The sequence below is a fragment of the Buchnera aphidicola (Shivaphis celti) genome (assembly GCF_039349365.1).
Classification (GTDB): Bacteria; Pseudomonadota; Gammaproteobacteria; order Enterobacterales; family Enterobacteriaceae; genus Buchnera_L; species Buchnera_L aphidicola_AL.
Map to the genome: position 1 here is coordinate 1 of NZ_CP134977.1, position 115,343 is coordinate 115,343.

Annotated in this window: 97 protein-coding genes, 8 tRNA genes, 1 other RNA gene and 2 pseudogenes (1 of these 108 running past the window's edge); 61 read left to right on the forward strand and 47 right to left on the reverse strand. The window is 25.1% G+C overall.

Annotated elements, in window-relative coordinates:
* The 9 genes from mnmG to atpC all read left to right on the forward strand — a co-directional run bounded on the left by mnmG (position 1) and on the right by atpC (position 8,469).
* Positions 1-1,899: a tRNA uridine-5-carboxymethylaminomethyl(34) synthesis enzyme MnmG gene (mnmG, locus tag RJT40_RS00005; RefSeq protein WP_343182534.1), complete on the forward strand. Its 1,899-nt coding sequence runs from the start codon at positions 1-3 to the stop codon at positions 1,897-1,899.
* 58 nt (positions 1,900-1,957) lie between these two features.
* The gene (gene atpB / locus RJT40_RS00010) at positions 1,958-2,782 is read left to right on the forward strand and encodes a F0F1 ATP synthase subunit A (RefSeq protein WP_343182535.1); all 825 of its coding nucleotides are present in this window, start codon (positions 1,958-1,960) and stop codon (positions 2,780-2,782) included.
* A gap of 26 nt (positions 2,783-2,808) precedes the next feature.
* Positions 2,809-3,051 carry a F0F1 ATP synthase subunit C gene (gene atpE, locus RJT40_RS00015; RefSeq protein ID WP_343182536.1) on the forward strand — a complete coding sequence of 81 codons (243 nt, stop codon included), beginning with the start codon at positions 2,809-2,811 and terminating at the stop codon, positions 3,049-3,051.
* Positions 3,052-3,083: 32 nt separating this feature from the next.
* On the forward strand, positions 3,084-3,548 hold the full coding sequence (gene atpF / locus RJT40_RS00020; RefSeq protein ID WP_428994188.1) for a F0F1 ATP synthase subunit B: 465 nt from the start codon (positions 3,084-3,086) through the stop codon (positions 3,546-3,548).
* A gap of 14 nt (positions 3,549-3,562) precedes the next feature.
* On the forward strand, positions 3,563-4,096 hold the full coding sequence (atpH, locus tag RJT40_RS00025; RefSeq protein WP_343182538.1) for an ATP synthase F1 subunit delta: 534 nt from the start codon (positions 3,563-3,565) through the stop codon (positions 4,094-4,096).
* Positions 4,097-4,114: 18 nt separating this feature from the next.
* Positions 4,115-5,689 (forward strand): F0F1 ATP synthase subunit alpha, encoded by a 1,575-nt coding sequence (atpA, locus tag RJT40_RS00030; RefSeq protein WP_343182539.1) that lies wholly within the window; start codon positions 4,115-4,117, stop codon positions 5,687-5,689.
* 28 nt (positions 5,690-5,717) lie between these two features.
* Positions 5,718-6,593: an ATP synthase F1 subunit gamma gene (gene atpG / locus RJT40_RS00035; RefSeq protein WP_343182540.1), complete on the forward strand. Its 876-nt coding sequence runs from the start codon at positions 5,718-5,720 to the stop codon at positions 6,591-6,593.
* Positions 6,594-6,657: 64 nt separating this feature from the next.
* Complete coding sequence (atpD, locus tag RJT40_RS00040) at positions 6,658-8,058, forward strand: F0F1 ATP synthase subunit beta (protein WP_343182541.1); 1,401 nt, start codon at positions 6,658-6,660, stop codon at positions 8,056-8,058.
* Between the two features lie 21 nt (positions 8,059-8,079).
* A complete protein-coding gene (gene atpC / locus RJT40_RS00045; protein ID WP_343182542.1) occupies positions 8,080-8,469 on the forward strand; it encodes an ATP synthase F1 subunit epsilon in 390 nt (129 codons plus the stop codon).
* Between the two features lie 11 nt (positions 8,470-8,480).
* On the opposite strand, the gene gyrB is transcribed toward atpC, so the two are convergent.
* Complete coding sequence (gene gyrB, locus RJT40_RS00050; protein ID WP_343182543.1) at positions 8,481-10,889, reverse strand: DNA topoisomerase (ATP-hydrolyzing) subunit B; 2,409 nt, start codon at positions 10,887-10,889, stop codon at positions 8,481-8,483.
* Between the two features lie 116 nt (positions 10,890-11,005).
* Entirely contained in the window at positions 11,006-12,109 is a 1,104-nt protein-coding gene (gene dnaN / locus RJT40_RS00055; protein WP_343182544.1) for a DNA polymerase III subunit beta, read from the reverse strand.
* A 251-nt stretch (positions 12,110-12,360) separates the two neighbouring features.
* On the opposite strand from dnaN, the gene rpmH reads away from it, so the two are divergent.
* The 4 genes from rpmH to mnmE all read left to right on the forward strand — a co-directional run bounded on the left by rpmH (position 12,361) and on the right by mnmE (position 15,987).
* Positions 12,361-12,513, forward strand: coding sequence for a 50S ribosomal protein L34 (rpmH, locus tag RJT40_RS00060; RefSeq protein ID WP_343182545.1), 153 nt, complete (start codon positions 12,361-12,363; stop codon positions 12,511-12,513).
* A 1-nt stretch (position 12,514) separates the two neighbouring features.
* The gene (gene rnpA / locus RJT40_RS00065; protein ID WP_343182546.1) at positions 12,515-12,859 is read left to right on the forward strand and encodes a ribonuclease P protein component; all 345 of its coding nucleotides are present in this window, start codon (positions 12,515-12,517) and stop codon (positions 12,857-12,859) included.
* Between the two features lie 89 nt (positions 12,860-12,948).
* Entirely contained in the window at positions 12,949-14,556 is a 1,608-nt protein-coding gene (gene yidC, locus RJT40_RS00070) for a membrane protein insertase YidC (protein WP_343182547.1), read from the forward strand.
* A 63-nt stretch (positions 14,557-14,619) separates the two neighbouring features.
* Positions 14,620-15,987 carry a tRNA uridine-5-carboxymethylaminomethyl(34) synthesis GTPase MnmE gene (mnmE, locus tag RJT40_RS00075; RefSeq protein WP_343182548.1) on the forward strand — a complete coding sequence of 456 codons (1,368 nt, stop codon included), beginning with the start codon at positions 14,620-14,622 and terminating at the stop codon, positions 15,985-15,987.
* Positions 15,988-16,010: 23 nt separating this feature from the next.
* Here the strand turns inward: mnmE and RJT40_RS00080 are convergent.
* Positions 16,011-16,083, reverse strand: a tRNA-Phe gene (locus RJT40_RS00080).
* 219 nt (positions 16,084-16,302) lie between these two features.
* Between RJT40_RS00080 and RJT40_RS00085 the strand changes: the two genes are divergently transcribed.
* From RJT40_RS00085 to RJT40_RS00095, 3 genes are all read left to right on the forward strand, one after another.
* Positions 16,303-16,596 (forward strand): co-chaperone GroES, encoded by a 294-nt coding sequence (locus RJT40_RS00085; RefSeq protein ID WP_343182549.1) that lies wholly within the window; start codon positions 16,303-16,305, stop codon positions 16,594-16,596.
* 51 nt (positions 16,597-16,647) lie between these two features.
* A complete protein-coding gene (gene groL, locus RJT40_RS00090; RefSeq protein ID WP_343182550.1) occupies positions 16,648-18,294 on the forward strand; it encodes a chaperonin GroEL in 1,647 nt (548 codons plus the stop codon).
* 130 nt (positions 18,295-18,424) lie between these two features.
* On the forward strand, positions 18,425-19,000 hold the full coding sequence (locus RJT40_RS00095; protein WP_343182551.1) for an elongation factor P: 576 nt from the start codon (positions 18,425-18,427) through the stop codon (positions 18,998-19,000).
* Here RJT40_RS00095 and RJT40_RS00100 read toward each other — a convergent pair.
* Together RJT40_RS00100 and rsmD are read right to left on the reverse strand one after the other, a co-directional pair.
* Entirely contained in the window at positions 18,991-19,728 is a 738-nt protein-coding gene (locus RJT40_RS00100; protein WP_343182552.1) for an ATP-binding protein, read from the reverse strand. The two genes, RJT40_RS00095 and RJT40_RS00100, sit on opposite strands and share 10 nt — an antisense overlap.
* 51 nt (positions 19,729-19,779) lie before the next feature.
* Entirely contained in the window at positions 19,780-20,319 is a 540-nt protein-coding gene (gene rsmD / locus RJT40_RS00105) for a 16S rRNA (guanine(966)-N(2))-methyltransferase RsmD (protein ID WP_343182718.1), read from the reverse strand.
* Between the two features lie 192 nt (positions 20,320-20,511).
* Here rsmD and ftsY point away from each other — a divergent pair, with 192 nt between their 5' ends.
* From ftsY to metE, 3 genes are all read left to right on the forward strand, one after another.
* Positions 20,512-21,435, forward strand: a complete 924-nt coding sequence (gene ftsY / locus RJT40_RS00110; protein ID WP_343182553.1) for a signal recognition particle-docking protein FtsY — start codon at positions 20,512-20,514, stop codon at positions 21,433-21,435.
* 92 nt (positions 21,436-21,527) lie between these two features.
* Positions 21,528-22,382 (forward strand): RNA polymerase sigma factor RpoH, encoded by an 855-nt coding sequence (gene rpoH, locus RJT40_RS00115; protein ID WP_343182554.1) that lies wholly within the window; start codon positions 21,528-21,530, stop codon positions 22,380-22,382.
* A 231-nt stretch (positions 22,383-22,613) separates the two neighbouring features.
* Positions 22,614-24,890, forward strand: coding sequence for a 5-methyltetrahydropteroyltriglutamate--homocysteine S-methyltransferase (metE, locus tag RJT40_RS00120; protein ID WP_343182555.1), 2,277 nt, complete (start codon positions 22,614-22,616; stop codon positions 24,888-24,890).
* 68 nt (positions 24,891-24,958) lie between these two features.
* Here the strand turns inward: metE and purH are convergent, their stop codons facing one another.
* Complete coding sequence (gene purH / locus RJT40_RS00125) at positions 24,959-26,542, reverse strand: bifunctional phosphoribosylaminoimidazolecarboxamide formyltransferase/IMP cyclohydrolase (protein WP_343182556.1); 1,584 nt, start codon at positions 26,540-26,542, stop codon at positions 24,959-24,961.
* Positions 26,543-26,752: 210 nt separating this feature from the next.
* Here purH and RJT40_RS00130 point away from each other — a divergent pair, with 210 nt between their 5' ends.
* Complete coding sequence (locus RJT40_RS00130; protein WP_343182557.1) at positions 26,753-27,250, forward strand: TIGR00645 family protein; 498 nt, start codon at positions 26,753-26,755, stop codon at positions 27,248-27,250.
* A 109-nt stretch (positions 27,251-27,359) separates the two neighbouring features.
* Here RJT40_RS00130 and rpoC read toward each other — a convergent pair.
* The 12 genes and pseudogenes from rpoC to RJT40_RS00185 form a co-directional block, all read right to left on the reverse strand.
* A pseudogene (gene rpoC, locus RJT40_RS00135) lies at positions 27,360-31,481 on the reverse strand (DNA-directed RNA polymerase subunit beta'); the annotation flags it as partial.
* Between the two features lie 67 nt (positions 31,482-31,548).
* Positions 31,549-35,577, reverse strand: coding sequence for a DNA-directed RNA polymerase subunit beta (gene rpoB, locus RJT40_RS00140; protein ID WP_343182719.1), 4,029 nt, complete (start codon positions 35,575-35,577; stop codon positions 31,549-31,551).
* A 234-nt stretch (positions 35,578-35,811) separates the two neighbouring features.
* Positions 35,812-36,180, reverse strand: coding sequence for a 50S ribosomal protein L7/L12 (gene rplL, locus RJT40_RS00145; RefSeq protein ID WP_343182558.1), 369 nt, complete (start codon positions 36,178-36,180; stop codon positions 35,812-35,814).
* 41 nt (positions 36,181-36,221) lie between these two features.
* Positions 36,222-36,734 carry a 50S ribosomal protein L10 gene (rplJ, locus tag RJT40_RS00150; RefSeq protein WP_343182559.1) on the reverse strand — a complete coding sequence of 171 codons (513 nt, stop codon included), beginning with the start codon at positions 36,732-36,734 and terminating at the stop codon, positions 36,222-36,224.
* 45 nt (positions 36,735-36,779) lie between these two features.
* Positions 36,780-37,490, reverse strand: a complete 711-nt coding sequence (rplA, locus tag RJT40_RS00155) for a 50S ribosomal protein L1 (RefSeq protein WP_343182560.1) — start codon at positions 37,488-37,490, stop codon at positions 36,780-36,782.
* Entirely contained in the window at positions 37,491-37,919 is a 429-nt protein-coding gene (rplK, locus tag RJT40_RS00160; protein WP_343182561.1) for a 50S ribosomal protein L11, read from the reverse strand.
* Positions 37,920-37,959: 40 nt separating this feature from the next.
* A complete protein-coding gene (gene nusG / locus RJT40_RS00165; protein WP_343182562.1) occupies positions 37,960-38,505 on the reverse strand; it encodes a transcription termination/antitermination protein NusG in 546 nt (181 codons plus the stop codon).
* A 1-nt stretch (position 38,506) separates the two neighbouring features.
* Positions 38,507-38,695, reverse strand: coding sequence for a preprotein translocase subunit SecE (gene secE / locus RJT40_RS02130; RefSeq protein WP_428994189.1), 189 nt, complete (start codon positions 38,693-38,695; stop codon positions 38,507-38,509).
* A 156-nt stretch (positions 38,696-38,851) separates the two neighbouring features.
* Positions 38,852-38,926: transfer RNA gene (locus tag RJT40_RS00170), tRNA-Thr, on the reverse strand.
* Positions 38,927-38,938: 12 nt separating this feature from the next.
* A tRNA-Gly gene (locus RJT40_RS00175) sits at positions 38,939-39,010 on the reverse strand.
* 12 nt (positions 39,011-39,022) lie between these two features.
* A tRNA-Tyr gene (locus RJT40_RS00180) sits at positions 39,023-39,105 on the reverse strand.
* Between the two features lie 10 nt (positions 39,106-39,115).
* Positions 39,116-39,188, reverse strand: a tRNA-Thr gene (locus RJT40_RS00185).
* A gap of 212 nt (positions 39,189-39,400) precedes the next feature.
* On the opposite strand from RJT40_RS00185, the gene RJT40_RS00190 reads away from it, so the two are divergent.
* The 4 genes from RJT40_RS00190 (at position 39,401) to argH (ending at position 43,846) form a co-directional block, all read left to right on the forward strand.
* Complete coding sequence (locus tag RJT40_RS00190; RefSeq protein WP_343182563.1) at positions 39,401-40,285, forward strand: methylenetetrahydrofolate reductase; 885 nt, start codon at positions 39,401-39,403, stop codon at positions 40,283-40,285.
* An 83-nt stretch (positions 40,286-40,368) separates the two neighbouring features.
* A complete protein-coding gene (locus RJT40_RS00195) occupies positions 40,369-41,148 on the forward strand; it encodes a hypothetical protein (RefSeq protein ID WP_343182564.1) in 780 nt (259 codons plus the stop codon).
* 12 nt (positions 41,149-41,160) lie between these two features.
* On the forward strand, positions 41,161-42,369 hold the full coding sequence (locus tag RJT40_RS00200; RefSeq protein ID WP_343182565.1) for an argininosuccinate synthase: 1,209 nt from the start codon (positions 41,161-41,163) through the stop codon (positions 42,367-42,369).
* A gap of 73 nt (positions 42,370-42,442) precedes the next feature.
* Positions 42,443-43,846, forward strand: coding sequence for an argininosuccinate lyase (argH, locus tag RJT40_RS00205; RefSeq protein WP_343182566.1), 1,404 nt, complete (start codon positions 42,443-42,445; stop codon positions 43,844-43,846).
* Between the two features lie 79 nt (positions 43,847-43,925).
* Here the strand turns inward: argH and rpoD are convergent, their stop codons facing one another.
* The 3 genes from rpoD to rpsU all read right to left on the reverse strand — a co-directional run bounded on the left by rpoD (position 43,926) and on the right by rpsU (position 47,825).
* Complete coding sequence (gene rpoD, locus RJT40_RS00210; RefSeq protein WP_343182567.1) at positions 43,926-45,698, reverse strand: RNA polymerase sigma factor RpoD; 1,773 nt, start codon at positions 45,696-45,698, stop codon at positions 43,926-43,928.
* An 82-nt stretch (positions 45,699-45,780) separates the two neighbouring features.
* A complete protein-coding gene (dnaG, locus tag RJT40_RS00215) occupies positions 45,781-47,517 on the reverse strand; it encodes a DNA primase (protein ID WP_343182568.1) in 1,737 nt (578 codons plus the stop codon).
* Positions 47,518-47,609: 92 nt separating this feature from the next.
* Positions 47,610-47,825: a 30S ribosomal protein S21 gene (rpsU, locus tag RJT40_RS00220; protein ID WP_343182569.1), complete on the reverse strand. Its 216-nt coding sequence runs from the start codon at positions 47,823-47,825 to the stop codon at positions 47,610-47,612.
* A 113-nt stretch (positions 47,826-47,938) separates the two neighbouring features.
* Between rpsU and tsaD the strand changes: the two genes are divergently transcribed.
* Positions 47,939-48,949 carry a tRNA (adenosine(37)-N6)-threonylcarbamoyltransferase complex transferase subunit TsaD gene (tsaD, locus tag RJT40_RS00225; protein WP_343182720.1) on the forward strand — a complete coding sequence of 337 codons (1,011 nt, stop codon included), beginning with the start codon at positions 47,939-47,941 and terminating at the stop codon, positions 48,947-48,949.
* A gap of 15 nt (positions 48,950-48,964) precedes the next feature.
* Here the strand turns inward: tsaD and ribB are convergent, their stop codons facing one another.
* The 4 genes from ribB to RJT40_RS00245 form a co-directional block, all read right to left on the reverse strand.
* Positions 48,965-49,609, reverse strand: coding sequence for a 3,4-dihydroxy-2-butanone-4-phosphate synthase (ribB, locus tag RJT40_RS00230; protein WP_343182570.1), 645 nt, complete (start codon positions 49,607-49,609; stop codon positions 48,965-48,967).
* A 162-nt stretch (positions 49,610-49,771) separates the two neighbouring features.
* Positions 49,772-50,275, reverse strand: coding sequence for a PTS glucose transporter subunit IIA (crr, locus tag RJT40_RS00235; RefSeq protein WP_343182571.1), 504 nt, complete (start codon positions 50,273-50,275; stop codon positions 49,772-49,774).
* Positions 50,276-50,311: 36 nt separating this feature from the next.
* Complete coding sequence (gene ptsI, locus RJT40_RS00240; RefSeq protein ID WP_343182572.1) at positions 50,312-52,030, reverse strand: phosphoenolpyruvate-protein phosphotransferase PtsI; 1,719 nt, start codon at positions 52,028-52,030, stop codon at positions 50,312-50,314.
* A 124-nt stretch (positions 52,031-52,154) separates the two neighbouring features.
* Positions 52,155-52,412 carry an HPr family phosphocarrier protein gene (locus RJT40_RS00245; RefSeq protein ID WP_343182573.1) on the reverse strand — a complete coding sequence of 86 codons (258 nt, stop codon included), beginning with the start codon at positions 52,410-52,412 and terminating at the stop codon, positions 52,155-52,157.
* Between the two features lie 234 nt (positions 52,413-52,646).
* Here RJT40_RS00245 and ligA point away from each other — a divergent pair, with 234 nt between their 5' ends.
* Positions 52,647-54,662: an NAD-dependent DNA ligase LigA gene (ligA, locus tag RJT40_RS00250; RefSeq protein ID WP_343182574.1), complete on the forward strand. Its 2,016-nt coding sequence runs from the start codon at positions 52,647-52,649 to the stop codon at positions 54,660-54,662.
* Positions 54,663-54,671: 9 nt separating this feature from the next.
* On the opposite strand, the gene RJT40_RS00255 is transcribed toward ligA, so the two are convergent.
* Positions 54,672-54,744, reverse strand: a tRNA-Lys gene (locus tag RJT40_RS00255).
* Positions 54,745-54,756: 12 nt separating this feature from the next.
* Positions 54,757-54,829 (reverse strand) — tRNA-Val (locus RJT40_RS00260).
* 155 nt (positions 54,830-54,984) lie between these two features.
* Here RJT40_RS00260 and gltX point away from each other — a divergent pair.
* Positions 54,985-56,391 (forward strand): glutamate--tRNA ligase, encoded by a 1,407-nt coding sequence (gltX, locus tag RJT40_RS00265; protein ID WP_343182575.1) that lies wholly within the window; start codon positions 54,985-54,987, stop codon positions 56,389-56,391.
* Positions 56,392-56,520: 129 nt separating this feature from the next.
* Here gltX and rpmG read toward each other — a convergent pair whose 3' ends face one another.
* The 3 genes from rpmG to ppa are packed head-to-tail and all read right to left on the reverse strand — an operon-like array spanning position 56,521 to position 57,478.
* Positions 56,521-56,688 carry a 50S ribosomal protein L33 gene (gene rpmG / locus RJT40_RS00270; protein ID WP_343182576.1) on the reverse strand — a complete coding sequence of 56 codons (168 nt, stop codon included), beginning with the start codon at positions 56,686-56,688 and terminating at the stop codon, positions 56,521-56,523.
* Complete coding sequence (gene rpmB / locus RJT40_RS00275) at positions 56,689-56,919, reverse strand: 50S ribosomal protein L28 (protein WP_343182577.1); 231 nt, start codon at positions 56,917-56,919, stop codon at positions 56,689-56,691.
* 22 nt (positions 56,920-56,941) lie between these two features.
* Positions 56,942-57,478, reverse strand: a complete 537-nt coding sequence (ppa, locus tag RJT40_RS00280; RefSeq protein ID WP_343182578.1) for an inorganic diphosphatase — start codon at positions 57,476-57,478, stop codon at positions 56,942-56,944.
* Between the two features lie 122 nt (positions 57,479-57,600).
* On the opposite strand from ppa, the gene pmbA reads away from it, so the two are divergent.
* A complete protein-coding gene (gene pmbA, locus RJT40_RS00285; protein ID WP_343182579.1) occupies positions 57,601-58,935 on the forward strand; it encodes a metalloprotease PmbA in 1,335 nt (444 codons plus the stop codon).
* A gap of 3 nt (positions 58,936-58,938) precedes the next feature.
* Here pmbA and rnpB read toward each other — a convergent pair.
* Positions 58,939-59,308, reverse strand: an RNA gene (rnpB, locus tag RJT40_RS00290) — RNase P RNA component class A.
* 42 nt (positions 59,309-59,350) lie between these two features.
* Positions 59,351-60,160 (reverse strand): annotated as a pseudogene (gene rsmI, locus RJT40_RS00295) (16S rRNA (cytidine(1402)-2'-O)-methyltransferase); the annotation flags it as partial.
* An 80-nt stretch (positions 60,161-60,240) separates the two neighbouring features.
* Here rsmI and RJT40_RS00300 point away from each other — a divergent pair.
* From RJT40_RS00300 to dapE, 4 genes are all read left to right on the forward strand, one after another.
* Entirely contained in the window at positions 60,241-61,443 is a 1,203-nt protein-coding gene (locus RJT40_RS00300; protein ID WP_343182580.1) for a beta-ketoacyl synthase N-terminal-like domain-containing protein, read from the forward strand.
* Positions 61,444-61,524: 81 nt separating this feature from the next.
* Positions 61,525-62,478, forward strand: a complete 954-nt coding sequence (gene tal / locus RJT40_RS00305; protein WP_343182581.1) for a transaldolase — start codon at positions 61,525-61,527, stop codon at positions 62,476-62,478.
* 26 nt (positions 62,479-62,504) lie between these two features.
* Positions 62,505-64,493 carry a transketolase gene (gene tkt / locus RJT40_RS00310; RefSeq protein ID WP_343182582.1) on the forward strand — a complete coding sequence of 663 codons (1,989 nt, stop codon included), beginning with the start codon at positions 62,505-62,507 and terminating at the stop codon, positions 64,491-64,493.
* A 14-nt stretch (positions 64,494-64,507) separates the two neighbouring features.
* Positions 64,508-65,653, forward strand: coding sequence for a succinyl-diaminopimelate desuccinylase (gene dapE, locus RJT40_RS00315; protein WP_343182583.1), 1,146 nt, complete (start codon positions 64,508-64,510; stop codon positions 65,651-65,653).
* A gap of 61 nt (positions 65,654-65,714) precedes the next feature.
* Here dapE and dapA read toward each other — a convergent pair whose 3' ends face one another.
* On the reverse strand, positions 65,715-66,593 hold the full coding sequence (gene dapA / locus RJT40_RS00320; RefSeq protein ID WP_343182584.1) for a 4-hydroxy-tetrahydrodipicolinate synthase: 879 nt from the start codon (positions 66,591-66,593) through the stop codon (positions 65,715-65,717).
* A 316-nt stretch (positions 66,594-66,909) separates the two neighbouring features.
* The gene (gene aroC, locus RJT40_RS00325; protein ID WP_343182585.1) at positions 66,910-68,004 is read right to left on the reverse strand and encodes a chorismate synthase; all 1,095 of its coding nucleotides are present in this window, start codon (positions 68,002-68,004) and stop codon (positions 66,910-66,912) included.
* 215 nt (positions 68,005-68,219) lie between these two features.
* On the opposite strand from aroC, the gene smrB reads away from it, so the two are divergent.
* The 11 genes from smrB (at position 68,220) to metG (ending at position 79,202) form a co-directional block, all read left to right on the forward strand.
* Positions 68,220-68,771, forward strand: a complete 552-nt coding sequence (gene smrB, locus RJT40_RS00330) for an endonuclease SmrB (protein WP_343182586.1) — start codon at positions 68,220-68,222, stop codon at positions 68,769-68,771.
* Positions 68,772-68,863: 92 nt separating this feature from the next.
* The gene (gene hisG / locus RJT40_RS00335; protein WP_343182587.1) at positions 68,864-69,763 is read left to right on the forward strand and encodes an ATP phosphoribosyltransferase; all 900 of its coding nucleotides are present in this window, start codon (positions 68,864-68,866) and stop codon (positions 69,761-69,763) included.
* Between the two features lie 5 nt (positions 69,764-69,768).
* A complete protein-coding gene (gene hisD, locus RJT40_RS00340) occupies positions 69,769-71,088 on the forward strand; it encodes a histidinol dehydrogenase (RefSeq protein ID WP_343182588.1) in 1,320 nt (439 codons plus the stop codon).
* Positions 71,072-72,151 (forward strand): histidinol-phosphate transaminase, encoded by a 1,080-nt coding sequence (gene hisC / locus RJT40_RS00345; RefSeq protein WP_343182589.1) that lies wholly within the window; start codon positions 71,072-71,074, stop codon positions 72,149-72,151. The genes hisD and hisC overlap by 17 nt, the downstream gene beginning before the upstream one ends.
* A gap of 18 nt (positions 72,152-72,169) precedes the next feature.
* Entirely contained in the window at positions 72,170-73,243 is a 1,074-nt protein-coding gene (hisB, locus tag RJT40_RS00350) for a bifunctional histidinol-phosphatase/imidazoleglycerol-phosphate dehydratase HisB (RefSeq protein WP_343182590.1), read from the forward strand.
* The gene (hisH, locus tag RJT40_RS00355) at positions 73,243-73,836 is read left to right on the forward strand and encodes an imidazole glycerol phosphate synthase subunit HisH (protein WP_343182591.1); all 594 of its coding nucleotides are present in this window, start codon (positions 73,243-73,245) and stop codon (positions 73,834-73,836) included. The genes hisB and hisH overlap by 1 nt, the downstream gene beginning before the upstream one ends.
* A 4-nt stretch (positions 73,837-73,840) precedes the next feature.
* Positions 73,841-74,590 (forward strand): 1-(5-phosphoribosyl)-5-[(5-phosphoribosylamino)methylideneamino] imidazole-4-carboxamide isomerase, encoded by a 750-nt coding sequence (locus tag RJT40_RS00360; RefSeq protein ID WP_343182592.1) that lies wholly within the window; start codon positions 73,841-73,843, stop codon positions 74,588-74,590.
* On the forward strand, positions 74,560-75,336 hold the full coding sequence (gene hisF / locus RJT40_RS00365; RefSeq protein WP_343182593.1) for an imidazole glycerol phosphate synthase subunit HisF: 777 nt from the start codon (positions 74,560-74,562) through the stop codon (positions 75,334-75,336). Before RJT40_RS00360 ends, hisF begins: the two co-directional genes overlap by 31 nt.
* Positions 75,330-75,959 (forward strand): bifunctional phosphoribosyl-AMP cyclohydrolase/phosphoribosyl-ATP diphosphatase HisIE, encoded by a 630-nt coding sequence (gene hisIE, locus RJT40_RS00370; RefSeq protein WP_343182594.1) that lies wholly within the window; start codon positions 75,330-75,332, stop codon positions 75,957-75,959. Before hisF ends, hisIE begins: the two co-directional genes overlap by 7 nt.
* 59 nt (positions 75,960-76,018) lie before the next feature.
* A complete protein-coding gene (gndA, locus tag RJT40_RS00375; protein ID WP_343182595.1) occupies positions 76,019-77,422 on the forward strand; it encodes an NADP-dependent phosphogluconate dehydrogenase in 1,404 nt (467 codons plus the stop codon).
* Between the two features lie 142 nt (positions 77,423-77,564).
* Positions 77,565-79,202 (forward strand): methionine--tRNA ligase, encoded by a 1,638-nt coding sequence (gene metG / locus RJT40_RS00380; protein ID WP_343182703.1) that lies wholly within the window; start codon positions 77,565-77,567, stop codon positions 79,200-79,202.
* Here the strand turns inward: metG and tilS are convergent.
* Both tilS and RJT40_RS00390 read right to left on the reverse strand, forming a co-directional pair.
* Positions 79,199-80,524 (reverse strand): tRNA lysidine(34) synthetase TilS, encoded by a 1,326-nt coding sequence (gene tilS / locus RJT40_RS00385; protein ID WP_343182596.1) that lies wholly within the window; start codon positions 80,522-80,524, stop codon positions 79,199-79,201. The two genes, metG and tilS, sit on opposite strands and share 4 nt — an antisense overlap.
* Before the next feature lie 40 nt (positions 80,525-80,564).
* A tRNA-Val gene (locus tag RJT40_RS00390) sits at positions 80,565-80,638 on the reverse strand.
* A gap of 116 nt (positions 80,639-80,754) precedes the next feature.
* On the opposite strand from RJT40_RS00390, the gene RJT40_RS00395 reads away from it, so the two are divergent.
* Positions 80,755-81,366 carry a riboflavin synthase subunit alpha gene (locus RJT40_RS00395; RefSeq protein WP_343182597.1) on the forward strand — a complete coding sequence of 204 codons (612 nt, stop codon included), beginning with the start codon at positions 80,755-80,757 and terminating at the stop codon, positions 81,364-81,366.
* Positions 81,367-81,410: 44 nt separating this feature from the next.
* Positions 81,411-82,673 carry a tyrosine--tRNA ligase gene (tyrS, locus tag RJT40_RS00400; RefSeq protein WP_343182598.1) on the forward strand — a complete coding sequence of 421 codons (1,263 nt, stop codon included), beginning with the start codon at positions 81,411-81,413 and terminating at the stop codon, positions 82,671-82,673.
* On the opposite strand, the gene RJT40_RS00405 is transcribed toward tyrS, so the two are convergent.
* Positions 82,662-83,039, reverse strand: a complete 378-nt coding sequence (locus RJT40_RS00405; RefSeq protein ID WP_343182599.1) for an iron-sulfur cluster assembly accessory protein — start codon at positions 83,037-83,039, stop codon at positions 82,662-82,664. The two genes, tyrS and RJT40_RS00405, sit on opposite strands and share 12 nt — an antisense overlap.
* 265 nt (positions 83,040-83,304) lie before the next feature.
* On the opposite strand from RJT40_RS00405, the gene RJT40_RS00410 reads away from it, so the two are divergent.
* The 7 genes from RJT40_RS00410 (at position 83,305) to pheT (ending at position 90,576) form a co-directional block, all read left to right on the forward strand.
* Complete coding sequence (locus RJT40_RS00410; RefSeq protein ID WP_343182600.1) at positions 83,305-84,351, forward strand: 3-deoxy-7-phosphoheptulonate synthase; 1,047 nt, start codon at positions 83,305-83,307, stop codon at positions 84,349-84,351.
* 310 nt (positions 84,352-84,661) lie between these two features.
* Complete coding sequence (thrS, locus tag RJT40_RS00415; protein ID WP_343182601.1) at positions 84,662-85,861, forward strand: threonine--tRNA ligase; 1,200 nt, start codon at positions 84,662-84,664, stop codon at positions 85,859-85,861.
* A gap of 18 nt (positions 85,862-85,879) precedes the next feature.
* Positions 85,880-86,425, forward strand: coding sequence for a translation initiation factor IF-3 (gene infC, locus RJT40_RS00420; protein ID WP_343182704.1), 546 nt, complete (start codon positions 85,880-85,882; stop codon positions 86,423-86,425).
* A 35-nt stretch (positions 86,426-86,460) separates the two neighbouring features.
* The gene (gene rpmI, locus RJT40_RS00425) at positions 86,461-86,658 is read left to right on the forward strand and encodes a 50S ribosomal protein L35 (RefSeq protein ID WP_343182602.1); all 198 of its coding nucleotides are present in this window, start codon (positions 86,461-86,463) and stop codon (positions 86,656-86,658) included.
* A gap of 63 nt (positions 86,659-86,721) precedes the next feature.
* Positions 86,722-87,078 carry a 50S ribosomal protein L20 gene (rplT, locus tag RJT40_RS00430; protein ID WP_343182603.1) on the forward strand — a complete coding sequence of 119 codons (357 nt, stop codon included), beginning with the start codon at positions 86,722-86,724 and terminating at the stop codon, positions 87,076-87,078.
* A gap of 94 nt (positions 87,079-87,172) precedes the next feature.
* Positions 87,173-88,192 (forward strand): phenylalanine--tRNA ligase subunit alpha, encoded by a 1,020-nt coding sequence (gene pheS / locus RJT40_RS00435; RefSeq protein ID WP_343182604.1) that lies wholly within the window; start codon positions 87,173-87,175, stop codon positions 88,190-88,192.
* Positions 88,192-90,576 carry a phenylalanine--tRNA ligase subunit beta gene (gene pheT / locus RJT40_RS00440; RefSeq protein WP_343182605.1) on the forward strand — a complete coding sequence of 795 codons (2,385 nt, stop codon included), beginning with the start codon at positions 88,192-88,194 and terminating at the stop codon, positions 90,574-90,576. Before pheS ends, pheT begins: the two co-directional genes overlap by 1 nt.
* 57 nt (positions 90,577-90,633) lie before the next feature.
* Here pheT and glyS read toward each other — a convergent pair whose 3' ends face one another.
* Both glyS and glyQ read right to left on the reverse strand, forming a co-directional pair.
* On the reverse strand, positions 90,634-92,700 hold the full coding sequence (gene glyS / locus RJT40_RS00445) for a glycine--tRNA ligase subunit beta (RefSeq protein WP_343182606.1): 2,067 nt from the start codon (positions 92,698-92,700) through the stop codon (positions 90,634-90,636).
* 1 nt (position 92,701) lies between these two features.
* Positions 92,702-93,616 carry a glycine--tRNA ligase subunit alpha gene (gene glyQ / locus RJT40_RS00450; protein WP_343182607.1) on the reverse strand — a complete coding sequence of 305 codons (915 nt, stop codon included), beginning with the start codon at positions 93,614-93,616 and terminating at the stop codon, positions 92,702-92,704.
* A 198-nt stretch (positions 93,617-93,814) separates the two neighbouring features.
* On the opposite strand from glyQ, the gene rplY reads away from it, so the two are divergent.
* On the forward strand, positions 93,815-94,102 hold the full coding sequence (rplY, locus tag RJT40_RS00455) for a 50S ribosomal protein L25 (protein WP_343182608.1): 288 nt from the start codon (positions 93,815-93,817) through the stop codon (positions 94,100-94,102).
* 79 nt (positions 94,103-94,181) lie between these two features.
* On the opposite strand, the gene RJT40_RS00460 is transcribed toward rplY, so the two are convergent.
* Positions 94,182-94,889: a DedA family protein gene (locus RJT40_RS00460; RefSeq protein WP_343182609.1), complete on the reverse strand. Its 708-nt coding sequence runs from the start codon at positions 94,887-94,889 to the stop codon at positions 94,182-94,184.
* A gap of 151 nt (positions 94,890-95,040) precedes the next feature.
* Here RJT40_RS00460 and rsmA point away from each other — a divergent pair, with 151 nt between their 5' ends.
* A complete protein-coding gene (gene rsmA, locus RJT40_RS00465) occupies positions 95,041-95,886 on the forward strand; it encodes a 16S rRNA (adenine(1518)-N(6)/adenine(1519)-N(6))-dimethyltransferase RsmA (RefSeq protein WP_343182610.1) in 846 nt (281 codons plus the stop codon).
* A 132-nt stretch (positions 95,887-96,018) separates the two neighbouring features.
* Here rsmA and carB read toward each other — a convergent pair whose 3' ends face one another.
* From carB to ileS, 5 genes are all read right to left on the reverse strand, one after another.
* On the reverse strand, positions 96,019-99,243 hold the full coding sequence (gene carB / locus RJT40_RS00470) for a carbamoyl-phosphate synthase large subunit (protein ID WP_343182611.1): 3,225 nt from the start codon (positions 99,241-99,243) through the stop codon (positions 96,019-96,021).
* 13 nt (positions 99,244-99,256) lie between these two features.
* Positions 99,257-100,387 carry a glutamine-hydrolyzing carbamoyl-phosphate synthase small subunit gene (gene carA / locus RJT40_RS00475; RefSeq protein ID WP_343182612.1) on the reverse strand — a complete coding sequence of 377 codons (1,131 nt, stop codon included), beginning with the start codon at positions 100,385-100,387 and terminating at the stop codon, positions 99,257-99,259.
* A gap of 43 nt (positions 100,388-100,430) precedes the next feature.
* Positions 100,431-101,213 carry a 4-hydroxy-tetrahydrodipicolinate reductase gene (gene dapB, locus RJT40_RS00480; protein ID WP_343182613.1) on the reverse strand — a complete coding sequence of 261 codons (783 nt, stop codon included), beginning with the start codon at positions 101,211-101,213 and terminating at the stop codon, positions 100,431-100,433.
* 119 nt (positions 101,214-101,332) lie between these two features.
* Positions 101,333-101,800 (reverse strand): signal peptidase II, encoded by a 468-nt coding sequence (gene lspA / locus RJT40_RS00485; RefSeq protein WP_343182614.1) that lies wholly within the window; start codon positions 101,798-101,800, stop codon positions 101,333-101,335.
* Positions 101,757-104,570 (reverse strand): isoleucine--tRNA ligase, encoded by a 2,814-nt coding sequence (ileS, locus tag RJT40_RS00490; protein WP_343182615.1) that lies wholly within the window; start codon positions 104,568-104,570, stop codon positions 101,757-101,759. Before ileS ends, lspA begins: the two co-directional genes overlap by 44 nt.
* Positions 104,571-104,751: 181 nt before the next feature.
* On the opposite strand from ileS, the gene rpsT reads away from it, so the two are divergent.
* Positions 104,752-105,012, forward strand: a complete 261-nt coding sequence (gene rpsT, locus RJT40_RS00495) for a 30S ribosomal protein S20 (protein WP_343182616.1) — start codon at positions 104,752-104,754, stop codon at positions 105,010-105,012.
* 66 nt (positions 105,013-105,078) lie between these two features.
* On the opposite strand, the gene dnaJ is transcribed toward rpsT, so the two are convergent.
* Together dnaJ and dnaK are read right to left on the reverse strand one after the other, a co-directional pair.
* Positions 105,079-106,221 (reverse strand): molecular chaperone DnaJ, encoded by a 1,143-nt coding sequence (gene dnaJ, locus RJT40_RS00500; RefSeq protein WP_343182617.1) that lies wholly within the window; start codon positions 106,219-106,221, stop codon positions 105,079-105,081.
* Between the two features lie 77 nt (positions 106,222-106,298).
* Complete coding sequence (gene dnaK / locus RJT40_RS00505; RefSeq protein WP_343182618.1) at positions 106,299-108,215, reverse strand: molecular chaperone DnaK; 1,917 nt, start codon at positions 108,213-108,215, stop codon at positions 106,299-106,301.
* 331 nt (positions 108,216-108,546) lie between these two features.
* Here dnaK and ndhC point away from each other — a divergent pair, with 331 nt between their 5' ends.
* The 6 genes from ndhC to nuoG all read left to right on the forward strand — a co-directional run.
* On the forward strand, positions 108,547-108,882 hold the full coding sequence (ndhC, locus tag RJT40_RS00510; protein ID WP_428994193.1) for an NADH-quinone oxidoreductase subunit A: 336 nt from the start codon (positions 108,547-108,549) through the stop codon (positions 108,880-108,882).
* 39 nt (positions 108,883-108,921) lie between these two features.
* A complete protein-coding gene (locus RJT40_RS00515; RefSeq protein WP_343182620.1) occupies positions 108,922-109,590 on the forward strand; it encodes an NADH-quinone oxidoreductase subunit B in 669 nt (222 codons plus the stop codon).
* Positions 109,591-109,702: 112 nt separating this feature from the next.
* Positions 109,703-111,439 (forward strand): NADH-quinone oxidoreductase subunit C/D, encoded by a 1,737-nt coding sequence (gene nuoC / locus RJT40_RS00520; RefSeq protein WP_343182621.1) that lies wholly within the window; start codon positions 109,703-109,705, stop codon positions 111,437-111,439.
* 33 nt (positions 111,440-111,472) lie between these two features.
* On the forward strand, positions 111,473-111,949 hold the full coding sequence (gene nuoE / locus RJT40_RS00525; RefSeq protein WP_343182622.1) for an NADH-quinone oxidoreductase subunit NuoE: 477 nt from the start codon (positions 111,473-111,475) through the stop codon (positions 111,947-111,949).
* Positions 111,946-113,271, forward strand: coding sequence for an NADH-quinone oxidoreductase subunit NuoF (gene nuoF / locus RJT40_RS00530; RefSeq protein WP_343182623.1), 1,326 nt, complete (start codon positions 111,946-111,948; stop codon positions 113,269-113,271). The genes nuoE and nuoF overlap by 4 nt, the downstream gene beginning before the upstream one ends.
* A gap of 80 nt (positions 113,272-113,351) precedes the next feature.
* A protein-coding gene (gene nuoG, locus RJT40_RS00535) for an NADH-quinone oxidoreductase subunit NuoG (RefSeq protein ID WP_343182624.1) crosses the window boundary here: on the forward strand, positions 113,352-115,343 show its 5' portion. Its footprint extends 726 nt past the window's final position; the window shows 1,992 of its 2,718 coding nt (coding positions 1-1,992); the start codon lies at positions 113,352-113,354; the stop codon falls past the right edge of the window.

Below are 115,343 nucleotides of genomic sequence, written 5' to 3' on the forward strand. Positions count from 1 at the left end.
GTGAAACACAATCTTCAAGAAAATTTTGATATTATAGTTGTAGGAGGAGGACATGCAGGAATAGAAGCAGTTTTGTCCATTGCACGTATGGGTATTAAAGTTTTGTTATTAACACAAAAAATTAGTACAATTGGCGTACTTTCATGCAATCCAGCAATTGGAGGAATAGGAAAAAGTCATTTAGTAAAAGAAATAGATGCATTGGGAGGAATTATGGCCATTGCAGCAGATTTTTCTGGTATACAATTTCGTATTTTAAATTCAACAAAAGGTGTTGCAGTACAATCTACAAGAGCACAAGTTGATCGTATGTTATATAGAAATTTTATTCAGAAAACAATTTTTAAAGAAAAAAATATATATATAGTAGAAGCAGAGGTAAACAATTTAATTATTACAGATAATACTGTAATAGGAGTACAAACAAACGACAAAAGATCTTTTTATTCTCATTCAGTAATACTGACTACCGGAACTTTTTTAGGAGGAAAAATTTATGTTGGATTGAAATGTTATTCAGGTGGAAGGATCAATGATAATGCTTCAATAAATTTATCTAATCAGTTAAAAAAATTACCATTAAAAATTAAAAGACTAAAAACAGGAACACCTCCAAGACTTGACATGCGAACAATTAATTTTGAAACACTGAAGAAACAAATTAGTGATACTCCTCTTCCTGTGTTTTCTTTTATTGGGCATCAAAACCAACATCCAAAACAGATACCATGTTATATCACTTATACCAATCGAAAAACACACAAAATTATTCAAAATAATTTACATTATAGTCCAATTTTTACAGGATTAATATCAGGTATTGGGCCATTATATTGTCCTTCAATAGAAGATAAAGTTATTCGTTTTAAAGAAAAAGAACGCCATCAAATATTCATTGAACCTGAAGGTATTAACTGTATTCAAGCATATCCAAATGGAATTTCTACAAGTTTGCCTGTTAATATTCAAGAAAAAATTATCCATTCTATTTATGGATTTGAAAATGCTAAAATTATTCAACCAGGATATGCAGTAGAATATGATTTTATAGATCCTAGAGGATTATATTTAACGTTAGAAAGTAAATATATTAAAGGATTGTATTGTGCAGGACAAATCAATGGAACTACTGGATATGAAGAAGCAGCTGCACAAGGAATAATAGCTGGTATAAATGCCGGTCTACATACATTAGGAAAACCTGCATGGTATCCAAAAAGAAGTCAAGCATATTTAGGTGTTTTAATAGATGATTTATGCATGAAAGGAACAAAAGAACCATATAGAATGTTTACTGCACGAGCAGAACATCGATTAGTTTTAAGGGAAAATAATGCTGATTTAAGACTAACGAATATTGCTAATCAATTTAATTTAATTTGTAGAAATAGATGGTCTGTTTTTAAAAAAAAATGTAATGCTATTATTAAAGAAACAGAAAAAATAAAAAATATTAAAATTAAACCTAATTCTTTACTGGCAAAAAATATTTATGATACATTTGGAATTACAATTAAAAATGAAACTAACGGATATAAATTAATCAAAAGACCAGAAATTAATTTAAATAATATTTATAAATCAGATATCTTTTTTTCACAAACAACGCATTTATCTGCTTTCAATGAAACAATTATTCAAATTAAATATTCAGGATATATTAATAAACAGAACCAAGAAATTGAAAAACAAATAAAATATGAAAATAAAACTTTACCAACTAATTTCAATTATAAAAAAATTTCTGGTTTATCAAATGAAGCAATTAATAAGTTAAATTATTACCAGCCTATTTCTATAGGACATGCTACTAGAATTTCCGGTATTACTCCAGCAACAATATCCATTTTATTGATTTACTTTAAGAAATTTGATATTGTAAATAAAATTCATAAATAAGATATTTTTGAATATTTTTATAAAAATATTTTGTTATGTATCCAGGATAATTATTATTATGTTTTTTTTAAAAATATCTGATCCAATTCAATATATTCACCATCATTTACATTTTTTACAAATTAACATTAAAAATTTCAAAATCATTCATGATTATGATACTGTGCCTGCTTACTTGACATTAAATATTGATTCAATACTTTTTTCATTAATTTTAGGAAGTACATTTTTAACTTTTTTTTTTATTACATATAAGAAATTATCATTTAATTATCCGACAAATTTTCAAGTTGGTGTAGAAATGATTATAAATTTTGTCAACAAAAATGTTCAAGATATATGTCCAACAAATAATTTATTAATTGCTCCTTTAGCTTTAACAGTTTTTATGTGGATTTTATTAATGAATACAATGGATTTAATTCCAATAGATTTTATTCCATATTTATTCAATAAATTTTTTGGTTTAAATTATTGTAGAATTGTTCCATCTGCTGATGTGAATATTACATTATCAATGGCTTTATCAATATTTATTTTAATTATTTATTTTAGTTGTAAAAATAAAGGAATAATAGGATTTATAAAAGAATTAGTTACACATCCTTTCCATCATTTTTGTTTTTATTGTTTTAATTTCATATTAGAATCAATATCATTATTTGCTAAACCTATTTCTTTAGCTTTACGATTATTTGGTAACATGTATGCAGGAGAGATGATTTTCATATTAATTTCTGGATTTTTACCGTGGTGGTTACAATGGACATTAAGTGTTCCTTGGTCTATTTTTCATATTTTAGTGATTTTTTTACAAGCATTTATTTTTATGATATTAACAATAGTATATTTATCTATAGCGATGAAAAAAAATAATGATTAAAATTATTATAATAATAAGGAATTTTTATGAATCATGTAAATTTAGATATATTATATTTATCCGCTGGAATTATGATTGGTCTTGCTGCAATTGGAGCAGCTATTGGTATTGGATTACTTGGCGGTAAATTTTTAGAAGGTGCTGCAAGACAGCCAGATTTAATTCCAATACTCAGAACACAATTTTTTGTTGTTATGGGTTTAGTTGATGCAATACCTATGATTGCAGTAGGTTTAGGATTGTATATGATATTTGCATTCTCTGGTTAAAAATAAAAAATATTTCATAATGAGGAAAATTCATGGACCTAAATGCAACTATTTTTGGGCAAATGATTTCGTTTTTTTTGTTTCTGTGGTTTTGTATGCACTACATTTGGCCAAAAATAATATCTTCAATAGAAAATCGAAAAAAAAAAATTTTAAATACAATGCATAAAATAGAAGTAACTAAAGATGAAATTCGTGTTTTGCATCAAAAAGCTAAAAAAATTATTTTGAATTCACAAAAAAAATCTATTGAAATTCTTTCTGATGCTAAAAAAAATAAGATGTATATTTTAGAAAATGCAAAATTATTAGCTTATAAAGAAAGAGAACAAATACTTTTCATTGCACATCAAGAAATTAAAAGAAAAAAGATACAAATTAAAAATGAACTGTTAAAAGAAATAAATAATATATCTATTTTAATGGCACAAAAAATAATCAATGATTTTATTCAAAATAAAAGATATGATGTGGAAAAATTAATTCAAGATATATAATTTTGGAGAAAAATGTGCAACAAGAAATAACTATTTCTTTTTCTTATGCTAAAGCAATTTTTGATGTTGCTGTTAAAAAAAAAAAATTAGAAGAATGGAAATTAATGTTATATAGACTAAAAAAAATTTTTAAATTAAAATTTTTAAATATTTTTTTTAATGAAATTTATCCTGTAAATACAGTATTACATGTTATACAGATTGCTTATCAAAAAGAAATGAGTATTCATGAAATAAATTTTATTAAATTATTAATTTTAAATAAAAGATTATATATAATTTCTAGAATTTATATTTTATTTCTGCATTTTTATAATCAATATCATAATATTGTCCATGTAGAACTTATTTCTGCAAATAATTTAAATGAAACAAAAAAAAAGAAAATTTGTTCTTTTTTAAGTAATAAAATGGGAAAAAATATAGATTTATTATGTAAAACAGATTCTTCTATTTTATATGGCTTTATTTTGCGATATGAAGGTTTTGTTATAGAATATAATGGTTTAAAGAATTTACAAGAATTTTCAGAACATTTATTATCTTAATATGAGAATATACTAGAAATGCAATTAAATTCTAATGAAATTAGCGAGTTAATTAAACAACGTATTGAAAAATTTGATATTTTAAAAAAAATGCATAATGAAGGAGTAATTCTTTCTGTCAGTGATGGAATTATAAGAATTTATGGAATTACTGAAGTCATGTTTGGAGAAATTATCGCTCTACCAAATCATATTTATGCACTTGCTTTAAATTTAGAAAAAGATATTGTCAGTGCAGTAGTTTTGGGGTGTTATTTACATATTACTGAAGGAATGCGAGTATATTCTACAGGAAAGATGTTCGAAGTACCTGTTGGAAAAAATTTATTAGGGAGAGTTTTAAATGTTTTAGGTCAACCAATTGATGGAGGAGAAAATATTATTTCTAAATATTTTTTTCCTATTGAACAAGAAGCACCAGGAGTAATTGAACGAATTTCTGTTAGTGAACCTATATATACTGGTTATAAAGCTATAGACTCTATGGTTCCTATTGGGAAGGGACAAAGGGAATTAATTATTGGAGATCGACAAACTGGAAAAACTACTTTAGTTGTAGATACGATAATTAATCAAAAAAATAGTAATGTTTTTTGTATTTATGTTGCTATAGGACAAAAACAATCAACTTTATTAAATGTAGTAAGAAAATTAGAAAAATATGATGCTATAAAAAATACAATTATTATCAATGCTTCAGCATCAGAACCTGCAGTAATGCAATATTTGGCACCATATGTTGGATGTGCCATGGGGGAATATTTTCGAGATAATGGACAAGATGCATTAGTTATATATGACGATTTATCTAAACATGCTATTGCATATCGACAGATTTCTTTATTATTAAAAAGACCTCCTGGAAGAGAAGCGTTTCCTGGTGATATATTTTATTTGCATTCTCGTTTATTAGAACGATCTGCTCGTATTAATATTGACAGTGTTAAAAAAAGGAGCGGTGGAAAAATTTTAAATAGAACAGGTTCATTAACTGCACTACCAATTATTGAAACTCAAGCTGGTGATGTTGCTGCATTTATACCTACTAATGTTATTTCTATTACTGATGGACAAATTTTTTTAGAATCTAGTTTATTTAATGCAGGTATTAGACCGGCAATTAATCCTGGTATATCAGTATCAAGAGTAGGAAGTGCAGCGCAGATCGAAATAATTAAGAAATTATCTTCTAAAATACGTACTGCATTGGCTCAATATCGTGAATTAGCTGCATTTTCTCAATTTTCTTCTGATTTAGATACAGAAACGAAAAAACAACTTAATTACGGTGAAAAAATTACTGAATTATTAAAACAAAAACAACATTGTCCTATGTCTGTTGCAGAACAAGCAATTATTTTTTTTGCAGCAGAATGTGATTTTATTCATGATATTCATGTCAAAGAAATTGCATCTTTTGAAACTAAAATATTAAATTATTTTTTTAAGAATTGTCAAAATTTAATAAAGAAAATTAATTCCAGTTTTTTATACACAGATGAAATTAAAGATATATTAGGAAAAAATATGGATATTTTTAAAAAAAAATATTTTTCCTATAGTGACAATAAATTATTTACTGAAAATAAATAAATAATTTGTATTAGGATACAGAATTGATATGGCAAATACAAAATTGATTAGAAATAAAATTGTTAGTATAAAAAATACTAATAAAATAACTAAAACTATGGAAATGGTAGCAATTGCAAAACTAAAAAATTCGAAAAAAAAATTGTTGCATAGTTTATCGTATTTAAATAATATAAAAAATATTGTTTCAAACTTTTGTACAAGTAATATTAAGTATCGTAATCATTTATTTATTCCGAGAAGTATAGTAAAAACTGTTGCTATTATAATAATTACTACTGATCGTGGTTTATGTGGTAACTTAAATAATAATATATTTAAGAAAGTTAATTTATTTCTTGAAAAATATATTAAGAAGAATGTTTTTTGTAAATTATATATTTTTGGAATGAAAGGACATATGTATTTTAAAAATAAGTATAAAACTTGTTTAAAAAAAAATATTTTTCTTAATGATCAAATCAATCCTATAACATTACAACCATTAATAAAAAAAATTATTACGTATTATGTGAATGAAAAATTTGACAAATTATTTATTATTAGTAATAAATATGTCAGTCAAGTGAAACAATCTCCATCTTTTTTACAATTATTGCCGATCATTACGAAAGATTCGAATAATTTAAATTTTTTAGATAGTAAAAAATGGGATTATATATATGAACCAGACGAAACAATAACAACTAATTATGTATTAAAAAAATATATTTTATTTCAGTGTTTACAATGTATTTTAGAAAATATAGTTTGTGAACATTCTGCTCGTATGTTAACTATGAAAACTGCTACTGATAACAGTAAAAAAATTATGCATGATTTAAAGGTTTTATATAATAAAGTACGTCAATATAGTATTACGCAAGAATTAATAGAAATTATTTCAGGCTCTTCTACTGTTTAGTTAATGTATTTTTTAAAATTTGAACTATTTTTTTTTTTTTTTTTTTTTTTTTTTTGGAGGTGACATGCGTACTGGGAAAATTATTCAAATTATTGGAGCTATTATAGATGTACAATTTAAGAAAGAATATGTTCCTAAAATATATCATGCGTTGCAAGTGAATCAAAAAAAATCTACATTAATTTTAGAAGTACAACAACAATTAGGATCAGGAGTAGTACGTACTATTGCAATGGGTTCATCTTACGGATTAAAACGGGGATTGACTGTTATTAATTTAAATCACTATATTCAAGTTCCGGTTGGTCATGCTACATTAGGAAGAATAATGAATGTTTTAGGTGAACCAATTGATAATTGTGGACCATTAAAAAAAAAAGATAATTCAAAACTAGAATATTGGGATATTCATCGTTTAGCACCAACATATCAAGAACAAAGTTCTTCTAGAGAAATTTTAGAAACGGGAATTAAAGTAATTGACTTAATGTGTCCTTTTTCTAAAGGAGGAAAGGTTGGTTTATTTGGTGGAGCAGGTGTTGGGAAAACAGTAAATATGATGGAATTAATTCGTAATATTGCTGTAAAACATTCTGGTTATTCTGTTTTCACAGGTGTTGGAGAAAGAACCAGGGAAGGAAATGACTTTTATTATGAAATGAAAACTTCAAATGTTTTAGATAAAGTATCTTTAGTTTATGGTCAGATGAATGAACCTCCTGGTAGTAGATTACGTGTTGCCTTTACTGGATTAACCATTGCGGAAAAATTTCGTGATGAAGGAAAAGATGTTTTATTGTTTATTGATAATATATATAGATATATTTTGGCTGGAACGGAAGTTTCCGCTTTACTTGGAAGAATGCCTTCTGCTGTAGGTTATCAGCCCACTTTATCAGAGGAAATGGGAATATTACAAGAACGTATTACATCAACACAAACGGGTTCTATTACATCAGTACAAGCTGTTTATGTTCCTGCTGATGACTTTACAGATCCTGCTCCAGCAATTACTTTTTCTCATTTAGATGCTACGGTTACTTTAAGTCGTCAAATTGCTTCTTTAGGAATTTATCCGGCAGTTGATCCATTAAATTCAACGAGTAGACAACTGGATATTGAAATTATTGGAGAAGAACATTATAATACTGCTAGAAATGTGCAATTTATTTTACAAAAATATGAAGAATTAAAAGATATTATTGCAATTCTTGGTATGGATGAACTATCTGATAATGATAAATTATTGGTATTTCGAGCAAGAAAGATACAACGTTTTTTATCACAGCCATTTTTTGTTGCTGAAGTATTTACTGGATTTCCTGGTAAGTATGTATCTTTACAAGATAGTATTAGAGGTTTTTCAGGTATTATAAATGGTGAATTCGATCATATACCTGAACAATTTTTTTATATGGTTGGATCAATCGATGAAGTGATAAAAAAATATAAACATGTTACGTAGAGATATATATGGTTAATATTTATGAAAACTATTTTAAATGTTGTTAGTTATACAAGAAAGATATATTCTGGAAATTTTTATAAAATTAATGTTTTTGGAATAGATGGTGCATTAAATATTTACCCTGGTCATTCTTCTTTATTAACGTTAATTCAACCAGGTTTATTATTTATTCATACAATTTGTAAAAAGGAATATTTTTATATATCCTCTGGAATTCTTGAAATACAACCTAATTTAATTCATATTCTTTCTGAAGAAGTAATACCCAGTAATTGTTTAAATTACAATGATTTAATAAAAGAAAAAAATATTCTTTTAAAAGAAAAATCTCATTTTAATAATCATGATATAAAAAAAAAAATAATGATAGTTTCTGCGAAATTAAACATTATTCGTTTTACTACGTAAATTTATTTTTTTTAAACATCTATATTTTTTACTCTCAGTGCATTTTTTTCAATGAATTTTTTTCTTGGTTCCACTGCATCACCCATTAATGTATTAAATAATTTATTTGCAGAAATAGCATCTTTGATAGTCACTTGTAACATATTTCTAGTTTCTGGATTCATAGTAGTATTCCATAATTGATTAGGATTCATTTCTCCTAATCCTTTATATCTTTGTATATTTGTTTCTTTGTGAGATTCATTGATTAACCAAACGACTATAGATTTGATATTATTAATTTTTTTTTTTTGATTATTTTTTTGAATATAATCTCCTATTTGAATTAAATTATTCCATTTAATTTTCAAATTTTGCATTTTTTTATATTCCATACTTGATATGAATGTATTAGTAATATAGAATGCATCATTTTTTTCATGTAATGAATCAAATTTAAATAATATTGGTTCAAATGATTTTTGTTCTATATTTTCTTTAATTTCATAGGAATATTGAATATATTTTTCTTTTCTATTTAATATTAAGATAATATTTTTTACCCATTGAGAAACATTTTTTTTTTCATATAAATTATGTAACATTGGTTGTTGGATTAATTCGTTAATAATTTCATCAGAAAAATTATATTTATTTTTTTTTAATTTATTAACTATTTTTTGATGTTCTAAAATTATTTTTTTAATTTTTTCTGTATAAATATAATTTTTTTGATTTTCTCTATAATAAATAATGTTTTTTAGTGCAATTTTCATTTGTTGTTTATACATTTCTTCATGATTTTTAATATATATTTCTTTTTTTCCTTTTTTAATTTTATATAATGGAGGTTGTGCAATATAAATATGTCCTCTTTTAATTATTTCAGGCATATGTCTATAAAAAAAAGTTAACAATAATGTCCTAATATGAGCTCCATCTATATCAGCATCAGTCATAATAATAATATTATGATATCTTAATTTTTCTGGATTATATTCCTTTTTCCCGATTCCACATCCTAATGCAGTAATTATCGTTCCAATTTCTTTTGAAGCGATCATTTTTTCAAATGTAGCTTTTTCTACATTTAATATTTTCCCTTTTAATGGTAAAATTGCTTGGTTTTTTCGATTACGTCCTTGTTTTGCAGATCCTCCGGCAGAATCACCTTCTACTAAATATATTTCTGAAAATTTTGGATTTTTTTCTTGGCAGTCGGCTAATTTACCTGGTAATCCACTGAGATCTATTAATCCTTTTTTTTTACTAATTTCTCGAACTTTTTTTGCTGCTTCTCTAATTTTTGCAGCATGAATGATTTTATTAATTATATTTTTTGCATCTTTAGGATTTTCTAATAAAAATTCTGATAAATATTCTATAATTGTTGATTCAATAATAGATTTTATTTCTGAAGATACTAGTTTTTCTTTTGTTTGAGAAGAAAATCTTGGATTAGGCATTTTTATTGATATTATTGCAGATAATCCTTCTCTAGCATCATCTCCAGTTGTTTGAATTTTATTTTTTTTATTATAACCTTCTTTATGAATATAATTATTTAATGTCCGAGTGATAGCGGTTCGAAAACCGGATAGGTGTGTTCCTCCATCTTTTTGTGGTATATTATTCGTAAAACAATAAATTTTTTCTTTATATGAATCATTCCATTGCATTGCAAGTTCGATAGAAACATTTTTTTTAATAGTATTAAAATATATAATTTGTGTATGAATTGGTTTTTTTTTATTAATATGTTTTATAAATGCTTTAATTCCTCCAGTATAATAATACTTTTCTTGGATATTTTTAGATATATCTTTAATGATAATTTCAATATTAGAATTTAAAAATGATAGCTCTTTTAATCGTTTGGACAAAATCTCGTAATTAAAATTTAAAATATGAGTAAAAATTTTATTACTTGGCCAAAATTGAATTTTTGTCCCTGTATTATTTGTTTTCCCAATTACTAATAAATTAGTATATGGTTTTCCATGACGGTATATTTGTTGGTATATTTTTCCATTTCGATATATTGTTAATTTTAGTTTTTTAGATAATGCATTTACAACAGATATTCCTACTCCATGCAGTCCTCCTGATATTTTATATGTATTATTATCAAATTTTCCTCCAGAATGTAACATAGTTAAAATTACTTCTGCAGCGGATATTTTTTCTTCAGGATGTATATCGGTTGGTATTCCTCTGCCGTCATCTTTAACAGAGATTGATTGATCTGCATGTATAGTAACTTTAATTTTTTTACAATATCCAGCCAATGCTTCATCAATTGCATTATCTACCACTTCAAAAACCATATGATGTAATCCACTTCCATCATCTGTATTTCCGATATACATTCCTGGTCTTTTTCGAACTGCATCTAATCCTTTTAAAATTTTAATATTAGACGAGTCATATGTTTTAGGCATATTGATTCCTTAAATATTTAATTGTATTTATAAAATAAATATAGCATGATAATATTTAATATAAAAATTTATTTAATTACTTTTTTTGAATATTATTTATTAAACATATAATTTTATTATAAAATTAATGGCATGATAATATAAAATGCTTTAAAAATATTTTTATATTGAATATATATATTAGAATTATTTTCTTGTATTAAAAACGTAATATTTTCTTTTTTTATGGTTTTTATAACATCTAAAATATAATTGATATTCATTGTTAATTCTATTTTATTGTGAATATCGTTTACTTCAAATGTTTCTTTAGCTTGTTCCTCGTTTTCATTATATGTAGAAACAGTGCAATATGTATTTTTAAAAGTAATTTTTACTCCTTGAAATGTTTGATTAGTAATAATCGACGCCCGAATTAATGATTGTTGTAATTTTTCTCGATTAACCTTTATTTTTTTTGTGAAACTTTTTACTAAAAATTGTTGATAATCCGGAAATTTATTTTCAATCATTTTGCTTGTTAAAATATAATTTTGAAAAATAAATAGAATACTTTTGGGATGAATGATGATTTTTAACATTTGATTTGTATTATTTAAAATTTTAATTAATTCTAAAATAGTTTTTCGAGGTATAATTATAGAAATAGTTTTTTTTGGTTGATATTTTATATTAACATAGGAGATAGCCATACGATATCCGTCACTTGCAATAGCTAATATTTTTTGATTTTTGATTTTTATATTTATTCCGTTTAAGTAATTTCTTATATCATTTTTTGCCATAGAAAAATATGTATTATAAATAATATTTTTGAATTCATTTTGTGTAATATAAAAAAAAACTTTTTTTTTTTCTTGTGCAAATTTCGGAAAATTATTAGTATGTAATGTACGTAAAGAAAAAAATATTTTTTGAAATGTTAATTGTATATATTCTTTTTGAATGATAATTTTTATGTTTGCTTTTTTTGGAAAACTACGTATAATATTTAATATTTTTTTACTAGATACTAGTATTTCTCCAATTTGATCAATTGTATTACAATTTAATTCAATTCGAAATTCTATTTCTAAATTTGTACTCATTAAATATGATTGATTAGAATTAATATGTATATAAATATGATGCATAACTGGATTTTCATGATTAATGGAAATAATACTATTTAATTTTTGCAAAGGTTGTAAAAAATTTTCTTTTGTAATGTTAAATTTCATATTTTTATAATATTAAAATAAAATTCATGTATTTTAATAGATAAAATCTATTATATCAGATATATAAATATTGATGATTATTATCAGTAATTTTTTTAATATTTATTTTTTTTAATTTATTAATATAGTTAAATAATATGATTTTAAATTTATTTATTTTATTTATTTATTTAAGAAATATATATATAGATAATATTTTATTTTCTAAAACTGTATAATTTTTTGTTAAATATATTTTGTAAGGATGTTATATGAAAAGAACTTTCCAGCCTTCTTGGATTAAACGCTATCGAACTCATGGTTTTAGAGCAAGAATGGCAATAAAATCTGGTCGAGATATCTTGTCTCGTAGAAGAAGTAAATTACGTTATCGTTTAACAGTATCTAAAAAAAACAAAATTTAAGATGAATAGATTTTTTTTAAAAAAAAATATGAGGATTGCCAAATTCTCATTTGATAATTCTTATATTAAAAAATTTCATCAATTTAATGATAAATTTATTAAAATTTTTAGTATATTAAACGAATTTTTTTATCCAAGAATAGGTATAATTATTTCAAAAACAGTATCGAAATATTCATACAAACGTAATTTTTTAAGGAGAATAATTAAAGAAAGTTTTCGTATTAAACAATATATTTTGTTTAAAATGGATTTTATTATTATTGTTAAATCAAATTTTGTAAAAATGCGTCGTAATATAATTTATAATTATTTGAATAAAATATGGTTAAGATATAGCAAATAATTTATTGTCATATTACAATAATTATATAGATAAATTATTATTCATGGTATATATAAAATATATTAATTTTATTTTTAAGTACAATATGAATGAAAATATTTCACTTTATCATTAAAAGCATATTTAATATAGGTGTCAAACGTTTTTTTTTTATTTTTTTTATAGTAATTTTTTCAATTTTTTTTCTTAATCTTGTTTCTTCTAGATTATATATCTCTCATGTTTCAAAAATTAAATTTCAAAATTATACAAAGAATGTTTGTAACAAATTTGTACCTTTTGTAAAATCGAAATTTATTTATATCAAAACTGATGTTTTAGATGTAAAAATTAATCTTGTTGATGGAACAATATATAAAAGTAAATTGTTAAATTATCAAGATAAAAGAAATAATTTTAAGAGAATAAATTTGGTAAATAAATTGCATAAATTGCAGGTTAAAAATTTTTTATTAAGTCATTGTAATCAATTAAAAGATTTTAAAAATTTACGTTATTTTTCAAATTGTACACATTTTAGATTATTAAATGGAAAAAAAAATTTATTGGTTCCAATATTTAAAAAGAATAAAAATGGAATATATTTTATTAAAACTTTGATATTTAAAAAAGGTTCTTATAATATTGAAGTACAATACCAAATATGTAATTATACTAAAAAAATAGTATCTTATTCAATATGGTGTGAATTACAGAATTCATTGCATTTATATTCTATGAATAAAAACGTTAATTTTACAAGTCTTGCATTTTCTACAAAAAATAAAAAATGTGCTGTATATGATTTTAGTAATATTAAAAAAAATAAAACAATGAATTTTTATACATCAAATGGCTGGATTGCCATGTTACAAAAATATTTTTCTATAGCATGGGTATTAGATCAAGTACATCAAAATCACATGTACATTTCACGTGATCGCAATACAGTGACTGCTGGTTATATTTCTGAAAAATTTTTTGTTCCTGCGAATACAGTCACAGTAAAACATATGATGTTATGGATTGGACCAAAAATTCAAAATCAGTTGAAACAAGTTGCTCCTTACTTTGACTATACCATAGATTATGGTTGGTTTAGTATGATAGGAAGACCATTATTTTTACTGTGTAATTTTTTTCACTGTGTAGTAAAAAATTGGGGATTTTTAATTATATTAGTAACTTGTTTAATTCGATTTATTACATATCCACTCATGAAATTACAGTATCTTTCTACAATAAAAATGCGTTTATTAAAACCACAAATTGATGAGATTAAAAAAGAATATTCTCATCATCGTCAGAAAATGAATGATTTAATATTAAAATTATATAAAGAAAATAATGTTAATCCAATGACGGGTATATTTTCTGTAATTATACAGATGCCTATTTTTTTAGCATTATATTATATTTTAGTCAATTCAATAGAATTTCGTCACTCTCCATTTATATTTTGGATTCATGATTTATCTGCTCAAGATCCTATGTATATTTTACCTATTTTAATGGGTATAACGATGTTTTTTGTACAAAGAACTTCTTCAACAAATGCTATGAATTCTACCCGAGAAAAAATTTTCAGTTATATTTCATTATTGTGTACTGTATTTTTTTTGTGGTTTCCATCAGGATTAGTGTTATATTATGTTTGTAGTAATATTATTACTGTAATTCAACAATTAATTATTAATTATCAATTAAAAAATAATTAATATTATTTTTATTTTTTTTTAAATATTCAATATTTATGAATAATAATTTGTGTATATACAATTATGAAAAATGATACTATTATTGGACAAGCTACTCCATATGGTAGATCTGGTGTTGGAATATTGAGAATATCTGGAAATCAGGTAAAAGATATTGCTTATAAAATTTTGGGTAAATTACCTCCAGAACGGTTGGCTTGTTACTTTTCTTTTTATGATTATAAAGGCTGTGTAATAGACCAAGGTCTTGTATTACGGTTTGTAGAACCCAGATCCTTTACAGGAGAGGATGTTTTAGAATTGCAAGGTCATGGAAATCCAATTATTTTAGATTTATTAATCAAAACAATTTTATTAATTAATAAAAATATTCGTATTGCGAATCCTGGGGAATTTTCAGAACGTGCTTTTTTAAATAATAAGATTGATTTAATACAAGCAGAATCAATTATTAAATTAATTAATGCTGAAAATGAATGTAGTATTAAATCTTCTCTTCAATCTTTAAAAGGTGTATTTTCTAGAGAAATCAAAAATTTAATAAATAAAGTAACTGATTTACGTATTATGATAGAAATGGTATTGAATTTTCCTGATGAACCATATGATATGGTTATTTTTGATGTATCGATGAAATTAAATGAAATTTCTCAAGATGTAAAAAGAGTTTATCAAATTTCTACAGTGAGTAAAAAGTTATATGCAGGATCAAAGGTTGTATTATCTGGACCTACTAATGTAGGTAAATCTAGTATATTCAATTCATTAATAAATAAAAATTCAGCAATTGTAACTAATATTCATGGTACGACTCGAGATTTATTACATCAATCAATTTCTTTATATGGTATTACATTGCAAATAACAGATACTGCTGGATTTAGAAGTACCAAAAATATAATTGAAAAAATTGGTATTAAAAAAACATGGGATTATATTGATACTGCAGACCATATATTTTTTGTTATTGAAGATAATAAATCGATATATGAAAAAAAATTTTTGATTTCTAATTTTTTGAAAAAGGTAGGTAAGAAAAAATCAGTAACAATTCTTTTAAATAAATCAGATATATTAAAAAATAAACCAGTTATTAAAAAATATTCGAATGGTCGAACATATATTATATTATCTGCAAAAACTGGTTCTGGTATTTGTATATTAAAGAATTATTTAAAATCAATTATAAAAAAAACTGATTATTTTGGATCAGCACCTATTTTTCTAGCACGAAGAAGACATTTAAATATTTTAAATCATATTATTCACGATATAGCAGTGATTAAAAAAAAATGGCTAACAAGTAATAATATTGAATGTTTAGCAGAAGATTTAAAAAATATTCAAAATATGTTAAATGAGATAACTGGAGTTGTAACATCTCAAACAATTTTAAATTCAATATTTAAAAGATTTTGTATTGGAAAATAGTAATTAATTGGTATTTTTAATTTTGCCCGAAGGCGGAATTGAACCACCGACACGGGGATTTTCAGTCCCCTGCTCTACCAACTGAGCTATTCGGGCAAATACAATATATATTAGATCATATATTAGTTCAATATGTCAATATTTTAATGAAATTATTTTTATATTTTTATTCTTGAAAAAAAACATATGTATCCCTATAATTATTATCATAGGGCTACTTGTTATTTATCTATAATTTTTTTTAAATTTTTTATATTTTTAATTTCTTTTTTTTTTAAAAAAAGTAATTTATGTAATATTGAGGAGTAGAATTATATGAAAATTCGTCCTTTGCATGATCGAGTGATTATTAAAAAACAAGAAGTAGAATTAAAATCAGCCGGGGGTATTGTTCTTACTGGTTCTGCAGCAGGTAAATCTACTCGAGGTACAGTGATTGCAGTAGGTAATGGTCGTGTTTTAGATAATGGAAAAATAAAATCTTTAGATGTTAAAATTGGAGATGTGGTAATTTTTAATGAAGGGTACGGGTCTAAAGTTGAAAAGATAGATAATGAAGAAATATTGATATTGACTGAAAGCGATATTTTAGCAATTGTTGAAGAATAGTATATTTCATTAATTTATGTTAAATATATTTATCTTTTAAGGGATATAATTATGGCGGCAAAAGATGTAAAATTTGGTAACGAAGCTCGGGTGAAAATGCTTCGTGGTGTTAATGTGTTAGCAGATGCTGTGAAAGTAACTTTAGGACCAAAAGGAAGAAATGTCATTTTAGATAAGTCTTTTGGAGCTCCGAGTATTACAAAGGATGGAGTTTCTGTTGCTCGTGAGATTGAGTTAGAAGATAAGTTTGAAAATATGGGTGCTCAAATGGTCAAAGAAGTAGCATCTAAAGCAAATGATGCGGCAGGAGATGGCACAACAACTGCGACGTTATTAGCACAATCAATAGTGAATGAAGGATTAAAAGCAGTAGCAGCTGGCATGAATCCTATGGATTTAAAAAGAGGAATTGATAAAGCTGTTGTTAATGCAGTACAAGAATTACGCAATATGTCTGTTCCCTGTTCAGATTCTAAAGCTATTACACAAGTTGGTACAATTTCTGCTAATGCCGATGAAACTGTTGGAAAATTAATTGCTGAAGCAATGGAAAAAGTAGGTAATGATGGTGTTATTACTGTTGAAGAAGGAACTGGTTTACAGGATGAGTTAGAAGTAGTAAAAGGTATGCAATTTGACCGAGGTTATTTATCTCCTTATTTTATTAATAAATCTGAAACAGGAATTGTAGAATTAGATAATCCTTATATTTTAATGGCGGATAAAAAAATTTCTAATATTAGAGAATTATTACCTTTATTAGAAGCTGTGGCTAAATCTGGTAAACCGTTGTTAATTATATCTGAAGATTTAGAAGGAGAGGCATTAGCTACTTTAGTAGTAAATTCTATGAGAGGAATTGTAAAAGTTGCTGCTGTTAAAGCTCCTGGTTTTGGTGATCGTAGAAAATCTATGTTACAAGATATTGCTATTTTAACTTCTGGAACAGTAATTTCCGAAGAATTAGCAATGGAATTAGAAAAATCTACATTGGAAGATTTAGGACAAGCAAAACGTGTTGTTATTACTAAAGATACTACAACAATAATTGGTGGATTAGGAAATAAAAGCGCAATTAAAAATAGAATTTATCAAATTAGACAACAATCACAAGAAGCAACTTCAGAATATGATAAAGAAAAATTAAATGAAAGATTAGCAAAATTATCTGGTGGTGTTGCGGTATTAAAAGTTGGAGCAGCTACAGAAGTAGAGATGAAAGAAAAAAAAGCTCGAGTTGAAGATGCTTTACATGCTACTCGCGCTGCAGTAGAAGAAGGTGTTGTTGCTGGTGGTGGTGTTGCATTAGTTCGTGTTGCTGGAAAAATTTCTAATTTATCTGGTCAAAATGAAGATCAAAATGTTGGAATTAAAGTTGCATTACGAGCAATGGAAGCGCCTTTACGTCAAATAGTTTCTAATTCTGGGGAAGAACCATCTGTTGTTACTAATAATGTAAAAGATGGAAAAGGAAATTATGGATATAATGCTGCAACAGATCAGTATGGAGATATGATTAATTTTGGTATTTTAGATCCAACAAAAGTAACACGATCCGCATTACAATATGCAGCTTCTGTTGCTGGTTTAATGATTACTACAGAGTGTATGGTGACGGATTTACCTAAAGAAGAAAAATCTGATCTTGGCGCTCCTGCTCCAGGCGGTATGGGTGGCGGAATGGGCGGAATGATGTAAATTGTAATATGTTTGTTAAATTTATTGATAATTACCCCTAAATTATTTTTTCTTTTTGAAAGGGGTAGTTATTCATTACTTTTATAAGTAATGATATGAATAATATTAATGAGATACTTGTATTAATTGTATGATTGTATATTACAGTAGTGACTTTAAGTCTGGATTAAAAGTTTTAATTGATAATCATCCATGCGAAATTCAAAGAGTAGATTTTGTAAAGCCAGGAAAAGGACAATCGTTCTCTCGAGTCAAGTTAAAAAAATTATTAACTGGTCAATTAATTGAACGAACATTACGATCTACAGATAGCTTGTTAAGTGCAGATATTTTTGAAATAAAATATACGTATATTTATCATGATAATATGTTTTGGCATTTTATTCATCAATCTAATTTTGAGCAAATAGCGATAGGTAAAAATATTATTCAAGATAAATATAAATGGTTATTAAAAAATAATAGTTATACTATTATTTTATGGAATCAAAATCCGATTGGTGTGGTAATTAGTCATTTTATTGATTTAAAAGTAGTATCCTTTGTTTCTGATAGTAAAAAAAATATGTCTATGAGTAAAAATAATTTTAAATTATGTATGTTGAATACTGGATTAATTTTACAAGTTCCATTATTTATTCAGATTGGAGACATTATTAGAATTGATACACGAAAAGTGGAATATCATTCACGTATTCATCGGTGATTTTTTATTTTGTAACGATAACTTTCCCAGTAAAAATTTATCCATAAGCTATTACCTAATTTCATTCGATCCATAATTCTTATACCAAGTATTTTTTGAATTTGTATTATATTACAATTAGAGAGCATTCCTGTAGATTTTTTTGATGAAGATCTTTTATCAATAATTTGATCTAATATAATTTTTTCATAGAGAGATTCTTGTTGTATTCCAATTTCATCAATTATTAGTAAGTCAATTTTACTTAAATAATTTATAAATTTTTCTGTTGTAAATTGTTTATTTAAATTATGAAAAGTAGATTTAATTTTTGACATCAGGTCAGAAATTGTAATGATTAATACTGTTTTTTTTTTGGATATTAAATATTTGCTTATTGCAGTAGCTAAATGATTTTTCCCAGTCCCCGGTTTTCCTAAAAAAATAAAATTTCCAATATTTTTATGAAAATTTATTGCATAATTTTGTGTTAATGTAATTGCTTTTTTATGTCCTTCATGTTCGATATGATAGTTTTGAAATGAACAATCTTTATATAATTCTTGAATTCCTGATTTAATTAAAATATTTTTATTTTTTTTTTTTTGACTTTTTTGAATTATAGATTTAGAAAATCGCTCTCCTTGCTTTTTATTCCATGACAGCAAGTCAATTTCTTTATAAAATTTCGGTTTAATATGATTGGGAATAATTTTTTTTAATTTTTTAAAAAAATCTATCTTTTTCATAAATATACTTAATATAAGTGAAATATTTATATTTAATAAATAAATTTGTTATTAACATGAAGAGTATAATACATAACAAATTTTTTTAGTATTTTTTTTTTTTTTTACAATCCAATTTTTTGGATATTGGATTTCATTATATCGAAAAGTTTCTATATATATATAACCATTTTTTTTAATAATTTTATTTTTTTTTATTAAAAATATTGTTTTTTGTAAAATATTTTTATAATATGGTGGATCAAGAAAAATAATATCATATTGTATTTTAGATATTTTTTTTAACCAATGTAAGGTATCTATATTTATAATAGTAATATTTTGAATATTTAATCTTTGAATATTATTTTTTATATTATGAAATATTTTTTTATTTTTTTCGATCAGTGTTACATGTTTAGCATGTCTAGAAATCGCTTCAATACCTAATGCTCCACTACCAGCAAAGCAATCTAAACAATTTTTCTCTTGAATTTTATTTTCTAACCAATGAAATAAGGTTTCTCGAATTTGATTTTTTGTAGGTCGTAAATTTTTATGATTAATAGTATTAATAATATTTCCTTTTAAAATACCACTAATAATTCTAATTTTTTTTTTTTCATATTATAAGATTTTTAATTTATTATAATACTGTATCATATATATTTTATATAATTTTTAATTACATAATAGTAGTATACTATTTAATTAGTATAAAAGCTTTAATATTATAATTATATTATACAATATTGAATATTATTAAATAACAAATATATTGAAAAATTAATATGATATGGTCTTATGAATTTTTTTAAAAAAATAAAAAAAAGTTTTATTAATAGAAAAAATGATTTTGGTTCTGTAATTCGAAATTTATTTTTTAAAAATCAGATTAATGATGATTTTTTTGTTAAATTGGAAGAAAAGTTATTGGTTTTTGATTTTGGGTTTCATACAACTCAAAAAATTGTAGAAAGTTTATTGGTAAAATATAAACAAAATAGATTCTTAAAAGAAATAGATGTATATTTGGAACTTAAAAAATACCTTTTGCATATATTATCTATAAATAAAAAGAATAGTTTTAATAATATTAAAAATAATTTGAACACCTTACAAACAATATTATTTGTTGGGGTGAATGGAGTAGGAAAAACTACTTCTGCGGTCAAACTAGCAAGGTTGTATATACAAATGGGAAAGAAAGTTTTATTATCAGCAAGTGATACTTTTCGGTTTGCTGCTATTGAACAATTACAATTTTGGGGGAAAAAAAATTCTATTCCAGTTTTTGCAAAAAAAATTGGTTTTGATTCATCTGCTGTAATTTTTGATTCTATTGATTTTGCTAAAAAGAATTGTTTTGATATTTTAATAATTGATACAGCAGGTAGATTACATAATAAAGTTAATTTAATGGAAGAGTTAAAAAAAAATATTCGTGTTATAAATAATAAAAATTCTGGTTCTATTAATGATATATATCTTGTTTTAGATATGTGTAGTGGTCAAAACACTATTTTACAAACAAAATTATTTTCGGAAAAACTTATAAATATTACTGGAATTATATTAACTAAATTAGATGGTACTGCAAAAGGAGGTGTGATATTTCCTATTTTGGAAAAATTTCTAATTCCTATTCAATATATCAGTCATGGTGAACATATAGATGATTTTTCAGTGTTTAATGAAAAAAAATTTATTGATAATATGTTTGCGTAAAGAAAATAATTTAAAATAAAATAATAATATTTATTTTTTTAATTTTTTTATGATTGATGATTTTAAGAGTATTTTTATAGGAATATATTTATATGTATAAGATACAAACTTTACAGGTTCTTTCTTTAAAGAATTTACGTTCTTATATTCATGCTGTGAATTCTTGGACAATACTATCTGCTCAAGAAGAGCATAAGTTAACAAAAAAAGTGTATTATGACGCTGATGAAAATGCTGCTCGAATTGTTATTTTATCTAATTTAAGGTTTGTTGTGCATATTGCTCGCACTTATTCTGGTTATGGCTTATCACAATCAGATTTGATACAAGAAGGTAATGTTGGATTGATGAAAGCAGTAAGGAGATTTAATCCAAATATTAATGTTCGAGTAATTTCATTTGCTGTACATTGGATTAAATCTGAGATCCATGAGTATATTATTAAGAATTGGAGAATTGTAAAAATTGCTACTACTAAAGTACAAAGAAAATTATTTTTTAATTTACGAAAAACTAAAAATCGTTTGGGTTGGTGTAATAAACATGAAATATCTCTTATTGCAAAAACGTTAGGAGTAAAAAATCATGATATACAGGATATGGAATCCAGGATGTCTATGCAAGATTGTACTTTATCGTTAAGTGTTACAGATAAAAATAATCAAAATATCGAATCAAGCAGAATGTCATATTTAAAAGATTGTAAATCTGATTTTGCAGTACAAATTGAAAAATCTAATTGGAATAAGTATATTTTTGGTAAATTAAATCACGCAATATTAAATTTAGATCACCGTAGTCGTAATATTATTTGTTTGCGATGGTTAAATCATAAAAATAAAATTACTTTACAAGAAATAGCAAAATTTTATGGAATTTCTGCAGAACGTGTACGTCAAATTGAAAATAATGCAATGCGGAAATTAAAAAAAATACTTGAAGAATAAAATTGTATTTTTTTTGATACATGATTTATTTTTTTTTATAAAAATATTTTTTTTAAATACAAGATTGTTTTTTTATTTTTTTTTTTTGATAGTTATATTATACATTTTAGTTATTTAAATTACTTAATATGAGACCATGTTCTATAATAGATATAATTGATATTTGTGTGATATAATGAAAAAATATGGAAAATTATAATAATTTTTATGCAATTTTCATAAGGTAATGATATGAGTGTAAGAAATCATATTTTAGGATTTCCTAGAATAGGAGCACGTCGTGAATTAAAATATGCATTAGAAGATTATTGGTCTGGTCATATTACTAAAGATCAATTAATAAAAATTGGCGCTAATTTAAGACTAAAGCATTGGAATCAACAAAAAGAGATTGGAATAAATTATGTTACTGTTGGTGATTTTGCATGGTATGATCATGTGTTGTCTATGAGTATGTTGTTAGGAAATGTTCCCACTCGCCATCGAATGAAAAATAATTCTATTGATTTAGATACATTATTTTATATTGCTCGTGGTAATGCACCTTATAGAACACCTGTTTTAGCATCTGAAATGACAAAATGGTTTAATACAAATTATCATTATATTGTTCCTGAGTTTTTTGAAGGGCAAAAATTTCATTTATCTTGGTTACAATTATTTGAAGAAATTGAAGAAGCATTAAAATATGGCTTTAAAGTAAAACCTGTTATTATTGGTCCAATGACATATTTATGGTTAGGAAAAACAACGGGTAAAGAATTTTCTCGATTAAATTTATTAAATGAATTATTGCCTGTATATAAAGAAATATTAAATAGATTATATAGTCAAGGTATTCGTTGGATACAAATTGATGAACCAATTTTATCGTTAGATTTGCCAAAAAAATGGTTAAAATCATTTAAAAAATCTTATTCATATTTATCTTCCAGTTGTAAAATATTGTTAACTACGTATTTTGGTAGTGTTTTACATAATATCACAACAATTAACGAATTGCCTGTTGATGGTTTACATATTGATGCAGTAGATGGTCAATATGATTTTGCAAATTTGAATTCTATTATACCAAAAAATTGGGTTCTTTCTTTAGGTGTGATTAATGGTCGAAATATTTGGAAGTCTGATTTAAAAAATATATTCCATATGGTAAAAAAAATTCAATGTATCAGAGAAAATGTATGGATTTCATCTTCTTGTTCTTTTTTACATTGTCCGGTTGATTTAGAATGCGAAGAAAACATGAATCTTGAAATAAAAAATTGGTTTTCTTTTGCATTACAAAAATGTTATGAAATAAATTTATTAACAAAATCTGTAAATATAAATGATATCTCTATATTGGATGAATGGAGTAGTTTATTATATACACATCGTTATTCGAGTTATATTAATAAGCAGTTTTTAAAAAATAAATTAGATCAAATTCAAGAAAGTGATACAGTTCGTAATAATCCATATATTATACGTTCAAAATTGCAAAAAGAGAGATTTTGTTTTCCATTATTACCTACTACAACTATTGGTTCATTTCCTCAAACTAATGATATTAGAGAATTGCGTATAAATTATAAGAATAAACAGATTACTTCTGAGGAATATAAATTACAAATTCAGAAACATATTAGTAATGTAATACTGCAACAAGAATTATTAGATTTAGATGTTTTGGTACACGGTGAAGCTGAAAGAAATGATATGGTGGAATATTTTGGTGAAAATTTAAATGGTTTTATATTTACAGATTTTGGTTGGGTTCAAAGTTATGGTTCACGATGTGTAAAACCACCAATTATTATTGGAGATGTATATCGATCAAAACCAATAACTATCGATTGGTTAAAATATGCACAATCTTTAACACATAAACCAGTAAAGGCTATGTTGACTGGTCCAGTAACAATTTTATTATGGTCTTTTTTGCGAGAAGATTTATCGAAAGAAAAAATATCGATGCAAATTGCATTAGCATTACGTGAAGAAGTATTAGATTTGGAACGAGAAAATATTAATATTATTCAAATTGATGAACCTGCATTAAGGGAAGGGTTACCGTTACGTAAATCTCAATGGGAAGAATATCTATCCTGGTCTGTTAAATCATTTAAATTATCTTCTGCTTGTGTTAAAGATACGACACAAATTCATACACATATGTGTTATTGTGAATTTCAAGATATTATGGATGCTATTGTAGAATTAGATGCTGACGTTATTACTATTGAAACCGCTCGTTCTAATATGGAATTATTAGATTTTTTCAAAAAATTTAAATATCCTAACGAAATTGGTCCTGGAGTGTATGATATTCATTCGCCAAATATTCCTAGTGTTTTAGAAATTAAAAATTTATTAAATCGTGCAATAAAATATATACCATTAGATCGTTTATGGGTAAATCCTGATTGCGGATTAAAAACTAGAAATTGGAAAGAAACAAAACTATCTTTAAAGAATATGGTTCTTGCAGCAAAAAGTATTCGAGAAAAAATTTCTAATGTTTAATTTTTTTTTTTTTTGACAAAAGGGAATTTAAGTAGCCCTTTTGTTTTTATGTGATATTAATATATTATTTAATGTCTAAAAATTCTATTTTTTGTGAAAATCATACATATATTATAATCATTTGCTGCTTGTATAATTTCTTTATCTCTAATAGAACCACCTGGCTGAATAATACAAGTTATTGCATGATTTTTTTTTTTACATTCATCAATACTATCTCTAAATGGAAAAAAGGCATCAGACGCCATAATAATATTTTTGTATTTTTTTTTTTTATTTTTTTGATTATTATCAAGTTGATTATTTGCTATTTTTACAGATTCTAGTCGATTTGTTTGACCAGATCCTATACCAATAGTTTGAAATTTATAACTATATACAATAGCATTTGATTTAACAAATTGCGCTACTTTCCAACAAAATAACGCATGTTTTTTCTCGATGTCTGTTGGTTGTTTTATACTAACAATTTCCCAATTTTGAAGAAATTTTTGTATATTTTGTTTTTCTTGTATTAATATTTTTTCTCTAATATTTTTAAATTCGTATTCTTTTTTTATATTATTTTTATAATTTCCACAAATTAATAGTTTTATTTTTTTGTTTTTTTTTATTATTTTTAATGCTTTAGATGTAATTTCAGGAGCAATAATTAATTCTACGAATTGTGTATCCATAATTTTTTGTGTGATAGATTTTGTAAGAATAGTATTTATTCCTATAATTCCTCCAAATGCTGAAATAGGGTCACTAGTATATGCATTACTATATGCTGATAGTATATGACTAGCAGTAGAAACACCACACGGGGTACCATGTTTAATGATTGCACATGCTGGATGAGTAAATTGATTGACACATTCATTTGCTATATGAGCATCATATATATTATTATATGATAGTTTTGTTCCATTTATTTGTTTAAATGAATCAATAGAACCGTTTTTAATATTTTTTTTTTGTGTATATAATGCTGCTTTTTGGTTAGGATTTTCTCCATATTTTAATTCTTGTTCTTTATATAATTTAAGATATATAGTACTGTAGAAAGGAGATTTTTCTTGATTCAATTTATTTAATTTTTTATGAAAATGTTTTAGTATATTGTGTTCATAATTTATAATGTATTCACATGCTTTTTTAGCTAATTCTAATTTTGTTTTTGTGCAAACATTATTAAATGTATTGATTTCTTGTAATATACGTTCATAATCGTGATAGTCAACTATGACAATAGTATTTTTATAATTTTTCATTGCTGCTTTTATCATAGCAGGTCCACCAATATCAATATTATCTTCAATCGTTTTGTTGTCTTGAACAATATTGATTGGAGTAAAATTTACTACTACTATATCAAATATAATAATTGATTTTGTTGTATGATTTTCTAAATCTTTTTTTTTTCCTAATATTCCAAAAAATATTTTTGGGTGCAATGTTTTTATTTTTCCGTTTAACATTTCTGTATATTTCGTTATTTTTGAAACATTTGTTGTGTTAATATTTTTTTTTTTTAAAAATTTTTCAGTATTATTTGTAGTGAAAATATTTACTTTTTTTTCAGTTAGTTTTTTTGCAAAATTTGTTATATTTTTTTTGTTATATACGCTAATTAATGCATTTTTAATTATTAAATTTTTATTTTCCATAGTAATTCTCAGAATTATAATATTAAGTATACCATGTACATGGTATGATATTATTTTTACAGGTAGTATTTTATTTTATTTTATTTTATTTTTTTTTATTTTTTTTTTTTATTTTTTTTTTGACATTCTATATCTTTATAAGATATTTATATTCTTTATGATAGGAGAAAGATTAATATATTATTTAATAATGAGATAAGGTAATAATGTATGGAAGAAGCGATTGAAAAAATAATATATGCATCAAGATGGTTAATGCTTCCTGTATATGTTGGATTATCATGTGGTTTTGTTTTATTAACATTAAAGTTTTTTCAACAAATTATTTCTGTTATTCCTGAAATTTTAATTATGTCAGAATCTGGTTTGGTGTTAATTGTTTTATCTTTGATTGATATTGCATTAGTGGGAGGTTTATTAGTTATGGTTATGTTTTCAGGTTATGAAAATTTTATTTCTAAAATGAATATTCATGGAAATAAAAATAAATTAGGATGGATGGGTACTATGGATGTTAATTCTATTAAAAACAAAGTTGCTTCTTCTATTGTAGCTATTTCTTCTGTTCATTTATTAAGATTATTTATGGAAGCAGAAAAGATATTAGATAATAAAATTATGTGGTGTGTTGTTATTCACTTGACATTTGTTATTTCTGCATTTGGTATGTCATATATTGATAAAATGACAAAAAAAAACTTATATTAATTTTTTTTGAAAAATTAATTATATAAGAATATTTTGTGGTAACTCAATTTCAAGTTATCACAATTTTTTTAAATTATTTAAAAAATTAAATATTCTTTATTTTTTTTTTTTTTTTTTTTTTTTTGAATTTATTTTTATGATACATGTATCCTGTTCCTGCTGGAATCAATCTTCCTACAATGACATTTTCTTTTAATCCTCTTAGATGATCTCTTTTCCCAGATACTGCTGCTTCAGTTAATACTCTTGTTGTTTCTTGAAATGATGCGGCAGATATAAATGATTCTGTTGATAATGATGCTTTTGTGATTCCTAATAAATTATGGGAAAAAGTTGCTGTTTCTTGTTTTAATTTTTTTAATTTTCTATTTTGTATTTTAATTCTGGAAAATTCTATTTGTTCTCCGTTTAAAAAATTTGAGTTACCTGGATTAATAATTGTCACTTTTCTAAGCATTTGTTTAATAATTACTTCAATATGTTTGTCGTTAATTTTTACTCCTTGTAATCGATATACCTCTTGTACTTCATTGACTATGTAGTTAGTTAAACTTGATATTCCTCTTAATCGAAGGATATCATGTGGTGATTCTATTCCATCGGAAATTATATCTCCTTTTTTTACTGATTCTCCTTCAGAAACGTTAATTTGCCTCCATTTAGGTATCATTTCTTCATGTATTTTTGTTTCATTTTCATGTTCAGTAATAATTAATCTTATTTTCCCTTTTGTTTCTTTCCCAAAAGAAATTGTTCCATTTATTTCTGCTAGAATGGCTAGTTCTTTTCCATATCTTGCTTCAAATAAATCTGCAACTCGTGGTAATCCTCCTGTGATATCTTTTGTACCTCCAGTTGCCTGCGGAATTCTTGCTATAACATCACCAGCATATACTTTTTTTTGATCATGTAATTGAATAATAGTATGTCCAGGTAAAAAATATTGAGCAGGAGTATCTGTTTCTGGTACTAAAATATCTTCTCCATTTTTATTTATTATTTTTATTGTTGGTCTTAGTTCTTTACCTAAATTAGTTCTTTCTGGTGTATCCAAAATAGCAATAGAAGATAGACCAGTGAGTTCATCATGTTGTTTGATTACACTTTGACCCTCTATCATATCTATAAATTTTATATACCCATTAACTTCAGTAATTATTGGTAATGTATGCGGATCCCATATTGCTAATATTTCTCCAATATGTACTGTTTCTCCATGATTTTTTTCTAGTGTTGCTCCATATGGTATTTTATAACTTTCTTTAATTTTTCCAAAATTATCAATGATATTTAATATGACATTTTTTGAAATAATAATTGTTTTTCCATAATAGTTAGTGACTGTTTTGGAATTTTGTAAATTAATTATACCATTATTTTTTACTTCAATGCTTGATTCTGAAACTGATCGTGATGCTGCTCCTCCAACATGGAACGTACGCATGGTTAATTGAGTACCTGGTTCTCCAATAGATTGTGCAGCAATTACACCAATCGCGGAACCTTTTTTTACCAATTCTCCTTGTGATAAATCATATCCGTAACATAATGCACAAACTCCAAAATCTGTTTTACAATGTACAACAGATCTGACAACAACTGAGTCTATGGAATATTTTTCTAAAATATTACACATGTGTTCATTTAATATCGTATTTTTAGGAATGAGTGTTTGGTTTGAATCAGGATATAGAATCTCTTGTGACGTAACACGTCCTATTACTCTATCTCGTAGTGGTTCTTTTATGTCGCTTCCTTGAATAATTGCACTTAATTTAATTCCATGATGAGTTTTACAATCATGTTCTGAAATTACTAAATCTTGTGCAACATCTACTAATCTGCGTGTTAGATAACCTGAATTTGCGGTTTTTAAAGCAGTATCTGCTAATCCTTTTCTTGCTCCATGTGTTGAAATAAAATATTGTAGTACATTTAATCCTTCTCTAAAGTTTGCTGTGATAGGAGTTTCAATAATAGATCCATCTGGTTTTGCCATTAATCCTCGAATTCCTGCTAATTGTCTTATTTGTGCTGCTGAACCTCTCGCTCCAGAATCAGCCATCATAAAAATATTATTAAAAGATTTTTGTTTTTTATTTTTTCCTGTGACATAAAGATTATGATCTATAGATAATTCATCCATCATAGCTTGTGAAATTTTTTCATTTGTATGTGACCATATATCGATAATTTTATTATATCTTTCACTTGCTGTTACTAAACCAGATTGAAATTGTTCTTGTATTTCTAGTACTTCTTTTTCAGCATATTTGATCATTTTTTCTTTTTTGCTTGGTATGATTAAGTCGTTAATGCCGACTGATACTCCTGATAATGTAGAATATTTAAATCCAGTATACATAATTTGGTCTGCAAATTTTACTGTTTTTTTTAATCCTAATCGTTGTGCACATACGTTTAATATTTTAGAAATTTTTTGTTTGTTTAATGTTGTATTTAATAAATTGAATGACATACCTTTTGGGAAAATTGTCCATAAAATTGCTCTTCCAACACTTGTTCGTACGGTGCGAATTTTTTTAATAAAGGTATTTTTTTCTTTAATATATTCTGTAATTTTTACGTGTATTAAAGAATGTAATTCTACTAATCCCATGTGATAAACTTTTTCCACCTCATTTGTATTTTTTAATAACATTCCTTCTCCTTTTCCATTATATTTTTTTCGTGTCATATAATATAAACCTAAGATTACATCTTGAGAAGGTATGATAATAGGTTCTCCATTTGCCGGAGAAAGAATATTTTTAGTGGACATCATAAGTTCATGCGCTTCTTTTTGTGATTCTTTTGTTAATGGGATATGTACTGCCATTTGATCACCATCAAAATCAGCGTTATATGCTGCACAAACTAGTGGATGTAATTGTATTGATTTTCCTTCAATTAATATAGGATCAAATGCCTGTATTCCTAATCGGTGTAAAGTAGGTGCACGATTTAGTAAAATAGGATGATTATGAATAATTTCTTCTAATATATCCCATATAATAGGTTCTTTGGATTCAACCATTCTTTTTGCAGCTTTTATTGTTGCTGCACATCCTGTTTGTTCAAGTTTTCCAAAAATAAATGGTTTAAATAATTCTAATGCCATTTTTTTTGGTAAACCGCATTGGTTTAATTTTAAATATGGCCCTACAGTAATAACAGAACGACCAGAGTAATCTACTCTTTTTCCTAATAAATTTTGTCTAAATCTTCCTTGTTTTCCTTTAATCATATCCGCTAAAGATTTTAACGGTCTTTTATTTGAACCCAATATTGCTTTACCTCTTCTTCCATTATCGAGTAGCGCATCTATTGCTTCTTGCAGCATTCTTTTTTCGTTTCTGATGATAATATCAGGAGCAAATAATTCCGATAGTTTTTTTAGTCTGTTATTTCGATTAATTACACGTCTATATAAGTCATTTAAATCTGATGTAGCAAATCTTCCTCCATCTAATGGTACTAATGGTCTTAAATCTGGAGGTAAAATTGGTAATACTGTAAGAATCATCCATTCTGGTTTATTTTCAGATATAATAAATGATTCAATAATTTTTATTCTTTTTGTTAGTTTTTTTTTTTTTGTTTCTGAATTGCTTTCTTGTAATTCATTATGTAATTTTTCATGTTCATCAGATAAATCTATATCTTTTAATAATAGTTGAATAGCTTCTGCTCCCATTTTTGCATCAAATTCGTCTCCAAATTCTTCTATTGCATGTAAATATTGTTCTTCTGTTAATATTTGTTTTTTTTCTAAATTTGTCATTCCTGTCTCTAATACAACATATGATTCAAAATATAGTACTCTTTCTATATCACGTAATGGCATATCTAATAATAAACTGATGTTGGATGGTAAAGATTTTAAAAACCAAATATGTGCTACAGGAGTTGCAAGTTCAATATGTCCCATGCGTTCTCTACGTACTCTTGTTTGAGTGACTTCTACTCCGCATTTTTCACAGATTACCCCCCTGTGTTTTAGACGTTTATATTTTCCACATAGACACTCGTAGTCTTTAATTGGTCCAAATATTTTTGAACAAAATAATCCATCTCTTTCTGGTTTAAAAGTACGGTAATTAATTGTTTCTGGTTTTTTAACTTCTCCAAATGACCAAGAACGAATTGTTTCTGGAGAAGCTAGTTGAATTTTAATAGAATTGAAATCTTCAATTGTGTTATTTTTTAAAAATTTTTGTACATCTTTCACAAATAAACCTCTCTAATTTTTTATTTCAATAAAAATTTATTTTTGTATGATTAATATTTCATAATAATTACTCATCATCAAGCGAAATATTAATTCCTAATGATCTAATTTCACGTAAAAGTACATTAAATGATTCTGGCATTCCTGGATTCATATGGTATTTTCCTTTTACGATATTTTTATACATTCGTGTTCTACCAATAACATCATCTGATTTTACAGTTAGCATTTCTTGCAATGTATATGAAGCTCCGTATGCTTCTAGAGCCCATACTTCCATTTCTCCAAATCGTTGACCACCAAATTGAGCTTTCCCTCCTAGTGGTTGTTGAGTAATTAAACTATAAGAACCAGTTGATCGAGCATGCATTTTATCATCAACTAAGTGGTTTAATTTTAACATGTACATGTATCCTACAGTCACTGGTCTTTCAAATTTTTTCCCTGTTTTGCCGTCAAATAAATCAATTTGACCAGAAGATGGTATTCCTCCAGCTTGTAGTAATTCTTTGATTTCTTGTTCATTTGCTCCGTCAAATACGGGTGTTGCAATTGGTAATCCATTTTTATAATTATTTGCTAGTGTTAATATTTCTTCATCTGAAAAATTATCAAAATTAATTTTTTGTCTAATATTGTGTCCAATATTAAATACTTTTTGTATAAATTTTCTTATATTTTGAATAGATTGTTGTTGTTTTAATAGACTATTAATTTTTTCTCCAATTCCTTTTGCTGCCATTCCTAAATGTGTTTCTAATATTTGCCCAATATTCATTCTTGATGGAACTCCTAAAGGATTTAATACGATATCTACTGGTATTCCATGTTTATCATATGGCATATCTTCTATTGGGTTAATTTTGGAAATTACTCCTTTATTACCATGCCTTCCTGCTATTTTATCCCCTGTTTGTATTTGTCTTTTTACTGCTAAATATATTTTTATCATTTTTAATACTCCTGGAGCTAAATCGTCTCCTTGAGTAATTTTTTTCTTTTTAAAATCAATTTTTTTTTCAAATTCTTTTTTTAATTTTTTATATTTTTTTGAAAGTTTTAATAGTTGTTTATTTAATATTTTTTCTTTAATATGAATTTTGTGCCATTTTTCTTGTTTTATAGAGTCTAAATAGTCTTTTTTTATCCCAGATTTTAAAAGTAGTGTTTTAATTCTTTTTAATAAGTAGTATTTAAATATTTTAAATTCTTTAGTTAAGTCTTTTTTTATTTTTTTAATTTGCATATTTTCGATTTCTATTGTTCTTTTATCTTTTTCTACTCCACTTCTTGTAAATATTTGTACATCAATTACTGTTCCTGATATTCCACTTGGTACTCTTAAGGAAGTATCTTTTACATCTGATGCTTTTTCTCCAAATATTGCTCGTAATAATTTTTCTTCTGGAGTTAATTGACTTTCGTTTTTTGGTGTTACCTTTCCTACTAGGATGTCTCCTTCAGTAATTTCTGCTCCAATATATATAATTCCAGAATCGTCTAATTTTGATAAAGATGATGCACTAATATTGGGAATATCAGCACTAATTTCTTCTGGACCAAGTTTCGTATCTCTAGCAATACAAGATAGTTCTTGAATATGGATGGTTGTAAATTGATCGCGGTGTATAACCTTTTCTGAAATTAAAATTGAGTCTTCAAAATTGTATCCGTTCCATGGCATAAAAGCAACTCTCATATTTTGTCCTAATGCTAGTTCTCCTAAATCTGTTGCAGGTCCATCAGCAAGTACATTATTTTTATTAACATTTTCTCCTATTTGAATGCATGGTATTTGGTTAATGCAGGTGTTTTGATTAGATCGAGTATATTTTATAAGATTGTATATGTCGATTCCTAATTCTTCAGGTTGTAATTGATTTTCTTGTACTTGTACTACAATACTTGAAGCATCGACGTATTTTATTTTTCCATCTCTTTTTGCTATAATAGTAACTCCTGAATCTACTGCTACTGATCTTTCGATTCCAGTTCCTACTAATGGTTTCTCTGCTTTCATAGTTGGTATAGCTTGTCTTTGCATATTAGCTCCCATTAATGCACGATTTGCATCATCGTGTTCTAAAAATGGAATTAGTGCTGCACCAACAGATACGATTTGTTGTGCTGAGACATCCATATAATTTACTTTTTCTGGAGGAAACAACGTTGATTCACCTTGATACCTACAAGTAATGAGTTTTTGTGTAAATTGTCCGTTTTCATCTAATATTGTATTTGCTTGAGCAATAATATGATTGCTTTCTTCTGCGGCAGATAAATAATTTATTTTTTTAGTTGCAATTCCATTCTTTACCATACGATATGGAGTTTCTAAAAATCCATATTCATTGATTTTTGCATATATTGATAGAGAATTAATTAATCCAATGTTTGGTCCTTCTGGGGTTTCAATTGGGCAAATACGACCGTAATGAGTTGGATGCACATCTCGTACTTCAAATCCTGCTCTTTCTCGAGTTAATCCTCCTAATCCTAAAGCAGATATTCTTCTTTTGTGAGTAATTTCTGATAATGGATTATTTTGATCCATGAATTGTGATAATTGGCTTGATGTAAAAAATTCTTTTACAACTGCAGATATTGGTTTTGAATTGATAACGTCTTGAGGCATCAGAGTATCTAAATCTCCTACCGATAATCTTTCTCTAGCTGTTCTTTCTACTCTAATTAACCCAATTCTAAATTGATTTTCTATCATTTCTCCAATTGATCGAATTCTTCGGTTTCCCAAATGATCAATATCATCAATTACACCGTTTCCATTTCGAATATTTATTAGTTTTTTAAGAATGGCAATAATATCTTCTTTATGTAGTAAAGTTGATTTTTGGTTATCTTTGAGGTGTAAAGATTTATTAAATTTCATTCTTCCAATAAAAGATAAATCATATCGTTCTTCTGAAAAGAATAAGTTTTGAAATAAGTATTCTGCTGCTTCTTTTGTTGGTGGTTCTCCTGGTCGCATAATACGATATATTTCTATTAATGCACTTGTTGTATCAGATGTAGAGTCTATTCTTAATGTATTAGAAATATATGGACTGTGATCTGTTGTTTCTGTAAATATTGTTTCAATGGAAGGTATTTTTTCTTCTTTAATTTTTTTAATATTTTCTTTTGTGAGTATTGTATTAGCTGTAATAATAATGTTTTTATTTTTTATACTTTTGTAATTTTGACAAACAATTTTTCCGATTAATGTATCAATTGATACTTCAGATTTTGTAATATTATTTTTTTTGAGTATTTCTATGTGTTTATCAGTAATAAATTCTCCTTTTTTAATATATATAATATTATTCTTAATAATATTAAATGTTATAACTGTTTTATAAATTTGTTCATTTAATATTTTTATATATATTTTTTCATGAGAAAATTCATAAATAGATTTTTTGCAAAATATATTTAATATATCTATGTTTGTGTATCCTAATGCACGTAATATAACTGTTGCTGGAATTTTACGACGTCGATCAATTCTTGCAAATAAATTATCTTTATGATCAAATTCAAAATCCAACCAAGATCCTCTGTATGGTATAATTCTAGCATTATATAATGTTTTTCCAGAAGAATGTGTTTTTCCTCGATCACTGTCAAAAAATATACCTGGACTTCGGTGTAATTGTGACACTACTACTCTTTCTGTTCCATTAATTATAAATGTACCATTGTTTGTCATAATAGGAACTTCACCCATATATACTTCTTGTTCTTTAATATTTTTGACAATTTTAGGTGTGATTCCTGGTTCATAAATAATTAATCTAATAGTTACTCTGATGGATGCTGAGTAAGTTGATCCTTTGATTTGGCAATCTTTGGAATTAGCGATTGGTTTTCCAACACGATATTTAACATATTGTAATTCGGAATGATTGTTATAACTTTTTATTGGGAAAATAGATTTAAAAACTGATTCTAGTCCTTTTTTTTCTGTTTTATCTTTTTTAATAAATGTATTATAAGAGTCAATCTGCACGGAAAGTAAGTATGGAATATGTAAAATTGTTACATATTTACCAAAATCTTTTCGAATTCTTTTTTTTTCAGTTTTAGAATGCACTATTAAATGCCTAAATTGAATGTAATTGATATAATTAAATATTAATATATTAGAAATAAAAAATAAAAAATTTTTTATTTATATTTAATTGTTTTAATATAAAATATTATTTTAATAAATTGTATTGATATTTTTTTTTTGAGTATATAAAAAATATTTTTATATGCTGGTGATTTTTTCACCAGCGAATATGTATGAAAATAATATACTCAATTTATTTGATTATAATATGAAATATTATTTCATTTCAATTGTAGCACCTGCTTTTTCTAAAGTATTTTTTAATAATTCAGCTTCTTTTTTGTTAATTTTTTCTTTTAAAGTAGTTGGTGCAGATTCAACAAGATCTTTTGATTCTTTTAGACCTAAACCCATTGTGCTACGTACTGCTTTAATGACTGAAATTTTATTTTTCCCAATACTTTTTAAAATGATATCGAATTCAGTTTTTTCTTCTTTTTTTTCTTCTTGTTGAGTATGATTTTGTTGTACGTTTGGTATTGCAGATACTCCAAATTTTTTTTCCATACTTGAAATAAGATCGATAATATCCATAACAGACATTTCAGAAATTTTTTGTATTATTTGTTCTTTTGTGATTTCCATTATTTCATATTCCTAACAACAATAAAGTTAGTTTTTATATTTTATTTTACTATAATAGTTTTTATTTTATTTTTTTTTTTTATTTCTAATAATATAGAGAATAATTTTCCTACTGTTGTAAATTTTATTATTGTAATAATTTTTTGAATAGCTTCTTTTAAATTTGGTAATTTTGATAAATTTTCGATTTCTGTATTTGTTAAAATTTTTTTATTATATGCCGCTGTTAAAATTTTAAAATTGCTATTTTTTTTTTGAAATTGAGTGAATAATTTTGCCACACTTCCTGGATGATGTAATGAAAATCCAATAATAATAGGTCCAGAGATCTTTTTATTTAAGCATTCAAATTGAGTGGTTTTTAAAGATTTTTTTAATAATGTATTTTTTACGACATGAATTTCTATTTCTTCTATTCTACTATGTTTTCTTAGTTTTGTAATTTCATTTGTGGTTATTTTTTTTTTTTTAGCAAGTACTGCAGATAATGATACACTGGCAATTTTATTTATTTTACTAACAATGTGTTTTTTTTGTTGTAAATTTAATGCCATGGTTGTTATACTCCTGCATGTAAAAAAATATTTTTTAAAAAATTTTTATATAAATTTTGTATTTTCATATATACTGTTGATTTCTGTTTTTATACCTACACCCATAGTTGTTGATAATGTAATTTTTTTTATCAAATCACCTTTTATATTTTTTGGTTTTAGTTTATTGAGATCTATGATAATGGCAATAAGATTTTTTTGTAATTGTTCGTTAGAAAAGTTTATTTTTCCGATAGTTGTATGTATAATACCATTTTTTTCGTTTTTATATCGAACATGACCTTGATAAAAGTTTTTCACTGTTTCTTTTATATTATTAGTAACTGTTCCTGTTTTTGGATTTGGCAACAATCCTCTAGGTCCTAAAATCGGTCCTAACTTTGTTATGAGATTCATCATGTCTGGAGATGCAATAATAGTATTGAAATTATTTTTTTTATCTTTCAATTGGTTGATTATTTCTTCTCCTCCCGCAATATAAGCTCCATATTTTATTGCTTTTTGAATATTATCACCTTGAGTCAGTACAGCAATTTTCATTTTTTTTCCAATTCCATGAGGAAGTATTGTAATTCCTTTTATATTTTGACTTGATTGTTTTGCATCAATATTTAAATTTATTGCTATATCTACACTTTCTATAAATTTTTTATTTTGGTTTTTTCTTAAAATATTTATAGCTTGATGAAAGTTATATTCTTTTTGGATATTAATTGTTTGATTTTTATTTTTTTTTTTTTTTATATATTTGGTCATTTAATCCTCGATTTCTAAACCCATAGATTTTGCGGTACCTTGAATGGATTTTTTTATTTTTTCTATATTAGATCCTGTCATATCTTCTGCTTTTATTTTGGCAATTTCTGTTATTTGCAATTGACTAATTTTTCCAACTATATTTTTTTTTGTTGTACTTGAACCTTTTTCTATTTTAGAGTATTTTTTTAATAGAAAAGATGCAGGAGGTGTTTTAGTAATAAATGTAAAGGATCGATCAGTATAAACTGTAATTATAACAGGAATTGGTATGCCTTTTTCGAAGGAGGAAGTTTTTTGATTAAATTCTTTACAAAAATTCATAATATTTACTCCTTTTTGTCCGAGAGCAGGTCCAATTGGTGGACTAGGATTAGCCATCCCTGCAGAAATTTGTAATTTAATGTAGGATTGTATTTTTTTAGTCATAATATCTCTTTAATAATAAATATTGTATTTAATATGTTTTTTAGTTTTTTTCAATTTGTTCGAAATTTAATTCTACAGGAGTATATCTTCCAAATATTGATACGGATACTTTAATTCTATTTTTCCCATAATCTACATCTTCTACAATACCATTAAAACCATTAAATGGACCATTTTTTACTCGAATAGATTCTCCAATTGTAAATAATACTTTTGGTCTAGGTTTATCTCCTAATTTGCTAATTCTATTTTTTATTTTTTTAATTTCTTTGGTTTTTATTGCAGTTGGTCGATTTGTTACTCCACCTATAAATCCAATTACTTTAGGTATTTTTTTGATCAAAGTCCAACTAGATTCATTGAGATACATATGTATTAAAATATATCCAGGAAAAAATTTAAATTCACTATTTTTTTTTTCTCCTTTGGTGATTTCAACTACTTTTTCTCCTGGTACCAAAATTTCTCCAAAGAGATGTTGAATTTTACTAGATAGAATTTGTTTTTTGATTTCTTTTACAATTCGGTTTTCAAATCCCGAAAATGTTTGTAACACATACCATTGTTTTTTTTTAACATCATACATTTTAAAACCTTAAATTGATAATGAATGATATAATAAAAAATATTACTTGATCTAGTACCCATAATACAAAAGAAAGTATGACGCTTGAGATAATGATAACAACGGTAATTTTTGCCGTATCTTTTTTTTCAGCCCATTGAATTGATTTAATTTCTAATACTAATGATTTTATAAAATTAATTATATTCATTTTGATATTGTTAAAATTTATTTACTATATTGAATTTCTATATTAACAGAATTTTTTATAATATCATATTTATATATTTTATTTTTATAGATAATAATTTGATTTTATATAAATCATTTTTTGGAAGGATAGTAGTTAATTATAGAAAATGAATTTTGCTGATACCCAGAATCGAACTGGGGACCTCACCCTTACCAAGGGTGTGCTCTAACCTAACTGAGCCATATCAGCTTGATAATTTTAAGCGGACAGCGGGAATCGAACCCGCATTATTAGCTTGGAAGGCTAAAGTAATAGCCGTTATACCATGTCCGCAACAGTATTTTTTGGTGGAGGAAGGATTCGAACCTTCGAAGTCAGTAGACGGCAGATTTACAGTCTGCTCCCTTTAGCCGCTCGGGAACTCCACCTAATTTTTTTTGCCGGCTACCGGAATCGAACTGGTGACCTACTGATTACAAGTCAGTTGCTCTACCTGCTGAGCTAAGCCGGCAATATTGTATTGGCCCTTCTAATATAATACTTTTAGATGTAAAAATATGCAACATGAAATTTCATATTTTTATATATATTTTTTACTGTATAGTATTTTACATATATTATAGAAAATATAGTACAAATTTATGTTTGTATATTTTAAAAATTTATATAATATCATGGTATGATATATTTATTTTTTATTTTTTATATTAAGTATATTATATTATGAATATTTTAAATAAGTATAATGATTTTTTACAACAAAAAAAATCTGATCTTTCATCAGATATTAGTTTTTCATTTGAATTGTTTCCACCGAAAGACTTTCATCAAAAAAATAATAATTTTTTATCTTGTATTAATAAATTGAGTTTATTTAATCCAACATTTATCTCAGTGACATGTACAGCTAAAAATAATGTTTGTAATGATTATACTTATAATGCTATTCGGAATATTCCGAAAAAATTAAATTTAAACGTTGCTCCACATATAACATGTATAAATAAAAGTGAGGAAGAATTAACAAGTCTTGCGCATCGTTATTGGAATGATGGTATTAAAAGTGTTATTGCATTGCGGGGAGATAATTTTCTTAATTCTAACAGAAAATGTTATGCATATGATTTAGTAGTTTTGCTCAAACAAGTTGCTAATTTTGATATTTCAGTTGCAGCATATCCTGAAGGTCATCCTGAAGCAATTAATAAAAAAATTGATTTAATGCATTTAAAAAGAAAAATTGATTGTGGAGCAAATAGAGCAATTACTCAGTTTTTTTTTGATGTTGATAAATATTTACGATTTAGGGATGAATGTGTTCATATTGGTATTGATGTAGATATTATACCAGGAATTTTACCCATTACCAATTTTCATCAACTAAAAAGGTTTGTTAGTATAACAAATGTTAATCTGCCAGATTGGTTGATTAATTTATTTTTACATATTCATGAACAGGATGTTGTTGTAAGTCAAATGATTGGATTAATTATTTGTGTTCAAATGATACAACGGTTATGCCTAGAAGGTGTAAAAAGCTTTCATTTTTATACTTTAAATCATTATGAATCTGTTTATTCTTTATGTTCTACTTTAAAAAAATTATGATGTGATTTTTTTTAAATTTTATATAATTTGTTATTTTTTATATTATTTTTTTTATTATAAACATTTTAATAGAGTAATTAACGATGAATGATATTTTAGTTTTAAAGTTAGGTGGCATGTTTTTGCATAGTGATACTGCTATTCATAATTTTTTTACTTGTTTAAAAGATTTATACAAAAGAAAAAATAAAAAAATTTTGATTGTACATGGAGGAGAATTTTTGGCAAAAAAAATTTTTTATAATACAACTGTTTTAAAAGAAAATGATTTTTTTGCTAATTATAGTTACGAAAATAATATTAATAATTATCATAAAGTTAGTATTTTCCATGGAATAATTAATAGTTTTCTTTTAAAGTATGCTAATCTTTATGATATTCCTGTTATTGGATTACGTTGTACTGATGAAAATATGATAGTTATTAAAAAAAAAGTTGGTACCAATGATTTTGATTTTCATTTAAATTCTAGGAAATTATTGGAATATTTTCTAGATCGTCAAGTTATTCCAATTATTAGTCCCTGTGGAATTACTCAAGATAATTTGTTAATTAATCTTGATTCCGATATAGTTTCTATGTTATTAACGAAATTATTGTATTCCAAATTAATCGTGTTAACTGATGTCAGTGGTGTGTTGAATGGAAAGGGAAGAGAAATTAAACAGTTAAATTTATATGATTCTGATAGGTTAATTAGGGAAGGAGTAATTAATCAAGGAATGATTGTTAAAGTACAATCTGCACTTGAAGCTGCTAAATATACGAAAAATGTAGTTAAAATTACTAGTTGGTTGAATTTATCAACATTGAAGCAAATTTTTTATAATGATACTATTGGAACTTCTATATTATATGAATAATGGGTAATCAATATGAACAATGTAAAAATTAATAAAACAGTTGTTTTAGCTTATTCCGGTGGTTTAGATACATCAGTAATTATACCGTGGATTAAAGAAAATTATTCATTTGATGTTATAGCATTTGTTGCAAATATTGGACAATCTGCATGTGATTTAGATGGTATTGCAGAAAAAGCTATGCATTCTGGAGCAAAAGATTGTTACATTGTAGATTTACAGGAAAAATTTATTAAAGATTATATTTTTCCTGTATTGAGCACCGGTGCATTATATGAAGGACAGTATTTATTGGGAACAGCTATGGCTCGTCCAGTAATTGCCAAGGAACAAGTTAAGTTAGCATTACAAACAAACTCTATTGCTGTATGCCATGGAGCAACTGGAAAGGGTAATGATCAAGTAAGATTTGAGATGGCTTATGCTGCTTTAGCTCCTGAATTACAGGTATTATCTCCATGGAGAGAATGGAAATTTTCATCCCGAGAAGAGTTATTAATATATTTAAAAGAACGTAATATTAGTACCACTGCTACTAAAGAAAAAATATATAGTCGAGATGAAAATATTTGGCATATTTCTACAGAAGGAGGTATTTTAGAAGATCCATGGAATATAACTGATCAAAATTGTTGGGCTTGGACTACCGATCCTGTACATGCTATCAATCAACCTGAAAATATTACTATAGAATTTAAAAACGGTTATCCAATTTCATTAAATGAAGAAAAAATGAATTTAGTGCAATTATTAAATAACTTAAATTCTTATGGTTCGAAGCATGGTATTGGTCGAGTTGATATTATAGAAAATCGATTAATTGGAATTAAATCTAGAGGATGTTATGAAACACCAGGTGGAACTATTTTAGTTACTGCAATGCGAGCAATTGAGCAATTAGTTTTAGATCGTAATAGTTTGCATTGGAGAGAATTACTTGGGTTAAAAATGGCAAATATAGTATATGATGGATTATGGTTTACTCCTATTCGAAAGTCTGTACAATGTGCTGCTAGTACATTTTTTAATATGTTAAGCGGGAAGGTAGTATTACAATTATACAAAGGCAATGTTACTGTTTTAAGAAAATTTTCTGAAAATTCATTATATTCTCAAGAATTTGCGACTTTTGGCGAAGATACTGTATATAATCATCATGATGCTCAAGGATTTATTAATTTATTTTCATTGTCTTCAAAAATTCAATCTCGAAAAAAATAAAATTAATATCTTTTATAATGAATTAATGTATTTTATTTTTTATTTTTTTTATTAACTTAAAGGTTTAGTAAGTATGAATTCTGATAATCCAAAGTTATGGGGGGGGAGATTTTTTAAAAAATCTCATCCGTTGTTTCAGAGATTTAATAATTCTTTGTCTATTGACTATCGTTTAGCAAAATATGATATTCTAGGTTCTATTGCATGGTCAAAATCTCTTTTAGAATGTCGTGTTTTGACAGTAAAAGAACAAAAAAGTATTGAAGATGCATTATATGTTTTACTGAAAAAAGTTTCTAGCAAACCTGATATAATGTTAAATAGTCAGTGTGAAGATATACATAGTTGGGTGGAATATAAATTAATTAATATGATTGGTACATTAGGGAAAAAATTGCATACCGGTCGTAGTAGAAATGATCAAGTTGCTACTAGTTTAAAACTATGGTGTAAAGATTCTATATATAATTTAATTTTATACTTGCAAAAGATACAGTATACGTTTATTTTACAAGCAGAAATTTCTTTTAAATATATTATGCCTGGTTATACTCATTTGCAAAGAGCACAACCAATTACATTTTCATTTTGGTGCTTGGCATATTTTGAAATGTTTAAAAGAGATGAGGAACGATTAACAAATTTATTATCTCGAATCAATATTAGTCCATTAGGATCTGGAGCATTGTCAGGTACTTTTTGTGCGATTGATCGTGACAAATTAGCTACTTATATGGGATTTGGTGATTCTACATATAATAGTTTAGATGCTGTTTCTGATCGTGATTATGTGATTGAATTGTTATCTATTGCCTCAATTAGTATGATGCATTTGTCAAGATTTGCAGAGGATTTAATTTTTTTTAATTCTAATGAAGCAAATTTTATAGAATTGTCTGATTATGTTACTTCTGGTTCTTCTTTAATGCCACAAAAAAAAAATCCAGATGCATTAGAATTAATTCGAGGGAAAACAGGAAGAGTGTATGGTTCTTTAATTAGTATGCTTGTTTTATTAAAAGGTTTACCGTTATCTTATAATAAAGATATGCAGGAAGATAAAGAAATTTTATTTGGATCAATTGAGATTTGGGAAAATTCTTTGAATATTGCAGAATTAGTTTTACAAACTATACGAATTAATTCACAACATTGTTTAAAAATTGCAAAACATGGTTATTCAAATGCAACAGAATTAACAGATTATTTAGTAAAGAAAGGTATGTCATTTAGGGAATCACATCACGTTGTTGGTAAAATAGTACTAGAAGCAATAGATAAAAAATCATTTTTAGAAGATTTATCTATTGAAGTTTTTCAAAAATACACTCCTTTATTTCAAGATGATGTATATGAAAAATTAAGTTTACTTTCTTGTATTAATAGTAAAACTTCTAAGGGAGGTGTATCATTTCATCAAGTATTGTCATCTATTAAGAATATTAAAAATAAATTACATGAAAATATTTTTTCATAAAATATTGCTTTTCATAGTGTTTAAAATTTAATTTAGCTTCCATATTTTAACAGGAAGCTATTTTATACAATCAATATATTTAATCATCTAAAAAATTTTTTAAAATTTCCGAACGACTTGGATGACGTAATTTTCTTAATGCTTTGGCTTCAATTTGTCTAATTCGTTCTCTTGTTACAGAGAATTGTTTTCCTACTTCTTCTAAAGTATGATCAGTATGCATATCAATTCCAAAACGCATTTTTAATACTTTTGCTTCTCTGGGAGTCAGAGCTGATAATATATTATATGTTGCAACTCTTAAGCTGTCTGTTGTAGCTAAGTTAATTGGTAATTCTAAATTTGTGTCTTCTATAAAATCACTTAATTGTGAATCATCATCATCTCCGATTGGTGTTTCCATAGATATTGGTTCTTTTGCAATTTTTAATACCTTTCTGATTTTTTCTTCTGGAATAAGCATTCTTGTAGATAGTTCTTCTGGTGTTGGTTCTCTTCCTATTTCTTGTAATATTTGTCTAGAAATTCGATTTAATTTATTAATTGTTTCAATCATATGTACTGGTATTCTAATTGTTCTTGCTTGATCTGCAATAGATCTTGTAATTGCTTGACGAATCCACCATGTTGCATAGGTTGAAAATTTATATCCTCTTTTATATTCGAATTTTTCTACTGCTTTCATTAATCCAATATTTCCTTCTTGAATTAAATCTAAGAATTGTAATCCTCTATTAGTATATTTTTTTGCTATTGAAATCACTAATCGCAAATTTGCCTCAATCATTTCTTTTTTAGCTTGTTTAGCTCTTGTGTCTCCAATGATCATTCTTTTGTGAATATTTTTAATTTCTTGTATAAATAGTCCTGTTTCTTGTTCAATTTGTTCTAGGTTTTGTATAATTAAAAATATGTTTATTTTTATTTTTATAATTTTTTTAGACCATGTTGTATGCATTTTACATGCATTGTAAAACCATTTTTTATTTGTTTCATTTCCAACAAATAACTGTAAAAATATTGACTTTGGCATTTTGCATTTTTCTACACATAATTGCATAATTTTTTTTTCTTCTAGACGAATTCTTTGGATCATATGTCGCATGTTACTAATTAGATATTCAAATTGCTTAGGAACAAGTTTAAATTGTTTAAATATTTTTGATAATTTATTAATTTCCTGTTTTGCTGCTTGATTGTTACGGTTTTTTTTGTTAATGATGTGATTAGTTTTAATATATTGTTTTTTTAAATTTAGAAATAATTGTTTAGCTACTATTGGATCAATTTCATATTCATCAATATTAGTATTTATTTTATTTTTACTTAATTGAATATCTTTAATACACGGGTTACTAAATCCTGTAATTACATCAGATAGTCTTATTTGTCCTGTTTTAACACGTTCATATTGATTCAGTAAATATACAATTGCTTCCGGATATTCTGATACTGAGGATTGTATTTGATTCATTCCTTCTTCTATTTTTTTTGCAATATGAATTTCTCCTTCTCTTGTTAATAATTCTACAGTTCCCATTTCTCTCATGTACATTCGGACAGGATCGGTTGTTCTTCCTATATCAACTTCGGATTCAGATAATATATGATTAATTTCGTTTGTTTCCGGTGTATGAATATTATCTGTATTTAAATTTAGAGTGTTATTTTTTGGAATTTTATCAATTACTTGAATTCCCATATCGTTTATCATTTGGATGATATCTTCAATTTGTTCAGAGTGAATAACTTCTTGTGATAAAAAATTGTGAATATCAATGTAAGTTAAATATCCTTGCGCTTTTCCATGAATAATAAGTAATTTAATTTGTATTTGAGGATTTTGCTCCATAAATAAATACCTATTGAATTGTTTATGATAGATACATGTAATAAAAAAATATAATTTATTTTTTTTATTTTTACAAGATATATTATTTATTTTTAGCGATGGTTTTATTAATTAGCCATAATATATTTTTTTCTGTTTTATTAATTTTTTTTAAACGATCTTTAATAATTAATTTATTGTATTTTTTTATTAATGTTGTATGATATATTTTTTTTATTATTTGAATAAAAGTAATTTTTATATTTTTTTTATTGATCATATTTTTCAGACATGATAATTGTTTAATAATATTAATATTTTTTTTTTTTCTATATATTTCAATAATTTGTCCTGTATGATTACAGTTGTATTTTTTGCATATATTAAATATTTCTATAAAGAACTTTATTCCTTTAATATTAATTTTTTTTAGCTCGTTCATATGATATGGAATACACAGATGTAATACAGGATATTGTATAATTAAACTCATTAGTATACGGATATTGTTTAACTTGTAATTATGAGTATAATTTTTTTTTTTTTTTGTATAAAAAATTTGATTTAATCTTATTTCATCTGTAATACCTATTATATTTCCTAATTTTTGTTTTAAAGAAATCTTAATATATGGATCATTAATTTTGTTTATTAAAGGTATCGTTATATGTAATATTTTAGCTTTATCACTTATTGAATACAAGTGCATTTTCTTAAAAATAATTTTAATAAAACAATCTAAAATATTTTTTGCATATTGAATTTTTTTTAAAAAATAATTTTTTCCCTTGCTATGAATAGTACTGTCAGGATCTTCTCCTGGGGAAAGAAATATAAATTTTACACTTTTTTGATGATTTACATAAGGCAATATATTTTTAAAGGTTTTCCAAATTGCTATTTTACCAGCTTTATCTCCATCATAACAATATATTAATTGATCAGTAAATTTAAATAACATACTAATTTGATATTTTGTAATTATAGTACCTAATAATGCTACTACATTATAAATTTTATATTGTGTTAATGAAATAACATCGAAGTATCCTTCAACAATTAAGATATATGGTGGTTTTTTAATTTTATCAATTTTATCAATTCCATATACGTTATGACTTTTATTAAAAATTGTTGTTGTAGGTGAATTAATATATTTTGGTTCATATTGATAGATTGATCGACCGCCAAATCCTATAACTTTTCCAAATTGATTTTTTATCGGAAATATGATTCTATATTGTAATGTATCATATGGAATATTATTTTTTATTTTTAATAATCCTTCTTTTTCTAAAATAGGAATATATTTTTTTTTGTTCGATAGAATATTGTTTAATATACAAAATTTATGATGACAATATCCAATTTGAAATTCATTAATCATTTTAGAATTGATATTTCTTTTTTTTAGATATATTTTTGCCAAATATGAGTGATTGAATTGAATATTTTTGTGATATATATATGATATTTTTTTTAGAACATGATACTGATTAATTTGATTAATATATTCTTTTTGATTAGTAGTTTTTTTTTTGTATTGAGTAATTTTTATTCCTGTGATTTTTGCCAGTGTTTGAATGCTTTCTACAAAAGATATTTTTTCGTATTGCATTAAAAAATCTATTACATTACCGTGTATTTTGCAACCAAAGCAGTAAAAATATTGTTTATGATGATACACTGTAAATGAAGGTTTACTTTCCTGATGAAATGGACAAACAGCGCTATAGTTTTTCCCTGTTTTTTTTATTTCTATTTTTGATTGTATAACTTCTAATATATCTGTTTTTTCTAATATTTCATTTATATATTTTTTTTTTATAAAAATATGCATAATGCTTGATTATTTAATGGAATTACATGACCGTGCTATAAAAAAATTAAGTACGGTCTATTATAAAATTGATATTCTTATATTGTAATATATTAATAAAGTCTTGTGCGACGCGCGTTTTCTCTTAAATTTTTTTTAATTAATCTTTTAATAGCAGAGGCTTTTGCTCTTTTTCTTTGTGTTGTAGGTTTTTCATAAAATTCTCTTCTTCTTATTTCAGATAATACCCCGGATTTTTCACAAGATCTTTTAAATCTTCTTAAAGCTATATCAAATGGTTCATTTTCTCTAATTTTTATAGCTGGCATAATGTTTCCTTTTATTTTTTTTTTGAATTTTATATATGATATAATTATTATATATTATATAAATTGTAATCGTAAATAAAAAAAATTATAACAAAATAGGTTGTATGAAATATATGAGAATTTTAGGAGTAGAAACTTCTTTTGATGATACTGGGGTTGCTATTTATGATAGCAATGATGGGTTATTAATTAATGAAGTTATTCAACAGTGTGATATACATGTTAAATATGGAGGTGTAGTTCCAGAGCTAGCTGCAAGAGAGCATATGAAACAATTATCTCCTTTAATTAAAAATGTTTTAAAGAAAAATGCTTCGTTTTTTAAAAAAATTGATTGTGTTGCATATACTGCTGGTCCTGGCTTACCTGGCTCATTATTGGTTGGTGCTACAATGAGTTGTGCGCTTGCATATTCTTATAATATTCCTTCAATTCCTGTACATCATTTGGAAGGTCATATATTATCTCCGATGTTAGAGGGTCAAATTTTGAATTTTCCCTTTATTGCTTTATTAGTTTCAGGAAAGCATACGCAATTAATTAGAGCATATAGTATTGGTCAATATGAGATTTTAGGCAGTACATTAGATGATGCTGTGGGAGAAGTGTTTGATAAGATTGCAAAATTATTAAATTTGGGTTTTCCGGGAGGGAGGTTACTTTCTGATTTTGCGAGCCATGGTAAATTAGGTTTTTTTAAATTTCCAAAACCAATGAAGTATGATAATAGTTTAAATTTTAGTTTTTCTGGATTAAAAACTTTTACATTGAATTTAATTAAAAAAAATATAGAAAATATACAATCGTTATATAATATTGCATGTGAGTTTGAAAATACTATTTTAGACATATTAGTTTATAAGTCAAAAAAAGCATTACAAAAAACAGGTTATAATAATTTAGTTGTTTCAGGTGGTGTAAGTGCAAATTATAAATTGATTCATGCTTTGCAAAGTATGTTAAAGAAAAATAATAAAAAATTATTTTTTGTAGATCCAAAATTTTGTACTGATAATGCAGCAATGATTGCTTATGTTGGCATGCTTTATTTACGCAATGGTATTTTTCAAAAAAAAAATGATATTTTTGTCCGGTCAAAATGGTTAATTAATGATATATATTAATAGTAATATACTAATTTATCCTTTTTTATTTTTTAAATATGATAACAAGTCATCTATTGTTAATACGGATATTTGATGTATTTGGGCAAATTGAACAATTTCTTTTGTTTTTTTCATACTACCATCTTTATTTGTTAATTCGCAAATGACACTCATTGGACTAAATCCTGCCAAAGTTACTAATTCGATTGATGCCTCTGTATGTCCATTTCTACAAAAAACTCCTCCTTCATGAGCACATAAAGGAAAAACGTGTCCTGGATATTTTAAATCTGATGATTTTGCTGATTGTGGAATAATGGTTTTAATTGTTTGTAATCGATCTTGTGCAGAAACACCAGTGGAAATTCCTTTGGCCGCTTCAATACTAATTGTAAATCCTGTATTGTAAGTACTAGTATTTTTTTTAACCATCATGGGTAAATCTAATTGTTTTCTTTTTTCATTTGTAATACATACACAAACAATACCACTACCATGATGAATGGTAAAAGCCATTTGTTTTACTGTCATTGTTTCACATGAGAAGACTAAGTCTCCTTCGTTTTCTCTATTACGATTATCTATTAATATTATTCCTTTATTTAATTTTAGATCATTAATTGCTGAATTTACTCTATGATTTATATTGCCAAATCTACTTAATAGATCATTTTTCATATTATCCTCTTATTTTAAAATATTTTATTATAATATTTATATTATCTTATTCATATTTATTATTTTTAATTTTTATTTTTTCTTGCCGATATAATGAAAATTTTATATTGTAGATTTATTAAACGGTACTAATGATTTTTTTTGTACCGTTTAAATATATTATCATTTTTGTGTAATTTTCATAATAGGAGTAACTCCAGAAATGACTTTTCCTGAATATTTTTTTATTCTTTGAATTTTTTCAGAGTTTGAAATTATTATAGGAGTAATCACAGATTTTGCATTTTTCTTTAAAAATTTTAAATTATATTCAAGAATTATTTCTCCTACATTGACTTTTTTTTCTTTTTTAATTATTTTTTTAAATCCATTTCCTTTTAAGAAAATCGTATCAATGCCGAAATGAACAAAAATTTCTATTCCTTCTATACTAAGAATAGAAAAAGCATGCATTGTGGGAAAGATTTTTCCAATTGTTCCCGTAATTGGGGCAACAATTCTTTTCCCTGTTGGTTGAATAGCGATTCCATCTCCAACAATTTTTTTTGAAAATACTTCATCTGGAACATTTGTAATGTCTATTATAGATCCAGATATAGGAGCAATAATATCGACAGTTTTTGATACTACAGTTTTTTTTCTGAAAAGTCGGGACAATAAATTCATATTTTATTTTCCAAATAATTATATATTAATTGCATGTTATATTGATAAATTGTTTTTTTTTATTATTTCCATAATTTTGTTAGATGTATTTTGTTTTAATATTTCTGCAGCTAATATTTTAGCTTGATGAAATTCAATACTTCTAATTACTTTTTTTATTTTTGGAATACATGAAGGATGCATACTAAATTCATTTAATCCCATACCAACTAATAGAATTGTTGCTATTTCATTTCCAGCAAGCTCACCACACATACCAGTCCATTTTCCTGCATTTTGTGATACTTGAATGACGTGATGAATTAATTTTAATATTGGAGGGCTCATTGGGTTATATAAGTGTGATATCAATTTATTTCCCCGATCAACAGCCAAAGTATATTGGGTTAAATCATTTGTTCCAATACTAAAAAAATCTACTTCTTGTATTAAATGTTTTGCAATAATTGCAGAAGCAGGTGTTTCTATCATAATGCCGATTTGAATTTTTTCATCGAATAATATCTTTTGTTTTTTTAAAATAAATTTTATTTTTTTAATTTCTTCTTTTAATGTTTGTATTTCTTCAACAGAAATGATCATTGGAAATAATATTTTTAAATTTCCAAATTTTGAAGCTCGCAGAATTGCTTTAATTTGTGTATGTAAAATATTTTTTTTTTTCATTCCGATACGAATAGCTCTCCATCCTAAAAATGGATTTTCCTCTTTTGGAAAATTCATATACGGAATTTCTTTATCTCCACCTATATCCATAGTTCGTATAATTATAGGATGGTTTTTCATTATAGTTGCTGCTTTTTGATATGCAAAAAATTGTTCATCTTCTGATGGTAATTCTGTACGTTCCATAAATAAAAATTCTGTTCTGTATAACCCGATAGATGTAGCTCCGTATTTTTTTGCATTTATAATGTCTTGAATATTACTAACATTAGCGCTAACTTCAAATTGATAGTTATCTTTTGTAATAGCTGGTAATTTTATAAATTTTTTAAGCTGATTTTTTTTTTTTGATAATATTTTTTTTTTTTTTTGAAAAGAATTGATTTTTTCTTGTATAGGATTAATAAAGATACGATTTTTTATTCCGTCTAGTATGATATAATCTCCATTTTTTACTTTTTCTGTAATGTTTCCTGTTCCAACAATAGCAGGTATTTCGAGTGAACGAGCCATGATTGACGTATGTGATGTTTCTCCTCCTAAATTGGTAATAAAACCTTTTATATATTTAAAGTTGATTTGAGCTGTTTCAGACGGAGTTAAATCATTTGCAATTAAAATTACTTCGTTTTGAATTTTTTTTAAGTTGATTGTTTTTATATTTAAAATATTTGTTAATAAACGAGAACTAATATCTTTGATGTCTATTGCTCTATTTTTTAGGTATTCGTTTTTGATTTTTTCAATTTTAGATATTTGTTTTTCAAAAATTAATTTTATTGCATATGCTGCAGTATGGAAATGGTTTTTAATTGAAGAGATAATTTCATGTTCTAGCTCTATGTCTTCAAGAATCATGATATGTCCTTCAAATATTGTTGATTCTTTTTTACTGATTTGTTTTTTTGTTTGGTCTTTTATATTTTTTAATTGTGTGATTGTTTTTTTTTTTGCTTGAAATAATTTTTTTATTTCATGATTGATATTAGAATAAGTAATTTTTTTTTTATTTATAATAATCGGTTCATTTTGTAATAAAAATGCTTTTCCAATAGCAATTCCTGGTGATGCTAAAATTCCTGAAATCATAATGTTACCTTTTTTAAATATAAATATTATGTATTTAAATTTAATATATATATTTTATATGAATAAAATATATTGTCGGTAAAATTATTTTGAAAATGATTTCAGGTGTGTGAGATTATAATATTTATGATAATTGTTTTATCATATTTATTAATTCTTCAACTGCTTTTTTTTCATCTTTTCCATTTGCAGAAATGGTAATTATTGTATTTTGTGATAAATCTAATGTTTGTAATTTAAATAGACTTTTTCCATTTACAGTTTGTTCACATGATGTGACAGTAATATCAGATAGAAATTCTTGAGCAAGTTTTACAAATCTTGCTGCTGGTCGAGTATGAAGACCATTTGTTGAAGTGATTTTTATTTTTTTTTGCAACATATTTTTCCTTGATATTAATAAATAATTAACATATAAAATATTTTAATATATTAGTATATATTAACTATAAATATTACTTTTTATAATATATTACATAAAAATTTTTATGAATATTTTATATTTTTTTTATAATTATTTTAAATTATTTATATTATTTTTTTATTTTTTATTTTATAAATAAGTTAATTTTTAATATTTATTTTTATATCTAAGACAAATTTTAAAATGCAATATATGAAATATACAAAAAAAAATTTTTTTAAATTAAAACTGTTATTACAGTATCATGATTATTTATATTATGTTTTATCTGAACCTGTTATTTCTGATGAAGAATATGATTTTTTATTTCATCAGTTCCAATTATTATATAAAAAATATTTTCAATTTCATGATTATGAAAATATTAATCATAAGAAATTATTAAAAAAAAATATTTTGACTTTTAATACACATATATATCCTATGTTGTCTTTAAATCATTCTTTTAAAATTAACGGATTTATTAATTTTTATAAGAAAATATTCGATTTTTTTTATGATCAAAAAAAGGTTAATTTATTCTGTGAATTGAAATTTGATGGAGTGGCATTAAGTTTATTATATAAAAATGGAAAATTGATTCGTGCATTAACGAGAGGTAATGGGCATGTTGGAGAAGATGTTACATACAATGCTTATTTTATTAATAATATTCCTCACTATCTTGATGGATCATCTGTTCCAGAATTATTAGAAGTTCGTGGTGAAGTTTGTATGTTAAAAAAAGATTTTCATATTTTAAATTTAAATTCTATTAAAAAAAATAAAAAAATTTTTTCCAATGCTCGTAATGCAGCTTCTGGTTCTTTATTGCAAAAAAATTTCTTAGTTACTAAAAAAAGAAATTTATATTTTTTTTGTTATGATTGTATAATAATTTCAGGAAAAAATTTTTTTGAATTACATTCTGAGCAATTGCAGATGTTATGTGAATTTGGTTTTGTTATTAGTCCATATATCTTTTCTTCTTCTGATATTAATAAAATTATTCGTTTTTATTATTTAATGGAGAAAATAAGAAATTTTGTTTCTTTTGATTTTGATGGTATTGTAGTAAAAGTAGACTCAATAAATTTAAGAGAAAAAATTGGTTATACTAATGCATTTCCAAAATGGGCATTAGCTATTAAATTTTTCTCTAAAACGGCACATTCAAAGTTATTAAATGTACGTTTTTTAGTTGGTCGGACAGGAGTTATTACTCCTGTAGCTGATATTTTTCCTACATTATTATATGGTTCGATTATTAAAAAATCTTCTTTATATAATGTGAACGAAATTAAAAAGTTGGATTTATACATAAATGATACTGTTGTTATTAGTAAAATAGGAGATGTCATTCCAAAAATAATATCTGTAATATATTCAAATAGATCATTAAATACTGTTAGTAAAATTTGTATTCCAAAAAATTGTCCTTCATGTCATTCATTGTTACATACTGATAATAATACTGTTTTACAATGTTTGGCCGGTATAAATTGTTTAGAACAACGCAAAAAGATAATAAAACATTTTTTTTCAAAAGACGGTTTATATGTCAGAGGATTTAGTATTGGTATAATAGAAAAATTAGTTAATTTTCGTTTTATTAAAACGCCATTAGATTGTTTAACTATAAATTTTTTAGATTTACATAAATTAAAGTATTTTGGGAAGAAATTAGTTTGGAATATTGCTCAAGAAATAAATAAATGTAAATTTACTACTTTAAATAGATTAATTTATGCTTTGAATATTCCAGATATTGGGAAAGAAAGCTCTATTTTAATTGCTAATTATTTTGTTTCATTAAAAAATTTTTTAAATTGTACATTTCAAGAATTAATGAATATTAAAAATATTGGATTTGCTAGTGCAAATAGTATATTTGAATTTCTAAGACATAAAAGTAATTTAAAAAATATTTATCAATTATGTAATAAAGGGGGAATTACTTTATTATATGATAATAAAATCATGAAAAGGAATTATAATTCTTTTTTTTTGAATAAAAATTTTTCTATTACTGGGAAATTTAAGAATTTTTCTAGAGAAATGCTGGTAAATAAAATTCAATTTAATGGAGGATTCTTTTTTAGTCATATATCTAAAAAAATTCATTATTTAATTTGTGGAAGGAATCCGGGAAAGAAATTTATACAGGCTAAAAATAAAAAAATTATAATTATATTAGAAGATGAGATAAAAAAAATTTTATATAAATGATATTTTTTTTGGGTCGTGCAGGATTTGAACCTGCGACCAATTGATTAAAAGTCAACTGCTCTACCAACTGAGCTAACGACCCGAATAATATTTATGGGTAATGACGGATTCGAACCGCCGACTTCCTCCGTGTAAAGGAGGCGCTCTACCAACTGAGCTAATCACCCTTTAAATAATAATCTATTACTTATTATAATGATCAAAAAAAACTAGTCAATGTTTTTATAAATATTATTGTCTTATTTTACAATTTATAATATTTTATTTTATATTTTATATATTATATAAGTTTTATTATTATTGTTTTTGCAGGATAAAAATTATGCAAGTAAAAACACGTTTTGCTCCAAGTTCTACTGGTTATTTACATATAGGGAGTGTTAGAACAGCATTATACTCTTGGTTGTTCGCAAAACATTATGGTGGATCATTTGTTTTACGTATTGAAGATACTGATATGCATCGTTCAAAAAATATTTTTGTAAAAGATATTTTAAAAACATTAAAGTGGTTGGGGATTTTATGGGATGAAGGACCATTTTTTCAAAGTGAACGATTATCTTTATATAATGATAAAATTACTGAGTTATTAGATTTAGGATATGCTTATCGTTGTTATTGTTCTGTAGAAAGGTTAAAAAATATACGTTTAGAACAAATTAAAAATGGGGAAAAACCTTGTTATGATCGTAAATGTAGAAATAAAATAAATGTTAATTGTCGATCTCAAGATTATGTTATTCGTTTTAAAAACCCAGTTTTTGGACAAGTAAAATTTCATGACCAAATTAGAGGAAAAATTGTTTTTAACAATACCGAATTAGATGATTTAGTAATTCAGAGAAAAAATAGAATTCCAACATATAATTTTTGTGTAGTAGTTGATGACGCAGAAATGAATATTACACATGTAATTAGAGGTGAAGATCATATTAATAATACTCCGAGACAAATTAATATTTTAAAAGCATTAAATGCTGTTATACCAAATTATGCGCATGTTTCTATGGTTGTTAATGCTAATAAAAGTAATCTCTCAAAGAGAAAAAATGATTTTAATGTTTTATATTATAAACAAGAAGGTTTTTTAAAAGAAGCAATTTTAAATTATTTGATTAAGTTAGGATGGTCTTATTCTGATCAAGAAATATTTAGTATTACTGAAATGAAAAAATTATTTTCTATTCAAAAAGTTAGTATATCATCTAGTGAGTTGAATTTCGAAAAATTATTGTGGTATAATCGTTATTACTTAAATAATTTACCTATCAATAATTATTTAATTGATGAATTTAAACATCATTTAAATATGATCAATGTTAATTTTAGTTATGGTCCTGATTTATGTAGAATAATTCAATTATTAAGAAATCGATATTCTACTATTAAAGAATTAGCAGTAAATGCAAGATATTTTTTTGAAGAGGTATATGATTTAAATGTTAATTTAATTAAAAAATATGTTTTTAAAAATTGTGCAATCGTTTTCTCTTTGATTTTAAAAAAAATGAAATTAATTAATATTTGGGAAGAAAAAAATATATTAAAAGAACTGAAAGATATTTCTTATAAATATAATGTATCTTTTCAATCTCTTTGTATGTTATTAAGAATTTTAATTATAGGATTAGATCATTCTCCAAGTATTTTTTCTATTATGGAGATTATAGGAAAAGAAAAAATATTATATAGAATTCAAAAAAATTTACATTATATACATCTACAATAATTAATTTACAATATTTTATTGTACTGTATAAATTTTACAGTACAATATTTTATTATATGTTTTATTTTTTTTGTACATACGCAAAAAGATAATTTTTAGTATATTTTTTTTAATAATATAAAATTTCTATTATTTAATTTTCGCTTCATTATATATTACATGTTTTCTTATTTTTGGGTCATATTTTTTAATTTTTATTTTTTTTTGATTTCCTTTTTTGCTTTTTGTAGAAGTATAAAAATGTTTTGTTCCAGAAGAGGATATTAATTTGATTTTCTCTCTTGTACTTTTTGCCATTTATTTTCCTTTTTTAATAATTTTTTCTATAAAAAATTCTATTCCTTTTTTTTCTATTGTACGTATTCCTTTATTTGAAATTTTTATTCTGATAAACCTTTTTTTCTTTTCGCTCCAAAATTTATGATATTGCAAATTTGGTAAAAATTTTTTTTTTGTTGCGTTTAAAGCATGTGACCGATTATTTCCAAACATGGGTTTTTTTTTAGTAATAATACAATTTTTAGACATTTTTTTCTCATATAGGATATTTTTATAATTGTATTTCTTGATATTTTTGAATAGATTGTAATATTTTTAATTTCGCAGTTTGTGCATTATCAAATCCGATGATTTTAACCCACTTATTCTTTTCTAAATCTTTATAATGCTGGAAGAAATGAGTAATTTTTAATTTTATTATTTCTGAAATTTGGTCTATATGTTGAATATTTTTATACTTTTCGCAGATGTTTTTATGAGGCATAGCAATAATTTTATCATCTGCTCCAGCTTCATCGATCATTTTCAGTATTCCAATTGGTTGACATTGAATAATACATGTTGGTTGTAAAGGATATGGTATTGGAATAATTACATCTAACGGATCACCATCTTCAGATAGTGTTTTGTTTATATATCCATAATTACATGGATACAGCATTGATGTAGGAATGAATCGATCTACAAATAATTGTTGTGTTTTTTTATTAATTTCGTATTTTATTGTATTTGTATGGTATGGAATTTCAACAATAACATATATATCGTTTGGTGCGTTTTCCCCTGGTGTGATATTTTTAAAATTCATATTTTTAAAATAATTTAATTATTTTAGTAATATAATAATTATACTATTTTTTCTAAAACATTCTATATGTTTAGAAAATTTTATTTCATTGATATTAAATATGGTTTTATATGACAATCAATATGTATAAATATGATCATGTAATCAATAAATCAAAAGAAATTATTTTGTATGTTTTAAATGTATTAAAAAGAAAAGTTGATGGAGCTTCAATATATATTTTACAAACATCGGGTTTAGAAGTGCAATCTAGAAATTTTAATTTAGAAAATTTATTTTTTAATCGTAATAGTACCATTACTATTACTGCATATAAAGATTATAAAAAGTGTGTAGTCTCTTCAAATAATTTAAGTATTAGTAACATAAAAAAAATTCTTTCTCATGTATTTAATATGATTCAATATACATCACGTGATCGTCATTTTGCATTGCCCCATTTACATTTGTTAAGTTTTCAAAAAAGTGATATTTCTTTATTTTATCCGTATGAGTTAAATGTAAAAAAAAGTATGGATTATGCTAAGGAAATTGAAATGCATGCTGTTGAATATGATAAACAATCAATTTATATAGAAAATATTTATATTAATAGCTATATGCATTTTCATATTATTGGTAATACAGATGGTTTATTACAAAATTATCATAGTACTTTATATTCTATGTCTAGTGTTGCAATTGCAAAATGTGATTCTGTTATGCAACAGGATTATTCATACACAATAGCACGTTCTTTCGATGATTTAAATTCTACAACATGGTTAGGAACAACCAGTGCGAAACGAGCGAAAAATCGTTTATTTGCTAAAAAAATTAAAACTCAAAAATGTCCAGTAATTATATTTTCAGATATAGCAAATATTTTTTTTTCTTATTTTGTTTCTTCCATTAGAGGGCATAATGTATATCAAAAATCTACTGTTTTATTAAATTATATGAATAAAAAAATTTTCCCTCATTGGTTTAATATTTTAGAGAATCCGAATTTAAATAAAGGTTTATCATCTAAACCTTTTGATTCTGAAGGAGTAAAATCAAATACTCGTTTTATAGTGCAGGATGGCATATTATGTAGTTGGTTATTAAATAATTACACAGCTCGGAAATTAGGAATGTGTAGTACTGGACATGCTGATAGCATACATAATTGGTTTATTTTTAGTCAATTGAATGTAACTTTTTCTGATCTATTAAAAAAAGTTTATCGTGGTTTATTAGTTACTGAGTTTATGGGTCAAGGAGTAAATATTGTTACGGGTAATTATTCTCAAGGAATTTTTGGATTTTGGATAGAAAAAGGAGTAATACAATATCCGGTAACAGAAGTCACTATTTCGGGAAACTTGCTAGATATGTGGAAAAATATTGTTGGGATCAGTAATGATATTGATACTAGACATAGTATTCAATGTGGTTCAGTTTTATTACAAAACATGCAGATTTCTGGTTTATAAATATAATCAAGTTAACCGATAAGCCGGATTCTGTATTAAACAGTCATTTATCTAGACCAATAATTACTTATTGGTTCAAGCGGTTTACCCAGATTAATACGAGCAATATTATCAATCTTATTTAACCTTGCTCCGAGTGGAGTTTACATTGCCATATTTATTACTAAATATGCGGTGTGCTCTTAACACTCCTTTTCACCCTTACTTAATCTATATTAATTTTTTGTTCAATATAAATTAGCGGTATTTTTTCTGTTGCACTAGTCGTCAAAAAAAATTGCCCAGATGTTATCTGGCACTCTGCTCTATGGAGTCCGGACTTTCCTCTCATTAATAAAATATCTATTAATCAGCGACTGTCTTGGTTAACTTGTTTTATTATATCACATTTTATTTTATTTTTTATTAAATATTTGTACAATATATTTTTTTTAATTTGACATATTTTAGATGTAATTTGAATAGCAGTTTTTTTTGATAACTTTGTGATTAGAATTGAAAGTACATTTCTTACATGTATAGGAATAGTTTGTTTTTTTATTTTAATTCCCTTTATTAAGATAACGATTTCTCCTTTTTGTCTTTTAATATCTTTTTCTAGCCAAAGTAAAATATTTTTTGCTGTATCATATTTAATTTTTTCCCATTTTTTAGTTATTTCTTTTGCTAATACAATAATTTTTTTTTCTCCTAAAATTTCTATTATTGTTTTTATACTATTGATTATTCTATGACAGGATTCATAAAATATTGTTGTTATGTTTTTATATTTTATTTTTTTTAAGGTTTGGATTTGATGTGTTTTTTTTCTTGGAAAGAATCCTTTGTAATAAAATTCGTGACTTGGTAATCCTGAAGCGCTTATTGCAGAAATTAATGCACATGGACCAGGTATAGGGGTAACTGTGATATTATTTTGATGGCATAATTTAATGAGCTTATAACCTGGATCATTAATATTTGGTGTACCCGCATCTGAGACTAACGCAATATTTATATATTTTAATTTGTTAAAAATTTTTGTAGTTAATTTATTTTCATTAAATTTATTAAAGGAAGATACATAAGTAGTAATATTAAAGTTTTTTAATAAATTTCTTGTATGTTGAGTATTTTCAGTAATAATTAATTTTACTTGTTTTAATATATCGATTGCTCTAAAACTAATATCTTGCATATTACCGATTGGAGTTGCAACAATATATAATTTATTTTTAATTGTCATTTTTATGGAAATTATTTTATTAAATATTTTAATATATAATATATAAATTATTTTTTCTATAAATTCATAAGGAATTTTTATTGAAACGTGTAGTTATTACTGGTTTAGGAATTATTTCAAGTATTGGAAATAATAAAAGACAAGTGTTATCATCTTTAAAAAAATTGCGATCAGGAATTATTTTTTCAGAAGAAATGCGTAATTTTGGAGTAAATAGTCAAGTATGGGGAAAAATTAAATTAGATAAAAGAAATATTGATCGTAGTAAATTAAAGTTTATGAATACTGCTTCTTTATATGCGTATATAGCAATGGAACAAGCTATTCAAGATGCTGGTTTAAAAAAATCTATGTATCAAAAAAGTTATCGTGCTGGTGTTATTGCTGGAACTGGTTGTAATTTTTTTTCTAATGATATTTATAATAAAAATAATGATATATATTTGTTAATTAAAACAATGCCGTCAAATATTTCAGCTTGTTTATCTACTTTCTATCATATTTATGGTATTTCTGACTCTATGAGTGCTGCTTGTGCGACATCACTGAGTTGTATTAATCATGCTGTTGAATTAATCCGTTTTGGAAAACAAGATATTGTGTTTGCTGGAGGAGCTGAAGCGATAAACTGTGAATTAGCATATAAATTTGATCAGATGAAAGTTTTATCAATAAAATATAATAAATCTCCAAAGACATCTTCTCGTCCTTATGACATATGTAGAGATGGATTTGTAATTTCTGAAGGATCAGGGATAGTTGTTTTAGAAGAATTGGAACATGCCTGTGCAAGAAATTCTAAAATTTATGCAGAAGTTATTGGTATAGGTATGACTTCTCATGGTAAGAATATGGTTCAACCTTCAAAAAGCGGGTTATCTCAATCTATGAGTATGGCAATACATGATGCTGGAAATGTAGTCATTGATTATATTAATACACATGCCACATCTACTATGATAGGAGATATAACAGAATTACAAGCAATAAAAAGTATTTTTAGTCGTTATTCCCCATATTTTTCTTCTACTAAATCAATTACTGGACATGCCTTAGGTGCTTCCGGTGTACATGAAGTTATTTATTCTATTCTAATGATGCAGAACAATTTTGTTTTTCCAAATATTAATATTAGTAATTTAGAACCATTAGCTAAAAATATGAATGTTGTGTTAAAAATGAAGTATGTAAAATTAAATTATATTTTATCTAATAGTTGTGGTTTTGGCGGTTTTAATTCTTCTATTATATTAAAGAAATATAATTTTGTTTTTAAAGAATAATATAATAAGATTTTTGTTGAATTTTTTTTCTAAATGTATTATCTTGTATAAATAGTATTATTGAAATACTTTGAGGGATAAATGAATCAGTTGATTGGGTTACAAAAATTTACGAAAATTGTTGCAGATAGTGGTGATGTATATCAAATTAAAAAATATAAACCGTTGGATGCAACAACCAATCCTTCTTTAATTTTAAAAACAATGTCTCTACCTGAGTATAAAAAATTAATAGAAAATGCTGTTTCATATGGAAAAAAAAAAAGTTATCTTAAAAAAGAACAATTAATACATGCTAGTGATAAAATTTTGGTAAATATTGGAAAAGAAATTCTAAACTATATACCTGGAAAAGTTTCTACAGAAGTTGATGCGAGACTTTCTTTTGATAAGTTTGCATCTATTAAAAAAGCAAAAAAAATAATTAATATGTATGAAGAAGATGGAATTCATAGATCAAAGATATTAATTAAATTAGCTGCTACTTGGGAGTGTATTCAGGCAGCAAAAGAACTTCTCAAAGAAAATATTAATTGTAATTTAACATTATTGTTCTCGTTTGCTCAAGCTATAGCTTGTGCTGAAGCTAATGTTTTTTTGATTTCTCCTTTTGTTGGAAGAATTTATGATTGGTATTTTGAAAAAAATTTAATTCATGTTTATAATGTTAACAATGATCCTGGTGTATTGTCTGTAAAAAAAATATATCAATATTATAAAAAATATAACTATAATACTATTATTATGGGGGCAAGTTTTCGTAATGTTGATCAAATATTAGCGTTAGCTGGTTGTGATTATTTAACTATTTCTCCAGATTTATTAAATAAATTATCAAATACCGTAGGTTTTGTGGAAAGAAAATTATTTCCTTTAGAAAAACCTATTTCTAAGCCAAAAAGTGTATTACATGAATCGGAATTTCGATGGTTACATAATCAAGATAAGATGGCTGTAGAAAAATTATCAGATGGAATTCGTCAGTTTAGTGTTGATCAAGAAAAAATAGAAGAAATTTTAAACCCATTATTTTAATCACTTTTAATTACTAGGAACTAGATATGCGTTCTAGACAAGAATTGTCTAATGCAATTCGAGTGTTAAGCATTGACTCGGTTCAGGCGGCAAATTCTGGACATCCTGGAGCACCAATGAGTATGGCAGATATTGCCGAAGTATTATGGAGAAGTTTCTTAAAACATAATCCAAATAATCCTTATTGGGATAATAGAGACCGTTTTATTTTATCTAACGGTCACGCTTCCGCATTATTATATAGCGTACTACATTTAACAGGTTATGATATTTCAATAGATGATTTAAAGAATTTTAGAAAATTAAATTCGAAGACTCCAGGTCATCCTGAGGCAGGATGTACTCCAGGAGTTGAAATGACTACTGGTCCATTAGGTCAAGGATTAGCTGCTGGAGTTGGTATGGCGATAGCAGAAAAAATACTGTCTTCTTATTTTAATCGTCTAAAATACAATATTGTAGATCATTATACCTGGGTATTTGTTGGTGATGGATGTTTAATGGAAGGTTTGTCGCATGAATCTTGTTCTTTAGCTGGCACTTGGAAATTAGGAAAGTTAATTGTTTTGTATGATAGTAATAAAATTTCTATTGATGGTAAAATAAAAAATTGGTTTAATGATGATACTGAAATGCGTTTTCATTCGTATCATTGGCACGTTATTAATCATGTTGATGGACATGATGCAGAAGAAATTTTAAAAGCTATTCATACTGCTAAAATGGTTACTGATAGGCCAAGCATAATCATTTTTAATACAATTATTGGTTACGGTTCTCCGAATAAATCTGGTACATCAGATGTACATGGCAGTCCGTTAGGTTTAAAAGAAACAGAATTAACAAAAAAACAATTAAATTGGAAATATCCTCCATTTTATATTCCCGATGAAATATATGATTGTTGGGATGCACGAAATATTGGTGATGAAAAAGAAAAAGAATGGAATGATTTATTTTCACAATATAAATTAGACTATCCAGATCTTGCAAATGAATATACTCGTCGTATGTCTGGTTTATTGCCTAAAGATTGGTCTAAAAAGGTTTCTCAATTTGTTCGTACATATAATAATTTTTCCTCTATTGCTACACGTCAGTCCTCGCAAAATGTTTTAGAATATTTTGGTAAATTACTTCCAGAACTTTTAGGGGGATCTGCAGATTTATCACCAAGTAATTTAACTATGTGGTCCGGCTCTTTACCCATTCATAAGAAAGATTCAGGTAATTATATTCATTATGGCGTTCGTGAATTTGGTATGACAGCTATTGCTAATGGTATAGCACAACATGGTGGTTTTATTCCTTATACAGCAACATTTTTAGTATTTTTAGATTATGCTAAAAATGCAGTGCGAATGTCTGCATTACTGAAAACTAGACATATTATGTTATATACGCACGATTCAATTGGTTTAGGAGAAGATGGTCCAACACACCAACCAATTGAGCAATTACTGAGTTTGCGAACTATTCCTGGAATGAGTGTTTGGAGACCTAGCGATACTATTGAAACAATTGTTGCATGGAGATGTGCAATAGAACGATATCAAGGACCTACATCTTTAATATTATCAAGACAACCTTTACAGTCATTAAATCGTAGTAAAGATCAATTAAGTAATATTATTAAAGGCGGTTATGTTTTAAAAGATTTTGGAGAAAAAATTAATATTATTTTTATTTCTACAGGTTCAGAAGTACAATTAGCTTTATGTGCTGCAGAGAAAGTGTATTCTTTAGGATATAGCGTTAGAGTGGTTTCTATGCCATCTACTGATATGTTTGATCGACAAAGTAGTATTTATAAAGAATCTGTTCTACCATCTAAAATTTGTAAAAGATTAGCAATTGAAGCTGGTAAATCTGATTTTTGGTATAAGTATGTTGGAATTAGCGGCGTAGTTATTGGAATTGATCAGTTTGGAGAGTCTGCTTCTGCAGATGATTTATTTAAAAAATTCGGTTTTACGATAGATAATATTGTTAAAATTGTAAAAAATTTTTTTTAATTTTGAGAAAATATATGTACTGTCCTGTTATTTATTTTGCAAAAGAATTAATTTCTATACCATCAATTAGTCCAATAGATAATGGTTGTCAAAAAATAATTGCAAAGAGATTATTTGCAATTGGATTTACTATTTTATATTTTCAACATGGTGAAACAAGTAATTTATTGGCATATAAAGGAAAGGGAATTATTTTATCTTTTGCAGGACATACAGATGTTGTACCTCCAGGAAGTATCGAGAAGTGGAGTTCTCCTCCGTTTATCCCCAAAATTATCAAAGGTTATTTATTTGGTCGTGGTTCCTCGGATATGAAAGGGTCATTAGCAGCTATGGTTATAGCTGCTGAAAGATTTTTCTTATCTTGTAACAAATATATTGGAAAAGTGTTATTTTTAATTACTTCAGATGAAGAATCATGTGCTGAACATGGTACTAAAAGTATTGTGAAATATTTACAATATCAAAATTGTAAAATTCAATATTGTATTATTGGAGAACCTACTAGTAAAAGAATTTTAGGGGATATTGTTAAAATAGGAAGAAGAGGTTCGTTACATGCGAATTTATTAATTTTAGGGAAGCAGGGACATATCGCTTATCCCATGTTTGCTAAAAATCCGATTCATTTAGTTATACCTTTTTTAAATTCTTTAATTAATACATCATGGAGTGATGGAAATAAATATTTTCAAAAAACAAGTATGCAAATTTATAATATAGTATCTAGTATAAATAGTGAAAATGTTATTCCTGGTAATCTATATATTAAATTTAATTTTCGTTTTGGAACAGATACTTCTGTTAATTTATTGAAGAAAAAAGTATATTATTTGTTAAAGTTACATAATTTAAGTTATTCCATTAAATGGAAATTATCTGGAGAACCATTTTTAAATTTAAAAAATAATTTAGTATATTTTATAAAAAAATCAATAAAAAAATATTGTAATATTGATCCAAATCTTTCTACAGATGGTGGTACGTCTGATGGTCGTTTTCTTAAAGATATTGCTATGGAATTATTAGAGATAGGATCAAAAAATGATACTATTCATCAAATTGACGAACGTGTTTTAGTATCAGATTTACAGAATTTATCTTTAATTTATCAGGATGTCATGGAAAACGTATTCCTTAAATATCAAAATATAAAATGAATTTTGCAGAGTACCAAATATGTGATACTCTGTTTAATTCTAATTTATTTTTTATATATTTTTATATTATATTGGATTTTTTTAATGCCTGCATTAACCTTTTTTGTGATTTTTCTGATAGTGTAGTTAACGGTAATCTTAGATTTTGATGATTAATTAATCCTAATTTCCAAGCTGCCCATTTTACTGGTATTGGATTAGATTCCAAAAATAATGATTCATGTATTGGTATCAATTTTTCATTAATTAATCTTGCAGAACGAAATTGTTTTTGTAATGCAAATTTGCACATTTCAGACATTTGTTTTGCTGCAATATTTGCTGTTACTGAGATTACTCCATCTCCTCCTAATTGGATAAAGTCTAAAGCGGTATTATCATCTCCACTAATTAAAAAAAAATTTTTTTTGGTATATTTTTTAATTTTATGTATTCTACTCAAATCTCCTGTCGCTTCCTTTATCCCAATAATATTTTGAAGTTCTGATAATTTTATTATAGTATTGGGATGCATATCACATCCTGTTCTACTCGGAACGTTATATAAAATTTGTGGAATATGAGTGCTTTCTGCAATAGATTGAAAATGTTTATATAAACCATGTTGCGTAGGTTTATTGTAGTAAGGAACAACGCTTAAACAAGCACAAATTCCTGATTTTTCAAATTTTTTAGTTAATGCAATTGCTTCTAATGTTGAGTTTGCCCCAGTACCTGCAATAATTGGTATTTTCCCATTTGAAAATTCTACTGTCAGTAATACAACTTCATAATGTTCTTTTTGATTTAATGTTGAAGATTCTCCTGTCGTTCCTACCGAAACAATAGCTTTGGTATTATTTTTTATATGATACTTTACTAGTTTTTTTAAGCTAGTACGACAAATTTTTCCATTTACATCCATTGGTGTAATTAATGCAACAATACTACCTTTAAACATTTTTTTTCTCCCATAAAAAATTGATATAATGATTTTTTTTATTAATTCAATTTTTTTGGATGATATATTATAAATATAATTAATGAAATTTATATTTTTAACGGTTAAATTACTAAAATATTATATATAATAATATTATAATTAATATTATACTAATAATATATTTTATTAAATATTTATGATAAATAAATAATTTATAAAACTGTATTGTACTTTTAAATATTCAATATATTTTTATAATATTTTTTTATGAATATTGATTTTTATTATACTACTAAGTTCATATTTTAGTAGTATAAATTTTTATAGTAAATGATTATATAGATTGTTTTGATTTCATAGATAATGTAATGTTACCACATTGTGCTTGGAATCGTAATACATGATCCATGATAACAATTGCTGTCATTGCTTCTGCAATTGGAACTGCTCGAATTCCTACACAAGGATCGTGTCTGCCTTTTACTTGAATATTAATGGGTTTTCCTGTATTTGTTATAGTATTGATTGGTATATTAATACTGGAAGTTGGTTTTAATGCAATATTTGTAATAATTGGTTGTCCTGTACTAATTCCTCCTAATATTCCTCCCGCATGATTACTCAAAAATCCATCTTTTGTAATTTCATCTCTATGTTCACTTCCTAATTGTTTTATTACGGAAAATCCATCTCCAATTTCCACTCCTTTCACTGCATTAATACTCATTAATGCATGAGATAAATCAGCACTGAGTCTATCAAAAACTGGTTCTCCTAATCCGGCTGGTACATTTTCAGAAATTATAGTAATTTTTGCTCCTATAGAGTTTCCACTTTTTTGTAAATCTTTCATTTTTTTTTTTAATACAGGTAATATATTTATATTTGGACAAAAGAAATCATTTTGATCAATTTGTTTCCATGAATCAAATTTGCATATTATTTCTCCTAGTTGGGATAAATAACCTTTAATATTTATGTTATATACATTTTTTAAATATTGTTTTGCAAATGCCCCAGCAGCTACTCTCATGACTGTTTCTCTAGCTGAAGACCGTCCTCCTCCTCGATAATCTCGAATACCATATTTTGCATGATATGTATAATCTGCATGTCCTGGTCGAAATACATTTTTAATATTTTTATAATCTTGCGATCTACAATCTGTATTTTTTACTGTTAATCCAATACTTGTTCCGGTCGTTTGACCTTGAAATATCCCTGATAAAATTTCTATTTTGTCCGACTCTTTTCTTTTTGTTGTATATTTAGAATGACCTGGTCGACGTCTATTCAGTTCATTTTGTATATATTGTATTGATATTTTCACTTTAGGTGGCATACCATCAATAATGCATCCTAATTTTTTCCCATGTGATTCTCCAAAAGTATGTACTTTAAATATTTTACCAATTGTATTTCCTGGCATTTTTACCTCTTTTTTTAATTTTATATTTTTATTGTTATATATTTTAAAATTATACACATAATTTATATGAAATATTTAATCTTTATTTTTGAAATATTTTATAAAATATTTTTTATGAAGTATAAATTTTATATACAATATTAATGTTTGCAATAATTATTTAAATTGAAATAAGATTCGATATATAATATGAAATAAATATATGGATAAAATATATGAAATACAAAAAACATATATGTTATGAAGATGTTGATTATTTTTATCAAAAGTATAAAAATATTAAAAAAATTAAACAAGATACTGTTTTTCATGAAAAAAAATATCATTTATATAAAAAAAAAAAAGAAAAACGTTATATTTATAATCAAGAGTTAAATGTACAATATTTTAATTCCAACGATACGAAAAAAATTTGTTCAGAAAGACCGGTAGAATATATTCGAGAAAATGTTGTAAAATATAAATTTAGAAAATTTAAAAATGAAAATTGTAATCCAGAAATTTTTTTGGACGTTCATGGGTTGAATCAAAAACAAACTAAGATAGAATTAAGTAATTTAATTATATTTTGTCAGGTGAAGAAAATATTTTTTGCCGCTATTATACATGGACATGGAAAAAATATATTAAAAAAAAACATTCCTGTTTGGTTATCTCAACATCCAGATATCATTGCTTGTTATCAAGCTCCAAAAAAATTTGGATATGATGCTACATTGTTTGTTTTAATTGATTATGATTGCGAATATACTAAATTGAAGTATTAATTTTGTAGTTAATATGTTTTATATTATATTTTTTAGGAGAGATTTTTAATAAAAATTGTACTTATGTTTATATTATTAATAAGGCAAAATTTATGTTGAATAAGAATCGGTTGCGTATTGCAATGCAGAAATCTGGTCGTTTAAGTCAAGAATCAGCTAATTTATTAATAAAGTGTGGAATTAAAATTAATTTGCAGCAGCAACAATTAATTTCATTTGCTGAAAATATGCCAATCGATGTTGTAAAAGTTAGGGATGACGATATTCCTGGTTTAGTCATGGATCAAGTAGTTGACTTAGGTATTGTTGGTGGAAATGTTTTAGAAGAAGAATCATTAAAAAGAAAAATGGATATAGATCATCCATTATATAATATCATACAAAAGTTAGATTTTGGATCTTGCAGATTATCTTTGTCGATTCCTATTAATCAAGAATATTTAAATATTAGTTCTTTTAATAATTCTCGTATTGCGACTTCATATCCTTTTTTATTAACAAGATATCTTAAAAAGAAGAATATTGAGTTTAGCTTTTTTATATTAAATGGTTCGGTTGAAATTGCTCCTGGAGCAGGATTATCTGATGCTATTTGTGATTTAGTTTCTACTGGAGCAACATTAGAAGCGAATGGTTTAAAAGAAGTGGAAGTAATTTATTCTTCTTCAGCGTGTTTAGTTTCTCGAATTGGAGAGATTTCTGATATCAAAAAAAACTTAATTAATAAATTGATTACACGTATTCAGGGAGTTATTAAAGCCAGAGAATCAAAATATATTATGTTACATGCTCCTTATACAAAAATACAATCAGTGATATCTTTATTGCATGGAGCTGAACATCCTACAATATCTAAATTAGCAGGAGAAACAAAAAAAGTAGCAATTCATATGGTTAGTAGTGAAACACTATTTTGGGAAACAATGGAAAAATTAAAATCTTTAGGAGCTAGTTCAATATTAGTTTTACCAATTGAAAAAATGATGGAATAAATTATATGTTATTAAATAATGAAATTATTATTTGGAATAAATTGAATATTTATCAGAAAAAAAAAATACTACTTAGACCAGCAATATCTCAATCAATTAATATACGTCATTTAGTTTTAAAAATTATTCAACATGTTGAATTACATGGAGATAACGCGCTAATAAAATATACAAAAAAATTTGATAATTTAAATGTTAAGAATTTTCTTGTTGATCATAATAGAATAAATGATTCGGAATTCTTATTAAATAAAGAATTAAAAAATGCTATTTTACATGCAAAAAATAATATTCAATCTTTTCATTCTTTACAATATATGAAAGAAATTGATATAAATACGCAAGTCGGTGTTCGTTGTAAACAAAAAATTCTTCCAATACAATCTGTTGGTTTATATGTTCCTGGAGGGACTGCACCATTATTATCTACTGCTTTAATGTTGGCAATTCCAGCAAAAATAGCAAAATGTAAAAATATTGTGTTATGTTCTCCCCCTCCAATTATGAATGAGATTTTGTATATTGCAAAAATATGTGGTGTACACTCCGTCTTTGAAGTTGGAGGAGCTCAAGCTATTGCAGCTATGGGATTTGGTACCGAAACTATTCCTAAAGTAAATAAAATTTTTGGTCCTGGTAATATGTATGTTACTGAAGCTAAAATACAGTTAAATCAATTAATTCCTGGACTATCAATTGATATGATTGCTGGCCCTTCTGAATTATTAATTATTGCTGATGATACAGCTAATCCTATTTTTCTTGCAGCAGATGTATTATCTCAAGCAGAGCACGGTATAGATTCGCAAATTATTGTACTCACAAATAGTAAATTTATTTTGGAAGAAATTCTTCTTAATATTAATCGTCAACTATGTAATTCTTCAAGATTAGAAATTATGAAAACAGCATTATCAAATAGTCGATTTGTTTTAACATCTACTATAGAAGAATGTATTGATATAGCAAATCAATATGCTTCGGAACATGTGATTATTCAAACAAAATCTCCTAAAAAGATAGAAAAAGATATTGTTAATGCTGGTTCTGTTTTTTTAGGCTTGTGGACTCCAGAATCTGTAGGAGATTATGCATCTGGTACAAATCATGTTTTGCCAACAAATTTTAATTCTACTTCTGTTTCAGGTTTAAGTGTCATAGATTTTCAAAAAAAAATTACTGTGCAAGAATTAACTCCTTTTGGATTAAAAAAATTGTCTTCAACAATAAATATGTTGACAAAGTCGGAAAATATGCATGCGCATAATTTCGCTGTTCAAGTTCGTCTTGGTGTAATTAAGGAGAAATATGAAAAATTGTCTTAAAAAATTATTTCGTAGCGATCTTTTGACATTAGAGCCATACCGATCAGCAAGATTAATTGGTGGAAATGGAAAAATTTGGTTAAATGCAAATGAATGTTTTTCACCTCCTTCCTTTAATTTGAATAATTTTTTTTTTAACCGATATCCTGAATGTCAACCAAAAATTTTATTAGAAAAATATTCTTTTTATTCTGGAATAAAACAAAAAAATATTTTAGTTAGTAGGGGTGCGGATGAGGCAATTGAACTATTAATTCGTGCTTTTTGTATACCAGGGAAAGATTGTATTATGACATTTCCACCTACTTATATGATGTATTCTAAAATATCGGAAATTTATGGTATACAAAATATAAAAATTCCATTAATTAATAACATAAAATTAGATTTTGAAAAAATTAGTTTGTATGTTCAAAATGTAAAATTAATATATCTATGTCGTCCAAATAATCCGACAGGTCATTTATTAAATTTAAAAAATGTAATATCTGTTTTAGATGTAGTAAAAAATGATTCTATTGTTGTAATTGATGAAGCGTATATTGAATTTTGTGAAAAAAATACATTAACTTTTTTATTGAAAAAATATGATAATTTAATTATTTTAAGAACGTTGTCGAAATCTTTTGGTTTAGCTGGTATTCGATGTGGTTTTACATTAGCACATGAAGATATTATACAAATTTTAAACAAGATTATTGCGCCATATCCATTAACTATGCCTAGTATTGACATTGCAATACAAGCTTTGGAAGATACTAATATTTTAGTTATGAAGAATAGAGTATCAGTATGTAATCAGAATAAATTATGGTTATTAAAAAAAATAAAAAAATTAAGTTTAGTAAATTATATTTTTGATAGTCAAGCTAATTATATTTTAGTAAATTTTTTTTATGCAAAAAAAATATTTAATATTTTATGGAATCAAGGAATTATTTTACGTGATCAAAGTCATGAATTAAGTTTAAAAAACTGTCTTAGAATTACAATTGGCACCAAAAAAGAATGTGAACTTTTATATTTTGCATTAAAAAATATATCATTAGAACAATGTAAATAGTTTATGGGAAGAGCTATTATGCAAAATAAAATATTATTTATTGATCGTGATGGAACTTTAATTCATGAACCAACGGATAATTTTCAAGTTGATAAAATTGAAAAATTGATGTTTGAGCCATTTGTTATTGTAGTATTGAAAAAGTTGATTGATCACGGTTTTAAACTAGTTATGGTAAGTAATCAAGATGGTTTGTATACAGAGAATTTTCCTTACTGTGATTTTATTTCGTCTCATAAAATTATGGTAGATACTTTTTTATCACAAGGTGTGTATTTTGATTATATTCTTATCTGTCCTCACATGCCTTATGAAAATTGTAATTGTCGTAAACCTAATACTGAGTTAGTTGCTCCTTGGATTATTAATAATAATTTGTTAGATAAAAAAAATAGTTATTTTATTGGAGATAGAGTAACAGATATAGAATTAGCTAATAAAATGGGTATTAAAGGAATTTTATATAATAAAAATTGTACGAATTGGAAGGATATTTATAATATTATTTGTAAAAAAGATAGAAAATGTACAATTGTTCGTAATACAAAAGAAACAAGAATTAATGTAAAATTATGGCTGGATAAAGAAGGAACAAGTTTAATTGATACTGGGATTCATTTTTTCGATCATATGTTAGATCAAATTGCTGTACATGGAAATATTGTAATGAATATTTCTGTTGTTGGTGATTTAGAGATTGATGATCATCATACAATTGAGGATACAGGTATTGTTTTAGGTAAAGCAATTAAAAAATGTTTAGGTAATAAATTAGGAATTGAGAGATTTGGTTTTTATGTACCTATGGATGAAAGTTCTACTTATTGTTTGTTAGATTTTTCTGGAAGACCATATTTAAAATTTATTGGGAATTTTAAGAATCAATATGTTGGAGATTTTAGTACGAATATGGTAGAACATTTTTTTAGATCGTTGTCTTACTCTATGTGTAGTACTATTCATATAGTGAGTATGGGTGGATTAAATGATCATCATCGTATTGAAAGTATATTTAAGGCGTTTGGTCGTTCTTTAAAGCAAGCTATTCGTATTTCTGGAAAAAAAATTCCTACTTCTAAAGGAATATTATAATGAAAATAGTAATTTTAGATACAAATTGTGCTAATCTTTTATCTGTAAAATGTGCTATTGAGAAATTAGGTTATCATCCAATTATTACAAATGATGCAAGTACGATCTCTAATGCTAATAAATTATTAATTCCTGGAGTAGGTAGTGCTATAGGAATTATGAAACAGTTGTCTCAAAAAAAACTTATTCAAGTTATTCAAGATATCACCTGTCCTGTTTTAGGAATATGTTTAGGTATGCAGGTTTTATCTTCTTTTAGCGAAGAATCAAATGGCATAAATATGCTAAATATTATTGATACGCCGGTAAAACTACTAGATACAAAACATTTTCCTTTGCCACATACAGGATGGAATCAAGTTATATTTGATAATTGTAATCATCCATTATTTAAAAATATTTTATCTGGTTCATGGTTTTATTTTATTCATAGTTATGCTTTTCCTATACATCACTATACAATAGCAAAATCTTTTTACCAAGAATATTTTAGTTCTGTTATACAAAAAAATAATTTTTTTGGAGTACAATTTCATCCAGAAAAATCTGGTTCTAACGGTAAAAAACTATTATTAAACTTTTTAGAGATGTGAATTTATGATTATTCCTGCAATAGATATATTAAATAATAAAATAGTTCGATTATATCAAGGAAATTATGATTTAGTGAAGTATTATTCAGAAGATATATATAATTTAATAGAAAAGTATGTTTTTTATGGCGCAAAAGTTATTCATATAGTCGATTTAAATTCTGCTGGTGATAAGACTTATCAACGTAGCACAATATTTAATGATATAATTTTTAATTTTAAAAATATTGTACAAATTGCGGGAGGGATTACTTCGGAAAAAGATATAGATTATTTTTTATCTAATGGAGCAAAAAGGGTTGTTCTTGGTACTATTGTGATGAATAATATTCGTCAGGTAAAAAAATGGATTCAATATTATGGTAATGAATATATTGTTGTTGCATTGGATGTTCATGTTATTAGTGAAAATATAAATATTGTTTTTACTAATGGATGGAAAAATAATACTCATATTAAATTAGAAGATGTTTTATATGAATTATATGAATCGAATATTAAATATGTATTATCTACTGATATTTCTAAAGATGGAACATTGAATGGACCAAATTTTTTATTATATAAAAATCTTGTTCAGAAATTTCCTGGTATTTGTTTTCAGGCATCCGGAGGTATTCATAAATTACATGATATTGTAAAATTAAAAAAAATTGGTGTTTCTGATGTTATACTTGGGAAAAGTTTATTAGAAAAAAAATTCACTGTTCTGGAGGCTATGCAATGTTGGCGAAACGGATTATTCCCTGTTTAGATGTTCGAGATGGGTATGTTGTTAAAGGTATTCAATTTAAAAATCATACTATAATAGGAGATATGGTTCAGCTTGCAAAAAAATATGTCTTAGATGGTGCAGATGAATTAGTTTTTTATGATATTCATGCTTCTTCTAATAATTCTACTGTTGATAAGAAATGGATATATCAAATTGCTAAAGTAATTGACATACCATTTTGTGTAGCTGGAGGTATTCGTAATATTCAAGATGTACGAACAATTTTATCATATGGGGCAGATAAAATTTCTATTAATTCTCCTGCAATTCATGATCCTAATTTAATTACTCGTATTGCTGATCAATTCGGTTCACAATGTGTTGTTGTTGGTGTAGATTCGTGGTTTGATATCGTTACTAAAAATTATTATGTTTATCAGTATACTGGTCGACCAGAATTAATGAAAAAAACATCTTGGAAAACAATCGATTGGATTAAGGAAGTACAAAAAAGGGGATCGGGAGAAATTGTATTAAATGTTATGAATCAAGATGGTGTAAAAAATGGGTATGATTTACATCAATTAAAAAAAATTAGAAAGATTTGTAATATTCCATTAATTGCTTCTGGCGGAGCTGGAAAAATGGATCATTTTTATGAGGTATTTAAATATGTTAATGTTGAAGGAGCATTAGCAGCATCAGTATTTCATCATGATATTTTTAGTATTCAAAATTTAAAAAATTTTTTGATAAAAAAAGGGATAAAAATTAGAATATGTTAAATAATGAACAATTTTTAAAAATTAATTGGGATAAAGTGCATGGTTTAATTCCTTGTATTATACAAAATATATTGTCATCAGAAGTTTTGATGCATGGATATATGAATCAAAAAGCACTGGAAAAAACTCAAAGAAAAAAAATTGTAACATTCTATTCACGTACTAAAAATAGATTATGGACTAAAGGTGAATCTTCAGGAAATTTTTTAAAAGTAATAAAGATTGTTTTAGATTGTGATGCAGATACTTTATTATTATTAGTTAAACCGATTGGGAAAACATGTCATTTGAATAATAATAGTTGTTTTCAAGGTAATAAATCATACTATACGAATTTTTTTTATTTAGAAGAAAAAATTAAAAAAAAAAAAAAAAAAATGTATGATTCTTCTTATACTGCTTATTTACATCAAGAAGGTATTAATAAAATTGCGCAAAAGTTAGGAGAAGAAGCGGTAGAAACTGTGATTGCTGCTTTAAATAATAATAAAAAAGACATAATTAATGAATCCTCAGATTTAATTTATCATTTTTTAGTTTTATTACATAATTGTAATTTGAATTTTTCTGATATTATTTATAATTTATATTTACGTGGATTAAAGGATAATATTCATGATTAATTGTCTTTTAAAAAATTTTTATATAATATATTAATGAGATATTTGAAGGAATGAAAAATATGCGTAAAAATGATATTGGTGTAATTGGGCTTGCTGTTATGGGAAGCAATTTAGCTACAAATATTGCAAATCATGGTTATTTTGTTTCAGTTTTTAATCGAACTGCTCAAAAAACAAAAGATTTTTTGAAAAATCATCCGAATAAAAATATTATTCCTTATTTTTCTATTAATGATTTTGTAAATTCTTTATCATCTCCAAGATGTATAATTTTAATGGTACAATCAGGTATTGCAACCGATAATACTATTCAATCTATTATTCCTCATTTACATTCTAATGACATTATTGTTGATGGTGGAAATTCGTTTTATCAAGATACAATACAACGACATCAAAATTTATTAAAAAAAAAGATTAATTTTATTGGAATGGGAATTTCTGGAGGAGAATATGGTGCTTTAACAGGACCTGCAATTATGCCTGGAGGGGATAAAAAAATATATGATATTATTTCTCCTATTTTCACCTCAATAGCAGCTAAATATAATGATGAATCATGTATCAATTATATTGGACCTGATGGTTCTGGTCATTATGTAAAAATGGTACATAATGGTATTGAATATGCAGATATGCAAATTATTGCAGAAACATATACTATCTTAAAAAATATTCTTTTTTTAAGTAATCAAGAAATTTCAGAAATTTTTAATACCTGGAATCAAGGAGAATTAAAAAGTTATTTGCTTGATATTACGAAAAATATACTTTTAAAAAAAGAAGGGAAATATGATTTGATAGATTTAATTTTAGATGAAGCATGTAGTAAAGGTACTGGAATATGGACATGTCAAGATGCTTTAAATCTTCATGAGTCGTTAACTATGATTACTAGTTCTGTATTTTCTAGATTTTTATCTTCTTTAAAATCGCAAAGAATGCTAGCTTCTAAAATTTTATCCTCACCTAAAATCATTCCAGTATTATGTAATCAAGTAGAATTTATAGAACAATTAAGGCAAGCTTTATATTTAAGTAAAATTATTTCATACGCACAAGGATTTTCACAATTATCAATTGCTTCTAAAAAATATAATTGGAATTTAAAATTTTATAATATTGCTAAAATATTTCGTTCAGGATGTATTATTCAGGCAGATATTTTGAATCATATCGTTAAAGTATACAAATATGATAATAATATTATTAATTTATTATTATCTCCATATTTTCAAAGTATTGCTAATAGCTATCATATATCATTACGATCAGTAATTTCATATACTATACAGCAAGGTATTTCTATACCAACATTTTCTTCTGCAATTTCTTATTACGACGGTTATCGTACAGCACAATCTTCGGCTAATTTAATTCAAGCACAGAGAGATTATTTTGGGTCTCATACGTATAAACGATGTGACAAGTCTGGAATATATCATACAAATTGGTTACAATAATTTTTTTATTTTTTTAGAATTTACAATCTTATATTAAATAGATTAATAAAATTTATTTGATTAATATATTAATCTATTTAAATAATTACATTTTTATAATAATATTTACTTTCATCAAATAGTATAATGGAAATTGAAATAAATATATGAAAATATTAAAAAAAAAATTTTAGTTACTTGCGCTTTACCGTATGCAAATGGTCCTATACATATAGGACATATGTTGGAACATATTCAAGCTGATATTTGGGTAAGATATAAAAAATTGATAGGGTATAATAATATATGGTTTATTTGTGCAGATGATTCGCATGGTACAGCTATTATGTTAAATGCAAAAGAGTTAAATATTTCTCCAAACGTTTTGATATCTGATATTTTTTATGATCATCTAGGTGATTTTAGTGCTTTTAATATTTCTTATGATTACTTTTCTTCTACTCATCATATTGAAAATATGTATTTTTTACATAAGGTATATTATCAATTAAAATTAAAAAAACTTATTAAAGTAAAAAGTATTTTACAATTATATGATACAAAAGAAAATATTTTTCTTCCTGATCGATTTGTTAGAGGTACATGTCCAAATTGTTTTTCTAAAAATCAATATGGAGATAATTGTAGTTCTTGTGGAGCTATATACCAAGCTGAAGATTTAATTAATCCTATTTCTAGTATTTCTTATACTATTCCCGTTATGCGTAGTTCTGCTCATATTTTTTTAGATTTAAAAAAATTGCAAACTGTTTTATTTCAATGGATTCAATCTGGTGTTATGTATGATCAAATTGTTAATCATATGAAAACATGGTTTAAAAAAGATTTAAAAAACTGGAATATCTCTAGAGATTTACCATATTTTGGTTTTCAAGTTCCAGATATGTTAAATAAATATTTTTACGTGTGGTTGGATGCAACAATTGCATATATTAGTACATTCAAACAATTTTGTCGTCAAAACAATTCTCTAAATTTTCATGAATTTTGGAAAGAAGATTCTAAAACGGAATTATACCATTTTATCGGGAAAGATATTATTTATTTTCATGCTTTATTTTGGCCAGCGATTTTAGAAGGTATGAACTTTAGAAAACCTACCAAAATATTTGTACATGGACATGTAACACTGAAGGGTATAAAATTTTCAAAATCTAAAAATAATAGTATTACTATAAAAAATTGGTTGAAATATTTTGATTCTGATAGTTTGCGATATTACTATGCATCTAAGTTATCTGCTAATATTGAGGATATTGAATTTGATATACAGGATTTTGTGTATAAGATTAATTCGGATATTGTTAATAAAATTGTTAATTTAGCAGCACGAAGTGCCAGTTTTTTAAATAAATATTTTGATAGTGTATTATCAAAAGAAATTGAAAATCATGATTTATATAATCATTTTGTTAGTTTAAATTATCAGATTAATAATTTTTTTCATAACGGAGAATTTCATTTAGTAATCAAACATGTTATACAGCTAGCAGATTTAGCTAATCAATATATAAATGATAAAAAACCGTGGAATATTGTAATTAAAAAAGGAAACCGTGATTTGCAAAATATTTGTTCAATGGGTATTAATTTATTTCGTATTATTATGATTTATTTAAAACCAATTATACCTGATATATCTAAAAAGTCAGAGTTATTTTTATTAAATGAATTATCTTGGAATAATTTACATATTCCATTAATTAATCATCGTATTGCTATTTTTAAACCGTTATATACAAGAATTAATATTATTGATATTAATGATTTAATGATTTAATATTTTATCTCATTTATCCAAGATATGTTCCATGTTTTGATAATTTTTTTTTTATTTTTTTTGTATGCAAGATTTACTATTCCAATAATAGCAATTGGTTGGTTATTGTAAAATAAAATTGGTATTCGGTTCCTATTCCATGGAGTGATTTGATTTTCCTGTAAAATTGTTTTCGTTCTTTTTTTGTAATATTGATTAATATAAATAGTTTTATTTAACTGAAATCTTATATTTATTAAATCTGTTTTTTTTGGTTTAGGTAATTTTATACCTAATCTATTTTTTGTTAAATATCCCAAATTTTGGGGTAGTGTTAACGATTTATTGTGGTTATGCCAAAATAAAATTTTATTTTTTATTGATTTTTTTTTTTTGATATAATAGATTTTGTTTTTGTATCTAGTAATTATATTCTTTTTTATAGCAATTGTATTATTTTTATTCTGTTCTTTGTTGACAACTAAATTAGTATAAATATTTTGAGTGTTGATATAATTTATAGTATTTTTAGTTTTTAAAAATAACCATCTTCGTATCAGTAATGTTTGTATAATATTACTATAATTTTGGAAAAAATATATATTAAATATATTTTTAAATGTTTTTTGTTTTTTTATTTCTTGATCTAAAAAATAATTTAATGCATGTTCTTGATTGTATAAAATTTTCATACTTTTAATACAATTGTTAATAAAATATGGCCATTTATTTTGCATTTTGATTATTATTTTATTTCTAATAAAATTTCTATCGTATTTATTGGATAAATTACTTTCGTCATTAATCCAATTTATTTTATTTTTTTTTGCCCAATTTTCTAATTGTAATTTAGTATATTTTAATAATGGTCTTATTATAATTTTGTTTGAATGTAAGTACCGTAGATGTGGTATACCAGATAAACCAGGTATACCTCTTCCTTTTATAAGAGATAAAAATAGTGTTTCACACTGATCATTTGCATGATGTCCAGTGACTAATATTTCATTAGGTAACATGTTTTTTTCAAAAATTTTGTAACGTAGTTTTCTTGCATTGTTTTGAAAATTATTTTTAGTTGTAATTTTTATATTTTTTTGAATAAATTGAATTTTATACGTTTGACATGTTTTTTTACAGTGTTGAGAGAAAGTTTTTGTTTTTTTACTTGTGTTATGATTAATATAAATTGCTCTAATTTGTATAAATGGTTTTTTTTTTTGAAATGGTATTAGTTGGTTTAGCAAAACTGTTGAATCCAAACCGCCACTGTAAGCGATTAAAATTTTTTGATTTTTTTTTATTTTTTTAATAAATTTTTGTATTAAATTGATTTTATTCATTTTTTGATAAATATTTTCAATTTTTTAAATATCACATTTATGCGTTCGAGTGGATTCGAACCACTGACTTCCACCATGTCATGATGGCACTCTAACCAACTGAGTTACGAACGCTTATGTAAATAAAAAAGTAAGATTTATATTTTAAAATGATTGGTGTTATAATAAATTATAAATATTATTATATATGTTATAATTTTATAATCAATATTTATTTTTAATAGGTAAATATGTTTACTGGTATTATCAGTGGTTTAGCTAATATAGTTATGGTATGTCACAAAGAAAAATTTAGCACGATCACAGTTCATTTTCCAACAAATTTGTTGTATAATTTAAAAATTGGTGATTCTGTTGCAAATAATGGATGTTGTTTAACAGTGACTCGAATAAAGAATGATTTTGTTGATTTTGATATCATGCAAGAAACTTTAAAAATTACTAATTTGGGTTTATTGAAAGAAAATGATAAAATTAATATTGAACGATCTTTAAAATTTGGTGATGAAATTGGAGGTCATTTAGTTTCTGGTCATATTTTAGGAATAGCAAAAATATTAGATATTATTGATAAATATCAAAATAAAAAAATTTTTTTTCAAGTATGTGATGCATCTATTATGAAATATATTTTTTTAAAAGGTTTTATCTCTATTGATGGTATTAGTTTAACTATTGGAAATATATATAAAAATAAATTTTTTGTATCTTTTATTCCTGAAACGATATTTTCAACCAATATTTCTTTTAGAAAAATTGGTGATATAGTAAATATTGAAGTAGATTATTATACTAAAGTTTTTTTTGATTATATGGATCGTATTCGTATTCATGAAAGATAATTTTTCTTTATTACCCTTTTATTTTTCTTTTGGATGATGATTATATGAGTATTGTAAATATTTTAGATGAATTAAAGGAAAGGGGTTTTGTTTTTTATGTTAGTAATTTTGATCATTTAAAAAAAAATATTTTAAGTACCCCAATTACTGTATACTGTGGGTTTGATCCTACAGCAGATAGTTTACATGTTGGTCATCTTTTACCATTATTATGTCTCATGTGGTTTCAAAAATACGGTCATAAAATCATTATTGTTATTGGAAATGCAACAAGTTTAATTGGTGACCCTAGTTTTAAATTAGAAGAGAGAAAATTTCAAGAACCGCGTAATATAATAAAGTGGAGTAAAGAGATTAAAAAGCAGATTTATAATATTTTTTCAATCAATAATTGTCAAAAACCAATCATCTTAAATAATTATGATTGGTTTAAAAATATGACAATGATTACATTTTTAAGAGATATTGGAAAATTTTTTTCTGTGAATAAAATGATTAGTAGAAAATCAGTTCGTAAACGTATTAATAGAACTGATCATGGTATATCTTTTACAGAATTTTCTTATAATCTTTTACAATCATATGATTTTTTACAATTACATAAAAATTATAAAGTGGTGTTACAAATTGGCGGATCAGATCAATGGGGGAATATATCTTCAGGAATTGAGTTGATACAACGAATATATAAAAAACAAGTTTTTGGATTAACAGTACCATTGTTATTAAAAAAAAATGGTGATAAATTTGGGAAAAGTGATCATCAGTCTATGGTTTGGTTAAATATTACAAAAACTAGTCCGTATAAATTTTATCAATTCTGGTTAAATATTCATGATGATTTAGTATATAGTTTTTTAAATCTTTTTACTTTTTTAAGTCGTTTTGAAATTAAATCTATTCAAGATAATTCTTATGATATAAATAAAATTAAAGTAATTTTAGCAAGTAAGATTACGGAAATTGTACATGGTAAGCACGCATTACAGTCTGCAGAAAGAATTACGAGTAATTTGTTTTTTGGAAATGTAAAAGATTTAAAAGAATCTGATTTTTTACAATTGCAGCAAGATGGTATATTTTGTATTGATATTTTAAGTAATATAGATTTTAAGCAAATATTAGTAGATTCTAAATTATCTGTTTCACGCAGTCATGCGCATCAATTAATTATAGCAGGTGCAATTAAAATTAATTCTAGAAAAGAAATTGATCCTGGTTATAAATTTGTTGATTCTGATCGTATTTTTTCAAAATATACTATTCTTTCGAAAGGAAAGAAAAATCATTGCTTATTATGTTGGTAATTTTTTCCTAAACTGGAAACTTTCTCCACATCCACATAATGACTTTACTTTTGGATTATTAAATGTAATATGCATATTTATTCCGTCTATATTCTTCAGTTCTATTTTTGTCTCATCAATAAGTGACATATATTGAATTGGAATATATATTTTGATATTATTTTGTATATGTAAGTAAAAATCTTTTTTGTTTATTTTTTTTTCCTCATGCATTAAAGATATTTGATATTTGTATCCAGCACATCCGGATTTTTTCATGCTAATCTGAATTCCATGTATATGGTAATTTTTTTTTATTATATTTTTGAAATATTGTATTGCATCTTCTGTTATAATGATTCCATTCCAATTTTTTTTTTTTTTCATATTATATTTTTAAATTTTTAATAGTAATACATTAGTTGATATTTTATCACAAAATATTGTAATGTTTTTGAAAATAATAAATTTTAAATTTAATTTATAATTTAATATATTTGATTAATTTTATATTATATTTTTATTTTTATGATTTTTTTTTGATAAAATTGTTTATTTCATATGTATATTTATTATTTTTATTCGGTTTATTTAGTTATATTATTATTAATATAATAAAAATATTATAAAAATAATTAATTCAGAGAATAATATGAAAAAAACAGACGAATTGCGTACAATACGAATTGATCCATTAATTACTCCTTCAGAATTAGCTCAACGTTATTCTTTGACAGCGGAAATTATAGATAATGTCATTATTGCAAGAAAAAATATTGCAAATATCATGACAGGAAAAGACAAACGATTATTAGTAATTATTGGACCCTGTTCTGTTCATGATCCTGTAGCTGCTGTAGAATATGCAAAAAAATTAAATGTATTGCGTAAAAAATATTCTTCTCGTCTTGAAATTATTATGCGTACGTATTTTGAGAAACCACGAACAGTGGTAGGTTGGAAAGGATTAATTTCAGATCCTTATCTTGATAATACTTTTAAAGTAAATCATGGATTGTCCGTGGCTCGTAAGTTACTTTTAGATATCAATAAAATAGGAATGCCTGCTGCTACAGAATTTTTAGATATGGTTATTGGTCAATTTATTGCAGATCTAATTAGTTGGGGGGCGATTGGTGCTCGAACTACTGAAAGTCAAATTCATCGGGAGATGGCTTCTGCTTTATCATGTCCTGTTGGTTTTAAAAATGGAACAGATGGAAATATTAATATTGCTATTGATGCAATACGTGCTGCTCAAGTACGGCACTTATTTTTTGCTCCCAATAAAGATGGACAAATGACTATTAATCATACCAGTGGTAATCCTTTTGCTCATATTATTATGAGGGGAGGAAAAAATCCTAATTATCATACACAGGATATTGCATTAGCTGTAAAAAAATTACGAAATTTTCAATTATCTGAATATTTAATGGTTGATTTCAGTCATGGGAATTGTTTAAAACAACATCATAAACAGATGGATGTATCAGAAGATATTTGTAAACAAATCGTTGATGGAACAATAAATATTGCTGGTGTTATGATTGAAAGTTTTTTAAAAGAAGGTTCTCAAAATATTTCTATTGCACAAAAATTATCATATGGACAATCTATTACAGATCCTTGTTTAGGTTGGGAAGATAGTGAATTCATTATTAAACAGTTGGCAAAAGCTATTGATTATCGTTTTTAAATGACAATGCCAGTCGTAATGACTGGTATTGTATATTGTCTAAAAAATGAAATTTATTTATTTTATATCATAATAGTTTTTTTTGAAATATTTTTTTCTAAATATTTTATAATATTAATACAATCGTTTAGCACGTTAGTATATATATATTAGGATAAAACGCAAGGTTAAGAAATTTTTATATTTTTGACTTAGATGATGATTTATTTATATAATTAATCATTTAGAATATTACATATTTTAAAAAAATATGAAATGAATTAATTGTATTATAAATAAAATAAACTTTTATTATTAAAATAACTTAAATATGATAAAACATAAGGATCACAGAATAATTAATAAAAATATGCATTTATATCATAAACAATCAGAATCTCCTGGAATGATATTTTGGCATAGTAATGGATTAATTGTTTTTCGAGAATTAGAAAATTTTATTCGTACACAATTAATAAAATGGAAATATGAAGAAGTAAAAACTCCTATTATTTTACATGAAAATTTTTGGGAAAAAAGTGGACATCTTGATTATTTTAAAGAATCGATGTTTTTTACTGCTATGGAAAATAAAAAATATTACCTAAAGCCAATGAATTGTCCTGCTCATATACAAGTTTTTAATAAATATCTAAAATCGTATCGTGATTTGCCAGTTCGTATTGCAGAATTCGGTATTTGTCATCGTAATGAGCCCTCTGGATCTTTATATGGTTTACTTCGTTTAAAGAGTTTCACGCAAGATGATGCACATATATTTTGTACGGAAGATCAGATACAAAGTGAAATTATTAATTGTATTAAGATGATTTTTGATTGTTATAGTGTATTTGGTTTTAAGAATATTAGAGTAAAATTTTCTACTCGTCCAAATAAGAGTATTGGTACTGATGATATTTGGAATAGAGCTGAAATTAGTTTAAAAAATGCTTTATTACAGACAAAAACAAAATTTGACCATCAAGATGGAGAAGGAGCATTTTATGGTCCGAAAATTGAGTTTATTTTAGAGGATTGTTTTAAAAGGTTGTGGCAATGTGGAACAATTCAACTTGATTTTTATCTACCTAGTCGTTTTAATTCGTGTTATATTGATTGTAATAATACACGTCAAATACCAATTGTGATTCATAGAGCAATACTTGGTTCAATAGAACGATTTATAGGAATTTTATTGGAAGAATATTCAGGATTTTTTCCTATTTGGTTATCTCCAGTACAAGTTGTGGTAATTAATGTAAATCATGATCATATTTTTTATGTTAAGAGTGTTTTTTCTCAATTGTTATCAGAAAATATTCGAGTAAAGTATGATGTTAAACCTGAAAAAATAAATTTTAAAATTAGAAAATACACATTAGCTTGTGTACCATATATTTTGATATGTGGAGATAAAGAAGTATATCATAAAAAGATTAGTGTTCGTTATAAAAATAGAATAATGAAATTGATTGACATAGATGTTTTTATTAAAAATATAAAACATAAAATTGAAAATCGTATTTTATAAATTGAAAGGAGATGAAGTATTAAATCTAGTAAACGTATGCAATTAGTTAAAAATAATCGTATTAATCATGAAATCAAGGTATATGAAGTTCGTTTAATTGGCGTGAAAAATGAATTGATTGGTATTGTTACTATTAAAGAAGCTTTAGAATACGCAAAAAAATTAAATTTAGATTTAGTAGAAATTAGCCCTACTGCTGTTCCAGTAGTATGTCGAATCATGGATTATGGGAAATTCTTATACCAAAAAAGTAAAAGTTTGAAAGAACAAAAGAAAAAACAAAAAGTTTTTCAGATAAAAGAAGTAAAATTTCGACCAAATACAGATAAAGGTGATTATGAAGTCAAGTTAAAAAATTTAACTCGGTTTTTAAAGCAAGGTCATAAAGTAAAAATTACAATAAGATTTCGTGGTCGAGAAATGGCTTATCAAAATATTGGTATTTCGGTATTAAAAAAAATTACATTAGACTTGAATAAAATTTCTATTATTGAATTTTTCCCTAACAGAGTGGAAGGTCGACAAATGGTGATGATTTTATCTCCTAAAAAAAATATTCACTGATTATTTTGATTACTATATAAATTCAGGTAATAATTATGCCTAAAGTAAAAACGTTGAAAAGTGCAAAAAAAAGATTTAGAATAACCGCTTCAGGAAAATTTAAACGTAAAAAATCTAATCTACGACACATTTTAACTAAAAAATCTACTCATAAGAAGAGACATCTGCGATCCAAAGTGATTCTTTCGCACGTGGAGAGAAAAACTGTTCGATTATTTTTTCCATATATGTAGTAAATTATTGATGTTGAATTTTAACTATATTGATTATTTATAATATTTAATAAAGAGGTATAAATGGTTCGTGTGAAGCGAGGTGTAACAGCCCATGCAAAACATAAAAAAATATTGAAGCAAGCTAAAGGGTATTATGGTGCTCGTTCTCGGATATATCGAGTTGCAAAACAAGCTGTGATTAAATCTGAACAGTACGCGTATCGTGATAGACGTCAAAAAAAGAGACAATTTAGAAAATTATGGATTACGAGAATTAATGCTGCTGTACGATTACATTCTTTATCATATAGTAATTTTTTATTTGGTTTAAAGAAAATGAATATTAACATTAATCGTAAAATTTTATCTAATATTGCTATTACTGATAATAGTGCTTTTACTATTTTAGTCAATCGTGTTAAAAAAAATTTAAAATAAATTTATTATTTATATAATATTGATAATATTTTAATATTAGCTTCCTTTTTTTTTTTGGAAGCTTTTATAAATAAAAATGTTATTAGGTGAAATCTTGAATAAATCGAATAAGTTTTTTGATGAATTAAATTTTTTAAATATATTTAAATTAGAATTGGAAAAGATTAATACACTAAAAGAATTAAATTTATTAAGAGTGAAGTATTTTGGAAAAAAAGGGATAATATCTAAAAAAATTACACGTCTTCAATATTTAGATTTACATGATCGTAAAAATTTTGGGAAAATTATTAATAATATAAAATGTTCTATGTATATTTTTTTTCAACAAAAAAAAGAAATTTTAGATAAAAAAGAGAGTAATAAAAAAGAAATATTGCAAGATATAGATATTTCTTTACCTGGTCGTAGAAAAAATATAGGTTCTATGCATCCGATTACTAATATAATTTACTATATTGAATCTATTTTTCGTTCTTTTGGTTTTTGTGTAATTAATAAAAGTTTTGAGATAGAAAATCAATATTATAATTTTGATGCTTTAAATATTCCTGTTTACCATCCTGCTAGAAATACTCAAGATACATTTTGGTTTGATAGTGATCGTTTGTTAAGAACACAAACTTCTAATATGCAAATTCATGAAATTAAAAAAAAACACTTACCAATTCAGATTATTGTTCCTGGGAAAGTATATCGAAAGGATAATGATTATACACATAGTCCTATTTTTCATCAAGTGGAAGGTTTGGTAATTGATAAAGGAGCAAATTTCTCTAATTTAATATGGGTAATTAAAAATTTTTTGAAATGTTTTTTTAATAAAAGTATGAAAATTCGATTTCGATCTTCTTATTTTCCATTTACTGTATTATCCACTGAAGTAGATATTATGACCGATCAAGATCATTGGTTAGAAGTATTGGGTTGTGGTATGGTTCATCCTAATATTTTAGATCGTTTTGATATTGATAAAAAAATATATTCTGGTTTTGCATTTGGAATGGGAGTGGAAAGAATGATTATGTTATATTATGGAATTAATGATTTACGTTTATTTTTTAAAAATGATATAAAATTTTTAAAACAATTTGATAGAAGCAGGTATTACTAATGAAAGTAAGTGAACAATGTATACGAAATTGGATTTCTGTACCATTAAGTATCGAACATATTTGCCAGCAACTTACATATTCTGGTCTTGAAGTTGAAGAAATTAAATATCCGAAATTTGATTTTTCTAAATTTATTATTGGAAAAATTATTCATTGCATGCAACATCCTAATAAAAGTGATTTTTTTATTTTTATGGTAAATATCGGAATGAATAAAAATATTAGGATTGTACATAATCATAAAATAAAAAAAAATAAAAAAGTCGTAATTGCTTTGCCTGAATCAAAATTATTGAACCATAAGTTTGTAAAATTGGTAAATATTTTTGGAGTATTATCAGAAGGAATATTTTGTAAATTTTTACATGTAAATATTTTTATTGGCGATGATAATATTATACAATTACCAGATGATGCTCCTATAGGAATAGATTTTCGAAAATATTATTTTTGTCAAAATATTATTCTTAAAGTAAATGTTACTCCAAATAGATTAGATGCTTTAGGAGCATTAGGTATTGCAAGAGAAGTATCTATTTTAAATAATTTACCTTTACCTCAAATAAAGAAAACAGATATTTTAAATAATTCTTTTGATGAATTTAATATAAATATGAAAAATATTAATATTATTTTTAGTTTATTAGGAGTAGTGGTAAATAAAATTAATTTAAAATTTTCTACTCCAGATTGGATTCAGTTATATTTAAGAAGGTTCAATATTTCTCCAGTAAATATTATTATTGATATTTTTAATTATGTTTTTTTAAAATTTGGTCATTCTTTATACATTTTTAGTAGTTCTGAAGATATAAATAATATTTCTATATGTTATGCAAATAATGGAGACTTTCTTGAGTATAATAAAAAAAAGATTTTTTTAAATAGTAAAATGTTAATTATTAAAAGTGATAAAAAAATTATTTCTTATTTAGGAAATATTGATTACGATTTTCTTCCATGTAATACGAATCATGAAAATTTATTTATTGGATCATTTTTTATTGAACCTGAAGTATTAAATAATTCTATTTATCATTTCAAGAAAAAAAAATCAATTTTTTTTAATGAATATTTTGTTAATCCGTATGATCAAGAATTTGTAATCAATTATGTTGCAAATTTATTTATAAAGATTTGTCATGGAAATATAAAAAGTCCTGTTAAGATTGTTCAATCAAAACGATATAATAATTTTATTAATAGAAAAATAAAATTGTTTTACGAAGATATCAATAGTATTGTAGGGTATAATATAGATATTAATATTATTCATAGTATTTTGAAACAATTACACTATCATGTTGTTTATAAGAATCGTTTTTGGATATTAACTCCTCCAGTATGGAGAATTGATATTTTTATTAAAGAAGATATTATTTCAGATATTTTAAGAATATATAACTATAATAATATACCGGAAAAAATATTGACATCTAAATTTTTTATATCAGAAGATAACATTTTACATTCTTCTTTAAAAAGAGTGAAATATACATTAATTGATTCTGGTTATCATGAAGTAATTAATTATAGTTTTGTTGATCCAGGTATACAAAATATAATTTATAAACATGTAGATTGTATATCGTTGATTAATCCTATATCAAAAGAATTATCATGTATGAGATTTTCTTTAATACCTGGTTTATTAAAAATGTTACTGTATCATCAAAATCGTCAATATGAAGAAGTGAGATTTTTTGAAAGTGGTTTATGTTTTATAAAAAATAATCATTATCATTTAGGGGTAGAACAAAATTTATATTTATCTGGGATTATTGGAAATATTAATTATAAAAATCATTGGGATGGAAATGAAAAACGGTTTGATTTTTATGATATAAAAGGAGATGTAGAATCTATATTTTCTTCAATAGGTTATTTACAAGATATTTCTTTTAAAAAAAAGAATATGTCTTATTTAAAAAAAGGAAGTAGTGCAGAAATTATTTTTCATAATTGTGTTATTGGTTACGTTGGTGCTTTAAATCCATATTTATTACAACAATTTGATTTAACCTATTCGGTTTTTTTATTTGAATTATATTGGCATAAAATAAATTTTCAAAATATACAATGTATAAAAAAAATCTCTGATTTTCCATCTAGTAAACGAGATTTGTCCATTATTGTTAGTAATAATATTTTAGTAGGTGATTTAATAGCTGCTTGTAAAAAAGAATTTGTTGAATATATTTCGGAAATTTATATATATGATATATATCGGGGCAATAATATTCCAACTGGAAAAAAAAGTGTAACATTTACAATAATATTTCAAAGTGTGAATAAAACTCTGGAAGAAAAAGAAATTAATTTTATGATAGATGTTTGTATGAAATTATTAAAAAAAAAATTTTCAGCAATTTTAAGAAATTGATTTTTTTTATTTTTTAAAGTTGCGAAATATGTATATAAATTATTTTTATCTTATTATTTATAATTTATTAAAATCGGTCATCATTAAGAATAATTTTTTTGCTTTTTTTAATACGTTTATTCGATTAATTTTAATTTCTTTATTTGTATATTTAATTGAATTTTGGTCTAAAAAATCTTTCACTGGATTGTTTAATTGTATTAAATATTTTAAAAATTTTTTATATTTTTGAGTATATAAAATATTTTTTGATAGGTAATAAATATTATGTATTTGTATAAATAATTTTTTTTCACTTTCATTTTGTATTAATTGATAATTTATTTGGTTATTTATACTATTACTTTTATTTATTTTTAATAAATTATGAATTCTTTTATATGTAGAAATTAGTGTTTGAAATTCTGTTTTTTGTATTACTTGATGTAGTAAATTAATTTTTTTATCAATTTTTAATATATTATTATGATTGTTAGAAAACACTGATTGAAGAATTTCATTTTTATATTTTTTATTTTTATACCATATATATAATCTATTTAAAATAAATTTAGTAATGGGTTCTAATACTGTATTTTTTTTTTTTATTAAGTTGTATGATTGAATTGATTTTATAATTAAATTTTTTAAATTTAAGTTAATTTTTTTTTCAATGATTATTCTTATAATGCCAATCGATAATCTTCTTAAACCAAATGGATCTTTATCTTGTGTAGGTATTCTATTTATTAAAAATAATCCAGTAATGGTATCAATTTTATCAATAATGGATAATAAACAGCCAGTAAAACTTGATGGTAATATATCTCCTGAAAATTTTGGTTGATAATGTTCTTTAATTGCAAGAGAGGTATTTTTTGTTTCTCCATCATATAAGGAATAATTCATTCCGATTATTCCAGCAAGTTCTGGAAATTCATATACCATTTTTGTTTTTAAATCACATTTAGATAAATAAGTTGATCGAATATTTTCTTCTAAATTAGAAGTTGTGTATTTTGTAATATATTTCATTATTGTCACTAATCTATTAGTTTTATCAAATATAGTACCTAATTGTTCATGAAAAATAATTTTTTGTAATAATGGAAAATATTCTTTTAATTTGATATTTCGATCATGGTTAAAGAAGAAATTTACATCAGATAATTTAGCATTTAATACACGTTCATTTCCTATAATAATGTTTGCGATATCTTTAGAATTGGTATTAGAAATAATAATGAAATATGATGTTAATTGATTGTTATGATTATATATTGGTAAATATTTTTGAATATGTTGCATAATATGTACTAAAATATTTTCTGGTAGTTTTAAAAATTTATTTTTGAATTGACCATATAAAACTTTCGGAAATTCTATTAGACAAGATATTTCTTGTATTAAATTACAGTTTTTTTTTATTTTACTTTTTAGTTTATTGAGAATTTTTTTTATTTGATATTCTATTTTTTTTATTCTAAGATCAAATTTTGTTATTACCTTACCTTTTTTATATAGTATATGTTCATATTCTTTAGCGTTGTTGATTTTAATTTTTTTAAAATTTGTTATTATATTACCATATACTATTTTTTTAGAAGATAAACCAAAATGATTAAATGGAATCATTTTATTATTTAATAAAATTAAAATATGTCGAATGGGTCTAATGAATTTTATATCATGATTATTCCATTTCATTGGTTTTTTAAAATATATTTTTTTTATTTTATCTAATATTATTTTATATAAAATATTTTCTAATTTTATTTTTTTATTATTTTCATAAAATAGCCATTCATTGTTATATTGTTTTAATATTTTAGTTTGATTTATTTTTATATTATATTTTTTTAGCCATTTTATAGTTGGTTCTGTAATATTTTTTTTTTCGTCAAATGCATTTTTTATAGATGGTCCTTTTATAGTGATTTTTTTTTTAATGATTTTTGTTTGAATATTATTAATTTTTATTGCTATTCTTCTCGGTGTATAAAATAAATTTATACTATAAAATTTGATTTGATTTGTATTTAATTCTTGTATAATATTTTGATAAAAATATTTTGCTACTTTTCTGATTTGATTTGCTGGAATATCTTCAATATTAATTTCAATTAAACAAGTTTTATAATTCATATTATGGTATTTCTCTCTTAATTAAAGGAAATCCTTCAGTGACATAATATTTATAATAATTTTGTGCAATTTCTGCTGATAAAGATCGTATTTGAAAAATATATTTTTGTCGTTCTGTATTAGAGATCACTTGTTTAGCATCAATGACATTAAAATTATGAATAGCATGTAAAATATGTTCATAGGATGGAATAATTAATGGTTTTTTTAATGATATTAATCTTTTTGCTTCTTTTATGTGTTCGTTAAATAATATTATTAATGATTTTATGTTTGATTGCTGGAAATTGTACATTGATTGTTCAATTTCATTATTTTTGAATAATTCTTTGTAGTATATTTTAAAGTATTTATTTTCATCCCACAAAATGTCATAAACATTATTAATATTTTGAATATTCATTGCAATTCTTTCTATTCCATATGTAATTTCTACTGTTATAGGATTACAAATTATTGATCCCATTTTTTGAAAATATGTAAATTGTGTAACTTCCATTCCATTAATCCAAATTTCCCATCCAATACCCCACGCCCCTAGTGTAGTATTTTCCCAATTATCTTCTATGAATCGTATATCGTTTTTTTTTGTACTAATATTAATTTCTTGCAAAGATTTTAAATATAATTGTTGAATATTATTTGGAGCGGGTTTAATTATGACTTGTAACTGATAATATTGTTGTAGTCTGTTTGGATTATTACTATATCTTCCATCTGTTGGTCGTCTTGAGTTTTGTATATACGCTACTCTTAGTGGTTTAGGTCCGATAGATTTAAAAAAAGTATATTGGTGAAATGTTCCGGCTCCTACCTCAATGTCTATTGGTTGTAAAATTATACAACCATTTTTTGACCAAAAATTTTTTAATTTAGAAATTATTTCACAACATGTAATTTTTTTTTTTTTTTTCATTTTTTTTAATATTTCGTTATTTGAATATATATGATATTATTTGTTTTATATAATGAATATTTTATTATTTAATGTTTTATATTATATATTTTATTTAGAAAAATTTTTTAAATTAAAAATTTTTGATTTTATATATTTTACAATATTTCATATAACTGAATTGTTTTTATATTTATTTTTTATTTTAAGGTATAATGCATGACTATTATTTTTGGAGAGAAAAGGATTAAATTTGGAAAAAGTATTAGTAAAAGACTAAGGAATATTGATAATAAAATTCCAGGAATAATTTATGGAAATAATCATCCAACATTATATATATCTTTAAATCATGAAATTATTTTAAATTTACTAGATAAAAAAAATTTTTTTTCTGATGATATTACGATTATTGTTTTACAAAAAAAATATTTAGTTCGTTTACAATCAATTCAAAAACATTGTTTTAAAAAAAAAATTTTACATATTGATTTTTTATATAAATAAAATTGTGTTTAATTTTCGGTACGTAATTATTTAATTACATTGTAATAATTTTTTATTTGATTCGTACCGATTGATTAAATTATTTTTTTCTCTTATTAAACAATATAATAAAATAGTATATTTTTTTTAAGTATTTTTTGATATTTTTTATTTTTAATGTGTACAAAAAGTTATAATTTTTGATATTTTTAAAATATATAGATGTGATCCATATTAGTATACTAATGCATAATAGGATGAGGAATATTAACCATATAGCTGTTTTTTTGAGAGTATAATGAGGATTTTTTATCATTAATCCTGTGCAAATACCTGGAATAAAATACAATATAGGCCATATTATACATCCTATAAAACTTGGAAAAATAAATTTTTTTATTGGTATTTCCATCATTCCTGCCATCATGGGAATTAATGGTCTTGTTGGACCAAAAAATTTTCCAAATAATATTGTTATTAGACTGTAATTATGTAAAAAGTTTTTTATTTTATTAAATAAAATGATATTTTTTTTAAATATATAAATTCGATATATCCAGTTTTTAAACTTCCATCCTATATAATAGGATATGTAATCTCCTACAGAACAAGTGATAATACTAATTATCCAAGTAGTATAAAATGATAATTTTCCACTTCCAATCAGTGTTCCTATTGCAGACATTAAGATCATTCCCGGAAAAACTAATCCGATTATTGCCAATGATTCTAAAAAAGTTATTGTCATGACTAATATAATTGGATGCGATGTAAACTTTTTTATCAAATGTAGTATAAAAACTTTCATAGTATCTCGTATTTTAAATTTTTATCAGTAATTTTTTATCTTAATGTATAGTTTTTATAGAAATTATTATCGTTGATATGAAATAAATTAATGTCTTTTTTTTATTTTATTGAAATGTTATAATTATTTTATTTTACGATATCAATAGTTTATGTTGTATATTCCATTTTCTTCATATATTCCAAAAAAATCTTTAGGTCAGAATTTTTTACAAGATACAAAAATTATAAATAAAATTATTCATTTTATCAAACCAAATCATGATCACTTGTTAGTTGAAATTGGACCAGGTTTGGCAGCTTTGACTCATTTAATTTGTAATTATGTTGATTATTTAGTTGTAATTGAAATAGATAAAAAATTATCTGATTTTTTAAAAAAATACTCATTTTCTTGTAAAGTTCTTATATATGAAAGAAATGTTTTATTTTTTGATTTTAAGAAATTATTCTTTCAGGAAAATCAATTATTGCGGGTTTTTGGTAATATACCATATAACATTTCAGTGCAGTTGATTTTTCATTTGATAAAATTTCGACATTTTATTTTTGACATTAATTTTATGGTGCAAAAGGAAGTGGCGGATCGTTTAATGGCATTACCTGGTAATAAATGTTATGGACGATTGAGCATTATTGCTCAGTGTTATTATAATATATATTTTGGTTTTGATATTTCTCCAAATTCTTTTTTTCCAAAACCGAAGGTATATTCTAGTTTTATAAAAATGATACCTAAATTAAATCCGTTACTTCCATTTAACAAAATGAATATTTTACAGTACATAACATCTTTTGCATTTAAAAAAAGGAGAAAAATGATAAGAAATAGTTTAAAAGGTATTTTTGATGAAAATACCTTATTTTTATTAAACATTAATCCTGATTTACGAGCAGAAGATTTGTCCGTTCAAGAATATTGTAAGTTATCTGATTTTTATTTTAGTAAACTACATAATTTAAATCCAAAGTTTTATAAATTTATTGATAATAGTTAATAAACGTAATAATTTTATTTTATTAAAAAAAGTATAAATTCTAATTTTTATTAGATATATATATATATATATATTTATATAAAAATTTTATTAATTTAAAATTTACATTTTCATAATATATGATTTATATTGTTAAATTTTTTTATTAATATTTTGTAATTTAAAAATTTTTATATTATTATTGTTATTATGTAGTGACATGATTGTTGCAAATGCTGCATTAATTGTAGTATCGCAATGTATATGATATTCTAAAGCAAGTGATCTAATATGTGAAATATATTTGTTTTTTTGATTTGTAGGAGTGGTATCGATAATATAAGAATATTCCCCATTTTTTATATGATCTTGAATATTTGGCCTTCCTTCATTTATTTTGTTGACAATTCTGGATTGTATACCTGATTTTTTTAAAATACAATTAATAAATTCTGTTGTATCAATTTTAAATCCTATTTTAATTAATAATATTGATAAATTAATTATATGTTTTTCTTCTGTTTTTTTTAATTTTAATAGTACACGTTTAATTTTTTTTATATTTGTATTTGCTCCTAACATTGCTTTAGAAAAAGCTTGGTGAAATGTTTTCCCGATTCCCATAACTTCTCCGGTGGATCGCATTTCTGGTCCTAATATAGGATCTACTCCAATAAATTTATTAAATGGAAGAACAGATTCTTTTACAGAAAAATGTGATAAATTAATTTTTTTGTTTTTGTATCCTTGCTTCTCTAGTGTTTTTCCAATCATAACTTTTGCTGCTATTTTTGCTAATGGGAATCCTGTTGCTTTGGACACAAAAGGTATAGATCTTGATGCTCGAGGATTGACTTCTAGTATGTATATTATATTTTTTTGAATAGCGATTTGTACATTCATTAATCCCTGTACTGATAATGCAAAAGCTAGTTTGGTTACTTGTTGCTTAATTTTTTGTTTGGTTTTTTTATCTAATGTATATGTTGGGAGAGAACAACAAGAATCTCCGGAATGTATTCCAGCTTGTTCAATATGTTCCATAATACCTCCAATTAATATATCTTTTTTGTCACAAATAATATCAACATCAATTTCAATAGCATTTTCTAAATATTGATCTAGTAATATAGGATTATTTTTATTTGGTTTTAATATTTCAATGAAATATTTTTTTAATTCTATTTCATTGTATACTATTCTCATAAATTTACCTCCTAGTACATAGGATGGTCTAACCATAATAGGATAATTTATTAATTTAGCCTGTTCTATTCCTTCTTGTATACTATGTATAGTTGCATTTTTTGGTTGTTGTAAATTTAATTTCGATACAATTTTTTGAAATTTATTTCTATCTTCTGCGATATCGATTTGATCTGGTTGTGTTCCAATAATTGGTATATTAAAATTTTTTAATTTTTTTGCTAATTTTAGTGGTGTTTGTCCTCCGTATTGAATTAATAAACCTGTTGGTTTTTCTATACGAACGACCTCTAATATATTTTCTAAAGTAATTGGTTCAAAATATAATCTATCAGAAATATCGTAATCTGTAGAAACAGTTTCAGGATTACAATTTATCATAATAGTTTCATAACCTTCTTCTTTCAACGACTGTGCAGCATGTACGCAACAATAGTCAAATTCTATTCCCTGTCCTATTCGATTTGGTCCACTTCCTAGAATAATAATTTTTTTGTTTGTATCATGAATATTAGATTCACACTCTTCTTCCCATGTTGAATACATATAGGCTGTTTCAGTATGAAATTCTGCCGCGCAAGTATCAATTCTTTTATATACAGGATGTAAATTTAAATTATAACGCATAGTTCGAATATCTTTTTCATTCATGTGCATCAATTTTGCAATTCTTAAATCTGAAAAACCTTTACTTTTAATTTTTTTTAAAAAATTATAATTAATTTCATAAAAATTTTTTGTTTTAATAATTTCTTCATGATCAATAATATCTTTTATTTCTGTTAAAAACCAAGTATCAATAGAAGTTAATTTATATATTTTTTTAATAGTAAAACCCATTCTAAATGCATCCGCAATATACCATAATCTTCCAGATCCTGGATTTTTAAGTTCATATGTAATTTTTTTTTCTGTTTTTTTATCTCGATTATTAATTTGTGAATCAAATCCACTAAATTCAATTTCTAACCCCTGTATAGCTTTTTGAATAGATTCTTGAAATGTTCTGCCAATAGCCATAACTTCACCAACAGATTTCATTTGTGTTGTTAATCTATCATTACAGCCTATAAATTTTTCAAAATTAAATCGGGGTATTTTAGTAACAACATAATCAATTGTAGGCTCAAAAGAGGATGGAATATTAGAATAAGTAATATCATTTTTTAATTCATTTAAAGTATATCCTACTGCTAATTTTGCAGCTATTTTTGCGATTGGAAATCCTGTTGCTTTTGAAGCTAATGCGGAAGAACGAGAAACTCTAGGATTCATTTCGATTACTAACATACGACCATTTTGTGGATTGATTGCAAATTGTACATTTGAACCACCTGTTTCTACTCCAATTTCTTGTAAGATTTTAATAGATGCATTACGCATTAATTGATATTCTTTATCAGTTAGAGTCTGAGCAGGAGCTACAGTAATAGAATCTCCGGTATGTATTCCCATAGGATCAATATTTTCTATACTGCATACTATAATGCAATTATTATTACTGTCGCGAACTACTTCCATTTCATACTCTTTCCAACCTAAGAGAGATTCATCAATTAATAATTCTTTTGTCGGAGATAAGTTCAATCCTTTTTCACAAATACTTTTGTATTCTTCGTAATTATATGCAATACCTCCTCCTGTTCCACCCATAGTAAAAGAAGGACGAATAATACAAGGAAAACCAATTAATTCTGATACCTTATTCGCTTCTTCCATATTATGTACAATTTCACATTTTGCAGTTTTTAATCCAATTTTTTCTATTGCTTTTTTAAATAGATTTCTATTTTCTGCTTTTTTTATTGCTTGAATACTTGCTCCAATAATTTTTACATTATAGTCTGATAAAATATTTTTTTTATGTAATTGTAATGTACAGTTTAATGCAACTTGTCCTCCCATAGTTGGTAATATAGCATCTGGTTTTTCTTGTTGGATAATTTTTTTTATAGTTTTCCAATTAATTGGTTCAATATATGTAGCATCTGCAATTTCAGGATCTGTCATAATAGTTGCTGGATTTGAATTAATTAAAATAATTCTGTATCCTTCTTCTTTTAATGCTTTACATGCTTGCGTTCCTGAATAATCAAATTCACATGCTTGTCCTATAATAATAGGTCCTGCTCCAATAATCAAAATAGACTTAATATCAGTACGTTTTGGCATTTTTATTCCTATATTAATTTTTTTTAAATTTTTTTATATTTTTTATAAATTCACCAAATAGTATTTCTGTATCTTCTGGTCCAGGACTTGCCTCCGGATGCCCTTGAAATCCGAAAATTTTTTTATTAATATATTTTACTCCCTGTATCGTTTTGTCAAATAAAGATTTATGTGTTATAGTTACGTGTGTTGGTAAAAAATCTTTATCAATAGTAAAATTATGATTTTGTGTTGTAATCATTACTTTTTTATCTTTTAAGTTTTGAACAGGATGATTACTTCCATGATGACCAAACTTCATTTTAATAATTTTTAAATTATTTGCTAAAGCTAATAATTGATGTCCTAAACAAATTCCGAATATTGGTATTTCAGTTATAAATAGTTTTTTAATGTTTTCGATTGCTTGAAGATATGATCTAGGATCTCCTGGACCATTTGATAATAATATTCCATCTGGTTTTAAAGATATAATATATTCTGCAGATGTATTTTCAGGAACAACAGTAACGGAGCAACCGTAGTCCACGAGCATTCGTAATATATTTTTTTTTACCCCAAAATCATATACTATCACGTGAAATAATAATTTTTGTTTTTTTTTATTATGGATATTTTTTTTTTTTCCTTCTGTCCAATGATAAGTATTTTTTGTACTTGTGTTATAAAGAATATGATTTTTTTTTTTATTAATTTTATATTTTATATATTCATTTATTGAATCAATATCATGATTTGTATCACTCAATATACAACCGTACTGTGTTCCTTTGTTTCTGATAATTTTAGTTAATTTTCTTGTATCAATATTTTCAATTCCTACAATTCTGTTTCTTTTTAAGTAGTTTGATAAACTCATTTTACTTCTATAATTACTATGTGTGCGAGATAAACTTTTAACAATTATTCCCTTTGCTTGAATTTGGTTAGATTCAATATCTATTTCATTTATACCAGTATTTCCAATATGTGGGTATGTAAATGTAATAATTTGATTGTTATATGAAGGATCTGTCAATATTTCTTGGTATCCAGTCATTGCTGTATTGAATACAATTTCACCAATAGCAATACCCTGTATTCCAATTTTTATTCCTTGAAATACAGTGCCATCTTCTAATATTAGAAATGCTGATTTACTCAATGGTTAACTCCAAAATTCGTTATATTAATTATTATTGATTTTATTATATATTTAAAACATGATTCATGTTAAATAAACCGGATTTTTTATTTTTTATCCATATTGCTGCATCAATTGCACCTTTTGAAAATGTATTTCTATTATTTGCATGATGTGATAATGTTATTTTTTCTCCATTTCCTAAAAACATTACTTGATGTTCACCAATGGTATCTCCTCCACGGATAATTGCAAATCCAATTTTATTGTTTTTTCTGATATTAGTAATCTCTTTTTTTCGGTATATGCTGCATTTTTCTAAATCCCATTGCTTATTTTTTGCAATAATATCTCCAATTTGTAGTGCAGTTCCTGATGGAGAATCAATTTTATTTCTATGGTGTGATTCTAAAATTTCAACGTCATATGTTTGGTCAAGAATTTTTGCAGTATCTTGGATTAGTTTAAAAAGTAAATTGATTCCAACACTAAAATTTGCTGAAATTATAATACCAATATCATTTGAGTATTTTTTTATTTTTTTAATTTCTATCTCATTAAAACCAGTTGTTCCAATAACTATATTTTTATTATATTTTTTGCAAATATTTAAATTATTTAACGTATTTTGTGGTGTACTGAAATCAATGAGTACATCAAATGTATCGATTTTTTCTACTATTTTTTTGCTTTCTATTACTTTTACATTTTGTAAATGAATTTTTTTTTTTTCTTTTACGAATGCGCATGTTAATAATGCTTCTTGGTATTTTTGAATTGTCTTTACAAGACTAGAGCCCATTCTTCCGTATGCTCCTGAAATTGCAATTTTCGTAATATTTTTCATATACATTTTATTCTTAGAATATATTTTATATTAATTTATCTTTATTATATTTTTTATAAATATATATTATTTAATATTTATAATTTTATAGCATTGTGAAATATTTTTTTATTTTATTTTTATTTATTCATTTTATTTAATTGATATAGTTTGATAACTATACCGAATAGAATCATGATATCTGCAAAGTTAAAAATTATGTAGTGTAAATGATTATTATTAATATCTATAAAATCGACTACAAATCCATAATATAGTTTATCAAATATATTACTTATCGATCCTCCAATAATGATTTGATATATTTTTTCATTTTTTTGAAGCATTTGAATTATTAAAAAAGATATTATAAAAAAATTTAAAAAAATAAAGTCATTTTTTTTGTATTGTGTTAAAAAATTAAATGCTATTCCGTAATTTCTTACATATAATATATTTAATATATAAAATATTTTTTTGTATTCATTTTCCTTGAAGTTCATTATTATGAATAGTTTACTTATATAATCTATTAAAAATATTACAAAAATTATGTAAAAATTTTTATACAAATTGACGATTTTCTCCTTTTGAATGAATATTTTCATTGCATCGATCACAGATATTTTTATCTGTATTGTAAGTTTTTACTTGGTTGAAATAATTCCAACATCTTGGACATTTGACGCCTATATATTTTTGTATTAATATTTTTAGTTCTTTTATATTTTTACTTTTATCAGTGTTCATTGGAGATTTTTCATATTTTTTGATTTTAATTTCAGATACCAGGAATATAAATTTCAATTCTTTTTTAAGTATCATTAGTATTTTATATATAGTATTTTTTGCATAAAATATGATTTTCATTTCTAATGAGTTATGTATTTTTTTTTCTTTCTTTTGATACTCTATGATTTTATTAACTTCTGATTTAATTAGAAATAACTTCTCCCAATCTTGACTTTTAATAATTTCATCGGTAGAATAAAAATATTTTATTTCTTTCCATGTTGTAGAAAAAATAGATTGTTTGTTTGTATTTGGAACATAGTTGAAAATTTCATATGCTGTAAATGGTAAAATGGGAGTAATCCATTGCAATAGTAATTTGATAATATAATACATGGCAGTTTGCCCACTTCGTCTCGCAATACTATTTTTTTTGTTTGTATATTGTCTATCTTTCACAATATCAAGATAATATGATCCTAACTGTATTGAACAAAATGTAATTATTTTTTTTATTATTTTGTAAAACTTATATTTTTTATATAGTAAAATTATTTTTTCATGTAAAATATTTGTTTGTTCAATTATCCATTTATCTAATAAAATCATATTTTCAAAATTTATTTTATTAATGCGATTGTCAAAATCGTAAATATTACTTAATAGAAATCTACTAGTATTACGAATTCTTCGATATTGTTCTGAAATTTGTTTAAATGTTTCAGAAGAAACTATAATATCAGTAGTGTAATTAGTAGATGCTACCCACAACCTCAATATATCAGCTCCATATATTTTGATAATTTCATTTGGAGTAATAGTATTTCCTAACGATTTAGACATTTTTTTTCCTGAATTATCTATTACAAAGCTATGTGTTAAAATTTCTTGATATGGTGCTTTTTGATTAATAATAGTAGAAATAATTAATGAGGACATAAACCATCCTCTATATTGATCTATTCCTTCTGCATACATATTACTATTTTTTTTTAAAAATTTATTTTTATATAATTTTATATTATGTATACATCCTGACTCAAACCATACATCTAATACATCTGTAGATTTTTTATATTCTTGATGGTCTTGACCTAATAATTTTTTTTTATCAATATTCCACCATATTTCAGATCCTTGTTTTTCAAATATTTTTGCTATTTTTTCAATAATTTCAATGGTTTTTGGATGCATTTTCTTTGTTTTTTTATGTATGAATATTGTTATAGGTATACCCCATATTCTTTGTCTCGAAATACACCAATCCGGTCTCTCTTTTAACATGTCATACATTCTTTGATAACCCCATTTTGGAGTCCATTTTACTTTTTGAATGGATTGTATAGCATCTTTTTTTATTTTTGTATTGTTAATCTTAATAAACCATTGTTTTGTTGTTCGGTATATTATAGGATATTTATGTCTCCAACAATGAGGATATTCGTGTTCAAATAAATCATTATCTAATAATAATTTTTTTTTTTCGAGTATATGAATAATATTTTTATTACTTTTAAAGATATTTTTTTTATTGATTGTTGGATGTATATTATCTTGATATATTCCTTTATCATTAATCATTTTTGTTAATTTGATATGATATTTTTGACTAACTAAGTAATCTTCTTCGCCGTAATCTGGTGCAATATGTACGGCACCTGTTCCTGTTTTGTTTGTTACATGGGTAGATAAAATAATAGGAACATTAAAATGAAGGAATGGATGTTGAAGTTGAATATTTTCGAGAGTTTTTCCTTTTTTTGTTTGAATAATTGTCCATTTTGGAATATTTATTTTTTTCATAATTTCTGATGTTAGATTTTTTGCAACTAAAATGGAATATTGATCTAGTTGTATTAAATTATATTCTATTTCAGGATGTAGAGCGACGGCACGATTTGCAGGTAAAGTCCATGGAGTAGTAGTCCAGACAATAATATAAGCTTGATTATGGACAGTATGTAACGTAAATATTTTTTTAAAATGATTAATATCAATAATTTTAAACATTACAATAATTGAATGGTCTTTAGTTTTAATGTATTCTACTTCCGCTTCTGCTAAAGCTGATTGACATTTTATACACCAGTGTACAGGTTTTAACCCTTGATATAGATATTTTTTTTTAATGATTTGACCTAATATTCGAATTACATTGGATTCTAATAATTTATTCATTGTTGATTGATAATTTTCCCAATCTCCAAATACTCCCAATCTTATGAAGTCTGCTTTTTGTTTTGCAATTTGTTGATTAGCATATTGATAGCATTTTTTTCGAAAATCTTGTTTTGTAATTTCACAATTGGAATGTTTGATTTTTTTTTCAATTTGGTGTTCAATGGGTAATCCATGACAATCCCATATTGGAATATATGGTGTATTAAATCCAGATAATGTTTTTGATTTAATTATCATATCTTTAATTATTTTGTTAACAGCATGTCCGATATGAATATTTCCATTAGCATATGGAGGTCCATCATGTAGTAAAAATATTTCTTTATTTTTTTGAAAATTTTGGATATGATGATATATGTTTTCTTGTTTCCATTTTTTTAAAATTTCTGGTTCTTTTGTTTTTAAATTTCCTTTCATAGGAAATTTTGTTTTAGGTAAATTTAAGGTATTTTTATAGGATTCCATATAATTTCCTAATTATTTACGATCTATAATGTATTTTATTGCATTATATTATATTGTAAGTATAATGTATTAATTTTATATATATTCATATATTTATATATATAAAAAAAATTAAAATATTGTGAAAATAGTATTTATTTTATATAATATAATTATTTTTAAAAAAAAAAGGAATAATTAATTGTCTAATATTAAATCAGCAAAAAAGCAATCTATAAAATCCAAAAAGTTAAAAAAAAATAATTCTATTTGTAAAACAATTTTAAAAACATTAATTAAAAAAATGTCTTATTCAATAATTAATAAAGATAAATTACTTGCTTTACAAATTTGGCCAATATTACAATCTAAATTGGATAGATTTTCTCGTAAAAGAATTATTCATCGTAATAAAGCAGCTCGATATAAATCAAGATTTTTTTTACGTTTAAAATCTTTGTAAAAAATTTATTATATATTTTAAAATTATCATGTACTGCTTCAATTTTTATGAAGCAATACCCGATATTTATTTTGTTAAATCATCAAAAAACTTTTTTATTCCGTCGAAAAATCTTTTAGATTTTGGATTGTTTTGTACTTTGTTATTGTTATTTAAACTTTTTTCTAGATCTTGTAAGATTTTCTTTTGTGTATTATTTAAATTAATTGGTGTTTCGATTATTATTTTACACAATAGATCTCCTGTTTGATATGTTCGAATAGAATTTACCCCTCTGCCTCTAATACGAAATAATTTACCTGATTGTGTTTCAGGTGGAATGGTAATTTTTATTTTATTATCTATAGTTGGGACCTCTATTTTTCCTCCTAACGCTGCCATACAAAAATTGATTGGAATTTCACAATATAAATCATTTCCTTTTCTTTTAAAAATTTGGTGTTTTTTAACTAAAATTTGTATGTATAGGTCTCCTGATGGAGCTCCATTTTTTCCGGCTTCTCCTTCATTGTTTAATTTAATTTTATCTTTGTTATCCACTCCAGCAGGTATTGTGACTATTATTTTTTTTGTTTTTTTAATTCTTCCAGATCCATTGCATGATATGCATGGGTTGGATATAATTTCTCCTGATCCATGACAATGAGTACAAGTTTGTTGTACTGAAAAAAATCCTTGTCTAATGTGTATTTGACCGTTTCCTTTACACATTTTACATTTTTCTGGGTTTTCTCCATTTTTTGTTCCGCTACCATGACAAGAATTACATTTTTTTAAGGTAGGAATGAGTATTTTTTTCTTTATTCCTTTGACTGCTTCTTCTAAATTTAATTCCAAATCGTATTGTAAATCAGATCCTTTTTGTGCTCTTCTTTTTCGACTATTGCTTCCAAAAATATCTCCAAATACATCTCCAAAAATATCGCTAAAGTCAGAATTAGTTGAAAAATTTTCATCAAAAGAAGAATGATTTGAGTATCCTTGTTCAAATGCTGTGTGTCCATGTTGGTCATACATTGTTCTTTTTTTTGGATCAATTAATATTTCATATGCTTCTTTAATCTCTTTAAATTTTTTTTCAGAATTTTTATCTCCTTGATTTCGATCTGGATGGTATTTCATAGCTAATTTTTTATATGATTTTTTTATTTCTGTATGACTTGCAGATTTTGTAATACCTAAAATTTTATAATAATCTTTTTTTATCATACTAACTTCCTAAATCTCACTTGTTTTCACGGACGTATTTTATACGTCCGCATGATCGGTTATTGTTTTAATGATTCTTATTTTTTTTCTTTTTTTTCTTTTACTTCTTCGTATTCTGCATCTACTACATTATCATCTTTTTCTTTTTTTGGATTATCATTTGTTTGTTTATTATTTGTATTTTTTTGTATTATTTCCATTAATTTAGATGATAACTGTATTAGTTCTTGTATTTTTTTTTCTATTACTTCTTTATTATCTTGTTTTAAAACTACATTGAGCTCATTAATTTTATCATTAATATTTTTGTATTCTGCTGCACTCAGTTTGTTTTTTACTTCTTCTAATTGTTTTTTTGTACTATGTGAAATTTGATCACCTTGGTTTTTTACTTTAATTAATTCTTCAAATTGTTGATCTGATTCAGCATTCATTTCTGCATCTGAAATCATTTTTTTTATTTCCTCTTCCTTTAATCCAGAAGATGCTTGAATCGTTATTTTTTGTTCTTTTCCTGTTTTTTTATCTTTTGCTGAAACATGTAAAATTCCGTCAGAATCAATATCAAATGTTACTTCAATTTGCGGCATACCTCTTGGTGCAGGCTGTATGCCATCTAAGTTGAATTGACCTAATGATTTATTATCAATTGATCTTTTTCTTTCTCCTTGTAAAACGTGTATAGTGACTGCAGATTGATTATCTTCTGCGGTAGAGAAAATTTGACTGTGTTTAGTTGGAATAGTAGTATTTTTTTTAATTAGAGGAGTCATGATTCCTCCCATCGTTTCAATTCCTAATGACAATGGTGTTACATCAAGCAATAATACATCTTTTACATCACCAGAAAGTACGCCACCTTGTACGGCTGCTCCGATTGCAACAGCTTCATCAGGATTAACATCTTTTCTAGGTTGTTTTCCAAAAAACTTTTCTACTTTTTCTTGTACTAATGGCATTCTTGTTTGTCCGCCAACAAGTATAACATCATCAATATCTGTAACAGATAAATTAGCATCTTTAAGAGCAATTTTTAATGGAGTAATAGATTTTGTAATTAAATCTTCTACTAATAGTTCTAATTTTGATCTAGTAATTTTAATATTTAAATGTTTTGGTCCATTGGCATCTGCAGTAATATATGGAAGATTAACATCACTTTGTTGTGTAGATGACAATTCAATTTTAGTTTTTTCTGCTGCTTCTTTTAATCTTTGCATGGCAAGGGGGTCATTTCTTAAATCTATTCCTTGCTCTTTTTTAAATTCTTTTACTAAATAATTGATTAATCGATTATCAAAATCTTCTCCACCGAGATGAGTATCTCCATTAGTTGATAACACCTCAAATGTTTTTTCTTGATCTACATTATCTATTTCAATAATTGAAATATCAAATGTTCCTCCTCCTAAATCATATACTGCAATTGTTTTACTTCCTGTGCTTTTATCTAATCCATAAGCTAAAGCGGCTGCTGTTGGTTCATTAATAATTCTTTTTACTTCTAATCCAGCAATTTTACCTGCATCTTTAGTTGCTTGTCTCTGCGCATCGTTGAAATATGCTGGAACAGTAATGACTGCTGCTGTTACTTTTTCTCCTAAATAGTTTTCGGCTGTTTTTTTCATTTTTTTTAGAATTTCAGCAGAAATTTGCGGAGGGGCCATACTTTTCCCTTTAACATTAATCCAGGCATCTCCATTTCCTGAATTAATAATTTCATATGGCATGATTTTTATATCTTTTTGTACTTCTTCATCTTGAAATTTTCTACCAATTAATCTTTTTATTGCAAAAAGAGTATTTTTTGGATTAGTAATGGACTGACGTTTTGCTGGTTGTCCTACTAATATTTCTCCATTGTTGGTGTATGCAATTACTGATGGAGTGGTACGTTCTCCTTCTGCATTTTCTAACACCTTTGCTTGTTTCCCATCGATAATGGCAATACAAGAATTTGTAGTTCCTAAATCAATTCCTATAATTCTTCCCATCTATATTGTCTCCATAAAAATTGTGCTTGATGTTTTATATACTTTTTCATACATAAAAAATTTTGTGTATACAGAAATAGATAAGGTCTTTTTTATGTATCATCAAGTGTTATTGGAAAATATTTATTAAAATGGTTCATATTTTACTTGTTATATTGATACTATACCATAATTTATAAAAATCACTTGTTTTCATAATGTTTTTAAAGATTTATAATATATAATTTTCTATATTATATATTATAATTATAGATTATTAATTTGATAGATAGGTGGAAAATTGAATATACAAATTTATAGGTCGATTTTTTTTTATTTTTTTTCTTTAGTGATGTGTTTTTTAATGTTATTCGGAGGATGGTTGTTAGGACAAAGAACAGTGTCTCGTTCTAAAAATATTCCTTTTGAATCTGGAGTTATATCATATGGTAATATTAATTTGAATTTTGCAATAAAATTTTATTTACTGTCTATATTTTTTGTTATTTTTGACATAGAATCACTGTATTTATACACTTGGTCAATTGATGTAAGAAATATTGGATGGATTGGTTTTTTTGAAGTTGTATTTTTTGTTTTTTTACTATTTTTATCTTTGATGTATTTAATTCAAGAAAAAGTTTTTCAATGGGTACCAAAAAAATCAGGATGTACTTTTAATTTTTAATGTATATTATTTTATATAATTTTAATTTTAGGAAGTATTATGAAATATACTTTAACAAAAGTAAATATTAATAATGAAAAATATCCTTCTCAGAATATTAGTATTGTTGATGATCCATTAAATAATTTAAGTAAAACAAATATTTTTACAGGGAAATTGAAATACTTATTACATAAATTAGTCAATTGGAGTAGAAAAAATTCTTTATGGCCGTATAATTTTGGTTTATCTTGTTGTTATGTAGAAATGGTCACTTCCTTTACTGCAGTTCATGATGTTTCTAGATTTGGAGCAGAGGTATTGAGAGCTTCTCCGAGACAATCTGATGTGATGGTTATATCTGGTACTCCATTTATTAAAATGGTTCCAATTATTCAAAGGTTATATGACCAAATGTTAGAACCAAAATGGGTGATATCAATGGGTTCTTGTGCTAATTCTGGTGGTATGTATGATATTTATTCTGTTGTACAAGGAGTAGATAAATTTTTACCAGTAGACTTGTATATTCCTGGATGTCCTCCAAGACCGGAAGCATATATACAAGGATTGATGTTATTACAAGATATAATTACTTATGAACGTCGTCCATTGTCATGGATCTTAAATGAAAAAGGTATTTATAAAGCTAAATTTCAATCTGAAAAATTGAAAAAAAAATATAATCGTAAGCACATGTATTCTTTACGTACTATAGAAAGTGTGTAAGTTATTTTTTTTTAAAATATTGTAAAAAACAAGAACAATTTTTATAGGAATTATTTTTTATATTTAATATGAGACTTTAATTTTTTGATATAATCACTTGAGTTATTTAACTATGAATATTGTACAAGAATTATGTAATCATTTTCAGGGAACTGATTTTTTTGTGCAAGATACTTTAATTAATTGTCCAGTCATTTGGGTTAATCGAAATATTTTATTAAAAGTATTATATTTTTTGAAATGCTCTGCTAACAAATATACCATGTTGTTGGATTTACACGGTATTGATGAACGTTTAAGAAAAAATAGAATAAATTTGCCTAATTCTGATTTTACTGTATTTTATCATTTACTTGCAATAGAAAATAATTTTGATATTTTTATTAAAGTTCCATTGTTACAAAGTGAATTGATCGTTCCTACAATTACCAATATTTTTCCAAATGCAAATTGGTATGAACGGGAAACATGGGAGATGTTTGGAATAGTTTTTGATCGACATCCACATTTAACGAGAATTATTATGCCTAAATCATGGGTTGGTTATCCATTAAGAAAGGATTATCCTGCAAGAGCAACAGAATTAAGTCCATTTTTTTTAAATCCAGATAAAGAATTTAAATTTATGCAAGATCTTGCATTTGATCCTTCTGAATGGGGCATGTCAATTCAATCTGATAAATCAGATTTTATGTTTCTTAATCTTGGACCAAATCATCCTTCCGCTCATGGAGCTTTTCGAATTATTTTACAATTAGATGGTGAAGAAATAGTAGATTGTGTTCCAGATATTGGTTATCACCACCGTGGTGCTGAAAAAATGGCAGAACGTCAATCTTGGCATAGTTATATTCCATATACAGATCGTATTGAATATCTTGGTGGATGTGTGAATGAAATGCCGTATATTTTGGCAGTAGAACGTTTAGCTAATATTATTGTTCCAGAACGAGTAAAAGTTATTCGAGTTATGTTGTCAGAATTATTTCGCATCAATAGTCATTTATTGTATATTTCTACTTTTATTCAAGATGTAGGGGGAATGACTCCTGTATTTTTGGCTTTTACTGATCGTCAAAAAATATATAATTTGATAGAAGCAATTACTGGAGCAAGGATGCATCCTGCTTGGTTTAGAATAGGTGGTGTTGCTCATGATTTGCCTATCGGTTGGGAAAAGTTATTGTTAGAATTTTTAGAATGGATGCCAAAAAGGTTAAATTCTTATATTACTGGATCAGTGAATAATAGTATTTTAATACAACGTTCGAAAGGTGTTGCGTGTTATGAAAAGCAAGAAGCATTGGATTGGGGAATTACTGGTGCTGGATTACGAGCAACAGGTATAGATTTTGATGTAAGAAAAAAAAGACCATATTCAGGATATGAAAATTTTGAATTTTCTGTTCCCTTAGGGGATGGTATTAGTGATTGTTATACTAGATTAACTTTAAAAATAGAAGAAATTCAACAAAGCTTAATTATTTTAAGACAGTGTTTAAATTATATGCCTTCTGGTCCATATAAAGCAGATCATCCATTAACTACTCCTCCATTTAAGGAAAATACTTTACAAAATATTGAAACTTTAATCACACATTTTTTACAAGTTTCTTGGGGTCCTGTAATTCCTGCAAATGAAAGTTTACAAATGATTGAAGCAACGAAAGGAATTAATAGTTATTATTTAATTAGTGATGGTAATACCATGAGTTATCGTACAAGAATTCGTACTCCTAGCTTCCCTCATTTACAACAAATTCCTGCAGTAATTCGTGGGAGTTTAATATCTGATTTGATTGTTTATTTGGGTAGTATTGATTTTGTTATGTCTGATGTAGACCGATAATTTTATTATACAATTAATATTTAAAAAAATCATATGATAAATAATAAATTAACTGATATAGAATTATCTTATATTAGTGAAGAAAAAAGAAAATATAAACATACAAGAGCGATTATTATAGAAGTTTTAAAAATGGTACAACGGACGCGAGGGTGGATATCTGATGAAATTATTCAAGAAATATCTCAGGTATTATGCATTCCTATTTGTGATATTGAGGAATTATCGACATTTTATAGTCAAATATATCGTCAACCCGTTGGTCGACATATAATTAAATTTTGTGATAGTGTTGTATGTTATATGTTAGGTTCAAGTAATATAAAAAAATGTTTAACAAAATCGTTGTATATTCAACCAGGAGAAACTACAAAAAATAATAGGTTTACTTTATTACCTATTTCTTGTTTAGGAAATTGTGATAAAGCACCAACAATTATGATAGATAATGACACTTATTCTAATGTTCAAGTAAAAAATATCTTAATTTTATTAGAGAAATATAAATGAATACAATCATTCGAACTGCAGAAACTCATCCATTAACATGGAGATTAAATAATCTTTCTTGTCCGATATGGATTGATGAATATTGTAAAAAAGACGGATATTCTGCGTTGAAAAAGTCTTTAAAAAATATGTTGCCAAAAGATGTTGTTAATGTAATTAAAGATTCTGAATTGAGAGGAAGAGGAGGTGCTGGATTTTATACTGGTATTAAATGGAGTTTAATGCCAAAAAAAAAAGATCATATTGTTCGTTATTTATTATGTAATGCTGATGAGATGGAACCTGCTACTTATAAAGATAGATTTTTATTAGAAAAAAATCCTCATCAGGTGATTGAAGGAATAATTATTGCAGGTTTTGCTATTGAAGCATCTATTGCATATATTTTTTTGAGAGGTGAATATATATCTGCAGAACGTAATTTACATCGTGCAATTACAGAATCTAGAAGATCTGGTTGTTTAGGAAATAATATTTTTAATAGCGGATTTAATTTTAATATTTTTATTCATACTGGTGCAGGGAGATATATTTGCGGAGAAGAAACTGCATTAATTAATTCTTTAGAAGGTCGTAGAGCTAATCCTCGTGTTAAACCTCCATTTCCAGCTTTAGTTGGTTTATGGGGCAGTCCAACTTGTGTAAATAATGTTGAGACATTATCAAATATTCCAGCAATTATTGCAAATGGTGTCAGTTGGTATAAGCAATTATCAAAAAGTAATGATAGAGGAACTAAATTAATGGGTTTTTCAGGTCGTGTAAAAAATCCTGGATTATGGGAAGTTCCATTTGGAATATCTGCTCGTGAATTATTAGAAGAATATGCTGGAGGAATGCAAGAAGGTTTTAAAGTCAAAGCTTGGCAACCAGGTGGTGCAAGTACAGACTTTTTAACTGCAGAACATCTTGATGTAAAAATGGATTTTGAAAATATTGCGCGTATTGGAAGTAGGTTAGGTACTGGCATTGCTATGGTTGTGGATCATACTGTAGATATGGTTTCTTTGTTGTTAAATGTGGAACAGTTTTTTGCACGTGAATCATGTGGTTTATGCACTCCATGTCGGGAAGGTTTACCCTGGATTGTAGAGATTTTAAAATCTTTTAAAAATAAAATGGCTAAACACAGTGATTTAAAAATTTTACATGATTTGTGTATTCAATTAGGTCCGGGGAAAACTGTTTGTGCTCATGCCCCTGGAGCAATAGAGCCGTTACAAAGTGCATTAAAATTATTTAAATTAGATTTTGTTAATAAAATAAAAAAAAATAATTTTATTCATCAAATTCACAATAGTTACTTTAAAATTGATCTTTAATTCCTTTTTTTTTTTTTTTTGCAATAAAATTGCTTAAAAATTAAAAAAATAATTTTATATTATTTTGGAACGTGATTATTATGATTATACTTCATATAAATAATAATAAATATGAAACGAACAAATCAAATAACTTATTGCAAACATGCTTGTCATTAGATATTGATATTCCTTATTTTTGTTGGCATCCGGCTTTAGGAAGTGCCGGTGTTTGTAGACTATGTGCTGTAAAACAATATAATAATTTTCAAGATAATGCTGGAAGAATAGTGATGTCTTGTATGACTTCTGTAGAAAATAATATGATTATTTCTACAATAGATAAAGAAGCAAAGATTTTTCGTAAAGGAATTATAGAACTTTTGATGATTCATCATCCACATGATTGTCCTATTTGTGAAGAGGGAGGAAATTGTCATTTACAAGATATGACAGTGATGAATCGTCATTACAAACGTCGTTTTATATTTCCAAAACGTGTACATTATAATCAAAATTTAGGACATTTTATATCACACAATATGAATCGTTGTATTGGTTGTTATCGTTGTGTTCGATATTATAAAGATTATTCCGGGGGAACTGATTTTGGTGTATATGGTATCAGCAATAAGATTTATTTTGGTAGATTTCAGGATGGTCAATTAGAAAATGAGTGTTCGGGAAATTTAATTGAAGTATGTCCTACTGGTGTATTTACAGATAAATTATCTTTAGATAATTATAATCGAAAATGGGATTTACAGTATGCTCCAAGCGTTTGTCAACATTGTTGTATAGGATGTAATATTATTGTTGGAGAAAAATATGGAAAAGTTAGTAAAATAGAAAATCGATATCATAAAAATATTAACCAATATTTTTTATGTGACTTAGGTCGTTTTGGTTATACTTATACAACTTCAGAAAATCGAATTACACAACCTATGTATGTTACACGTTTAAAAAATACTCCGTTACATGAAAGATATGCTATAAAAAAAATTACTAGTATATTAAAAAAAACAAATAGGGTAATTGGAATAGGATCAATCCGATCTAGTATAGAAAATAATTTTGCGCTTCTTAAATTAGTTGGAAAAGATAATTTTTGTAGTGGTATGTCATTAATATATCATAAATGTGTAAGATTAATTATTGATATTTTGAAAAATAGTGGTATTTATACTCCTACTTTACGTGAAATAGAAAATTACGATATGGTTTTAATTATTGGAGAAGATATTACACAAACATCTCCAAGATTAGCTTTATCAATTCGTCAATTAAATAATAATAAAAGAACTACAGACCATTCTGATTTTTGTATACCAAAATGGCATAGTACAGCATTATTTAATATCTCTAATAATAAAAATTATATATATATATTGCATACTCATGAAACTAAATTAGATGAAATTTCTGCATTAAATTATCATTCTACAGTACGTGATCAAGAAATTTTATCTTCTATTATTTTAAATAAAATAAATAATATTCATTCTGTTATACATGAAAAAAAATCTTATTTAAAAAAAATTGCTTCTGCTATTACAACGGCATTATTATCATGTAAAAAACCATTAATTATTTCTGGTTTGCATTCTGGTAGTTTAAACCTTATCCGATATGCAGCAAATATTGCTAAAGGATTACAAAATATAAAAAAACATGTTGGATTAGTTTTATTAACTTCTGCAGTTAATAGTATTGGTGTTGGTTTAATGACAGATATGTCTTTAAATCATGCATGTGATATAATTTTAAAAGAAAAAATTGATACAGTAGTTGTTTTAGAAAATGATTTATATCGTCATGTTTTACGGGATAAAATACATTTGGTTTTAAAAAAAGTAAAAAATATTATTGTTTTTGACCATCGATTTACTCAAACTGCTTATAATAGTAATTTATTTTTTCCAACAACTAATTTTTCTGAAAGTACAGGCACTGTTGTTAATTATGAGGGTCGTGCACAGAGATTTTTTGCGGTATTTGATCCATTAACTTATGATAGTAAAATATGTATTTTAGAAGGATGGAAATGGTTATATAAAATATATAATAATTTAAATAATATTACGAATTAT

Excerpts from the sequence above, each read along its gene's own strand:
- atpB (WP_343182535.1), top strand. The coding sequence starts at position 1,958 with ATGTTTTTTTTAAAAATATCTGATCCAATTCAATATATTCACCATCAT.
- atpE (WP_343182536.1), top strand. The coding sequence starts at position 2,809 with ATGAATCATGTAAATTTAGATATATTATATTTATCCGCTGGAATTATG.
- atpF (WP_428994188.1), top strand. The coding sequence starts at position 3,084 with ATGGACCTAAATGCAACTATTTTTGGGCAAATGATTTCGTTTTTTTTG.
- atpA (WP_343182539.1), top strand. The coding sequence starts at position 4,115 with ATGCAATTAAATTCTAATGAAATTAGCGAGTTAATTAAACAACGTATT.
- atpG (WP_343182540.1), top strand. The coding sequence starts at position 5,718 with ATGGCAAATACAAAATTGATTAGAAATAAAATTGTTAGTATAAAAAAT.
- atpD (WP_343182541.1), top strand. The coding sequence starts at position 6,658 with ATGCGTACTGGGAAAATTATTCAAATTATTGGAGCTATTATAGATGTA.
- atpC (WP_343182542.1), top strand. The coding sequence starts at position 8,080 with ATGAAAACTATTTTAAATGTTGTTAGTTATACAAGAAAGATATATTCT.
- gyrB (WP_343182543.1), bottom strand. The coding sequence starts at position 10,889 with ATGCCTAAAACATATGACTCGTCTAATATTAAAATTTTAAAAGGATTA.
- dnaN (WP_343182544.1), bottom strand. The coding sequence starts at position 12,109 with ATGAAATTTAACATTACAAAAGAAAATTTTTTACAACCTTTGCAAAAA.
- rpmH (WP_343182545.1), top strand. The coding sequence starts at position 12,361 with ATGAAAAGAACTTTCCAGCCTTCTTGGATTAAACGCTATCGAACTCAT.
- rnpA (WP_343182546.1), top strand. The coding sequence starts at position 12,515 with ATGAATAGATTTTTTTTAAAAAAAAATATGAGGATTGCCAAATTCTCA.
- yidC (WP_343182547.1), top strand. The coding sequence starts at position 12,949 with ATGAAAATATTTCACTTTATCATTAAAAGCATATTTAATATAGGTGTC.
- mnmE (WP_343182548.1), top strand. The coding sequence starts at position 14,620 with ATGAAAAATGATACTATTATTGGACAAGCTACTCCATATGGTAGATCT.
- RJT40_RS00085 (WP_343182549.1), top strand. The coding sequence starts at position 16,303 with ATGAAAATTCGTCCTTTGCATGATCGAGTGATTATTAAAAAACAAGAA.
- groL (WP_343182550.1), top strand. The coding sequence starts at position 16,648 with ATGGCGGCAAAAGATGTAAAATTTGGTAACGAAGCTCGGGTGAAAATG.
- RJT40_RS00095 (WP_343182551.1), top strand. The coding sequence starts at position 18,425 with ATGATTGTATATTACAGTAGTGACTTTAAGTCTGGATTAAAAGTTTTA.
- RJT40_RS00100 (WP_343182552.1), bottom strand. The coding sequence starts at position 19,728 with ATGAAAAAGATAGATTTTTTTAAAAAATTAAAAAAAATTATTCCCAAT.
- ftsY (WP_343182553.1), top strand. The coding sequence starts at position 20,512 with ATGAATTTTTTTAAAAAAATAAAAAAAAGTTTTATTAATAGAAAAAAT.
- rpoH (WP_343182554.1), top strand. The coding sequence starts at position 21,528 with ATGTATAAGATACAAACTTTACAGGTTCTTTCTTTAAAGAATTTACGT.
- metE (WP_343182555.1), top strand. The coding sequence starts at position 22,614 with ATGAGTGTAAGAAATCATATTTTAGGATTTCCTAGAATAGGAGCACGT.
- purH (WP_343182556.1), bottom strand. The coding sequence starts at position 26,542 with ATGGAAAATAAAAATTTAATAATTAAAAATGCATTAATTAGCGTATAT.
- RJT40_RS00130 (WP_343182557.1), top strand. The coding sequence starts at position 26,753 with ATGGAAGAAGCGATTGAAAAAATAATATATGCATCAAGATGGTTAATG.
- rplL (WP_343182558.1), bottom strand. The coding sequence starts at position 36,180 with ATGGAAATCACAAAAGAACAAATAATACAAAAAATTTCTGAAATGTCT.
- rplJ (WP_343182559.1), bottom strand. The coding sequence starts at position 36,734 with ATGGCATTAAATTTACAACAAAAAAAACACATTGTTAGTAAAATAAAT.
- rplA (WP_343182560.1), bottom strand. The coding sequence starts at position 37,490 with ATGACCAAATATATAAAAAAAAAAAAAAATAAAAATCAAACAATTAAT.
- rplK (WP_343182561.1), bottom strand. The coding sequence starts at position 37,919 with ATGACTAAAAAAATACAATCCTACATTAAATTACAAATTTCTGCAGGG.
- nusG (WP_343182562.1), bottom strand. The coding sequence starts at position 38,505 with ATGTATGATGTTAAAAAAAAACAATGGTATGTGTTACAAACATTTTCG.
- secE (WP_428994189.1), bottom strand. The coding sequence starts at position 38,695 with ATGAATATAATTAATTTTATAAAATCATTAGTATTAGAAATTAAATCA.
- RJT40_RS00190 (WP_343182563.1), top strand. The coding sequence starts at position 39,401 with ATGAATATTTTAAATAAGTATAATGATTTTTTACAACAAAAAAAATCT.
- RJT40_RS00195 (WP_343182564.1), top strand. The coding sequence starts at position 40,369 with ATGAATGATATTTTAGTTTTAAAGTTAGGTGGCATGTTTTTGCATAGT.
- RJT40_RS00200 (WP_343182565.1), top strand. The coding sequence starts at position 41,161 with ATGAACAATGTAAAAATTAATAAAACAGTTGTTTTAGCTTATTCCGGT.
- argH (WP_343182566.1), top strand. The coding sequence starts at position 42,443 with ATGAATTCTGATAATCCAAAGTTATGGGGGGGGAGATTTTTTAAAAAA.
- rpoD (WP_343182567.1), bottom strand. The coding sequence starts at position 45,698 with ATGGAGCAAAATCCTCAAATACAAATTAAATTACTTATTATTCATGGA.
- dnaG (WP_343182568.1), bottom strand. The coding sequence starts at position 47,517 with ATGCATATTTTTATAAAAAAAAAATATATAAATGAAATATTAGAAAAA.
- rpsU (WP_343182569.1), bottom strand. The coding sequence starts at position 47,825 with ATGCCAGCTATAAAAATTAGAGAAAATGAACCATTTGATATAGCTTTA.
- tsaD (WP_343182720.1), top strand. The coding sequence starts at position 47,939 with ATGAGAATTTTAGGAGTAGAAACTTCTTTTGATGATACTGGGGTTGCT.
- ribB (WP_343182570.1), bottom strand. The coding sequence starts at position 49,609 with ATGAAAAATGATCTATTAAGTAGATTTGGCAATATAAATCATAGAGTA.
- crr (WP_343182571.1), bottom strand. The coding sequence starts at position 50,275 with ATGAATTTATTGTCCCGACTTTTCAGAAAAAAAACTGTAGTATCAAAA.
- ptsI (WP_343182572.1), bottom strand. The coding sequence starts at position 52,030 with ATGATTTCAGGAATTTTAGCATCACCAGGAATTGCTATTGGAAAAGCA.
- RJT40_RS00245 (WP_343182573.1), bottom strand. The coding sequence starts at position 52,412 with ATGTTGCAAAAAAAAATAAAAATCACTTCAACAAATGGTCTTCATACT.
- ligA (WP_343182574.1), top strand. The coding sequence starts at position 52,647 with ATGAAATATACAAAAAAAAATTTTTTTAAATTAAAACTGTTATTACAG.
- gltX (WP_343182575.1), top strand. The coding sequence starts at position 54,985 with ATGCAAGTAAAAACACGTTTTGCTCCAAGTTCTACTGGTTATTTACAT.
- rpmG (WP_343182576.1), bottom strand. The coding sequence starts at position 56,688 with ATGGCAAAAAGTACAAGAGAGAAAATCAAATTAATATCCTCTTCTGGA.
- rpmB (WP_343182577.1), bottom strand. The coding sequence starts at position 56,919 with ATGTCTAAAAATTGTATTATTACTAAAAAAAAACCCATGTTTGGAAAT.
- ppa (WP_343182578.1), bottom strand. The coding sequence starts at position 57,478 with ATGAATTTTAAAAATATCACACCAGGGGAAAACGCACCAAACGATATA.
- pmbA (WP_343182579.1), top strand. The coding sequence starts at position 57,601 with ATGTATAAATATGATCATGTAATCAATAAATCAAAAGAAATTATTTTG.
- tal (WP_343182581.1), top strand. The coding sequence starts at position 61,525 with ATGAATCAGTTGATTGGGTTACAAAAATTTACGAAAATTGTTGCAGAT.
- tkt (WP_343182582.1), top strand. The coding sequence starts at position 62,505 with ATGCGTTCTAGACAAGAATTGTCTAATGCAATTCGAGTGTTAAGCATT.
- dapE (WP_343182583.1), top strand. The coding sequence starts at position 64,508 with ATGTACTGTCCTGTTATTTATTTTGCAAAAGAATTAATTTCTATACCA.
- dapA (WP_343182584.1), bottom strand. The coding sequence starts at position 66,593 with ATGTTTAAAGGTAGTATTGTTGCATTAATTACACCAATGGATGTAAAT.
- aroC (WP_343182585.1), bottom strand. The coding sequence starts at position 68,004 with ATGCCAGGAAATACAATTGGTAAAATATTTAAAGTACATACTTTTGGA.
- smrB (WP_343182586.1), top strand. The coding sequence starts at position 68,220 with ATGAAATACAAAAAACATATATGTTATGAAGATGTTGATTATTTTTAT.
- hisG (WP_343182587.1), top strand. The coding sequence starts at position 68,864 with ATGTTGAATAAGAATCGGTTGCGTATTGCAATGCAGAAATCTGGTCGT.
- hisD (WP_343182588.1), top strand. The coding sequence starts at position 69,769 with ATGTTATTAAATAATGAAATTATTATTTGGAATAAATTGAATATTTAT.
- hisC (WP_343182589.1), top strand. The coding sequence starts at position 71,072 with ATGAAAAATTGTCTTAAAAAATTATTTCGTAGCGATCTTTTGACATTA.
- hisB (WP_343182590.1), top strand. The coding sequence starts at position 72,170 with ATGCAAAATAAAATATTATTTATTGATCGTGATGGAACTTTAATTCAT.
- hisH (WP_343182591.1), top strand. The coding sequence starts at position 73,243 with ATGAAAATAGTAATTTTAGATACAAATTGTGCTAATCTTTTATCTGTA.
- RJT40_RS00360 (WP_343182592.1), top strand. The coding sequence starts at position 73,841 with ATGATTATTCCTGCAATAGATATATTAAATAATAAAATAGTTCGATTA.
- hisF (WP_343182593.1), top strand. The coding sequence starts at position 74,560 with ATGTTGGCGAAACGGATTATTCCCTGTTTAGATGTTCGAGATGGGTAT.
- hisIE (WP_343182594.1), top strand. The coding sequence starts at position 75,330 with ATGTTAAATAATGAACAATTTTTAAAAATTAATTGGGATAAAGTGCAT.
- gndA (WP_343182595.1), top strand. The coding sequence starts at position 76,019 with ATGCGTAAAAATGATATTGGTGTAATTGGGCTTGCTGTTATGGGAAGC.
- tilS (WP_343182596.1), bottom strand. The coding sequence starts at position 80,524 with ATGAATAAAATCAATTTAATACAAAAATTTATTAAAAAAATAAAAAAA.
- RJT40_RS00395 (WP_343182597.1), top strand. The coding sequence starts at position 80,755 with ATGTTTACTGGTATTATCAGTGGTTTAGCTAATATAGTTATGGTATGT.
- tyrS (WP_343182598.1), top strand. The coding sequence starts at position 81,411 with ATGAGTATTGTAAATATTTTAGATGAATTAAAGGAAAGGGGTTTTGTT.
- RJT40_RS00405 (WP_343182599.1), bottom strand. The coding sequence starts at position 83,039 with ATGAAAAAAAAAAAAAATTGGAATGGAATCATTATAACAGAAGATGCA.
- RJT40_RS00410 (WP_343182600.1), top strand. The coding sequence starts at position 83,305 with ATGAAAAAAACAGACGAATTGCGTACAATACGAATTGATCCATTAATT.
- thrS (WP_343182601.1), top strand. The coding sequence starts at position 84,662 with ATGATAAAACATAAGGATCACAGAATAATTAATAAAAATATGCATTTA.
- rpmI (WP_343182602.1), top strand. The coding sequence starts at position 86,461 with ATGCCTAAAGTAAAAACGTTGAAAAGTGCAAAAAAAAGATTTAGAATA.
- rplT (WP_343182603.1), top strand. The coding sequence starts at position 86,722 with ATGGTTCGTGTGAAGCGAGGTGTAACAGCCCATGCAAAACATAAAAAA.
- pheT (WP_343182605.1), top strand. The coding sequence starts at position 88,192 with ATGAAAGTAAGTGAACAATGTATACGAAATTGGATTTCTGTACCATTA.
- glyS (WP_343182606.1), bottom strand. The coding sequence starts at position 92,700 with ATGAATTATAAAACTTGTTTAATTGAAATTAATATTGAAGATATTCCA.
- glyQ (WP_343182607.1), bottom strand. The coding sequence starts at position 93,616 with ATGAAAAAAAAAAAAAAAATTACATGTTGTGAAATAATTTCTAAATTA.
- rplY (WP_343182608.1), top strand. The coding sequence starts at position 93,815 with ATGACTATTATTTTTGGAGAGAAAAGGATTAAATTTGGAAAAAGTATT.
- RJT40_RS00460 (WP_343182609.1), bottom strand. The coding sequence starts at position 94,889 with ATGAAAGTTTTTATACTACATTTGATAAAAAAGTTTACATCGCATCCA.
- rsmA (WP_343182610.1), top strand. The coding sequence starts at position 95,041 with ATGTTGTATATTCCATTTTCTTCATATATTCCAAAAAAATCTTTAGGT.
- carB (WP_343182611.1), bottom strand. The coding sequence starts at position 99,243 with ATGCCAAAACGTACTGATATTAAGTCTATTTTGATTATTGGAGCAGGA.
- dapB (WP_343182613.1), bottom strand. The coding sequence starts at position 101,213 with ATGAAAAATATTACGAAAATTGCAATTTCAGGAGCATACGGAAGAATG.
- lspA (WP_343182614.1), bottom strand. The coding sequence starts at position 101,800 with ATGAAAATATTCATTCAAAAGGAGAAAATCGTCAATTTGTATAAAAAT.
- ileS (WP_343182615.1), bottom strand. The coding sequence starts at position 104,570 with ATGGAATCCTATAAAAATACCTTAAATTTACCTAAAACAAAATTTCCT.
- dnaJ (WP_343182617.1), bottom strand. The coding sequence starts at position 106,221 with ATGATAAAAAAAGATTATTATAAAATTTTAGGTATTACAAAATCTGCA.
- dnaK (WP_343182618.1), bottom strand. The coding sequence starts at position 108,215 with ATGGGAAGAATTATAGGAATTGATTTAGGAACTACAAATTCTTGTATT.
- ndhC (WP_428994193.1), top strand. The coding sequence starts at position 108,547 with ATGTGTTTTTTAATGTTATTCGGAGGATGGTTGTTAGGACAAAGAACA.
- RJT40_RS00515 (WP_343182620.1), top strand. The coding sequence starts at position 108,922 with ATGAAATATACTTTAACAAAAGTAAATATTAATAATGAAAAATATCCT.
- nuoC (WP_343182621.1), top strand. The coding sequence starts at position 109,703 with ATGAATATTGTACAAGAATTATGTAATCATTTTCAGGGAACTGATTTT.
- nuoE (WP_343182622.1), top strand. The coding sequence starts at position 111,473 with ATGATAAATAATAAATTAACTGATATAGAATTATCTTATATTAGTGAA.
- nuoF (WP_343182623.1), top strand. The coding sequence starts at position 111,946 with ATGAATACAATCATTCGAACTGCAGAAACTCATCCATTAACATGGAGA.